This window comes from Oryzifoliimicrobium ureilyticum (assembly GCF_037199735.1).
Lineage (GTDB): Bacteria > Pseudomonadota > Alphaproteobacteria > Rhizobiales > Rhizobiaceae > Rhizobium > Rhizobium ureilyticus.
Window position 1 is genome coordinate 1 of the sequence record NZ_JBBBVQ010000016.1, and the last position, 114545, is coordinate 114545.

Here is a 114545-nt window from a genome sequence, read left to right on the forward strand (position 1 = left end):
ACGAGGTCGAGGCGCACTTTGCCACACGTCGAGCGGCGGCCCGCCTTAAAGCTGGTGTGCCAGAAACGTGAAACTGACTTGGGCTGCGTTTGCGTTGTCCGATCGCGATGCTATTTTCACACACATTGAGGCAGATAATCCTGCGGCAGCGATACTGATCGATGAACGGATAGTATCCGCCGCCCGGCGCTTGCTCGTTTTCCTGCCAGTGGGCGCGTGGGTAGAATTGCCGGGACACGCGAACTTGTCATCAATGGTACGCCTTACGTCGCCGCCTATGCGATCACTGAGGCAACAGTTCGAATTCTTCGCGTACTCCATGGCGCGCAGGCATGGCCAGACAGCTGCCACTAAGCTGATGATTGCGTTCGCCCAGGGCCACGGGTTCAGATCCCTTCAAGGGCGAGCCATCTTGGACATTGCTGCACAGGCGAGAATATTCTGTATGTAGGTACATTCCTACAACGAGGTTTTCTATGAGCATCACAAGTTTGTCTAGCCGGGAGTTGAACCACGACGTCAGTAGGGCAAAAAAGGCGGCACAAAAAGGACCCGTGGTTATTACAGATCGCGGGAGGCCGTCCCATGTTCTGATGACATACAGCGAATTTGAGCGTCTGACCGGCAGGCGCCGGAATCTCGTCGATGCTCTTTCAATGCCTGGTTTGTCGGGGATCGAACTGGATCCACCACGAACGGAAATTGCACCCCGCGAGGTCGATCTATCTTGAAGTACCTTCTAGACACAAACGTCGTCTCTGAGCTACGCAAAGTTGGAGACGGCAAAGCAGATGCCAATGTGACGAAGTGGGTCGGTGGGCAAAATTCCGATGATTTGTTCATTTCCGCAATTACGATCCTAGAGATAGAGCGCGGGATAGTAAGCATTCAGCGTCGCGACGCTGCCCAAGGTTCTCGCTTGCGGGGTTGGATGGATACTCGTGTTCGCCCTGAGTTCGCCGAGCGAATTCTGTCAATCGATGACGCGGTAGCGACGCGTTGTGCCCACTTACATATTCCAGACTGCCGCAACGAGGCTGATGCATTGATAGCTGCCACCGCGCTGGTTCACGGCCTAACTGTGGTCACTCGTAATATTCAGGATTTCGATCAAACCGGTGCGATCGTCATCGACCCGTGGCAAGAATGAAATCGGGCGATGGCACCGTGATGTCCACTGCCCAAAGATCATCATGTTGCCCAGAACCTTTTTGAGATCGGATAGTGGCGGCTGAAACTAGCCGTTGAACGACGTACTTACAAACTTTGCCATGGTCTTAAATACTGGCCTCACTTGGAGGTCCCTTTGGCAACTTTAAATGTTTCTCTCCCCAATCCTATGCAGGAATGGTTGAAACGCAAACTAAGACCGGGCGCTATTCGAACGCCAGCGACTATATGCGCGATCTTATTCGCAGGGATCAAATCCGCGCCGACGAAATCGCTGGTATGCAGCGCGATGTGAACGAAGGCGTTGCGAGTGGAATTGGCAACCGAACGAGTGACGAGTTATTCAAGGTCGCGGCCGCCCGCGCTGAAGTCAGCGACTAAACCAGATGGCGCTATGTTGTTTCTGCTGAGGCAGAAGAAGACATCATCAGAACCGGTGACTATGGGGTGCGCAACTTCGGTACAACTCATCTGCGGCGTTACCACGATGAACTGTTTGAGACGATCGGACTGATTGCTCGCCAGCCAAAGTTGGCGCGAGAACGCCTCGAAATCCGACCTCCTGTACGAGTCCAACCCTTTAAGGCATATCTCATCGTCTATAGCGTCTGCGAGGGTGGCATTGTGTTCGTTATCCGGGCCACGGTCATGAAGATTGGGGTGGCAGCGACGACTAAATTAGCAGTTCCACGCGTCCACGTTGCGATAACGAGGTGGTTATGGCTCAATTTTGTTGTCAGCGATTCGCTTTGGACTGCTGAAAGCCTGTTAAGCGCTTGTCTTCCTGATATTTTCGCCGGCTAGGCACTTGAACGACTTTGTGGACGGCTAAAATTTCTGCCGCCGACTGAAGAAATCCAGAGGCCCGATACCTTACGAATACAGCTGCGAATTCTGGACTTGGGAGCCAGAACGGTTCAGCCTCGATCCACTCCAGCATTTCCCGGGACTAATATTCAGCAGCCTTAGGCCACGCTTCGTGGAGTCATTTATGAGAAATTGTCTAACTCCGTTTACCAAAGCGTTTCGGTTACGCTTGATCGCACGAATTATTGACCAGCGAAGCTGAGGGTCAGAGCAGAGATCAAGATGAATTCCGAAAGCGTTAGCCACAGGATGGCGCTCGCTTGAAAACTTCTGGTTCCGAGTGAGATCCTCGAAATAGATTGATGACGGCAATCACCGTTGACAACCGCCTACCATCTTGTCGCAGAAAAAGGCCTGCCGGGGCATGGCAGGCCTTCGATTTTCGAGATTAGGCCGACAATTCACTGCTCGTTGTTCAAGCAGCTTTCATGCATCTTAGTCATCGCAAACGAGAATGCCGCTGGTGCCGTCAGACTAAGTGATAGCCTTTCAGGCAGACCCGGATACAGCATTATGCGATTAACATCGGGTTGTGGTTAAAAAGGATCCGGGAGATCCCGAACCCTTTCTGTCACAGATCGGAGGTCAATTCGGATCGTGACAATGATGTGTAAGCCAATTCGCTACAAATCAAAAATGCAGACGCAGCCGTGGGAATCGTGCGTACGTCTACAAAATTTGATTAGAACGAACGCTGCAGACGGAAGTAGCCGGTCGTCTGACCTTCGCTGTTTTCAACCTTCTTGTAGTTGACAGTTGCCTTGGCATAGAAGTTGTCGACGATCTGGTAGTCGAGCGTTACGCCAGCCTTCCAAGCGTTGTCATCAGAGAAGTCGCCCTTGGATACCAGGCCGTAGTGACCATAGTACTGAGCGGCAGGCGTGATCTTCCACTTGTCCGTTACCTTGATGGCGTATTCTGCAGCGACAGCCCATTCGGAGTTGTCGTAGTATGCATTGGCGCCGCTTGCCCAAACGCCGGCGAGGCCGAGCGTGCCGGGGCCGAGATCAGCAGTGATCATGCCGCGAACTGCACCTTCTTCGGTGTCGGTGTCATAGCCGCCAGTGACCTGATAGGTGAAGCCACTAGCCTTACCGCCAACTGCACCGGCAACGCCGAGATTGTTGGTGCGCGTGCCAACGCCACCGCCGTAGGTGGTGCCTTCCAGCTCATCAACCGAGATACCAGCATAGAAGTCGCCAGACTCATACTGATAACGGATCGAGTTGTGGTTCGTCGAGTGGCTTGCCAGGTCGTCCGTTTCGCCGCTGAGGCCGTCGTCCCACCAGCTGTAGAAGTAGCCAGCGCGGAGGCCTGCGATGTCGAGGTAAGCAACGTCGATGAACGTACCACGGTTCGAAGCAGAGTCAGCATTCGTACGCAGGGCGATAAGGCCGGTCAAAACGCCATATTCCGTGTCGCTCTTTGCAGTGAATTGCAGCTGAGCGCGCGTGAAGGCGTCGTAGTCCGAACCGTTACCGAACCCGCCGGCAACACCGCGAGCGAAGTCAGCTTCGAAACGGACGTAACCGTCGATCTTCAAGCAGGTTTCGGTGCCTGGGATGTAGAAGTAGCCGGTGCCGTACGCGTCGCAGACGCGAACATATTCAACAGCTTCCGGTTCAGCAGCGACGATAGCGTCGGCAGCGTGAGCGCCGGATACGACTGCCAGGGCAGCCGCGGAGCCGAGCAGAAGGCTCTTAATGCGCATGGTTTCTCCAATGCAAGTTTCGATTCAAATCTAAATATTATCTCAGGAAAATATGCCGTCAGGAGAAGACGTTGCCCCTCTGCTCCTAACACCCCAAGTACACTTCACAAACTCGTGATGTGCGTAGTGAGGTAAACGATATTCATAGCCGATCTGTCAAAGATTCTATTGATACAGATTTGTGACGTTGCCACTTCGCCACAGTTCCATGTCACGCATCGCGCGATGATAAACTGGGCCATTAGTTCCCTAATTATTTCAGGGAGATAACCGGAAGCGAGTTTCAGCTTGCCACCGCCCATCACGCAAGACTGGCGGACTTTCCTTCAGTCGCAAAAGCTTTTGGCTTTCATCGGGGAGGGCATAACGGCTGGCATGTCAGCACCAGTTGGGCAGCGCTGAGAAACGGTCAGGAAGATCATGTTTCCGCCAATTCCGAGGATTTCCGGTATACATCATCACCTCTTCTTTCGGCAGAGGCTGATTTGCAATCGTCCAGATGCTCAGGTTGGAAACCTTCGAAGTCGTGATGACAACGTCTATTGCCTTCGCTCGCCATTCGTCCATCTCACCGCATACGACAGTATCATCGTCGTGCTGTTCCAACTTCCGGGTTACTTACACTCATCGACACCTCGAACGATCATCAAAGGGGTTCATCAAATGAAACGTATCGCCGTTATCGGGATGGGGGCCATGGGCAGCGCTGTGGCAGAGACACTCTTCAGGTCGGGTGCTGAGGTCGTGACCACGTTGAAGGGGCGCTCCCCTCAAACACGTCAACGAGCTCTAGCGAAAGGCATTAAAGATGTGGATCTGGCTGTGCTGGTAAAGGCGGACTTCATTTTATCGATCGTCCCGCCCGCTGAAGCTCTGAAAGTTGCGCAAGAGGTAGCAGAGGCGATGTCGCAGACGACACCGCCGGCATTCTTTGTAGACTGCAACGCGATCTCGCCTGAAACAATGTCAGAGGTCGCCAACGAGTTTGGCACCAATATTGATCGGGTTTTCGACGGGTGCATTATCGGTGGCCCCCCTCAAGCCGGAGGGTCCGGGCCGCGTTTCTATATCAGTGGCGGTGGCAACAACATCGTGGACGCTCTTGTAACATATGGTATCGACGCGCGGCCGCTGGGCAACGCTATTGGAGCGGCCTCGTCACTGAAAATGTGTTATGCTGGTATCAGCAAAGGCCTGATTGGGCTGGCGACCACTATGTTGCTGGCAGCCTCGGAACACGGTGCCGATACGGCTTTGATGGCGGAACTGCAGGAAAGTCAGGCTGACCTGTTAGCGAAGTTTTCCAAGGGGATCCCGGACATGTATCCGAAGGCCTATCGCTGGATCGCTGAAATGAAGGAGATCGCCGATTTCCTCGGGCCTGATAACCCTGCTTCTAACATCTTCGTTGGGATGGAGGGCCTTTTCAAACGCATGGCGGCCGATCAAGCTGATGATGGCGGACTTTCCAAGACGCTGTCAGCAATGCTTGCAGATGAAACCAGACACCGCGAGATCAATTGATATGAGTTTGACGAAGGCGGTAAAGGGGAGGGACTTTTACCATCGATGTCTCCGACACTTGTGAGCCGAGTAAAGCTGCCGCCGAGGCGTCCTTTCGTTTTAATTTGAGCCGGCCTCTAGAGGTGTGCGAACCAGTCGGCATAGGGCGTGTTCTTCGCCTTACATCTGTTGTAGTCAGGTGCGCCGTCGTCCCACCACGGCTCGCCGCGCTCACCGAGAGCAGTTTTTGCCAAGTCTACCCGATGCCGAGCGGCTTTGATGGCCTCACGGTCTCCCTTCGCGTCGCGAACGGCACGTCTTGCTGACATCAGGTCCTTGACCAGCTTCTCTCGGACGGCTTCGTCTAGTGCTGGATTGCTCTTACGCCACAACCTGCCGCGGACCACAAAATACCGCCCATCTGGCGTATCGGGATACTTATCCGGCATCTTCGAAAACCTGCTATTGGTTGCTTGGATGATCAACCGCTGTTTTGAGATCGGGTTCCAGCGCGAGCATGTGGCAATCCGCAAGACCACCGACTGCTTCGGCAACCTCATCGTCTCGTCAGGCCCACCGTCGCCGCCCGTTCAGCCAGTTGGCAGAATGCGCTGCGCTCTCTTGCTGGCAGTTTAGGACGCGATCAGGATCAAAGCTAAACGCCTTTAGACCGTATTCATGTCATCCTAAGATCGTGGGGTCTGCTCGTGCCGTTTCAAGGTCGGTGGAGGGACCTGAAACTTTCCATAGCTTTAAGAGTTTCCGCATCACAAACATTGGGAGATCAGCATGTCGAAGCGTGAACTCATTGATACCGGAACCGACAAACGCTACGTTCGTCGCGATGCCGAAGGTCGCTTCAAGGAGTCCGTCGATGTCGGCAGATCTCTTTCCGCCGATAAGCGTCACAAAGCGGAACATGACGCTAAGCCCGGTGAGGGCGATAGGGGCGATCACAAGCGCAAGTGAAAATCGCAACCTATAATGTCAATGGCGTCAACGGTCGCCTGGAAGTGCTGCTGCGGTGGCTGGACGAGGCTGAGCCCGATATCGTCGTTCTGCAGGAGTTGAAAGCGCCGGATGCAAAGTTTCCCATCAAAGCGATCGAGAATGCCGGCTATGGCGCGATCTGGCATGGCCAGACATCTTGGAATGGGGTTGCAATCCTCGCGCGCGGGCAGGAGCCGCACCTGACGCGCAAAGGTCTTCCGGGAGAGCCGGATGATGAGCAGAGCCGTTATATTGAAGCGATCGTTGATGGAGTGGTGATATGCGGCCTCTACCTTCCGAACGGCAATCCCTATCCGGGTCCGAAGTTCGACTACAAGCTACGATGGTTTCGGCGCCTGCACGCCTACGCGGCTGAACTACTTGAGCTGGAGGTACCCGTTGTTCTGGTGGGTGACTATAATGTCATGCCGACGGAACTGGACGTTTACAAACCCGAGCGCTGGACGGACGACGCGTTGTTTCGCGTGGAAGTGCGTGAAGCATTTCGCAACCTGGTCGCTCAAGGCTGGACGGACGCGCTGCGCGAACTGCATCCCGGCGAGCGCATCTACACCTTCTGGGATTATTTCCGGAACGCTTACGGGCGCGACGCAGGCCTGAGACTCGATCATTTCCTTCTCAGCCCCGATGTGGCGGAGCGGCTGAAGAAGGCCGCCGTCGACAAGCATGTACGTGGCTGGGAGCACACGAGTGACCACGCGCCGGTTTGGATCGAGCTATCCGACCAAGCGATCAAAACGAGGAGACGGAAAAATGGCTGACTGGCGAGAAGAGTTTAGAGAGGGTTTTAAGAAGCTCGTTGACAGCGCGGTTGTTTCCGGAGCGCGACAGGCTGATGTTTTTCAGGCAGCGGTCGAGGAAATTGAGCGCCTGAGGGTTGAAAATGATCGCGATCCGGATCCTGCCGATGATGAATCTGAAGCTGAAATCGAAGAACCCGCAAACGACTGGCCGGCGGCTCGTCCTTGATGTCTGCACGTGCAGCAGCGGACGAACAAAGACGATATTCTCATCCCGAGCTCGCCTGAGGTTTTGGATTGTTTGAAGCCAAATTTGATGCCCTGGGATGAAGCCTGTCGCGTTGGCCAAAACTCCACCGACAGACAGTGAAAGCTGGTTCACCTCGGTCATACACGAACCGAAGTAGTTGCATGGGGAACTGGCGGCGCTGGTTCGGTCCGATGGGTAAGGTGGGCGTGTTCGCTGCGGCGCAGGCCAATGTTCAGGGCACCTTTAGCATGCATTACCATCGGCAGAGTGGATGACATCCGCGATCGAGCAAACATCTCGTGACAGATTGAAATCCGCAGTGCGGAGGGAGAAAGGGCGCGCTCCAGCGCAGTGTCAGCGACACTCCCGCATTAACATGTGCGTTTGCTTTGTCGGACCGATGAAGACTGACCCGCCTCCCGCGTCTACGTCACTGACGCGATGCGGTCTACTGGATTTGCCCTACCGCCTTTAGGTGCGGGAACTTCTTAAATCGGTCATTGTTTCCTGCAGGGTCAAAGTGCCAGGAGCACCGTAGATGACAATCAGGTTCCGAGGCAGAACGTAAGATCAAGCTAAGGGCGTGGCATTGCGATGGGCGACATCTACCTGCCGACCAACAACGAACAACTTGCACACAATCCGACTGCGTCTGTCGGACAATGATCTGCAACGGGCTTTTTGAAAAAAGAGGAGTGGAAGATGGAATACCGCAAACTCGGTAACAGCGGCACTGTTGTATCGGCTTATTGCTTGGGCACCATGACGTTTGGAGCAGAATCGGATGATGCCACGTCGTGTCGGTTGATGGACCAGTACCTCGCTGCCGGTGGAAATTTCTTCGATACCGCCAATGTCTATAGCGCGGGCCTATCGGAGGAAATCGTTGGGCGGTGGCTCAAGAGCAAGCCGGGCGTGTTGCGCGACATTGTGATCACCACCAAGGGACGTTTCCCAATGGGTGACGGGCCGAACCATCTCGGTCTTTCACGAAAGAATTTGCGTGAGGCTCTCGATGCCTCGCTTCGACGACTTGGCGTCGAGCATATCGATTTGTACCAGATGCATGCGTTTGACGCATTAACGCCGCTGGACGAGACGCTGCGTTTTCTTGACGACTCTGTCCGTAATGGCAAAATTGCATATTACGGCTTTTCGAATTTCCTCGGCTGGCAGATGACCAAGGCGGTATGGCTGGCCAAGAGCCATGGCTACGCACCGCCGGTAACGCTGCAGCCGCAATACAACCTGTTGGTGCGCGATATTGAGCATGAGATCGTACCAGCGGCAATTGACGCTGATATTGGTCTTTTACCCTGGTCGCCACTCGGTGGAGGCTGGCTTTCCGGCAAATACAAGCGCGACCAGATGCCGACCGGATCGACCCGGCTAGGGGAGAACCCAAAGCGCGGCATGGAGGCCTTCGATAAGCGCAACGCCAGCCCGGCAACGTGGGAGATCATTGGCGCGGTTGATGACATCGCAAAGGCCCGTGGAGTTACCATGGCCCAGGTCGCGTTGGCTTGGCTCGCTGCGCAGCCGGCCGTCACCTCGGTCATCCTCGGCGCGCGCACGACGGAGCAGCTTAAGGATAATCTCGGCGCCGCATATCTTGTTTTGACTGACGAGGAATTGGCCAGACTCAGCGACGTCAGCAAACCACAAATGTCGGAATATCCCTATGGTGCCGGCGGTATTGCGCAGCGACACCGCAAAATTGAAGGCGGTCGCTGATCCAAAGAGCAATCGCAAGCGCAGCCACTCCGGCTTTGATTCCCTTACGAGCGGGAATGGCCGAGCTTGATGCGCGAATCAATTCATCGGTAACGACACCATGGTTATGGCTTTTGTAACGATGGTGTCCCTGCACGAGATAGCCTTGGGACATAGGAGTTACTTCGGCCGACGTCATGCAAACAAGAGTGTGAACGCAAGTGACTCATTGGATATCCGTATCAAGGCCGCGGCATGCAATCCTATCGACCGCGCGGTTGCGTTGCTAGGTAAGACGCGCACCGGTTTTATGTTTGAGGCTTGTGAACGCCGAGCTGAGGAAGTGCTGCTGGACCGTACCGTCTTTGCGTTAGGCCCCGAGGTCTATACCGGATACCTTGCTCGCCTCGATGCACCCGCTCAGGCGAATGAACGGTTGAAGCGCACAATATCGACCAAAGCGCCGCGGGACGATGCGTGAGCCTGACTGCGCTACTCCATCAGCCGATTATCATGAACTGGACGCGTTTCATTCCGGCGTTCCGCAACGCGACGATTGGCTGCGTCGACGAGCCCGCGCCAAGCGTTGAACGGGTAGACGCTATCGGCGAGCATCGTCCAGGTGTGAAGAAGCAGGTCGAATGGAGCCAAGAGCCGACATGCGAATGAAAGCAGTTGAAAACCCGTGTGTCGCAACGGCTATTCTCGATCCGAAGTTCACCCCGTCAGTGAAAGTTCATTGAACTGACCGAGTTAGAACCCACCAAAAGCTCCAATAACATCAATAGGGTACGATATCGACAGCTCCATCTTGATGAGGAGGTCAACCACAATAGTTTACGAAAAGATGTGTTCTTCGCTGACCTCGTCAATCGATGTGACGCCAAGTAACGCCATGTTCCGATGAAGCTCGCTCTTCAAAATCTCCGCTGCCTTCACGACGCCGTGCCTACCGCCCACTGAAGCAGCATAAAGGAACGGTCTCCCGACGAAGACGAAATCAGCCCCAAGCGCGAGCGCCTTGATGATATCGGTGCCGCGCCTGAAGCTGCCGTCAATCATGACGGGGATGCGTCCATTGATGCGCCTGGCGATAGGCGGTAAGGCTTTAAGCGGTGCGATTGCGCCATCAAGTTGGCGTCCGCCGTGGTTAGAAACAATGACCGCATCCGCCCCGAGGTCAGCGGCATACACGGCGTCATCTGGATGAAGAATACCCTTGACGACCAGATGCCCTTTCCAGCGTTGACGGATCTGCTCAAGATGCGCCCAGTTCAAGTGATCCTTGCGCCCGAAATCGCGCATGACGTTCGAGGCGATGATCGGTGCGCCGCGCGTCGCGTAGGAATTTTCAAAATGCGGAACGCCGTGTCGCGCGATGGTGCGAAGAAAAGTTCCCACAGTCCAGCGTGGATGCGAAATTCCTTCCCATGCTAAACGCAGGCTTGGGCGCAGCGGGGTCGAGAATCCCGAGCGGATGTTGTTTTCGCGGTTCGCCAGTGCTGCCGTATCGACAGTAAGGACGAGTGTCCCAAAACCGGCATTGGCGACGCGGTCGACAAGCGCGGCTATGCGGTCGGCTTCGCCCGGCAGGTAAGCCTGAAACCAGGTTCGCGGTGCTGCTGCCGCGACGTCCTCCAGCCGGATCAAGGATGATCCGCTCATAATCATCGGGATGCCGGATTCTTCTGCGCCTTTGGCTAGCACGAGGTCACCTCGGTAAGCCATCAACGCACTGATCCCCATCGGAGCGATGCCAAACGGCGCTTCGTACGTTTGACCAAGCAATCTTGTTTTCATGCTCCTGCTGGAGACATCCCGAAGGACTCGTGTTTGGAAAGAATAGGCATCGAAGGCCTTTGCGTTTCGCTTCAAAGAGGCATTCGTTTCGCTAGCTCCAGCGATGTAACCGTAAAGCGGCTTGGGGAGGTGCTTTCGTGCATGCACCTCGAAGTCGTCGAGAGACAGGACGCTCTGCAGCAAGCGTCTTGAACGGCGTGATCTGCTCGCGTTCGATGTCGTCATGATAGGCTTGCGTCCTTGGATGGGTGCTCCGCAAGGCAGTTGCGGAGCGTGGGCTCGTCAGTCTTCGCTGGCCTCAAACGCTTCCTTGCGGCTTTTGCGAATGGCCGGAAGTATGAGCGTCAAGAGCATACCTGCTGTCACGATAAGAAGCACTGCACTGATCGGCCGTTCGAAAAACACGAGCGGATCGCCCTGAGACAAAAGCAGAGCGCGGCGCAGGTTGGTTTCGAGCAGAGGTCCGAGAACGAAGCCGAGAAGCAGCGGACCGGCTTCACATTTTGCCTTGCGCAGGACGTAACCCAACACACCGAACAAGATGACCAAGGCCACGTCAAAGCCGCGGTTGTTGACGCTATACACACCGATACAACAGAACAGCAAGATCGCCGGATAAAGCAGCCGATAAGGCACTTTGAGAAGACGCACCCAGATCCCGATCAGCGGCAGGTTGATTATCAGCAGCATTGCGTTACCGAGCCACATTGAAGCGATCAGACCCCAGAAGAGCCCAGGCTGGTTGTGGATGACCGACGGGCCTGGCGTGATGCCGTGAATGGTCATGGCGCCAAGCATCATCGCCATGATCGAGTTCGAGGGAATGCCAAGCGTCAGAAGGGGAATGAACGAGGCCTGCGCCCCTGCGTTGTTGGCGGACTCCGGCCCGGCGACGCCGGCAATGGCGCCGTGTCCGAACTTCTCTGGCGTGCGAGAGATCTTTTTTTCAACGGAATAGGCGCTGAATGCGCTGAGCGTTGCTCCACCACCGGGTAAAACGCCAAGAATGGTTCCGACTGCCGTACCGCGGAGAACGGCCCCCCAGCTTTCTTTAAACTCTTGCTTCGTCGGCCAGAGACGGCCGATGGTGCTTTGTAGAATGCCGCGAGTCTCCTTGAATTCGAGGTTACTAGCGATTTCCGCAACGCCAAACAGGCCAACGGCGATGACAACGAAGTCTATGCCATCGTAGAGTTCCGTTGAGCCAAAGGTGAGCCGCGTCGCCCCGCTGCTGACGTCGATGCCCACCATGCCGAGCACCAACCCCAGGCAAACCATGCCGATCGCCTTTATGACGGACCCATGCGCGAGGATCGTCGCGGCCAGAAGGCCGAAGATACAAAGCGAAACATATTCGGCCGGCCCGAATGAGAGGGCGAAAGAGGAGAGGGTCGGGCCGGCGACGGCAAGACCAATCGTGGCGACGGTGCCGGCAAAGAATGAACCGAGTGCGGCTATTGCAAGCGCCGCACCTGCACGTCCCTTGCGGGCCATCTGGTAACCATCGATGGCGGTTACCACTGCCGAGGCTTCACCTGGAAGGTTGACGAGGATTGCCGTCGTCGACCCGCCGTATTGGGCGCCGTAGAAGATACCCGAGAGCATGATCAGGGCCGCAAGAGGCGGCAGGAAGAACGTCACCGGTAGCAAAATAGCGACTGTCGCCGTCGGTCCAATGCCGGGCAAAACACCGATCAGAGTGCCAAGCAAAGCCCCGATAAAACAGAACAGAAGATTTGTCGGCGTTAGTGCTTCGGAAAAGCCGAGCACGAGGTAGTGGAGAAAATCCATTTGAGTTCCTTCCTGACGTTATCAGAACGGCAGGATCGGCATCTGGACGCCGAGGCCATAGATGAAGACAAGCGCGCCAAAAGCCGTCAGGACGACACTGGAGATGACGATCTCCTTCCATCGTGATTCCTGATCGGCCAAACTGCCAATCACGAGAAGCCAGATCGTCGCTATCACGAAGCCGAGTGTTTCCGCCATAACGGCAAAACCACCGATCGCGGCAACGAGAATGATAAGGGGCTTGACGTTCGTCTCGCCGATCGGCTCGTACGCCTTGCCGACTGCCTTCATAAGCACGAACGCGCCGATCGCGATGAGCAACCCGCAGATGACATCAGGAAGGTAGCCGGCTCCCATCATCGCTGCCGATCCGAATGTGAGGTCGCGGCCGGCCCAAAGGCCGAGCGCGCCCAATCCGATCATCAACGAGCCTGCGAGAATGTCGGGATAATCCCTGTTCTTGCTGCCGGAGTTCGACATCACTGAACCCACGGTGTTTCGTTCCAGATTTTCTGGAAACGAGCCAGTCGATCAGGCATCTGCTTCTCCCAGTCAGGACCGGAAAGATAGGCAAGCGGAAGGGCAAGCTGCTTGGCCTGGCTTTGGAATTCGGGGCTATCGACAACACGTTTCATCGCCTCGGAGAACTTCTTGGTGATCTCTTCAGGAACGCCTGCCGGCGCGGCGATGCCACGTTCGGAGCTCATTTCGACATCGAAGCCTTGCTCCTTGGCTGTCGGGACGTCAGGAAGCTGCGGCGAACGTTGCGCACCAAACGTGGCGAGCATGCGCAGGCCGGTGCTTTCCGTTCCAGCAAATTCACTGACATTCAATCCGCCGCCCGAAATCTGCGAGCCAAGAATAGCGGTACGGGTTTCGCCCGCCCCGCCAAAAGGAATATGCGTAAATTTAGCACCCGACGCGGCGCCGAGTAGGATGATAGCGAGGTGGTCGTCGGTACCAACGCCAGAAGAACCAAACGAGATGGAACCCGGCTTTGCCTTGGCAGCATCCACGAAATCTTTTAGGGTCTTGAACTCTGAGGCCGACGGGACGACGACCGCCGCCGGATCATCGACGATGCGGACAATCGGCTTGATTGTCTTCGGATCGTAGCCCAGTTTGCGCTGCACCTGCATTGACAGGTAACCCGGTGTGTTGATGTAGGAGAAGGTGTAGCCATCAGGCTTTGCTTTAGACAGAGCCGTATAGGCGATTTCGCCGGAGGCGCCTGGGCGGTTCTCGATCACGATATCGGCGCCAAGCTCCTTTTCTAGCAGCGGCTCGATGGCACGTGCCATCACGTCCGTGCTGCCGCCAGGTGCAAAAGCAACGATCATTTGGATCGGGCGATCCTTTGGCCATTCAGCATGAGCAAGTGAGGCCGAAGCGGCGACTGCCGCGACGGCAAGCGAGACTGTGAATAGGTTGTGTGTCAAATCCAATCCTCCTTTGGATAGCGGTCTCAACAGTTGTAAAAGCGTGTTCTGCCAACGGGCGCCGAGGATCGGTGACCGGCTAAGGGCGGCTTTGCTGTTGTTGAACAAAGAGAGAGTGGCCGTTACGCGTGCAAGCACAAAGACCGATCGCTCCTGGGTTGTCTAAAACGTCATCTCTTCAGTGGCTATAGCGACTGGCAGCAAGTCGTGCGCAGCCTCGTCTTGTCTCAGATATCAGGTCCCCTGACCGGTGGAGACAGGCTCGAAGAATACGTCCTGCCACTTGCTGAGTTTCGACTTCAAGAGACCGGTTTCGCTCATGAAATCGGCAAAACTCATCACGCCCTTCGGCTGAATACCCCATTCGCCCTTGACGCCCTCGAGCATCTTTTCAATTTGGGCGGCGTTCAACGACGATTTCTCCGACGCAAGGAAAATGGCGGCAGCTTCCTTGGGATTGTCGCGAATGAAGGCATCGGCTTCATCGATCGCGGCGACGACGGCAAGCGCTGCATCTTTACGATCGTCTATGAACTTGCCGGTCGTCGCAAGCAGTCCGCTCGTTACCTGTTGTCCAAGATAGTCCGAAAAGTTGAAAAGCTTGTGGATCTTCGGATTGCCGTCCAGCACATCGCTATAAGGATGAGGCGCGACATATGCGCTGATCGTTCCGCCAGCCAAAAGGCCGCTGGTCGCATCTGGATGCGGAAGCTGAACCATCATCGTATCGAAGTGTCGTGCGTCCCCAAACGCTTTCTTCGCGGCCATGCGCACGAGCAGGCCTTGTTGTCCAGTCGTCGATGTGACGGCGATCCGGTCGCTTGATCCCAGGTCTTTAAGATCCTTAACGTCAGCCTTGTTGGTGTAGAAGCCGTTGTCTCCGGCAACAAGGGCTGCAAGTCCACGGATCTTGATCGACGTCTTGGTCTTTTCGGCGGCGATCAGCATGCCGGGAAGTCCATAGGCGCCGATGTCGATGGTTCCGCTGATCAACGCATCATTGATCGCTGGCGCTCCGCTGATTTTCTTAATCTGAACGGCGGTGGTGATGCGTTTCGCGGCCAGCTGCTTTGAAAAGAAGCCCTTTTGATCGGCGACGACAACAGGCAGATAGGCATAACCATACTGGATCGCGATCGAGATAGGCTTCTCTTCCGCGGCGCTCGAAACGGTAGGGGAAACTGTGAAGACCGACAGAGCGGCGATCGCTGCGATCGCGGCCCGCCGGCGAAGTTTCTGTTGCATACTTCCTCCCGAAGTGCTTTTTGAAACGGCGTTGCAAAATAATGAGGTCATCTCAGTCGCGCTGTCAACTGCCTTTTTTAGATGTCGGTAATTTGCAGCAGCGGCTAGGGATCGAGGAGGTTTCATGGCCGGACGTTCGCCCCACATTGCCGTGCGCGAGGACTGGCTCGCACAGGAGCAGGAGGAAATTCTTCTTCCCGAGATGCCCATTGTTGATCCGCATCATCATCTTTGGGACCGCCCTGGTCATCGGTATCTTTTCGATGAACTTCTTGCCGACGCTCGGCTGGGGCACCGAATTCAGGGGACGGTCTTTGTGCAAAGCCGGTCGATGTATACTATCGACCAGCCTGACGATTTGCTTAAACCTGTTGGCGAGGTTGAATTCGCAAACGGGGTGGCAGCACAGTCTGCCTCTGGCCTTTACGGTTCGTTCAGGGCTTGTGCAGGGATCGTCGGATCCTGCGACTTAATGGCGGGTGACCGGATCGAAGCGGTTCTCGACCGCATGATGGCTGCCGGCGGAATGCGCTTTCGTGGCATTCGCAATCAGACCGCCTGGCACGAGGATCCAGCAATTGCGACCAATCCTGTTCCGCCGGTGAAGGGTCTGTTGCTGGAAGAAGCATTCCGGGACGGTGTTCGCAGGCTTGGAAGACGCGGCCTGACGCTTGACGTCTGGGCCTATCATACACAGCTTGCAGAGTTCGAAGATCTGGCGCGCGCCTGTCCGGATACAGCCATCATTCTCGACCACCTCGGCGGCCCGCTAGGGGCAGGACCCTATAAGGGCCGGCGCGCGGAGGTGCTGGCCGACTGGCGTGGGGCCATGGCAAGGATTGCAGAGCTGCCGAATGTCTGCGTTAAGCTGGGCGGTCTTGCGATGGGGGCCGGGGGATTTGATTTCCATCTGTCTGATCGTCCGCCAAGTTCTGAACTGCTTGCCGCAGCGTGGGATCCGTATATCTCCTTTGCCATCGAACGCTTCGGCACGAGACGCTGCATGTTCGAGAGCAATTTCCCAGTTGATAAAGGCATGGTTTCTTACCGATCGCTGTGGAACGCGTTCAAGCGCTTGACTGAAAGTTTCAGTTCTTCGGAAAGACAGGATCTTTTCTTTTCGACTGCGGCGCGTGTCTACGATCTCGGCATTACGCCGGAAGGAGAGTTCTGATGTTCTTCGCACCCCCTCCGACCATACAAACGGAAATCTTCTCGCGCATGCCAGACCGGTTTCGCCAACCACGCAAGACGCGTTGGGCGGATGTGAACCGTTCCGGCTTGGCCATTGATTCCTTCCTCGAAGGTCCCTGCTTCGATGCCAGTGGCAACCTCTACGTGACCGACATACCATTTGGGAGAATATTCAAGATTGCACCCGATGGGAGCTGGGACCTTGTCAGCGAATATGACGGCTGGCCGAATGGCATGAAGTTCCATAGCGCGAACAAAATCTACATCACCGACTACAAGCAAGGCGTCCTTCAGCTTGATATCAACACTGGATCGGTCTCGCCTGTCGTCGAAGAATATTTTTCTGAAGGCTTCAAGGGCGTCAACGACCTCGCCTTCGCCTCAAATGGGGATCTTTATTTCACTGACCAAGGCCAAAGTGGGCTTCATTCACCAACGGGTCGGGTGTTCCGCTTATCCGCAGCCGGACGGCTGGAGTGCGTTATGTCCGGCATTCCCAGCCCGAATGGAATTGTTGTTGCCAGCGACATGAGCTATCTCCTCGTCGCCGTGACGCGTGCGCAACAGATATGGCGCGCGCCCCTGCATGAGGGGACTTCAACCAAGGTTGGGGTTTTCCTGCAATTGCACGGCGGCATGGGCGGACCGGATGGTCTCGCCCTATCGGAAGATGGCGAACTCTTTGTGGCCCACACGGGGTTCGGTTCGATCTGGCATGTGTCTCGCGTCGCCGAGCCGCTGCATCGCATCCAATCCTGTGCCGGGATTTCGACGACGAATATGGCCTTTGATCCGACCGATCGACATGTCATCTACGTAACAGAATCTCAAACAGGCAGTATCTTGCGGGCGAGACTTCCCGTTCGCGGTGAACAATTGTCTATGGCGGTTCCGTAAGTTAACGATGCGGCTTTGGGGTCGATAAAGAAGATGGTGCAGATGGACGATGATAGCGAGCTGGGTTTGCCCCAGGTCAAGGGGGTGGCTTCCGCCGATCGGCTTTTGACGGTGCTATCGGCGTTCCGACGGGGCGACGATGCGCTGGAGCTTGCCGAACTTGCCGAGCGGACAGGCCTAGTCAAAAGCACGATCATGCGCATGTGCGTTTCTCTACAAAGTTTCGGCTTCATCGAACGAATGCGCGACGGTCGCTATCGTCTGGGGACTGAAATTGCGAGATTGGGATCCGTTTACCTTCAATCTTTCGCCCTCGAATCTGAGGTGATGCCGGTTCTAGAACGTCTGGTTGCCATATCTGGGGAGACTGCCTCGTTCTATATTCGGCGCGGCGATCAGCGGCTTTGCCTATTCCGCCACGATTCGCCATCGCCGCTGCGCATGCATGTGCGGCCCGGGGATTTGAGGCCCATGGATGGATCTTCGATTGCGCAGGTTCTGCGCGCTTTCGAAGCCGGACAGTCAGAGAGCAAAACCAATGTTCATTTGCCGATCTATTCCAACGGCGTGACGGATCCTCACGTCGCTTCCATGGCAGCTCCAGTGTTCGGAGCGGGGCAACGGCTTCTCGGCGCGCTTGCGATCACGGGTCCGGCCTCCCGACTGACTGCCGAAAAGTCGGCTCAGGTCGCTCAGCAGTTGCTCAATCTCGCCGACGGCCTCACGAACTCGCTAGGGGGCGAACATTAAAAATTGAAACGCCGTTGCATTTTATATTTGCAACGGCGTTTCAAAATGCTATCAAGGCGTTGCTCATCGGGAGGATGGGTACGCGCCTATTAGTGTCGTGACCCTCCGAGAGCCTGGTACCAGATGGTGCAACTCGTGGAGGAGTTATGTTCAGTCTGACAAGACGCAAATCCCTGGCCTTGGCCGGGATGGGCCTGCTAGCGGCCTCTGGAGCGCCTCTGGCAGCTCGCTCGCAAGAAAAGAAGACCATCAAAGTCGCGACGCAATACGGAACGAGCCATCTGGCAACGACCGTCGCGGAAAAGCTTTCGCTCTTCCAGAAGCACGCGGAAGGTAATGGGATTGGTGGAACCGAATTTCAGGTACAGCGTGTCAGCGGCTCAACGGTCATCAACGACGGTATCTTCAGCGGCAGTCTCGATATCGGTGCCTATGGATCGACTGCCTTGATCGCGGCCTGGGCCAAAACCAAAGGCTCTTACGACCTGAAGGGGATCGTCGCCTGCAATGAAGCGGTTCTCACGCTTTATACGAACGACCCGTCAATCAAATCGATCAAGGACATCAAGCCAACGGACCGTATAGCGGTGACCGGTACGACATCGCCGCAGGCCATCTTGCTGCAAATGGCTGCCGAAAAGGCATTTGGCAAAGGGGAGGCTAAACGCTTCGATAAGCAGATGGTCCAGCTGCCGCACCCCGACGCAACGACCGCGTTGATCTCCGGAAACGGCGTGAGCCTTTATTTTGCGGCCCCACCATTTATCAGCACGCTTGAGGCATCCAAGAAATGCTTCAAGGTTGTCGACAGCCGGGAGATCTTGGGTGGACCTTGTTCCGGTGCGCTCTATGCCGCAACCCAAAAATTTGCAAACGCCAATCCGAAAGCGCTAACCGCATTTGTGGGCGCGCTCAAGGAGGCGATGGATCTGATCCGGAACGACCCCGGCAAGGCCGCCGAGATCTATATGGCGGCGGAGAAAACGAGCCTTTCCGCAGCTCAGGTCGAAGAAGCAATCAAAGGCCAGGTCTTCACCGTAGAACCGCGCGGAATGCAAAGTTTTGCGGACTTCCTGGCGAGCACCGGTGCGATAAAGCAGGCGCCCGCCAGCTGGCGTGACATGTTCTTCGCGCCGATAAGCGAGGGAAGCGGCAGCTGATGGATATGAACACGCAATTTGCAAATGGAACGCCGGGCAGTTCCACAACGTCGCCTTTGCTTTCGGTCAATGGCGTTACCCTGCAATACAAGACGGGCGCGGCGATCTTAACTGCGACCTACAAGGTCAGCTTCAACGTCCAGAAGGATGATCGCTTCATTCTGCTCGGGCCTTCGGGATGCGGAAAGTCGACACTCCTGAAAAGTGTTGCCGGCTTCCTGGCGCCGGTAGAGGGCGACATCAAGCTCGCCGGCAGGCCCGTTCGAGGACCAGGGCCCGATCGCATGATGGTCTTCCAGGAATTCGACCAGCTCATGCCGTGGATGACGGTCATCGACAACGTCATGTTCCCGATGCGCCGGTCGGGACGCTTCCCGAAATCCGAGATCCGCGACAGGGCCCGGCGCGTGATCACCAAGGTTGGTCTTTCGAAATTTGAAAACTCCTATCCCCACATGCTGTCGGGCGGGATGAAGCAGCGGGTGGCCATTGCACGTGCTTTGGCAATGGAACCGCAGATGCTCCTGATGGATGAGCCCTTTGCTGCCCTCGATGCGCTGACGCGTCGGCGCATGCAGGAGGAACTTCTGGAACTCTGGGATGACGTGCGGTTCACCCTGCTGTTCGTGACCCACTCCATTGAAGAGGCGATCATCGTCGGCTCGCGTATTCTCGTCCTCTCCCCCCATCCCGGCCAAGTTCGCGCCGAACTCGATGCAACGGCCTATGGGCATCAGCACCAGGGTGATGCGGACTTCATGGCTTTCAATCGAAAGATCAACCAGATGCTCTTCGGCGATCAGGAGGTTGCCCATGACTGAGGTTCTTGACGGTCGGTCAATCCCCGCGGCCAGACCCGATCTGGAGTACAAGACGGTCGATATCGCACAGATCGGCAGCATCAAGCAGGATGTCGGCTTCCTGGAGGGCTTGTTCAACATCACAGGCTTTCGCCGAGCGCTGGTCCTGATCGGGCTGTGTGTGATCTGGGAAGTCTATGCGCGTTATCTCGGCAATCCGTTGATGTTTCCGTCATTCAGCGATACCGTCACCACGCTCTGGGGCGACATCGTCTCCGGACGTCTGCCTTCGGCAGCGATAACCTCGTTGCAGGTTCTCGTGACCGGTTATGCGACTGCCATCGCGCTTGCGGCAGTGATGACGACGCTCGCTATCTCGACACGTTTCGGTACGGACCTGCTCGCGACATTGACGGCCATGTTCAATCCGCTACCGGCGATCGCTGTTCTGCCGCTCGCGCTTCTGTGGTTCGGCCTCGGCACCAGCAGCATTGTCTTCGTGATCGTCCATTCAGTCCTCTGGGCGGTCTCGCTCAACACCTTCACCGGCTTTCTTTCGGTCAGCCAGACCCAGAAGATGGCGGGCCGGAACTACGGCCTTGGCGGTTTGCGAATGGTTTTCTTCATTCTCATTCCCGCTGCTTTTCCCTCGATCCTGTCCGGCTTGAAGATCGGCTGGGCCTTTGCCTGGCGTACCCTGATCGCCGCCGAACTGGTCTTTGGTGTTTCCGGAAACGCTGCCGGTCTTGGATGGTACATTTTCGAGGCTCGCAATGCTCTCGAAACTTCCGGTGTATTTGCCGGCCTGTTGACGGTGATCGTCATCGGTCTAGTGGTCGAAGGTCTCGTCTTCCGAACAATCGAACTTCTGACAGTGCGCAAATGGGGAACCCAGACCGGCTGACCATTTCCCGTCGAGTTAGCCCGCGCGAGAATAATTCGGCCAAAGACTACAGACACCGGCAATGACAGGAAGCTTGCGGTCAATGCTGGGTGCACTTTCCGAAAAATTGAAGCAATCGATACGAACGAGGCGCACATATGAATGCCACGAACGCGAATGAAGGCCAGTTTAAGGGCCGGGTAATGGTCACAGGAGCGCAACTGGTCTCCGAAGCGATGCAACTGCTGGCGGATCATCGCCTGGACCCGATTTTTGCTCCGGCCTATTCAACACCTTCCGACCTTGCCGCAATGGCGCGAAGCAATCAGGTCGATGCAATTCTTGTGCGCCAGGGGTCCATCGATCGGTCGGTGATCGCTGCGTCGCCAAGGCTGAAGGTGATTGCAAAACACGGCAGTGGCGTTGACAATATTGACCTGACAGCAGCCACCGAGTTCGGCGTCCCGGTTCTACGGGCGCTCGCCGCCAACGCGCAGTCAGTCGCTGAACTGGCAATCAGCCTGAGCGTTAGCCTGATGAAGGATGTCCTGTTCCTCGATAGCCAAGTGAAGGCCGGTGACTGGCCGAAGACAAAATATGTCGGCCGGGATCTCGCTGGCGCCGTCTTTGGAATCGTGGGCTTCGGAGAGATTGGTCAACGCGCTGCTAGCTTGGCGCGCGGGCTTGGGATGACGGTCATTGCCTATGATCCGTTTGCGGCAGACACCCCGGAAATCAAAGTCAGCCGCAATCTCGGCGAGGTCCTGAAAGCTGCTGACGTCGTCAGTCTCCATTGCCCCCTGATACCTCAGACCCATCATCTCATCAACGCCGAGCGCCTGTCCTTGATGAAGCCGGATGCCTTCCTCGTCAATACAGCACGGGGTGCGGTTGTTGACGAGGTCGCTCTTATCGCTGCGCTCCGCGCCAAGACGATCGCAGGTGCTGCCCTCGACAGTTTCGAGGAGGAGCCGCCGGCGAAGGACAGCCAGCTCTGGAGCCTGCCCAACCTGATCGCAACACCGCATGTTGGCGGTGCAAGCCGGTCGGCCTTGCGCAACATGGCCGTTCAGAGCGCCACGCATATCATCGGGGTCTTGGAAGGCCGGGGCTTCGACGCCCGGGCGCTTGCCAATACCAACCTGACGGTAGCAGCCTGATTTAATTCGTTTCCAGGGAGATTAGCATGATTGGATTTCGCGTCTGCAAGCGTGAGCGTAAAGTTGAAGTAAAATGGGTTGATGCCTTTCGCGCGCTACCCGTTGCCAATATCAGCGACGTGATGTCGCGCATGACGGCCGCAGGACCGACGCTTCGTCCCTTTTACACCGGTGCCACGATGACAGGCGCGGCCATCACCGTTAAGGCACGGCCTGGCGACAACCTGATGGTGCATAAGGCGCTCGATATCGCCGAGCCGGGCGATGTCGTCGTGGTCGATGCGGGCGGAGATCTGACAAACGCGATAATCGGTGAACTGATGGTGGCCCATGCTGCGCAGCGCGGGCTCGGCGGCATCGTGATTTTTGGTGCCATCCGCGATAGCGCAGAATTGCTATCGGGTGCGTTCCCCGTTTTCGCTTCGGGCGTGACCCATCGCGGGCCCTATAAGGACGGACCTGGAGAGGTCAATGTTCCGATTTCGATCAACGGCATGGTCATTCATCCCGGTGATCTCATCTGCGGTGACGCCGATGGTGTCGTGTGCGTACCGTTGAATGACACTGAAACTGTTTTTGCGGCGGCAACGAAGAAGCATCAGGCCGAAACCGCGCAGATGGCGAACATTAAGCTCGGTAAAAATGACCGTGCTTGGGTCGACGCAACGCTGACAAAGCTCGGTTGCGAAGTCTTAGGCTGATCTACGGTCGTGGTTCGAACTATCAGAACCTTCAGCATGGTCGCGATCTTCCAAGAAAACCATGAGTGCCGCCTGATCGCTGGAGGCGAATAGAAGCATAGGCATGCCTGGTGGAGAGGCTCTGGCGGATGGTGACGTCCGGCAGAGAATAGAGCCGATATTACGGGAGGTTCAGATGTCTATACCGAGTGATCGTCCGTCAGCGCTGGAAAAGTCTGCGATGCGGCGTGTCGTCCGGCGGATCATGCCGTTGATGATGATCAGTTATCTTTTTGCTATTCTTGACCGTGCCAATGTTGGAATGGCCTCGCTGCAGATGGTGCAGGATCTGCACATATCAAAGCAGGCATTTGGGTTTGGCGCCAGCCTGTTCTTTATCTCCTATTTCCTGATGGAAGTGCCGAGCAATATGGCTCTGCAGCGCTTTGGTGCGCGCATGTGGATCGCTCGGATCATGATCACCTGGGGGTTGATATCGGCCGCTATGGCGTTCGTAGAGGGGGAGACGTCATTTTATATCATGCGCTTCGTGCTTGGCGCTGCCGAAGCGGGATTCTTCCCGGGCGTCTTGCTCTTCCTGACCTATTGGCTACCCTCCGGATACAGAGGGCGGTACATCGCGCTTTTCGGCATTTCCATTCCGGCGGCCACCTTTCTCGGATCTCCCATTGGCGGAATTCTGTTGAGCCTCGACGGACTTATGGGACTAAAAGGCTGGCAATGGTTGTTTATACTGGAAGGGTTGCCGGCCGCTGCCCTCGGTTTCACATGCCTGCTGCGTCTCACCGACAGGCCGGAAGAGGCCAAGTGGTTGCCAGAAGCGGAACGCCAATGGCTTGTCGGAGAACTCCGCAAGAACAGTGACGGCGGAACCGATCGCTCAGGGACGAAACGAGGTTGGGCGGGATTTTTGTCGCTCCTGCGCAATCGGTACCTCTGGGCGATGGCGCTCGCATGTTCGGGCGCGTCCGCGGCTGGATCGGTTCTCAGCGTTTGGCAGCCCCAGTTTCTGAAGTCCTTCGGTTTGACTGATTTCCAAACGGGATTGGTCAATGCCGTCCCCTACGGTCTGGCGTGCGTCCTTATGGTCCTCTGGGGCCGTCATTCGGACCGGAGCGGGGAACGCCGCTGGCATACAGCAACCGCATTGATGCTGATCACGCTTGGCTTTGTGGGTGTCTTCTTTGCTCACTCGCTAACGGCGACAGTCATCCTGCTCAGTTGTGTGCTGGTTGGGGCCTATTCATTTAAAGGGCCATTTTGGGCGCTGTCTTCAAGTACGCTTGGCGCTGCGCAGATTGCCGCCGGATTGGCAATGATCAATGCCACGTCAAATCTCATGGGCGGTGGTTTGATGGTCAACGTCTATGGCAGCGTTCTCGAGCTCAGCGGCAGCCACGGCCTGGCTTTATTGCCTGTAGCCATCGTCTCATTGGTCGGTGCCCTTCTCGTCCTAAGGATGAAGACGACCTGGAAAATCTCTATGGAAACGATGCGCCATGCGTAATTGTGGTGCGTCTCAAATTTCAGATTGAACCCTAGTCACCAGTTTCTCGGGACGTAAGGAAAGTTCTCCTTCCAGGTGGTCATACCTGCCTTAGATCCAAGGTGCCGGAAGTCCGATATAGTTCTTCCTCAATTCACCGATCCGCAGGTCGGCCGATAAACGCCCTTGAATTCTACGTAAAGTAGATGTCATCGGTTCGATCTGCATAAAGTGTGCGAATCTGAATAATTGTATCGCGTTACCGGAGTGCACTGACGCGTCGCGCTGCTATTCGCCGGCACCCAAATGGTCACGCGTGAATGAGATCAGGCTCTCGATATGCGTGGCGACTGCCGCACGGGTGGAGTCGAGATCGCCACGTTCGATGGCCTCGATGATGACAAGGTGCTCGGTCGAATCCGGTTTCAGCCGGTCTTTCAGCCTGTCGATCTCGAAGAGGCGTGTAGTGGCCCGCAGTTCACGCAGCACCTTAGCCATCACGGCATTGCCGCAGTAGTCGATGATCATATTGTGCAAATTGTCGTCGGAGAACCAGTGCGCGTCGGTATGATAGGCTGTCGCATCGAGAAGGTCGTGGATCTCGCGCCTAACCTCGATCAGCCGGCGGCGCGGAATGTTGCGGATCGCCAGAGCGGCGGCTTCCGGCTCGATTAGCAAGCGCAGCCGCAAGCTCTGCAGATATTCTCCGATGTCCACGCGGCGCACGATATAGTTGCGGCCATCGCCCTTGCGGACGAGCCCTTCACCCTCGAGCCGTTGTAGAGCCTCGCGTAGGGGCGTCCTTGATATTCCAAGGGTCTCGGCAAGCTTTGCCTCGACGATTACATGGCCGCCCTTAAGCCGACGGTGGCGTATCATGTCGGAGACTGCTCTATAGGTGAGCGATGCGAGATTGTGCTGACCGCGCGTTGCGATCTTCACGTCTGAAGCAACCGATGTGTCCGTCACTTTGCCTTCTTCCTCTACCGGCAATGTAGTCCCTCGCTTATTCCTTTACGCGCAAAGCTGGCGCATATGATAGTCGATACCAAGGAGAACCCGAAAGAGACGCCGTGGACGATCGACTGAGCGAAACCAATGATGACACTAGCCTTGCCGATGATACGTATCGCCTGATTCTGGCAGATATCCTCTCGGCCCGTCTCGCCGGCGGCTCCATCGTCCAGCAACGCCGTCTCGCCAGTCAACACGCGGTGTCCCGCTCTCCGATGCGCCATGCCTTGAGCCGGCTGGAGGGGGAGGGGCTGCTCGTGCGCAACGAGAAGGGTGTTCTTTGCGTCCGCGTCGTTTCGCTGAAAGACTACCTCGATAGTTTGACGATGCGCATGTTGATCGAGCCGACCGCGGCTGCCCTTGCAACGCCCCACATCGCCGATCCTGAGCTTGAGCGCCTTTCGATGATGCTGGATGCGATCGATGCCGACCTTGAGCCAGACCCCGAAATCGTCTGGCAGTTTGACGATGCCCTGCATAGCTGCATTGCCGACAACAGCCGCAATGCCTTCATGAAAGCAACGATCGGCGACATGCGGCGCTACACCACGATCTTCGAGCGCCAGATGGCCATCGTGCGCGCCAAGCCCGGTGTTACGGAGCACCGAGCGATCCTTGGCGCCTTGAAGGCGCGTGATGCCGAGGATGCACGCAAGGCGATGACGGAGCATCTCGACGCAGTGCGACAGGGCGTTCTCACAAATTACTGATGTCAACTTCATGACTGTTGCGCGTCTCGAATAACTATGTATAAAAGTGGGATCCCAGATGAATGCAAACTGGGTAACATAATTCAAAGACTAACTCCAGAGGCCATCCATGACCCCTTCTCTCATTTTTCGCGGTGTTCTCGCTGCCTTCTCCTTGTCGCTGACGGCATCGGCCGTTTTCGCGCAGAGCTGTGAACCCAAGGTTCCGGCCGGCGAATTGATCAAGCCCGGTTCGCTTGTGATGTCGACCAACCCGACATTGCCGCCGCTGCAGTTCGTCGATTCCAGCGGTGAGCTCAAAGGCATGCGCGTCGAACTCGGCGCCGAGATCGCCAAGCGCCTGTGCCTCCAGCCGGAATATGTCCGCATCGAGTTTTCGGCGATGGTCCCGGGCCTGCAGGCCGGCCGCTGGGATATGATTAACACCGGCATCTTCTTCACCGAGGACCGCGCCAAGATCATGCAGATGATCCCCTATGAGGATCAGGCGATCAGTGTTTCCATCGCGCCGAATTCCGACAAGAAGGTTGCCACAAAGGATGATCTCTCCGGCATGACTGTCGGCGTGGAGATTGGTGGATTCGAGGAGACGAAGACGCGCTTGCTTGACAAAGAACTGCGCGCTTCCGGCAAGGAAGGTCTGACGATCCAGACTTTCGACAACTTCGCGCTGGCATACCAGTCGCTTCGTGCCGGTCAAGTTCAGGCCGTCGTGTCGATCGACGCGGTTGCCAAGGAATATGACAGCCGCGGTGATTTCAAGCGCGCCCTGAGCGGTCTCTATCCGGCTCCGGTTTCACTCGCTTTCAAGAGCACCGTGCTGGCGGATGCTGTTTCGGTGACGATCAAGGAAATGAAGGCTGATGGCTCCCTGAAGGCGCTGTTCGACAAGTACGGCATGGCGATGGTCGCCGGCGACTATTCCGTGAAGGGTCCTCGCCGCTGATCGGTCCGCCGGACAATCGATTGACTTGTGAGGCGCGGGGCTCCCGCGCTCGCTTTGAGCAGGAAATGGATTGATGTCGCTCTGGAACTGGTCGGGCTTTTTCGGATACCTCTTCAACCCCTTCATTCTCGGTGGCGTGATCACGACCATCTGGCTGACCGTCGTCTCGCTGATTGCAGGGTTAATATTGGGCTTCGCGCTCGCGATGATGCGCCGCTCGAGACTGCGCTTAGTCCAGACGCTGGCCAAGGTCTATATCTGGCTGTTCAGAGGCACGCCGCTTCTAGTCCAGTTGATCGCGCTTTACACCGCTTTGCCATTATTCGGCATCCGCCTCTCGGTGGTAGAGGCGGCGCTCGTGGGCCTTGCGCTCAACGAGGCGGCCTATCTCGCCGAAATCATTCGCGCTGGCATCGAGGCAGTTCCGATCGGGCAGACGCGAGCCGCCCGTGCGCTCGGCATGACCGAGCGCCAGATCATGCGCTACGTCGTCATGCCGCAGGCGTTCAAAGTCATCATCCCGCCGCTCGGCAATTCCGTGAACGGTCTTTTGAAGACGACATCGGTCACATCGGTGATCTCGATGGAAGAACTGCTGCGACGTACCCAAGTCTTGATCCAGGAGCGCTTCATGGTGCTCGAACTCTTTGCAGTGGCGGCGATCTATTACCTCCTTTTGACGACACTCTGGGATGTCTTCCAGAGACATATCGAGAAGCGCTTCGGCCAGTCCGATTCCAGGCTGTCCTTCAGCGAAAAGCGCTAGAACCAGGATATTGACATGACCAAGAAGTTTCGCGGCGTTTACACCGTGATGATTACGCCATTGGACCGCGACGGCGCCGTCGACCTCAAGGCGATGGCTTCCTTCACCGAATGGCAGGTGCGCCAGGGTATCCATGGCCTCATTCCGCTGGGATCGACCGGCGAGTTCCTATCGCTCAGTGAAGAAGAGCGCGACGGTGTCGCTCGCACGGTCATCGAAACCGTCAAAGGCCGCGTGCCTGTCCTGATCGGAACCGGCGCCGAGGATACACGCGAATGCATGCGCCTCAGCCTCAAGGCCGAACGGATGGGCGCTGACGGTGTGATGATCATCCCGCCCTTCTACTCGACACCGACCGATGACGAACTCGTCCACCACTACAAGACCGTTGCCGCCGCGATCTCGATTCCGATCATGGTCTACAACAATCCCGCGACTGCTAATGTCGATCTGAAGCCTGAGCTCGTGAAACGCATCGCCGAGATCAAGGGCTGCGATTACATTAAGGAATCGACCCTTGAGGTAACGCGCGTGCGCGACATCATTCAGCTGGCGGGCGAGGACATGACTGTGTTCGGCGGCATCCTCGGCTTCGAGTCCTTCGTGATGGGCGCGCAAGGCTGGGTCGCGGTGGCCTCGAACGTCGCACCGGGTCCGATGGCGCGTATCTTTGAACTTGTCGCCGACGAGAAGAAGTTCGATGAGGCTAGGGCTCTTTATCTCAAGTGGCTTCCAGTCATACAGGCTGTCGGGGGGCAGGCCTATGTCGCCGGATCAAAATGCCTGCTGACGCACATGGGGTTTGCAGCCGGCACGCCGCGTCCCCCACGTCTGCCGCTTCCCGAGCAGCAGGATGCGGCCATGAAAAAACTGGTTTCGGACTTCGGTCTGACCTTCAGCCTCTAGGATTTATCGATGCCGGCCGTCTCCAGCCCGGACCACTCTCAGTCCGATCAGCGTGTCGACATCGTCGTAGACGGCGTCGCCATCACGGCGGAACGTGGCATGACGATCGCAGCTGCGATCGAAGCGAGCGGTCGGCATGCTTTCTCGCGTGGTCTGAAGGGCGAGCCGCGCGGCATCTTCTGCGGCATGGGCGCATGCCAGGATTGCCTTGTCACCGTCAATAGCCGCCTCAGCCAGCGGGCCTGCATGACGACGATCCGGTCCGGGATGACGATCGAGCGACCGGGCCCGCGCCCTACTATTGTCGACAACGCCGTTGCGGATCTCGCCTCCGTTCCGCAAGCCATCGAAACCATTCAGACCGACCTGTTGGTTATCGGAGCCGGCCCGGCTGGCTTATCCGCCGCCGAGGCTGCCGCGTGCGCCGGCGCGCGGGTTACAGTCGTCGATGAACGTACCGCCGCCGGTGGTCAATATTTTAAGCAACCGCTGACTGCCCTGGCGGTACAGCGCCTAAGGGCCGACGAACAGGTCCGCTCCGGAGCCGATCTCGTTGAACAGGTTCGCGGCGCGGGTGTCTCGATTGTCGCTGGTACAACGGTTTGGGGCGCCGAAAGTCGTGCTGACGGCACGACTATCGTCTCCTGCTACGGCCCAGCAGGTGCATCCTACTACAAGCCGAAGATTATTGTGATCGCGACCGGAGCCCATGAACGCCCGCCAGCGGTTGCCGGCTGGACAAAGCCAGGTGTCATGACCGCCGGCGCGGCGCAGACTTTGCTCCGAAGCTATGGTACGGTAACCGGCAAACGCGTCGTGATTGCCGGCAACGGCCCCTTGAACTTTCAGGTGGCATTGGAAACGATCAAGGCTGGCGGCACCGTCGTGGCGCTGGTGGAAAGGGCGAGAGCGCCCTGGAAGCAGCCGACCGCGGCCCTTCAGCTCCTCGCTGCCGACAGGATGCTTGCGCTGAACGGCATGCGACAGATCATTGCCCTGCGCACCGCCGGTGTGCCGATCTACTGGGAATGCGCGATCGCCTCCATCGAGGGCCAATCCGGCGTCGAGACCGTAGCGATCAAGGGGCCGAGCGACACGCTCACGCTGCAGGCCGACACAATCCTCATCGGCGGCGACTTTGCGCCCTCCAACGAACTCTCGCGCCTGCTTGGTTGTGGCCACGAGATTGTCGACGGAAAGTTGGCGGCGATCCGCAAGGTGGATGGCGAGACCACTTTGCCGCATGTCCATGTAGTGGGTGAAGCAGCCCGTTTCGGCGGTGCGCACATCGCTATGGCAGAAGGCCGGCTAGCCGGCTCGGCCGTGGCGCGCAAGCTTGGGCTCTCCGTGCCACGCGACGACAAGGTCGAACGCCGGCTCGAACGGCACTGGGCGTTTCAGAAGGCTCTTTGGGCGGTCTTCGCCGACCGGACTTCTGTGAGCGCTATCGCGGGCCCGGATCACGACACCATTATCTGCCGCTGCGAAGGCGTGACGGCCAAAACCTTGAAGGCGCTCGCGACCGACAGCGCTGGCGACATCGCAACACTAAAGCGCCTTTCCCGCGCGGGTATGGGTCGTTGCCAGGGTCGCTATTGTGGCGACGCGGTTGCCGCGATTGCCGGCGCGCGACGCAACAAGAGCGAGACGAATGGCTTCCTTGCGCCACAAATGCCGCTGCGACCTATTCCCCTTGCGGCGCTTGCGGTCGAAAAACCGGAATGGGGCGGCCACAAGCGGGCGCTTCTTCCCCAAACGCCACCGCTGAAAAACGGCGAGCCGCTTCCTCTGAAACGGGTTTCGACTCTCGTCATCGGCGCTGGTATCGCAGGGCTCTCCACGGCGTTGTTTCTCGCCCGGGCCGGCGAAGACGTGGTCGTGCTGGAACGCAGTTTCCCAAATTCACTCGCATCGGGGGGTAATGCCGGAAGCCTACACGCGCAGCTTCTCTCCTTCGACCACGGCGCGCGGGCCGAAGGCGGAGGAGGTGCTGCCGCGCAGACCTTGCCACTGCAGCGGGATTCGATCACGCTCTGGGGCGAGCTGCAGCGTGAACTCGGCCGCGATTTCGAGATGAAGGTGAACGGCGGTCTGATGGTCGCGGAGACCGACGCGCATATGCGCTTCCTTGAGGAAAAGGTGAGCGTCGAGCGGAAGGCCGGCATCGACTGTCGTCTGATCGACCGTGACGAGTTGCGGCAGATGGAACCTGCGCTCTCGCCGCAATTCGTGGGCGCTGCCTTCTGTTCGCAGGAAGGCAAGATCAATCCGCTTGTGGCGACACAGGGCATCCTTGACGCCGCGAAAGCCGCCGGCGCCAGGATTTTCGATCAATGCCAGGTCATGGCCATCACACCCATCGCCGATGGATTCGAAGTCGTCACATCTCGCGGCAGCGTCCATGCCCGGCGTGTGGTCAATGCTGCGGGCGCCTTTGCGTCACGGATCGGCAGTCTGCTGGGGCTTGACCTGCCCGTCTTCGGCGCTCCGCTGCAGATGGTCGTCACGGAAGCGGCGGCGCCGACGATCTCCTGTCTCGTTGCCCATGCCGACCGTCATCTGACGCTTAAGCAGGCGGGCAATGGCAATTTCATCATCGGCGGCGGCTGGACCGCCGGGCTCGACCCGGTCCACCAGCATCCGCGCCCTCTGCTTTCGAGCATCGAGGGCAATCTCTGGGTGGCGCAGCATGTCGTGCCGGCGCTGCGCAAACTGCACGTCATCAGAAGCTGGGCCGCGATGAATATCAATATCGACGGCGCCCCGATCCTTGGCGAGGATCCTCGGCAACGGGGCTTCTTCAATGCCGTGACATCCAACGGTTATACCCTTGGTCCGCTCGTCGGTCACCTTACCGCGCAACTTGTCCTCGGCCGTGAAACGGGCAGGGCGCTCGATCGATTTTCCGTATCCCGTTTTGAGAAAGGCTGCGCATGATCGAAATCACCGGCGTCAGCAAATTCTATGGCGACTTCGAGGTCTTGAAGAACTGCAACGTGAACGTTGGTCGCGGTGAGGTTGTGGTCGTCTGCGGTCCTTCGGGTTCGGGAAAATCCACGCTGATAAAATGCGTAAACGGTCTCGAGCCCTTCCAGCAAGGGTCGATCCGCGTACACGGCATCGAGGTCGGCGACCCGAAAACCGATCTACCCAATCTGCGTACGCGCGTCGGCATGGTGTTCCAGAACTTCGAGCTGTTCCCGCATCTGACGATCATCGACAACATCATGCTCTCGCAGCGGATCGTGCTCGGTCGCAGCGATAGTGCAGCGCGCGGCAAGGCAATGCAGCTGCTCGACCGCGTCGGCCTCGCCGATCACTCGGTAAAATTCCCGAGCCAGCTTTCCGGCGGCCAGCAGCAGCGCGTAGCGATTGCCCGGGCTCTCGCAATGGACCCGCTGGCCATGCTTTTCGACGAGCCCACCTCGGCGCTTGATCCGGAAATGATCTCTGAGGTCCTTGATGTGATGACAGGTCTTGCCAAGGACGGCATGACGATGATGGTCGTCACCCATGAAATGGGCTTTGCGCGTCGTGTGGCCACCCGCGTGATCTTCATCGATCAGGGGGAGATTGTCGAAGACCGGCCGAGCGACGACTTCTTCGCCGGAAAGCACAATCCGCGCACCGAGGCCTTCCTCGGCAAGATCCTGCAGCACTGAGGCCTCGTCATGAACGAATACGACATCATCATCGAAAACGGCACGATCGTGACGGCGTCTGACGTCTTCAAGGGGTCGATCGCGATCAAGGACGGCAAGATCGTCCAAATTGGCGAACAACTGAGCGGGGCAGAACGCGTCATCGATGCTGTCGGCAAATATGTCCTGCCCGGCGGCATCGACAGCCACGTCCACATCGCCCAACCATCTGGCGAGGGGATCGTTATGGCGGACGATTTCGCTAGCGGAACCCTGTCAGCCGTGTTCGGTGGCAACACGACGATCATGCCGTTCTGCCTTCAGCAAAAGGGCGTGCCGCTGCGTTCGTCGCTGAACGACTATCACGCGCTTGCCAAGGACGAGTGCTACACCGATATCAGCTTTCATCTGATTATCTCCGATCCAACCGACGCTGTTGTCAGGCAGGAGCTTCCTGCCCTTGTGGCTGACGGCTACACCTCGCTGAAGGTCTTCATGACCTATGAGGATTTGCGCTTGAGCGATGGCGAGATACTGAAGACGTTCGACGTGGCACGCAGCACCGGCGCGACTGTCATGGTCCATTGCGAAAACGAGGATGCGATCCGCTTCCTGATCGACAAGCACGAGCGACACGGCGATGTCACGCCGCGCGCGCATGCCTCGACACGGCCCGTTGCAGTCGAGCGCGAGGCCACACATCGCGCGCTTTCGCTGGCCGAGATCGCCGATGTGCCCATCGTCATTGTCCACGTCTCGAACGGTGAGGCGATCAAGGAAATCATGAGGGCGAGAGCGCGGGGCATCAAGGTCGTCGGCGAAACCTGCCCGCAATATCTCGTGCTCACTGCCAGGGATCTGGATGGCATGGACTGGGAAGGGGCCAAGTTCGTCTGCTCTCCGCCGCCGCGCGACGAGGCGGCGCAGACCGAATGCTGGCACGGTATCGAGACCGGCGTGTTCGAGCTCTTCTCCTCCGATCATTGTCCGTTCCGCTATGAGGACGAGCACGGCAAGCTCAACCCGAAGGGCAAGAGAAACTTCCGGCACATCCCCAACGGCATTCCCGGCGTCGAGACCCGGCTGCCGATCCTCTTTTCGCAGGGCGTCATGGCCGGGCGCATCGACTTGTCGCGTTTCGTCGCCATTACTGCGACCAACCACGCCAAGACCTACGGTCTCTATCCGCGAAAGGGTACGATGGCCATTGGCTCCGATGCTGATATCGCGATCTGGGACCCGGCGTTGAAGCGCACCATTCGCCACGCCGATCTCCACGACGGCGCTGACTATTCGCCCTACGAGGGAATGGAAATCACCGGCTGGCCCATCACCACCATCGTGGCCGGAACGGTCATGGTCGAGGACGGTGTGCTGGTCGGCAAAAAAGGTCATGGAAAATATCGACCTGCCGCCGCCCGACCGACCTTTAATATACGTCTAGGAGATATATGATGAAGCTCAAGATTACCGCAGGTCCCTTTGAGTTCGATGCTGTCCTCGAAACTGAAAAAGCGCCGAAAACGACCGAGGCGTTTTTGAAGCAAATGCCTTACAAGGGGCAGATCGTTCATGTGCGCTGGTCGGGAGAGGGCGTCTGGATCCCGCTCGGCGATCAGGAGTTCGGCGTCAGCTACGAAAACCACACCAGCCATCCGGCGCCTGGCCACATCATCCTCTATCCCGGTGGGATCAGCGAAACCGAGATCCTTATTGCCTATGGCGGGGTCGATTTCTCCTCGAAAATGGGTCAACTCGCGGGAAATCACTTCATCACTGTGACCTCCAATCTCGACAAGCTGCCCGAACTCGGCCGCCTGACGCTTTGGCAGGGCGCGCAGGACATCCGCTTCGAACTCGTCGACTGACGTTCAAATTATCCGTCGTGTCGGGATGTGACGCATCCTGGCATGACGGTTGCTTGGCAACGGGGAAATTCCAATACCCCAGGTCGAGGCAACCCTATGATCTTTGATTTTGAACTTGCTAAGCGTGCAGCTCAAGAGCACCCGCATCAGTCACCCCGACAGCCTATATTGGTGAGCTTATTAGCGCGGCTGCAAGTCAAACCCGAAAAGACCATTGACGGGACACCGCCCGTCCAAGGGTCGAGGGACTACCGCGCATCCATGTGCGAATGACACATTGCTTCAAGCGCATGTGCGGCTTTGCTGGCACGACGCTCCCTATGTTTGAGCAAACGAAACTGCCGAACCGGGAGGTCAAAGGCGACTTTAGCAAGCGATCCCTGTCGCAGGTAAAGATCGGCGGCAGCGCTCGAAATGGCTGCGGCGCAATCGCCGGCAGTTATTGCCGACAAGACTGCTTCGTTGGAAGGAAGTGCCAGCGCAATCTGCAAGTCGCGGCGCGAGCAACCCATCTTTTCCATCGCATTTTCAAACTCGGACCGAGTCCCCGATCCTTCCTCACGCATAACCCATTTGCTGCCGGAGATGAGTTCTTTAGGAGACAAGCGTCGCCCACTGGCCCATGGATGGTCAATCGCCACGACGATCACGAGCGCGTCCTCTGCGACCACTTTCGACGATAATGCCGAAGAGGCGAGTTCACCCTCAACGAAGCCTAGCTCTGCATGACCTTCGATGACGGCATCAGAGACCGTTCGCGTATTGCCAATGGTGAGGTCGAGATCAATGCCTGGATATTGACGGCGGAATCGCATTAGCACCTGGGGAAGCCAATAGCTTGCGATCGTCTGGCTGGCGAACAGCGTCAGGCGCCCACGTTGAAGCCCACCAAGTTCGGATAGCATCAATTCGGCCGAATGCACGCGAGCGAGTGTGGCTCTGGCCTCGACAAGAAAGGTCTTCCCGATCTGCGTGAGTTCGATGCGCCGACCGACACGATTAAACAGTTCCACGCGATAATAGGCTTCAAGGTTCTTAATCGCGCTGCTGACCGCCGACGGAGTGAGGTGAATCGCCTCAGCAGCTTGCGTAAGGTGTTCGCGCTCCGCAACAGCGACGAAGATGGTAAGCTGCTCAAATGTCATTGGGATATCGTTTTAGCTCATCATGATCGATGTAGATTTATAGTCTGCGACGACATCCTTTTGCAAACAGCCTTTGTCTGTTGTCGCGAGCAAAACTCCATTGAAATGATTACGATAAGGCCTCAGGACCCAAGCAAGCGGTCTAATCGTTCAAGCTTAGCACTTCACGCAGGCCATCGATAGCAAATGGCTTTAATAGCTGACGCGCATCGGTGATACCGGATGCGGATTTTGCGCTGTCGTCGCCGCTCGCGAACACGATACGCACATCCGGCCAACGCTCCCGAACCCGTCGTGCTAGATCGATGCCCGACATCCCCGGCAAGCCGACGTCCGTCAGCAAAACATCCACTCTCTGGGTTTCCAAAACGCCAAGTGCGTCTTCGGCCGAGCTCGCCTCGTGAACGGTGTGACCCAGCTCCTCAACCATATCCACCGTTGACATGAGGATCAGGGGCTCATCCTCTACGATCAAAATACGCGTCTTCCCTGTTTCTTGCCGCTCGGGCTCGACTGCGGCTGGTACCTCGTGGCGCTCCAGGCGTTGCACAGCTATTTTGTGTTGCTGCGCATTGCTGAGAACGTGACGCACTTTTCGCGCCAATGCCTCGCGGGTATACGGCTTTGACAGGAGTTCTACGCCGGCATCCAATCGACCGCCATGGACGATCGAATTCTCTGTGTAGCCCGAGGTGAATAAGATCCCGATGTCAGGAAGGACCGCCTTGGCCTTTCGCGCGAGTTCTGTGCTGCGCATGGGACCGGGCATGACGACGTCTGTAAACAGCAGATCGATATGCACCCCACTGTTCACGATCGCAAAAGCCGACTGGGCATCGTTGGCCTTGAGAACGCGGTAACCGAGATCCGTTAGGAGCGCGACCGACGTTTCGCGAACGCCATCATCATCCTCCACAACGAGCACAGTTTCTGTCCCACCTTTCACCAAGATCGCGCTAACGTCGGTTAGGGTGTCTTCTGTCTGCATGGTGCGCGGCATGTAGAGTTTAATCGTCGTGCCGTGACCGACTTCGCTATAGATCTTGAGGTGTCCACCGGACTGCTTCAGGAAGCCGTAAACCATCGAGAGACCCAGGCCGCTGCCTTTTCCGTCCGTCTTCGTGCTGAAGAACGGTTCTAGGACGTGCTCTAGGATCTCTGGCGGTATACCGGACCCGGTATCGGTCACCGCAACAAGAACATATTGACCAGGGCGCACGTCTTCGTGTGAACGCGCATAATCGTCATCGAGTACCGCGTTCGCCGTCTCGATCGTTAGCCTTCCGCGGCCCTCCATGGCGTCTCGAGCATTGATTGCCAAATTCAAGATGGCATTCTCCAACTGGCTAGGGTCAATCAACGTGTTCCACAGGCCGCCGGAAACCACCGTTTCGAGCTCGATCTCTTCGCCCAATGCCCGTCTCAGCATATCGTCCATGCTCTGGGTCAGCCGGCGGACATTGACGACCTTCGGCTCAAGCGGCTGCCGGCGACCGAACGCTAAAAGCTGCGATGCCAATTTCGCGCCGCGCGCGACGCCGGCAAGAGCGTTATTAAGGCGTTGTTCTGCCCGACTATTGCCGTCGATGTCCCTTGATAGAAGCTGCAGGTTCCCGCTCACGACCTGAAGCAAATTATTGAAATCGTGCGCGACGCCGCCTGTCAGATTGCCGAGAGCCTCCATTTTTTGTGCCTGCCTTAGGGCGATCTGAGCATTCTCTCGCTCGATGGTCTCTTTTTCGAGCTCAAGAAGGGCGGCCCTAAGCTCCTGCGTGCGTTGCTCAACCTTCTGTTCAAGCGTGTGGTTAAGGCTCTGAAGCTGATCCTCGGCACGCTTCTGGTGCGTAACATCGAAGCCATCAACGAAAATGCCTGTGACCTTGCCGCCCGGATCGAAAATGGGCTGATAGATCAGGTTGACGAACCGCTTATCGGGGTCGGTGCTACCTGCACGCTGGAGGAACACCGGCACGTAACGACCGATATAGGGTTTTCCTGATTGAAACACGTCATCAAGCAGTTCGAAGAAGCCTTGCTCGGCCACTTCGGGAAGTGCATCCCGCACGCTCAAACCGATGAGTTGTCGATGCCCCACCAGTTGCAGGTAGGCATCGTTGACAAGTTCGAACATGTGTTCGGGACCACTGAGAATGCACATAAAACTCGGGGCCTGCTGGAACAATGCCCGCATGCGATCCCGCTCTGTGGTTCGTAGCTCGACTTCAGATGCAAGCTGGCGATTGAGTTGCTCCAAAGCAGCGGCTGCCTTTTCCCGCATCTCTGCGGCGTCGGCGAGCGCCTCTGCCCTTCGCTGTTCGGTTTCGAACGCTTCCGCACTCGCGAGCCGCGAGGTGATTTGACCTGCGATCAGCTTGAGGAAGTCAAGGTATTCCTCGCCGACTGGACGGTAAGGATTGAGCCCGGTGATCAAGATACCTTTGGGTTGGTCGCTGCCCTGCCCAATCAAAGGCACGACCGCTGCCTGAAACGGCGGTTTCGGCCAGGGCCCGGGGGGAATGTTCCTCACGGTCGTTAGGTCCACCAGTTCAACCGCCTGCTCTGCCCAGGCACGCTCGAGGTTCCAGACGCCGACACCGCGGCGTATCTCTGGCGGGAGCAGCGCGACGTCCTCAGACGCTCCACATATCCACTGGCGCCTCGCGTTGCCTTTCTCGTCAAAGACGTACAGCGCGCTGAAAGGGAGGTCCTGGGGGTTTTGATTCAATGCGTCCAGTGAGGCGCCAAACACGCCTCTTCGTGTGTCGACCGCGGCAAGTCCAGAGGCCAGGTAGCGCATTGTCGCGAGCCGGCGCTCACTGATGACCCGCTCGGTTTCCTCAGTGACGGCGCAAAAAACACCTTCGACCTCGCCGCCATCTCCCATCAGGGGGCTGTAAGAGAAGGTATGGTAGGTCTCCTCAGGATAGCCATGACGCTCGAGGATGAGAAGAAGCGCTTTGTCCCACGTCGCTTCGCCGGTCTCGTAGACTGTGGCAAGGCGGCCTTTCACATCATCCCAGATCTCGGCCCACAGGATCTTCGTCGGCACCGCAAGCGCGTGTGGATGTTTGTTTCCGAGTGTCGGACGATAGGCGTCATTGTAGAAAAACGCGATGTCTGGACCCCAGCCCAGCCACATCTCGAATTTGGAGGTCAGCAAAAGCCTGATCGCCACCTTCAGTGCCTCCGGCCAACGATCCGGTCGACCGAGCGGGTCGTTGTCCCAGTCGTGACGGCGCATCAGTTGCGCCATTTCGCCGTCACCGACGAATATATCCTGATACTGATCCGATATTGCCGTCATCACACTTTCACCGGGAAATTGCAGTGCCCACTTAGGCCATTGATAACGCTTGTCTAGACCGCTAGTTCTTGATTACTGACAGTTTTCGCATCGGATTGAAGAGAGACGGCAATGAGCCAGGCTAAGCCACAGCCGGAATGGACGACCGAGGAGCTTTGGCGAGCGATCAAGTCGGCAGGGGTCGCCTTGTGGACCTGGGTGATCGATGACGACACGTTCGTGATGGATACAAGGGCTTATGAGCTGTGCGACATTTCCGTGGAAGCGAACCTAACGTTTGAGCACCTGTCCGCGAAGGTGCATCCGGCGGACCGAGATCGGGTGCGGGCGGCATTCAATGCGACCAGGGGTATCGATGGCCCATTCGAAATTGACTTCCGGATTTTGACAAACGCGTCCGACGTTCGATGGATCTCCGCCAGAGGCCAAGGCAATGAAGGCGATGCCGCCACCAAAAAGATGACCGGTATCTTTTTGGATGTCACCGGTCGCAAGCAGGCTGAGGAAGGCCATGAATTGCTCGCAGGCGAAATGAGCCACCGCGTCAAGAACCTGCTCGCCCTGGCAGCCGGCTTGACGACCATCACATCGCGGTCAACCGATACGAAAGAGGAAATGGCCAAGCAGTTGACACAGCGGCTAGCTGCCCTTGGTCGTGCGCACGAGCTGGTGCGGCCACTTCCCGATGGGCAGGGGAAAGCTGCCTTGCTGGGTGACCTTTTCACCGTTCTTCTGGCACCATATGATGATGTCGGAGCGTTTGCTGGCCGTATCCGCGTTGCGGTTCCGCGCATGGGTCTAGGGGAAAAGGCAGCAACCGGCCTTGCTTTGGTCATCCATGAGCTGGCTACAAATTCCTTGAAATATGGCGCACTCTCCAATGATAAGGGTTTGCTCGACATCTCCGGTACGCTGGTCGAAGACAAAGTCGAGATCGTCTGGAACGAGCATAACGGCGACGGGGAGCAGCAGCCAAGAGCGCCTGAAGGATACGGAAGTAAACTGCTGCAGAGAACCGTTTCCGGGCAGCTAGGTGGATCGATCGGCTATGACTGGATGGATGGCGGTGTGGTAGTCACCATCAGGATGGACGAAAGCAGCCTCTCGGGATGAGGCCGGGCTGCAGCTCTGGTAGGATCAAGCTCTGCATTCGTGAGTTTCTTGGTCCGCCCCAGCAATCTCATGCTCGAACGCAACCCTCAGGAGTAGCCACAACCAAAAGATGATAATTCGATGTTTTCAGGATTAGAGGTTGACTTTTCTCCGGCCTCCTCCTAAATCTCAATCATCGATCTTTTGCTTGCCGAGCTTTGTCTACCGCGCGATTGGCACCGCGCTTTAAGCGAACTTCCCTCTCAAAATAGTCGGTTCTCGTCCGCGTGGCCCCTGCTTCGCGGTTCTTTACTCTATGCTTTGAAAGGGTTCATCATGACCACTGGCACAGTAAAATGGTTTAATTCAACCAAGGGTTTCGGCTTCATCCAGCCTGACAATGGCGGCGCTGATGCCTTCGTTCATATCTCGGCTGTCGAGCGCGCCGGAATGCGCGAACTCGTCGAAGGCCAAAAGATTGGCTTTGAACTCGAGCGCGACGTAAAGTCGGGTAAGATGTCTGCCTGCAATCTGCAGGCCGCCTAACGATCTCTGCTTCCCTTGACCACGGATGTACTGGCACTGTCGGAAGCAATGATCAGTTTGAGGCCAGGCAGTTCGCCTGGCCTTTTTTATTTTGGCCTGAAGCCATACGAGGAGGTTCATTGACAGAGACGTACAGCAAAGCTCGCCAGCAGGCCGAGGCGGCCTTCGGAAATCTCCAGACCGAATTTTTCGCCAAGAACAATGCGGTGGAGGAACTCGAATCCGTTGTCCAGTCACGTAATGCCAAGACGCTGAGGCTGCGCGAAGCGCGACTGGCGAAGGAGCAAGCCGACCGGCTCTCTGCAGCATCGGCGGTTCTTGCCAAACGATCTAAGGCCAGCTGATCATCCCACGCGCAAAAATCAGGAGATTAAAATGAAACACGCTAGAAACAACGAACTCGCTGATCGACGTTCTGCTGCTGCAGACGCCAAAGCGGCCCTTCTCACAGCATACCGCGCGGCAAAGACGGCGGCAGAGCCATTACAAGCTGCCAAACAGGCTGAGCGCGCCTCGCTTGTTGAAGCGCGCGAAGCGCGTCGTGCGGAACGGGACAGACTGAAAGGCGAGGAGCGCACCCGCCGCGAAGCGCTGGCGACTCAAGAGCAGGCAGCCATTGAGGCAGCCGCTGCGGCCGAGATTGAGGCGCGACAAGCCGCCGAAAAAGCACGGATATCACGTGTCGTTGAAGACGAGGCGGCCCGCAAGGCGGAACGCGACAGACGATATGCTGCCCGCAAGGCTCGGCAGGCTTAAGGCCCAGGCGCCCACCTTTGAGTGGATGGGGATGTTGAACATATCAGGCGTGATATACAATCGCGCTCGACCTTGCTTATTCCCGAGGAGCCTCGCATGGTGCTAAAACGAACGACCTGCAGGCGGGCAACGCAACCTGCAGATAGCAATTCCGCGAATTCCGGCGTGATGCGAGCTGCAGAGTCCCTGGCACCCGATTGTGGAGATCTTTGGTAAGTGGCGGTTCGCGAGGGGGCGAAGAGGTCACACCTGCGGTGAGAATAGCCGACAGAGCGCTCGCAAGTTGCGCCTGGAATACGATCACCGTCCTTATCTCCATGACAGGAAAACGACAGAATGGCTGCGATCGTCATCGCGGTGGGAACCCTTCTCGTACCTTCTTCATTTCCATCTTACCGGCTTCGCCTGAAGCCGCATCCCGCCTCAGGATCCCTGCATGAAGATTTCCGTACCTCCCGCCGATCGAATGAAGCATCTTATTGCCGATCGGAACCGCAAGATGGCAGCGTCTGCGCATGCCTATGTCCGTGGAAGCACCGTCCGATTCTACGATTGGCTGGAAAATTCAGAACGTACCCGCCTCCCGGAGGGCCCCGCAGTTTGGATCTGTGGAGATTGTCATGTCGGCAATCTTGGCCCAGTGGCGAGCAAGTCTGGCGATCTTGCCGTGCAGATCCGCGATCTGGACCAGACGGTCGTGGGCAATCCGGCGCATGATCTTGTCCGTCTCGCACTCTCGCTTGCCATGGCCGTCCGCAGTTCGGACCTGCCAGGCGTGACGACGGCGCTTATGCTGGAGCGAATGATGGACGGCTACGAGGCCGCTTTCGCACCCGAAGCCGATCGCGAAATGACGAACGAGACGGTGCCGGTACCGAAAACGGTCCGGCTCGTCATGAGGGAGGCCTCACGTCGTTCCTGGAAACATCTGGCCGATGAACGGATCGAAGGAATTAAGCCGGTGATACCCCTGGGCTCTCGCTTTTGGCCGCTTACGGGTGAAGAACGCGAGGCCGTGGAGGCGCTCTTTGAGACGCAGGCTGTCCGCAGGCTCGTGACTATGCTGCGCAATCCGCATCTGGATGATCAGGTCAAGGTCGTGGACGCTGCCTACTGGCGCAAGGGCTGCAGTTCGCTTGGGCGGCTGCGGATCGCCGTTCTGGTCCAAGTTGGCCATGGAAAGTCCGCCCGATACTGCTTGATGGACATCAAGGAAGCCATCGAGGCAGCGGCACCCCACGCCACCGCCGCCGCCATGCCGGCTGATCACGGTCAGCGGGTGGTCATGGGCGCCCGACACATCTCACCTTTTCTCGGCGGACGGATGATCAGTACGCAGTTTCTCGGCAAATCCGTATTTCTTCGCGAGCTCATGCCACAGGACCTCAAGCTCGAGATTGAGACCCTGACACGGGACGAAGCGCTGAGCGTTGCCGAATTCCTGGCGCATGTCGTTGGCATCGCACATGCCCGTCAGCTCGGGCTTGACGATCGCGCCGCCTGGCTTACCGAGATAAAGCGCAACCGTTCGCCTGCCTTGGACGCGCCGTCCTGGCTGTGGAGCAGCGTGGTCGATCTAGTCGCACTTCACGAAGCGGCATATCTGCAGCACTGCCGAAGATATGCCTTTGAAGAGCACGCCGCCTAAACGCCAATCTGAAATCTGGCCGGCGAGGCAGCAGCAGGATGGCCGACGATTGCGGATCAGGCTTTCGCGCGCAGATCGGCCGTAATCTTTTTAGGGTTTGTCGCCAACCCTTTTCACCGCTCGGTTGCTGGTATCTTGTAGGCGTCTTCTTTTGGGGCCCCCTGTATTGGAGCTCGTAGTCGCGCCCGAGGACGCAGGCTCATTTTTGGTTGTGGACGCGGGCGGTGCTTGCCATCGTGCTTGTCCGCGGTGATACGCAGGCATCACATCATTAGATTGCTGAAGGTCCCAGTCACGGTCTTCCTTAGAGCGCAAACAGCCGCTCGAAGAATCGCAGTTGCTCCGCACCCGTAACATTTGCCTGCTCAAAGACGATTCGGCCTTCTCGCCGAACCCCTCCGGCCTTTTTCATAAAAGACGAAATAAGCTTAGAAGGCGTTTTTGCCGTCGGTGTGATTGCTAGTGCCTTCGGGCCGGCCTCAAGCCTCGTAATGCCGAGCTGTCCGGCGACGAGCCGTAGGCGGGTCGTGCGCAACAGGATCGAAACATCCTCAGGCAACTCCCCGAACCGATCCTCAAATTCGTCTTGCAGGTCGGCAACTTCGGCTGGTTCTGATGTCCTCAGCAACTTGGCATAAAGGTTCAGTCTCACTGCCGCATCAGATATGTAATCCTCCGGTATCGTACCTGTCGAAACGAGGTTGACGGTGGCGCGCTCCCGTGTCGCCGAAGCTTGTTTGCGGAGCTTCGAGACTGCTCCTGCCAGCAGCTTCTGGTAAAGGCTGATACCGATCGCTTTCATGTGCCCGGTCTGATCCTCGCCGGCGATGTCGCCTGCGCCGCGCAGATCAAGATCGCGCAGGCTGATTGCAAGGCCGGATCCCAGGCGATCGTTTTCCACGAGGCTTGAGAGTCGTAAACGCGTTTCCTCGGTGAAGTCCGTGCCCTCTTCTGTCAGAAGGGTTACGAAGCCCTGCGCTCCAGCGCGTCCGACGCGTCCGCGCAACTGGTGCAGCTGTGCTAGCCCAAATTGTTCGGCCCGCCAAACGAACATGGTATTGGCGCGCGGGACATCGAGACCGTTCTCGATGATGTTGGTGGCGAGCAGGACATCGCCATCGCCCTCCGCAAAAGCGACGATTGCTTCGTCTATGGCTGCCGCCGGCATCTTGCCATGAGCAACCTTCACGGAAAGTTCCGGCACGATCTTGCGCAGTACGGCCTCGACATCTTCGATATCCTCGATGCGCGGTACCACAACAAAGCTTTGTCCGCCGCGGCGGTATTCGCGCATCAGGCCTGTTCGCATGGACGCGCGGTCGAACGAGGTTACGGACGTGCGGACCGGTCGTCTTCTGGCAGGCGGCGTCGTAAGGATGCTCACCTCCTGCACACCCACCATGGCGGAAAGCAATGTGCGCGGGATTGGCGTTGCCGACATGGTGAGAGTATGCAATGCGGGCGCCAGCGCGCTCATCGCCTGCTTGTCCTTCAATCCGAAGCGATGCTCTTCGTCCACGATCAGAAGCCCAAGATGAGAAAATCGGACGTCTCTCGCAAGGACTGCCTGAGTGGCGACCACGACGCCAATCTCCCCAGTGGCGATGCCAGCCTTCACCTGTTTTGCCTCTCTCGGCTTGATCAAACGTGACAGCATAGCGACCGCCACGCCCGTTCCTGCAAAGCGGCGTTCGAAGTTGGCAAAGTGCTGGCGCGCCAACACAGTCGTTGGCGCGATGATGACGACTTGTCCACCGGCAAGTGCTACCGCAGCGGCGGCACGAAGCGCGATTTCGGTCTTGCCGAAGCCGACATCGCCGCACACCAGGCGGTTCATGGTCTGGCCGGATGCAAGGTCGGAGAGCACGGCGTTGATCGTTGCAGCCTGATCTACCGTTTCAGCAAATGGAAAACGGCGGGTGAAAGCGGCAAATCCGGCGCGCGGCGCAACGAAGCTTTCCGCCCTCAATTCCTGCCTCTGCTTTGCGAGCGCTAAAAGGTGACGAGCGGTGGACCGGAGATCGGATGCGATCTTTTCGCGCCTCTTCTGCCAGGCGTCGGTGTGAAGCCGATCAAGGGTCACGGCCTCCGGCTCAGAACCGTAGCGCCAGAGTTTGCCGAATTCTTCCATGGGAACAAGAACTGAGCCCTTGTCACGGTATTCTAAGCGTGCTGCGTCACGAGAGACGTTGTCGACGGTGACACTCTCCAAGTCTTTCAGGAGGCCGACACCATAATCCTCATGAACCACGACATCGCCGATCCTCAGTTCAGGCTCGGCCAGGACCAAATGGGATTTGGTGGTCCCACTCGTCCCATCGGCGGCCACCACAACGGCTATATGATTGGTCGTATCGATGAAGCCTTGATCTAAGTCACAGGCAAGTTTCAGGATTGAGCCGGGCTCGGCTGCAAGAACCGACTGCCAGCGATCGACGGGAGATGTCTTTGCGCCGGCTGCCTTCGTCAGGCGTCGGTACAGCGCATCGGAGCTTTTGCCCCTGCCAACGACCAAAACTTTCAGTCCCCGTTGTAGACAGTCCTGCGTGAATTTGATGAGCGCGATACGCTGATCGGTTTCCGACGCGTTCGTAGGGAGATGGCCACCACGATCAAGATCTAGCGGGGCCGATGGAGCCGCGTTGGCGTTCCGGTCCCATTCTGCCCGATCGAGATAAAGTGAGCGAGAGGAGTGGGTGTCCGCTTCACCGAATGCATTCCGGGACTGCCGGGCGTCCTCGATGATCTCGAGATGACGGCTGATCCTGTCCGAAGTGTCTGGAGCTAAAACTAGAGCGGCATCGCCCAGGATGTCGAACAGGCTCGGCATCTGGTCATAATAGCGCATCAGCGCCTGTTCCATGGTCGTCGATTTTGGGACGGGGGCTTCCGCAATGGCTTCGTTGGAGATGGCTTCCGACGCAGGTCCGAACACCACCCTGGGGAGAGTACTTTCCGTTCGCTGCGAAAGACGGTCAAATCCGCGCAGTTCCTCCACCCTGTCATTTTCGTCGAGCACGATCCGCATCGGACCAGGTGCGCCGGCGGGGTAGATGTCGATCACGCTCTCATGCATGGCGAGTTCGCCGGGATCGTCGGCAACACCTTCTTCGACATAACCGGTCCGCCGGATGAAGTCCAAGAAGGCGTCCCGATTAAAAGGCTTGCCTACTATGAGTTCGAGCTGGCTATCGGTGATGACCTCTGCTGGCGGAATGCGTTGCAATGTTGCGTCGATGGAGGTCAGCAGCAGTTTCGGCGCTCGGCTCGGCGTCATCCAAATGCGCAAAGCATCCATTCGCCTTCCCATGCAGTGGCGCGAAGGTGCCACCCGATCGAACGGAAGACAGTCCCATGGGGGCAACAAAATGACGTCGAGCTCCGGAAACAGAGCGGCGAAGGTATCCAGGATCCTGGCCGCCGCGCCCTCGCTTCGTGCGACATAGCAGAGCGACTGGCCTGACCGTTGGAGCAAGGCGCCAAGCCTGCTTGCCACGAAGCCAGCGGGCAGCCTTCTGCTCTGCTGCTGTTCTTCCGCCGCAGGAGTCGGGGAGGGACCTTTGTTCTGATACTCGATGACGCGCACGGGAACCCTGCAAGTTGTTTCAAGCCGGCAAGAATGTCGGTCCACAACAACCAGTCTGCCGTCAGCTTGTTCCCTCCTCGAAACGTATGGATTTCAAAGGACGGAACCGACATCATACTCTACAGCCAGTTGCGACACATTTTGGTACGGTTTGGCGCTACGTCATTCGGCACGGTGAAGGACTTGACCCTCAGTAAGACTGGATGTTGCTGATAATTTCAAATGCATATGTAAACAATCTGTGCGCTGATCAGAGCTCAAATTCGGGCTTCACCGAGGTCCCCGGTGGGAATTTGTTGGAGCGCGGTGATGACGCATTCGCGTCGATTGCCCGCGTACCTGCTGTGTCACACGCTCGTGCCACCCGGCCAAAACGACCCGAACAATTGTCGCGCAGTGCCCTTGATGATGCCAATCTCACGACTGTCGCCCTTTGCGAGCGTTTGCGTGATTTTCTGCATCTGCTGGAATGTGATGTGCGGCGGCAACGGCGGCACTTCCGGGTCGGTTTTCACCTCGAGAAGTACCGGACGCTCTGAAGCAAGGGCTTCCTCCCAGGCTGGTCCGACGTTTTCAGGGCGATCAACATAAAGCCCTTTCAAGCCGATCAATTCAGCAAAGCGATGATATGGAACATTGGGGATTTGTTGAGAGGCATCGAATTTGGGATCTCCCTCCATAACCCGTTGTTCCCAAGTGACTTGATTGAGGTCCTCGTTATTGAACACGCAGATCACAAAGCACGGATCCTCCCAGTTCGACCAGTATTTCGAAACTGTAATAAGCTCTGCCATGTTGTTCATCTGCATAGCCCCGTCGCCAACGAGGCCAATGACAGGTCGATCAGGATGCGCGAATTTCGCGGCGATGGCATAGGGAACAGCAGCGCCCATGGAGGCAAGGCCGCCGGAGAGAGATGCTTTCATGCCCCGTCGTATTTTAAGGTCGCGTGCATACCAGTTGGCGCAGGAGCCGGAATCGCTTGTGATGATGGCGCGATCTGGCAGTCGAGACGATAGCTCCCAGGTGATACGTTGCGGATTGACGGGGTTCGCTTCGGCGTGAGCCCGTTCTTCAAGCGTCTTCCACCATTTAGAGACATGCTTTTCGACAGTCTTTCGCCACTTCTCATCTTTCTGTATGAGGAGCGGAAGGAGCGCCTTCAGTGTTTCACCAGCGTCGCCCACGAGGTTGACGTCCATCGGGTAGCGTAGCGACAGCATGCTCGGCGAAATGTCGATCTGTACCGCCTTGACGCTACCCTCTTCCGGAAGAAACTCAGAATAAGGAAAGCCCGAGCCGATCATCAGGAGCGTGTCGCAGTCCCGCATCAAGTCCCATGAGGCCTTCGTCCCAAGAAGTCCAATTGAGCCCGTGACCCATGGAAGGTCATCAGGTAGGACGGCCTTGCCCAGTAGAGCCTTTGCCGCACCTGCGTTGAGCCGATCCGCCACGGCCATGACTTCGTCTGTCGCATTAAGGGCGCCCGCGCCTACAAGTATCGCGACACGTTCACCTTGATTGAGAATGTCGGCGGCAGCTTGCAAGTCCCCAGCATGAGGAATGGTGCGCGCCGGACGGAAGCCAATTCCAGAATGAATTGTCCCATGCTTCTGGGGCGGCTCTTCGTAAGGCAAATCCTGTAGATCGTTTGGAAGAATGATAGCCGTAACTGTTCTATTTGCCTTGGCAATCCTAATCGCCCGATCGATGAGGTGTCGAACCTGAGCAGGCGTCGCAGCTTGATGGACAAAGTCACCGGCGACGTCTTTGAACAAAGAGGAAAGATCCACCTCTTGCTGATAGTGGCCGCCGATAGCGCTACGAGCTTGTTGTCCAACAATAGCAAGCACCGGCTGGTGATCGAGCCTTGCGTCATAAAGACCTGTGATGAGATGGGCTGCGCCCGGTCCGGAAGTGGCAATACACACACCGAGGTCGCCGGTGAATTTGGCACAGGCGGAAGCCATGAACGCCGCCATTTCCTCGTGTCGCGCCTGTATGAACTCTATCTTTTCCTTTGAACGGTTAAGAGCGCCGAACACCCCATTGATACCATCGCCGGGATAACCGAACATTCTGCGGACGCCCCATTGATACAGCCGCTCTACGATAAAGTCGCCAACCGTCGTCGCCATTTTAATCTCCTGGAAGCAGTGCGATATCGCTCGCAACGACAGGCTGGGTGCCGATGTTCCGGTTTAGAAATTTTGTTTCTCAACATTTCTATTTCCGAGATTTTTGTAAACCAGCGTTTCTACGCTTGAAGTTCGGCATCGGCGTCGCAAAACCGACCTTTTCACGCAATCGATAATTTGTATAAGGGTTGAGAAAATGGAATGAGGCGTATGAACACGAACGCTGCACCGGACATCCTGATCGTTGATGATGATCACGAAATAAGGTCGCTCCTCAGTCGATATCTTGAGGAGCTGGGGTTTCGCGTTTCAACAGCAAGCAATCTCCGCGGTTGCAATGATGCGCTAAACCGGCGTCAACCAGATCTGCTGGTGCTGGATGTCATGCTTCCCGATGGGTCGGGCCTCGACCTGTGCCGTGACCTGCGGGGCCGCCGGCCGCGTGTTCCTGTCATTTTGCTGACCGCCTTGAAAGAAGATATCGATCGGATTCTCGGTCTTGAGATTGGGGCCGATGACTATCTTGGCAAACCGTTCAATCCGCGCGAGCTTGCGGCCCGCATCCGCGCCGTATTGCGCCGCGTAAACGAAGCTTCGTTCCCCGAACCAGAGCAGAGGCGCTATCAATTTGCGGACATGACGCTTGATCCGCAACTTCGTCGTGTCACGAGGGAAGATGGCAATGTGATCGCGCTGACGGGTGCGGAATTCGATCTTCTGAAGGCGTTCCTCGAGCGAGCCGGCCGGCTGCTTTCCCGCGATCAATTGCTTGACCTGACCCAGGGGCGTGATCGCGAGCCGGCGGATCGGTCTATCGACGTTTTAATGAGTCGACTGCGCCGCAAGCTGGGGGAAACCGCGGAGGATCCCATCTTCAGAACAGTTCGCAACGGCGGCTATCAGCTCGTCGTCCCGGTCACGGCCATAAGAGGCGATTGATGAGGTCACTTGGTGCCCGTCTTGCGCTACTCTTGCTGACTGCTATCGTTCTGGTCGTCATTTCGTCTTCGTTTGTAGCAAGCCTCGTCATGCGAGGCCCTCTACCGGATCTGATGATCGATCGAACCGCTCAACAACTTGCCATTCTCGCGGCCTTCGCGGAGAAGGATCGAGTGATGGCGGAATCTGCAGGGGTGACTGTCGCCCCAATGTCGGCCGATGGTCCGATTGATGAAGAACTTTCGCAAAGTCTTAAGAAGGCGCTGCGTCGCATTTCGATTATGCGCGAGGCGATCATAACGCACCGGTCGCCGAACGAATTGGCTGCCTCCCTAAAGCTCTCTGACGGAAACTGGCTGATCATGCCGATGCCACCGCATGGTCCACCTCCGGATGGTTGGAAGATCCTGGTGGGCTGGCTTGGCCTTATCATCATTGGCAGCGTCCTCGTTTCAATCTTCGCTGCGTCCAAAATTATGAAGCCATTGCGGCTCCTGGAACAGGCGGTGGCAGCCGTTAATCCGGACGGAACACTCCCGCACATACCGGAAAGCGGCCCGGGCGAAGTGCGTGCCACGGCGCAGGCACTCAACGGTCTTTCAGCCAGAGTGAAGGCTGCTACGGAAAGTCGGATGCGACTGGTCGCGGCTGCCGGGCACGATCTTCGGACGCCGATGACCCGAATGCGGCTGCGTGCGGAGTTTATCAAGGACGATGAAGAGCGATCCAAGTGGCTTGCTGACCTGCAGGAGCTAGACATGATAGCCGACAGTGCCATCGGTCTCGTCCGTGAAGAAATATCCAAGGACGGTCTCCAACCGGTAAGGCTTGATGAGGTAGTCCTATCAATCGTGACGGAACTCAGAGCGATTGATATGAACGTCAAGAGCGGCGATTTGGAGAATGTGACGATTAACGCAGGTACGCTCGCTGTAACGCGTGCATTGCGCAACCTGCTAATCAATGCCGCAACGCATGGGCATTCGGCGACGATCACCGTTTCCAATCTCGGTAACCACGCGGTGGTTAGGATCATCGATACCGGTCCAGGCATCCCGGAGGATCGATTGAGTCAGGTGTTCGAACCCTTTTTCCGGATCGACATTGCACGGCAGAAATCCTTTCCAGGGGCCGGTCTCGGCATGGCCATCGCGCGGGAGATTGTCACCAGATTTGCGGGTGAAATCACTGTGCGAAATCGACAACCGAATGGGTTGGAGCAGATCGTCTCGTTCAAAAGCGCGGATGCAAACGCCACAAGCTGATAGCTCGTTAAAGCGTCGAGAAATGACGTGCCAACAAAGCTGTCGCGCACTTTTGCGGCCAACGGAACAAATAGTCCCCTCCCATTAACGGCCGAAGCCAACCGAAAAGGCGGGAAGCTTAAAGGCTACCTCCACTTATAGAGAACATTCAGTCTCTGGAAAGCGCCGCTACAGGATCTAGCCGTGAAGCGTTGCGTGCCGGCAGATAACCGAAGACAAGACCAATTGTGCAGGAGCAAGTCAAGGCGAGGATGATCGAACTCGTCGAATAGATCAGAGAGAAATTGGACCCGAAATAATTGAACATCGCACCGAAGCACAGCGCTATCGCAATGCCCAGTGTTCCGCCCAGCAGACAGACCAGCACAGCTTCGATCAAGAATTGCTCTAGAATGTCCTGGCGCCTTGCGCCGACTGCCATACGCACGCCGATCTCGGCAATGCGTTCGGAAACAGAAACCAGCATGATATTCATCACACCGATGCCGCCGACCAGCAGCGAAATGACAGCAATAGATGAGATCAGGAGGGTCATCGTTCGAATAGTGCTGGTGATGGTCTGACGGATATCGTCTGTGTTGAGGATGAAGAAATCCCTGGTTCCGTGTCGTCGTTCCAGAAATTGCGTCACTGCGGCCTCGGCGACTGAACTATCAGCATTGTCTGCAACACGGATGGTGACGCTGCGCAACGACATGTCGCCCAGGAAGCGAGCTTGGACGCTGGTGTAGGGAAGGAAGATCGAAGGCGTGTCGCTGGAACCGAAGCCGGCTTGTTGTGCCGCAATGACACCGATAACGCGCACCGGGACCTTACCAACAAAAAGTGTTTGTCCGATCGGATCGATACCTTTATCGGCAAACAGCGCAGTCACTGTGTTTTGGTCGATCACCGCATCCTGCGTCATCCTGCGGGCGCTATCGGAATCAAACAGCCGGCCTGAAGTGACCTTGGACCCCTTCACGGAAAAATAGGATGTGCCGACGCCATTGATCAGGGCATTTGCTTCCGTCGCGCCAAACCGGACAGTGGTGCTTGTGGACACTGTCGGCGTGACCGCGGCAACATAGGTAAGCTTTGCCAGCGCATCGGCGTCGGCCACGACTAAAGTTTTTATTCGTCCGGAACGGGTGTCGCCGAAACTCTTTCCTGGGAAGATCTCCAGCGTGTTCGTGCCGAGGCTATTGATGTTTGTCAGAATCTTTTTTTGCGATCCCTCGCCGAGCGCTACGATGCTGATGACAGACGCAATTCCGATAATGATGCCCAACATAGTCAGGAAGGATCGAAGCCGATGTGCTTGTAGTGCAAGCAGCGCCATTCGAAACGCTTCTAGCAGTCGAGCCGTCATTTCGCCCCAGCCCGATTGGCCTGTTATCGTTTCAGGCAGTGAGATTGAAGGTTCAGCCGTTTTCGTTCGCCGATCGTCAACGATCCGGCCATCGGAGATTTCGATGATGCGGTCGGCGCGCGAAGCGACATTCATGTCGTGAGTGACGATGACGACCGTGTGTCCCTCGCTATGCAGCTCTCCGAGAATGCGCAGTACGTCTTCGCCGCTTTGCCGGTCGAGCGCGCCTGTTGGTTCGTCGGCAAGAACGACATTGCCATTGTTCATCAAAGCACGCGCGATCGACACGCGCTGTTGCTGGCCGCCGGAAAGTTGGCCCGGGCGATGACTGCCACGCTCACCCATCCCGAGGCGGTCAAGCAGTGCAATGGCACGTTGACGTCTTACCTCACGTGGCTGCCCGGCATAGATGGCCGGTACCTCGATGTTAGCGATCGCCGTCAGCTCCGAAAGCAGATTGTAACGCTGGAAGATGAAACCGAAACGCTCTCGTCGCAACTGCGACAGGGCATCGCTGTCAAGCTGGTCAGTATGGGCCCCAGCAATCGCATAACTGCCGGCGGTCGGCCGATCCAGCAGGCCGATGATGTTCATCAAGGTCGACTTGCCCGAGCCGGAAGGCCCAACGATGGCGACCATCTCACCGCTTGCAATTGTGAGGTTGATATCTTGCAGAACGGCGATCGTGCGGTCACCCGACCGATATTCGCGGCGCAGATCCCGCAGTTCTATGATAGGCTCGTTCACCGGTCAAAATCCCATTGGCGGAGGCGGCCCGCCGTTGCTGCTGTTCTTCATCGCGGTGGCGCTTGCTTCACCGATGATGACTTTTTCCCCCTCAGCCAAACCGGACCGGATCTCAGCGGAAACATTATTATTAAGGCCGACAGTCACATTGCGCGAGCTCGGCTTTCCATCATCGCCCAGTACCTGAACAAGGTAGGAACCATCTGCCGATCTGGCACCTAACGCAGAGGAGGGGACTATGAGGACGTCCTTGGCCTCGCCCAGTACGATGTGAACTTCGGCCGACATGTAAGTGCGGAAGTAGTTGTTCGGATTGGGCACGGCAAAAATGCCGTTATAGTAGATTGCTGAGGATGAGGACGACGAAGTCGTGCTGCTGGAAGACGATGTCGTCACGGAAGACGAGACGCTGCTGTCACTGGTAATAGATGTGGGGGCGGGTTCGATCGATTGCAGGATCGCCTCATAGCGAGTGCCGGGATTTCCTAAAATGGTGAAGTAAATCGGCTGTCCCACCTTGACCTTCACGATATCGGCCTCCGATATCTCGGTGCGAACAAGCATCGTATCGAGCTGCCCCATGATGACGATGGTTGGCGCCGATTGCGCCGCATTGACCGTCTGACCCTCTTGATTGACGATAGCAAGGACGGTGCCGTCGATCGGCGCCCTGATGCGCGTATAAGAGATGTTGGCGCGTGCCGTCTCCACCGCGACTTCAGCCGACATCTTCTGAGCGTCGAGAGCGGCGATCTGGGCAGTAATCTTCTTGACGCTCGCTTCTGCATTGTCGAGGTCCGCCTTGGAGCCCGCCTGGTTGCGAAAGATCGTCTGCTGGCGGATGAGCGTAAGCTGTGCGTTCTCAAGATCAGCCTCGCTTTCCTCTCGCTGCGCTTTGACATTGGCAATTGATGCCTGCGCGGTCCTCAGGTCATTGACTTGCGTGGTCGAGTCGATCTCGGCGACAAGACTGTCTTTCTTAATAGTGTCACCGAGCTTGACATGAAGTGCGGTGATCCGCCCGGAAACTTGCGCGCCGACGGCAACGAGATGAATGGGTTTGAATGTGCCGGAAGCCAGCACGTTCTCCTCGATATTGCCACGTGTTACTGGCGCAGTGATGGCCTGCGATGGCTGATGATCGAAATAGCCAGAGCGGAGACAAATGAAGACGGCGGCGATGAGCGCAAGAAACGCTGGAAAGAGAAATTTCCGCCGGCTGACGGTTCTGCGGGCACGAGGACCGGCTGGTTTTGCGTTCCTGGCTCGTTTCGAACGTAAGCTCGCTTGTGCATTTTGACCTAAGATATCCAGCATGGAATTATTTCGCCAACGTTAGGTGCGGGCCCGTGTTGACGTCGATCACCACTGGTGTTGAAACGTCGATCTTCCCATCCCAGCCGCCGCCGAGCGCCTTGTTGAGCGCGATGTAATCAGTGGCAATTGACGCTCTGCTTTGAATGACCGACTCCTCAGCGCTATAAAGAGACCGCTCGGCATCAAGCACATCCAAAAAATCTGACGCGCCGGCCTTATTCAGTTCGCGCGATAGATCCGACGCGTTCCGATAGGAGTCCATGGAAGAAACGAGTTTAGCGTATTTCTGCCGCTCTTGGGTCAGCGACACAACGGCATTTTCGACATCTTCCATGGCCGAGAGCACGGCTGACTGGTAGGCGATGAAATATTGGTCCCGCTCTGCCTTGGCGGCGTCAACAGCGGCTTTGAGCTGCCCGCCTTGAAAGATCGGGACAGTCAGTGACGGACCGAATGACCAACCAATGGAGGATTTCTTCGCTAGATCACCGAGGTTTGCGGCTGACGAAGAAATGTCGCCTGTCAGCGAGATGGACGGATAGCGATTAGCTTCGGCCTGACCGATCTTTGCCGTATACTGCGCAAGTTGCCTTTCCGCGAGACGGACGTCCGGCCGCGATGTCAGAATATCGGCAGGAATGCCGGTTGACGCATTCATTTTTGGACTCGGAATTGGCTTGCTGGACTTCAGCATTTCCTCGAACGCAGTAGGGGGCTTGCCTAAGAGCACGCCCAGACGGTGCACAGATTGCGCGTAGGAGATTTCGTAGGTCGGAATATCCGACTCCGTGCTGCTGGCAAGCGCGTCGGCCTTGGCTGTATCGACACCAGTAGCGCTGCCGGCAATGTATTCCGAGTGAGTAAGGGCTGCGCTTTTGCGCTGTGAGATGGCCGTGCGCTTGGCAAGATCGCGTAGCGCCTGATACTCGCGGGCCTGCACGTAGTAGGAAGCGACGTCGCCGACCAAGGTCAGCATGGTGTCGCGCAGTTCCTCGTCCGCCGCATCGACACCGTATTTGGCCGCCTCAACGGCGCGCTTGTTGCCACCGAACAGGTCAAGCTCCCAACTGGCGTCGAAGCCACCATTATAGAGTGTGGAAAAAGCGGCCTCGGATGTGGCGCTCGTCGTAGCTGATGTGCGTGTTCGCGTCCCCGACCCGGTTGCCTCGACACTTGGCAGCAGTGCGCCTTTCTGTTCGCGGTATGTAGCGCGGGCCTGGCGGATTTTAGCTTTCGCCGTTGCGACATCCAGATTGTTGGCGATGGCCTCCTCTATCAGCGCATCGAGTGTCGGATCGTTGAGCTGCTTCCACCATTGCGACAACTGCGGCGCTTTCGATGGCTTTCCCGACGCTTTGCTGCCCCAGTGAGACGGCATGGAAAATGCTGGCGTTTCATAATCGGGGCCGACGACGCAACTTGTTAGCGTGCCGGCAACTGCGGCGGCCACGATTACGGCGGGTATTGTCTTATTTGAACACGAACATATCCACACAGTTGTTCATCCCTGATCAGTTGCTCTTTGCGCTGGCGTCTATGATCCTTCTGCCGGCGACGGATCGTTTTGGAAGGCAGGCGGCGTTGCCAGCTGAAAGGATGGCGCTAGCAAGATAAAGTCCGGGAACGCGGGCAAGGCGTTCCCGGACCAGTCCGCCCCGCAGGGGGCGGCTCTCTCCAATCGAAACGACATCCTTGGGGGTGTGGGATCTCGATCGATGGGAGGCGGAGGGAGTAGCTAAATCGACTACATAACGAGCTCTTGTCTAGGCAGCCTATAGTGGCATCAGCGAAATTCTGGAGGGCTGGGCACCAGGAATTGTTCGGCACTCTCAAGTCGGGCCAGCTGATCCGAACTTAGAACTTTGCGGAGGGAGGCAGCCTTGTCTTTGAGAGCGGCCGCTTTGACGCCACGATCGAGAAAGCCGGCTGCGATCCGCTCGCCAAAAAGCCCCGTCGGCTTATCGCTATTGCGATCTGGTGTCTGTTCAAAAGAGCCATTTACGGAAGGAGGGCTAAGCGGCTGACGCGCTGGGAAAGCCAGGAAATTGAAAAGCGCGTCGGTGTAGTCCCTCCAGGCATCAAGCTGAGCGGTGCGCACGCCAATCAAGGTTTCCATGGCCGAAAGCTTGCTGGCCAGCTCCCATGCCCGATCCGTCGGATGAGGCACGCCATGAGGCGGGATGAACATGTCGTCACCGAAGGCCATCGTCTGGTCTCGCCGATGTGAATCTTGAGGCTCCAAAGGCCTTGGCGGCATATAGGTCGGAGACGGCGGCCCTACTTCAGTAATGGGCGTGGTCTGATCGTCCAATTCATCCGCTTGCACGGAAGCAGCGATGCTGCTGATCGCGATTATCAGGAGAGTTGCGACGATGTATCCTTGCCTCATGATGGATGCCTTCATTACCACTGACTGCTGTCAAGGCTAATAGGGCGATATGAACACAATACGTCCTGATGTTTCTGAACATTTCTTGGAGAGGGAATGTTGTGACCGAAGTTTGCCAGGCAGGCCGACAGCAACAATTCGTTCCAAATCGGAGGCTTTTGAGTGCGCCGGTTACCAGACCTGATGCGCGCCGACCCAATGACTGGGCGCTTGGAAAGTCCGCGACGAAAGCCTGTGCCTCATCTGCGGTCAGCCGGTGCGCCGCGTCCAAAGCCGTTGCGTGGCCGATCTCATCCTAAGGTTTGCCAAAATACAGCTTGCATTGTGTACTGAATGGTTCCATATTGCAGGCATGGTGAAACGCAATCAAACGCATGTGTCCGTCGGTCGTCCACGTGAATTCGAACTCGATGAAGCCGTTCGGAAGGCGATGGATGTGTTTTGGCGCCGTGGATATCACGACGCATCACTTCCAGACCTGCTGGACGGTATGGAGCTTTCCAGAGGAAGCTTTTACAAGGCTTTTGTCGATAAGCGGGGCATCTATCTGCGTGCCCTCGACACCTATATCGACGACGCGGTCCGATCGGTCGGTGAAACGCTGCATTCCAATCCGTCGCCCAAGGCAGCAATTCGCGAAGCATTTTCGCAGCAGGTGGACCAAACATCCGACGTGGAAGGCCTGCGTGGTTGCTTTGCTGTTTTCGCAGCTGTCGAGATGCTTCCGCAGGATAGGGAAGTTGCGCCTCGCATCTCCCGCCTTTTTCGGCGCCTGCAGGATCTTTATGCCGCCGCGATCATCAGGGCTCAGGCCTTGGGCGAAATCGATCCCGGTCTGGACGAACGGACCCTTGCAAGGTTCCTCGTGTGTCAGATCCAGGGCATGCGTGTGCTGGCCAAGGCGGGAGCCGATCGCGAGCAGACGCGGGCCATGGTCGATCTGGCGCTAAAAGCGCTTGGCTGAGTGTAATTTGGAACCAAATGGTTCCAATATGCAACTGTAGAGGCTGCCTTGGCGGCATCCGTGTGAACAGGGAGAAAGATTGTGAACGATTCCCGTGCCTTTGAGGCTGACCTCGATCCGCGCAGATGGACCGCGTTGGTCATTTTACTGGCAGGTGCTTTCCTGCCGCCGCTGGATTTCTTTATTGTCAACGTGGCGCTGCCATCAATCCGCGAGGATCTTAAGGCCTCAGCATCGACGATGCAGCTCATTATTTCTGGTTATGCCACGAGCTATGCCGTTATGCTGATAACAGGCGGTAGACTTGGCGATCTTTATGGGCGTCGGAATGTTTTTCTGTCCGGCATGGTGGGGTTCGCCCTCGCCTCCGCCTTATGCGGGTTCGCGTGGTCGCCATCGGCACTGATCATCGGCCGGATCCTGCAGGGATTTTCCGCAGCCGTCATGGCGCCTCAGGCATTGGCGTCGATCAATGCCATCTTTCCCAATCACGAGAAATCGAAAGCACTAAGCTTTTATGCCCTGACCTTCGGCTTGGCATCGATGGCTGGCCTTTTTCTCGGAGGAGCGTTGATTGCGCTCAACATCCTCGGCCTTGGATGGCGAGCGATCTTCCTCATCAACCTTCCTGTCATCGCGATCGCCGCGCCCGCCGCTGTCATCTTTTTGCGCGAGACGCGATCGGAACACCCAAGCAGACTGGATCTTAAAGGAGCGTTCGTCATTGCACTTGCGCTTTTCGCACTGATCGCGCCGCTAATCGAAGGGCGAGAGCAGGGCTGGCCGATCTGGTCAATCCTTCTTTTTGCCGTCTCTTTCCCACTTCTTTGGCTGTTTTGGCGCTATGAGGCGAGCCTGGAGGCAAAAGGTGGCGATCCGATCCTTTCTCCGAGCTTGCTCCAGGTTGCCGGATTGGTGCGCGGGCTTGTCGCCGCCCTCTTTTTCTACGCACTTGCGGCGTTTTGGCTTATCTTTTCGGTCTATGAGCAGAGCGGTCTAGGCCGTACGGCTTTCGAGGCGGGGCTTGCGATCCTTCCTGCAGCACTCGGCTTTGTTCTTGGGCCTTTCGCCAGTGAGCGCGCCCTTGCTATCTTCGGACGATATTCGGCGGCTGTTGGCATGGGTTTGCAAGCCGTTGGGCTGTTCATGACAGCAGCCTTAATCTTAAGTCAGCACGCTCAATTCCTGTTTGCGGCGCTCTTTTTCATTGGGATGGGGCAAGGGATTGCGCTTCCAAATCTTTTGAAAAGCGTCGTGCAAAGGGTTGGCAGAACTCAGTCCGGGTTGGCCTCCGGACTTGTCAATTCAATGCTTCAGATCGGCGGCGCTTTCGCAGCTGCCGTGATCGGCGGATTGTTCTTTGCGATTTTGGGGCCTGCAACTGACCTGCAATCCATTGGCAGAGCATACAGCGTGGCAGCCAGCGTCATCGCAATCTGTCTGCTGATTGCAGGATGGCTCTCGGCCGGCCTCGCATCCGAGAGCAAGCTTCAGCGTTGAGTTGATTTGAATGGATATAGCGAAGGGTCGGCGTGATGGCCGCGTGAAACCTGCGACCGTACCAGTCTATCGGCTTCAGACAGCTCTAAAGTCATGAAGCGAAACAGGACGATTTTTCAAAGGAGAACCTCTATGAACGACATTTCCGACCTGCCTCTCGCAGGCAAACACGCGCTCGTGACTGGTGGAGCACGTGGTATCGGTGCGGCCATTGCACTTAAGCTCGCCGAGGATGGGGCCGACGTCGCAATTACCTATGAGAAATCGGCCGGGAAAGCTGAAGCGCTCGTTTCGAAGATCAGCGCCATGGGCCGCAGAGCGATTGGCCTTCAGGCTGATGCAGCGAGCCAAGGCGCGGCCATAGCTACCGTGGCGCGAACGGTTGCTGAACTCGGCGGACTTGATATCCTGATCAACAACGCTGGCGTCCTTTTCAAGGGACAGTTTGCTGATCAGCCCCTCGAGGAAATAGATTTGCAGCTGAACGTCAACCTGCGCGGTGTCTTCCTGATCACGCAGGCGGCACTAAAATACATCCCTGACGGTGGTCGCATCATCAGTACCGGAAGCAATGCAGGCCTTGCGGTCCCATTTCCTGGCATTGCAGTCTATGCCGCGACAAAGTCTGCGCTGGAGAGCTTCACGCGTGGTCTCGCGCGCGAACTTGGGCCCAGAAAGATCACGGTTAATTTGGTCAGGCCGGGCCCGATCGATACCGACATGAACCCTGCGGATGGGGCTCTTGCCCCTGCTATCCTGCCGAGCCTGTCGATTGCTCGATATGGCACAGCCGAGGAAGTCGCAGCCGCCGTCGCGTTCCTCGCTGGGCCGAGCGCAGCTTACATTACCGGCTCAGGGATTCTGGTCGACGGCGGCATTGCTGCCTGATCGTCAGTGACCGCCATGACCTGTCACCTCGAGCTTAAAATTACACTCAATCGGAGGCTATCAGAGCAAGCGATCGTGAAGCGGCATGACGGCGAACTCCCGGCCCCGGGGCTGTAGCTCGCCGCCAAGAAATCTAGGCTCTTCAAAAACGCAACGTCGTGCGCTGTGTTGTCGAGTTTCGCCAATGACCGGCTACGGTTCGATCTTGACGGCATGAATGGACATTGTTTCAGTTCGAGCGCCACTCCGGCTGTCATGGACTGCGACTGGAACAGGGAAAAACAACGTGAAGACGATCGGTATACTTGGCGGCATGTCCGCGGCCTCGACCCAGATCTACTATCGTGAACTATGCAGGCTGACCCGCGAAAATCTGGGAGGACTTCATTCTCCCGAGCTTCTGATCCGATCTGTCGATTTCGATGAGATCGAAAAATTGCAGGCATCGGCCGAATGGGACAGGGCAGCGAAAATTCTGAAAGAAAAAGCCGTAGCTCTCGAGCGTGGCGGTGCAGACCTTCTTATCATGGCGACGAATACAATGCACAAGGTGGCCGACGAACTTAGAGGGGCGCTGTCGATACCGTTCATACACATCGCCGATGCAACGGCGGCAGCTATCCTTGAAGCCGGTTTTCAGAAACCTGGGTTGATGGCCACCGCTTTTACCATGGAACAGGCATTTTATATCGAGCGCCTAGCAGCACGTGGATTGTCGCCAGCCATTCCTGGGGTCGATGATCGAGCGGAAACCCACCGCATCATCTATGATGAACTTTGTCGCGATATTGTCCGCGACGATAGCCGCTTGACCTTTGAGTTGATTGCGCAGCGATTGATCGATCAAGGCTGCGACTGCCTCATCCTTGGCTGCACAGAGGTCGGTATGCTTCTCAACCAGGATAATGTTGGCGTAGAGGTCTTCGATACAACTCTAATCCACTGCAAAGCCGCGCTTGAGGCCGCCTTGCAGTGACTTTCGTTGCTATCCGCCGTCGGCCTTAGCCAATCCTGCAGAGCACATGAAGGCAGTTCTTGCTGGTTCAATCGCATCAATTTGGGGCGAGCTTCTCGTTTCGAAGTGAGGCGGTTAAAGGGGACGAGAATTTTCGCCCTGTGGTCTCAGAAGAGTTACGGGCCTTGTATACGCCCCCATTTCGAGTAGCCGATCCAAAACATTCTGGAATTTCTTCTTGACGAACATCCTACTAGAAGGTAGGTAATGCATATGAGCAATTTTTCGAATACCTCAGACGATATCCTGGCTTCCGCACGGACCCTGATTATGAACGTTGGCTATAACGGTTTTAGCTATGCGGACATTTCGGAGGTGGTGGGAATCCGAAAGGCAAGCATTCATCATCACTTCCCCAGCAAGGTCGATTTGGTGCGTGAGCTCGTCAAGCGCTATCGCGAAGATGGTCAGGCAAGCGTTACGATCCTCGAACAAAATGTCCCGAACGCCCTCGACATCCTCAAGGTCTATGCCAACCACTGGTCCAAGTGTATTGAGGATGCCAGCAGGCCTTATTGTGTATGCGCCCTTCTTGCCAGCGAGCTGCCGTCTCTGCCGCCTGAAGTCGCAGCCGAGGTTAGGGGCTTCTTCCGTTTTATCTCATCATGGCTGACTTCAGTCATGGAGCGTGGCGCCGGACAAGGTGTTTTGCGGCTCGATAGTGAGCCCGAGGTCGAGGCTGAAGCATTTCTAGCCACTGTTTACGGCGCCATGCTTTCGGCCAGGGCCTATGGCAAACCTGATATATTTGGGACCATCCTTGCGCCAACCCTTCAGCGGTTGACCCCAGTCGTCTCCCACTAATCCCGCAGTAGGAAGCCTACGCGGGCAATATCGCACTTCGCGAAGCTACCAACTAGTAGGAAGAATCATGAAAACTTTTCTGCTCATTAAAGTCCTGGGACTGACCAGCATCGTCTCGGCGGCCATTTTATCCGCGCCGGCTTACGCCGAAGATAAGAAAGCCGTGCCCATCCATATCCGCGGCAGCATCGTCAGCTCTGCAGCTTCGAAACTGACAGTAAAAACACGTGAAGGCGAAACCGTCGATGTCGCGCTGGCAGCCGATTGGAAAGTAGCGGCCGTTGCCGATGCCAAGATCACCGACATCAAGCCGGGCGACTTCGTTGGTATTGCATCCTTGCCCAAAGCGGGCGGGGGCGATGGCGCCCTCGAGGTTCTGATTTTCCCGCCTGCGATGAAGGGCACAGGTGAGGGAAGCTATGGCTGGGATCTTAAGCCGGAGAGCAGCATGACCAATGCGACGGTCGCGGATGCTGTCAAAGATGTCGATGGTCGCACCGTCACCGTCACCTATCATGGAAAGGAAAAGAAGATTGCGATTCCAGATGGAACGCCCGTGGTGACGATTGCTGCGGCGAGCAAGGATGACCTCGTTTCAGGTGCCGTTGTCTTTATAACTGCCGAAAAGTCCGCAACAGGCTCCATCGCCCATCAGGTGGTCGTTGGCAAGAATGGCGTGGTTCCCCCCATGTAAGCCACGCCGTCCCCGGCCGGTGCCGCCCCCATTGCCCCGGCCGGGGACCTCCGACCGATGCTGGATCCCTGTATCCATGAGATGTCGAAGACGAAAGATGCTGAGATGAGCAAAACCATTTCCTATGCCAATGCCCGAAACTCTCGAAAAATCTTTATCCGTCGCCATTCAGTGGTGACGCGGTTCACGCATTGGTTGAACGTGCTTTACTTGAGTTTTCTCCTTTTAAGCGGACTGCAGATATTTAATGCCCATCCCGAGCTTTACTGGGGCCAATATGGCGCCAACGGCGATGCTGCCGTGCTGACAATTGGCTCGAAGGAAGAAGGCGGCAAGCTTAGGGGATTCGTCGATGTCGCGGGACTAGAATTACCAACCACCGGCGTCCTTGGTATTTCCGATGTCGATGGAGAGCCGAGTGTACGCGCTTTCCCCTCCTGGGCAACAATCCCATCCTTTCAGGATCTAGCCGCCGGACGGCGCTGGCATTTCTTTTTTGCCTGGCTCTTTGTCATCAACGGCATTGTCTACTTGGGATTCAGTTTGCTGAGTGGCCATTTCAGGCGAGACCTTGCTCCAAAGGCGCACGAGCTTTCGCCGCGTCATCTCGGCCAGGAGGTCCTCAACCACGCTCGTCTGAGATTTCCCGAAGGCGAAGAAGCCAGGCATTACAACGCGCTTCAAAAGCTAACCTATCTCTTGGTCATTGTCGTTCTTTTGCCCTTGATGGTCCTGACAGGACTGACGATGTCGCCAGGCGTTGACGCGGCTCTGCCGAGCCTCGTCGAAATTTTCGGCGGACGCCAGTCCGCGCGCACCATTCATTTCATGACAGCTTCAGCGCTCGTGATCTTCGTCGTCGTGCATGTCGTGATGGTGGTGCTGTCAGGGACCTGGAACAATATCCGATCAATGATAACCGGGCTTTATGCCATCCGTGACGAAGGACCGAATGCATGAGCACGTCCCTTACCCGACGTCGCTTTCTAATCGGCGGCACACTTGGCGCCAGCGCCTTGACCCTTTCTGGATGCGACCTGTTGGACCAAAATGCTGATGTAAGCACTATCCTTCGTTCGGCCGAGCATCTGACGATGAAAACCCAAAGACTACTTCAGGGGCGCGACGCTCTGGCACGCGAGTTTGAGGAAAAAGACATATCTCCCTCCTTTCGGGTCAACGGCACGAGTGCCCCTGATAGCGAAGAATATGCGCAGTTATTGGAAGGCAAGTTCGAGCGCTGGAGATTGAAGATCGACGGATTGGTCGATCGACCCCAAGAATTTTCACTTGCCGATCTCAAGGCGCTTCCATCCCGAACGCAGATCACCCGCCATGACTGTGTGGAGGGCTGGAGTGCCATCGGGAAGTGGACCGGCGTTCCGCTCGCCCGCCTCCTGCGTTCGACCGGGATCAAGCCGACGGCGCGTTATGTTGTGCTGCACTGCGCCGACGAGCTCGAAAAGACACTCGATGGAAGCGGCCGCTACTACGAGAGCATCGATCTCATCGATGCGTTTCATCCCCAAACGATCCTCGCTTACCAGATGAACGGCAAGGACCTCAGCGTCGGTCATGGCGCTCCCTTGCGGCTGAGGGTCGAGCGGCAGCTTGGTTACAAGCAGGCGAAATACATCATGCGCATCGAACTCGTTGACAGCTTCGCCGGTCTTTGGGGCGGAAACGGAGGATATTGGGAGGACCGAGGCTACGAGTGGTATGCCGGCATTTGATACGTTCAACCAGTAGACCGAAAGATGACAGCTCATGACGAGAGGCAAAGTTCACGAGATAAGCCCGGTCTCCGCTACAGCCTCGGCACGACGGGTCGACGTCGGCCAGACGAACTCCATCCTGTCGGATCCTGACGGGCGATGGATCGCCAAGCGGCAAGGCGCAATCAACGAGGCGTTCGAGAAACGCGGATGCTCACAAAACAGCAAGCCCGTCGGCGCAAAAGATCGTGTCCCGCGCAATCCCGCAGGATGATGCATGCGCAAAAGTCTCAGGCGAAAGCGATGGAATCGGCCGCTTCGCCTGGGACGATACGACCCCTTTTGGAAGGCACATTTGCTTCTTGTGAGCAGCCTTCGATGAAATTCACCAACCTGAAAAGTGAAAGACGACAATGATTCATCAACAGAAGGCCAATGCCACACGAGGCGGTGAACAATGGCTCAAGCAATATTACTATACCCGTGCAGCATTCTCCGTGCTTTGGGTGACGGCAGCATTTACCGTCGGACAGCGTTCGTTTGCAGTCGCTGCCACACTGCTGATCCTCTATCCCGCTTGGGATGCACTCGCAAACCTTGTCGATGCAGCTAGGAGCGGTGGCTTGGCAGCGAACCGCAGCCAAGCGATCAATGTAACGGCAAGCTCGTTCATGACGATTGTCGTCATCTTGGCGCTGATGATGAGCATGAATTGGGTACTCGCTGCTTTCGGCTTATGGGCGATATTTTCAGGGCTTCTGCAGCTTGGAACGGCTGTGCGGCGCTGGAAAACGAGTGGGGGTCAGTGGGCGATGATCTTAAGCGGTGGCCAATCTGCATTAGCGGGCGCTCTTTTCATCTTTCAAGCGCGTATGCCGCAGGAGCCGTCGATCGCAACCGTCGCGGGCTACGCAGGCGTCGGCGCTTTTTACTTCGCGCTCTCGGCAGTTTGGCTGAGTGTTTCACTTTCGCGTCGCAAGATGCAGAGCGCAGAACGGTGGGGTGGCGACGCCCGGCCATGAATGCGCATCGCGCTTCCCATGCGAAAGCCGGCATGATGGAAAGTGCATTTCTATTTCCGACATTCCATTCCTGCAGGCCCAGATGAGCCTCATAGCACCTGGAAGATAATCAAATGACGACCCACAATGCGGCAGGACAACTTGCGTCCTATCGGAAGACCATCGACAACCTCGACGCGGCTCTTCTTCACATCCTGGCCGAACGCTTTCGCTGTACCGAGCAAATTGGCCGCTTGAAAGCCGAACAGGCAATGCCGGCGACAGACAGCGAGCGCGAGCAACGTCAAATGGATCGACTAAGGACTGTCGCCGATGAGCTTGGTCTCAGTCAGCACTTCGTCGAAAATCTGATGACGCTCATCGTGACGACTGTGGTGGAACGACACAAGGAGATTGCCAGAAGGGGATAGAAGGCTCGCGGATGTTCAGCCAGCTTCATCACCTCCGGCTTTCTCATCTTGAGGTTACCTGCGCGAGATGGTCCGATACGGTAGAAATGAAGGCCCGAAGCCTCTGAAGACGCCGGAGGTCTCGGTGATATCCCATCCAAATGTCTCGCGCGGGCGGTGCCTTGGGCAGGTCCACTTTGCGAATACCCTGGATCTGATCACCGACTACGCGCGGCAGGACCGCAATCCCGACGCCATGCCGACACATTCGCCCTTGAACGTGACGGTTGTTTGATCGAAGCACTGGTCTTGCATTGGGGAAACTCTCGATAAGCCAAGCAATGTCCGGGAACTGGCCAGTTGAGGTGTCGTGGGTGATCAAGCGAAAACCAGTTCCGTCGCCATATTGGGGATCCGATGATTCCTCGCCAATGTAGACACCGTATTCCAGTCTGAAGAGACGGCGCTGAACGACGTCGGCTGTGTTGAAGGGGACGATGCGAAAGGCGACGTCCGCCTCCCTCTGGGCCAGATTGAACAGACGTGTGCCGGTCAAGATCTCCACATCAACATTGGGGTAGGCCTTAGAAAAATTGGCAAGGATGGGAGGCAGTACATAGGCGCCGAACCAGTCCGCTGACGAGATGCGCAGACTGCCTTTGAGGTTTTGTTCCTGCCCCGCAAGCCGGCGTTCCATTGCCAGCGCGCCTTCCTCCATCTGCTCCGCCAGCGCAATGATCCCGTGGCCCTCCTCGGTTAAGACGAGGCCATCTGATGTTCGCTGGAAGAGAACGTGACCAATAGATTGCTCAAGCGCGCGCAGGCGCCTTCCAACCGTTGGATGGCTGGTCTGAAGAGAACGCGCAGCACCGCCGAGCGTGCCGGATCGGGCGACAGCGAGAAAGATTTTGACGTCACTCCACTCCATGGGAGATCCCTTACACAAATGAACGCCGAGAGTACATTAATGTCAGTTAACGAACAAATCTAATCAACCTAAATTCCTTCCTAGATGAGATTTATCCTTCTTCCAAAAGCGCGGCTTAGCGGGCTGCCGCTCGGGGCGAAGGGAGCCTCACTATGGCATTCACTGAAAGCAACTCGGAGACAAAGTCATGAAAACCTGGCTCATCACAGGCTGCTCAAGCGGCTTCGGACGGCGGCTCGCGCGCGCTGCAGCTGAGCGCGGCGATCAGGTCATCGCCACAGCGCGCAATGTCAAAACAATCGAAGAGATGGCTGAGCCTTTTGGTGGTCGTATGATCACATTGCCGCTCGATGTGACGGATGTTGTCGCAGTCAAAGCGGTGGTCGCAAAGGCGACCGAAGCATTTGGCGGGTTTGACGTGCTTGTCAACAACGCCGGCTACGGCCTATTCGGCGCGATAGAGGAAGGCACAGCAGACGAATATCGACCGATGTTCGAGGTGAACGTCTTTGGTCTGATCGAAACCACGAAAGCTGCCCTGCCGGTCTTGCGGCGAACGGGCGGAACGATCGTCAACATGTCGTCCGGTGCAGGCATCGCAGGCAGCGGCGGTGGTGGTTATTACAACGCCGCCAAGTTCGCCGTGGAAGGCATCTCGGAAGCACTCGCCGGCGAGTTGAAGCCGTTTGGCATCCGCGTTCTGATCGTCGAACCAGGACCATTTCGCACCGATTTCCTTGGGCGATCGATAACCATGGTGGCCAACGAGATGCCGGAATATGCCGCGAGCTCTCGTCGGCACTACCGCGAAACCAACAATGGCCATCAGGCCGGTGATCCCGACAAGGCAATCGCGGTGATCCTGCAAGCGGTCGATGCCGATGACGCCCCGCTTCATCTTCCGCTCGGGGCTGCGGCTCATGCGATCGCTGAGCGAAAACTGGCTTCCTTCCGCAGCGATATCGACGCTTGGCGCGACATCACGATCGCTACTGATTTCGATCAGCCCTGAGCCGATAGCTAGCTTTGCTTAAAATCAAAATTGGCAGGAAAGAGATCATGATCCCAAGCTTGGAAGGGTTCACCCAACACTTGTTGCCGGTGAACGGCATCAAGATCAACGCCGTCGCTGGAGGATCAGGCCCACCGATCCTCCTCCTCCACGGTTGGCCCGAAACATGGTGGGAATGGCACCACGTGATGCCCTTGCTGGCCGGGCATTTTAGCGTGGTAGCGATTGATCTTCGCGGCGCCGGATTTTCCGACTGCCCGCTTGATGGCTATGAAAAGGCGACGATGGCCCGCGACGCGCATGAGGTCATGATTGCCCTTGGGCACCAACGCTACGCCGTTTGCGGTCATGACATCGGCGGCATGGTGGCGCTGCCGCAGGCTGCCCTTTATCGGGAGGCTGTCACGCATCTCGCCGTCCTCGACGTTCCTCTCCCTGGCTGGACGCAGTGGGAGGCAACAACCGCTAAGATCTGGCACTTTGCCTTCCACGCGAACCGCGATCTACCGGAGCGGCTGATTTATGGCCGGGAGTATGACTATGTCTCAGCCTTCATGGCGGAGCGGTTTTACGATCACAGTAGCTTTGACCCGGCAGATATCGAAATTTACGCCAAGGCGATGGCACTTCCCGGCCGCACGCGCGGCGGCATGGAATGGTACCGCACCTTGACAACCGACCATGCGGCCGCACTCGAATATAAAAAACAACCGCTGGGCATACCGGTTCTGGGTCTTGGCGGCGAGCAGCGCTTCGGCGCCCACATGGTCCCGATGCTTCAAGAGTTCGCCAGCAATGTAAGGGGCGGCTCAATTGCGCGGTGCAGCCACTATGTGGCGGACGAAAAGCCGCGTGAAGTCGCGGCAGCCCTGATCGATTTCCTCAAAGCCAGTTGAAACACTGCGATCCCGGCGCGCGTCGCTCGCATCTCTACCGTTCAATCAATCCAAAAAAGAAAGGGACTATCATGACCGCACCCGTCATTCGCGGTGTCAATCACATCGGCATTACGGTGCCCGACATCGAAGCTGCAAAATCATTTTTCGTGGACGCATTTGGTGGCGAGGTCATCTACCAGTCGTTCGGAACACAGGATCCGCCGCGGCAGGGCGCTGAATTCGAGCGTGCCACTGGCGCCTTCCCTGGAACGGTCGTGCGGGCGCAGGCCATGGTCAAGATCGGAACAGGCCCCGACATTGAGCTCTTTGAAATGCATGGGCCCGAACAAGCTCAGGCAGTTCGGGCGAGCGACTTCGGCATCGCGCACTTTGGCGTCTACACCGACGATATCGACGCCTCGGTTGCACGTTTTGAGAAAGCCGGTGGTACCGCTCTTTCGGCGCCGCGCGCTATTCCCTACGCAACCGAAAAAGGTCCTGGAAATAAGGTCTGCTACTGCCGCATGCCATGGGGCACGACCATCGAATTCATCACCACGCCGGACCGGATGGCCTACCACGACCAAACGGATCTGCGCAGGTGGCAGGACGAGGAATAAAAACGTGAGCTCTGAAAAGCATAAAGTCTCGCTGCAGCTTTTATCGCACCCGGTAAACGACCGCGGATAAGGGTTGGCTGGTCGCGTCCTCACCTCTTGCCCTAGCCTGCTGGCGGGGAAGCAATCGGCGCCTCTCCCAGATCCGTCATTTCCCGTACAGATTGCGCGGGCGCCGACAGATGGCGAACTGGCCATTGTTTAAGGCTTAGAGTCTCGCTGGCGAGATGAGATCTGGAACATCAAAAACAGAAACTCAGGGAATATTCAATTATGTCTATCGTAGATAAGCCAGCTTTTGGCCTTACGGCCGCGCTTTTGTCTTTCGTTGCTCTGACAGCTCCGGCGCTAGCGGCTACCCGCAACATCGTGCTTGTTCATGGCGCGCTTGTCGATGGTTCGGGCTGGCGCGGCGTTTACGACATACTGACCCGCGACGGGTATAAGGTCAGCATTGTTCAACAACCGCTGACAAGCCTAGATTGGGACGTCGCCGCCACGAAAAGTGTGCTCGATCGACAGGACGGTGATGTCGTTCTCGTCGGTCACAGCTATGGGGGCACTATTGTCACGCAGGCGGGTGACGATCCCAAGGTGAAAGCACTTGTCTATGTTGCGGCGCTGCAGCCAGAAAAGGGCGAGAGCACCGCACAATTGCTCCAATCCATGGCGTCACCGACCAATGATATCAAGCCGACAAAGGATGGCTTCCTACGGATCGACCCAGCGAAGTTCGCCGCTGATTTTGGCGCCGAGCTACCAAAGGATCAGGCTGAGTTCATGGCCTGGTCTCAAATGCCGGTCGCGGTCGCTGCCACGGAGGCAAAGGTAAAAGTTGCCGCCTGGCACGATAAGCCGAGCTACGCGATTGTCGCGACGGACGACATGACGATCAACCCCGAGCTTGAGCGCTGGATGTACAAGCGTGCTGGTTCAAAGGTGACGGAGGTAGCGGGCAGCCACGCAATCTACATCTCCCAGGCTGCCGCAGTTGCAAAGGTCATCGAGGACGCAGCCGAGGCAGCCAAGTAGCGCCGGCATGCATCCCGAATGCGGGGCTCGCCTGAATGAAGCCGTGAGCCGCTTCACGTTTAGGAGTGTGCCGCGGCAATTTGAGACATGTACCCGAGCTTGGGAAGAGACTGTCAAAATGTCGTTCTGAGGCCTTACGATGAAGAGCGGCATGCTCAGCGGTCGAGCAGGGGCTGAAACTTCTCGACTGCAACTGCGAACGCGCAGAAAGACGCCCTGCCAGGAGCAGAAAGATGCCCTGGCAGGAGAAGTGGTGGAGCATCGGAGATTGCGGCTCTTGATACTCTTTTGGTCATCGGTCGTGGAAACTGAGCGATGCCTGCTCCAGGGGCCCTTACAACCAGCAAACAGTGCGAGAATACATATGGATCGAGAGATCATCATACCCGACGACATGCAGGAAATCGTCAGCCGAGCAGGTTATGCGCCCGCGGTTAGAGTTGGTGACACAGTTTATGTGGTTGGCCAAGTTGGACGGACGAAGGAGCTCACGATCATCGATGATCCTTCAGAGCAATTCAGAGCGATGTGGGAGAACTTACGGATCGTCCTCGAAGCCGCGCACTGCACATTTGACGATATTGTCGAAATGACAAGCTATCACGTGGAAATGTCGAAGCATATGGATGTGTTCCGGACCGTTAAGAACGAGCTGTTTCCAAGGGGAACCTGTGCTTGGACTTGCATCGGTGTTTCAGAGCTCGCACACCAGGGACTTCTCGCGGAAGTTAAATGTATTGCCGTCAAGCGGTAGTGCCGACAATCGAAGCGGGCGATGTCACGTTTACTTCGCGGCTTGCCAATGTGCCCTTCCATGATGATGCGATCCTGGGGGTGGATGTATCGATCGACACGGCTACCGGCTTAGGCAACCGCGTTGCCGTCTTTCGCTTCCGGTCTGATCGTCGGGGGATTGAACGTCTTTGCTGGCTACGTCTTGTTGGGCACAAATACGACGAACGAGGTCCCTTCACTGCAATAACTGAAAGTGCAGATTGAGATCATTGGGCGCTTGTTCGGACAGGCGGTTCTTATGCCCCTCCAGAACAAAGCACGATGATACTTCGTGTTTGTCACCCCGCTCTGTGGAAAGGTCGGTGCAAAGTTTAGCGCCCGGCGACCTCAAGCATCAGCCGGCCTTCGGTACCCTCGTTCCCCGAGCCAACACCCGGCCGCCTTATCCTACAGGCGCTCGGTCGACACGCCGTCGGAAGAATTTTTAGCCAGCGCGGCGCATGCGCTGCGCGACATCATTCAGGTCATGTGCGCCGCTATTGGCGCGGAACCCGCGGATAAGATCGAGCAGGTCGCCGGTATCGTTCGCCAACACTTCCGCCGAGGCTGTCGTTTCTTCCGCCATGGCGGCATTCTGCTGCGTTGCGGTGTCAAGCTGGTTCATCGCTGAGGAGATCGTCCGAAGCGTCGTATCCTGCTCTTCTGCACTATGGGCAATCCGCGTCACGACGTTGTTGGCTGCGTCGATCTGTGTAGAGATGCGCTTTAGTGCCTCGCCAGCCTGCGCCACCAACTGAACGCCTTGCTCAACCTGGCCGCCGGAGCGGGAAATCTGGTCCTTAATCTGCTTGGCGGCGGCAGCGGACCGCTGCGCGAGTTCGCGCACTTCCTGCGCAACGACTGCAAAGCCTTTGCCGCTTTCCCCAGCGCGCGCAGCTTCAACGCCCGCATTAAGGGCCAGCAGGTTGGTCTGGAAGGCGATCTCGTCGATAACGCCAGTGACCTTGGCAATTTCTGCGGAGGATTGTTCGATGCCGCTCATTGCCGCAATGGCATTCTCAACGACGGTATCGCTCTGGCGCGCTTCGCTGCTGATGGCCTTGACCCTCTGGGCAGCTTCCTTTGCGCCCTCCGCAGTTTGGCGAACCGCCACCGTCAATTCGTCGATTGCTGCGGAGGTTTCTTCGAGGTTTGCCGCCTGACGCTCGGTACGCTGGGCAAGTTCGTTGGATGCACGGCGTATCTCTTCCTTTGAGACACCAATATCGGAGCCTTTCAGGTTGACGCGGCTCATGGCCTGCTCAAGGCGCGCGAGGGCATCGTTGAAGTTGAAGCGCAGACCATCGTATTTGGGGCCCAGATCATTGCAACGGACCGTAAGATCTCCGACGGAAAGCTTCTCGAGCAAGGCGCCCAGGGTAGTGACCACATGCGCCTGCTCTTCGGCTTCTTGGCGCTGTGTCTCCAGATTGCGCTGTCGCTCGGCGTCGAGTTCACGGCTCTGTTCGCCCTGTCGCGCAAGCATCGTCTGACGCTCGCGGACCTTCTCCTGCAGCGCCTTGGTTGCACGCGCCATCTTGCCGACTTCATTACCCATGTCAGTGTGGGGGATGCTCAAGGTGACATCTTCGTCTGCCACAGCATTGAGTGCATCATGGATGGCATTGAGCGGACGTGAAATGCCACGGATGATGACATAGGCTGCAGCGATCGCCAGCAGGAACGCGAGGGCAGAGCCGCCGACGATCTTGATAATTGAATTGCGGATATCTTCTTTCAGATCATCCGTATAAAGCGCCGTAATGATGACGATCTGCCAGGGTTCGAAAACCTTGGCGTAGCTCGCCTTGGGGTAGCTGCGGTCATTCGGATCCTTGCCGGGTTTCGGGCCGAGGAACTCGACATAGCCGCCGCCGGCGCGGCCCAACCGAACGAGTTCGTCGCGGTAGGCATAACCATTGGCGTCCTTCACGCCTTTGTTGCTTTTTCCAACACTCGGCGAGGTGGGGTGAAAGACCAGCACGACATCGTAGTCGTATCCGTAGAAATAGCCGTCCGGATTGAAGCTCATCTTGTTCAGTTGGCCATAAGCCTGCTTTTTGGCTTCCTCTAGAGATAACCGGCCTTCTTCGACCCGTCCCTGGTAGTCCTTCAAAACGGAGATGGCTGTTTCTACGTGCGTGCGCAGCATTTCGTAGCGCTCGTGATAGATAGCTGCCGTCGAAGACCGTATCTGGAAAAATGTCAGACCTGCGAAGGTCGCGATCATGGCTCCAACCAGCAAAAACAGCTGGAGCGAAATTTTCATGTTCTTCATTGATGCGCACCGCTCGCTGAGTTGGCGTCGTCCACGTTTTAAACGAAGAACGCGGCCAACAAGTTCTGCGTCTCATACGCACCACCGAATGCTGCATGCATCCGGATGCTCAGTTTAGAGTTAAAATTTAAACAAAACCTCTATGGTAAAGATCGGCCGTGAGATAATGCGCGGCAAGTGGCATCGTTCGTCACTGACACGGCGCTCTCTTCCGTCGATGATGCTGAAGGTTGGTTTTCGATGAGCATCGGCCACGCGGCTTTCCACTGGAGTTGTCTTGAAACCTAGCTGGAGACCGCCCACCTGTAGCTTGCGCCTGCGGTTGGGCGCTCTACGGAGAAAATCATGCCGAACAACGAAACCATCGCCCTTGAGGGCGTCATACAGCACGTTTTTGCCCATCGTTTCACGATTTCGACAGATGACGGCAGCTTAATCCTAGCGGATCTCGGCCCTAAAGGGGCGGAGGTTTTTCCGCTTCAACAGGGGCTTTCGATATCAGTCGAGGGAGAGCGTCGACCTTCCGAGATTAAGGTTACGCGTATTTCTGCCGAGGGTCTGGAACCGGTGATGATTGAGCATAAGAAGCCGCACCACAAGTCGCGCGGCGTGCATCAATCGGACCTGGTAGATTTAGAGGTCGTAAAAGAAGCCTTGGAAGCCAAAGGCTGGTCAATCGTCGGTGAGGTGCGACGCAAACCAAAGCATTTTGAAATTCTTGCCCGGCGGAGCGGTGACGAACTTTCAGAGCTTCATGTCGATTTCTCAGGTGAGATATACAAGCAAAAGCCAGCAAAAGAACTCCAACTTGATGCAGGGCAGCGTCAGTGAGCGATAGGTCTATCAATTAAGACGTTTCATACCGAAAAATGAACTGCGCTTCGTAGACCCGTAACCAGATCTTTGAAGCGCAGTGCGTATATCATGACGTCTCTTGGGGCGGAGACTGCTCTAGCGTTGCTACGATCCTCGCGCCGCCAGCCTTTATTGGTGAACGCCGATCACAGCACTCTCTGTTCAGACACCCACCGTACCGTTGTCTTCCCCATCCCAATACGCGATGCGGTCCGCATGGACTTTCATGAGCACGATACCAGGCGTGTCGATGCCTTGAGGGAACCAGCGGTCCAAGTCCTTCGTCCAGTGCTGTTCGAACAATGACTTGTCCCTGATGAGCGTAGCCTTTCCTTCTATCGAAATGAAAATGCCTGGCTTGCCAAGCAGGCTCGGCGCCTCGGTGAACGATAATGTCACTCCCGGATCGCGTTCAATATCGGCCACCTTTCGCGTATCCTCATAAGAGAAGAACCAGCTATCGCCATCGTATTCGACGTCGCCGTTATTGCTCATGGGCCGGTTTGATATCTCGCCCTGCGATCCTTTGGTCGACATCATGCAGAAGTCGATCTTCTTAATCTTGGAAGCGATGTCGGACAGCGACATTTCGGACATGGTTTTCTCCGCGTTGGTGTCAGTGGTGAACTTCCGCCAACCCAGCAGGTTCCACGCGCAATATCGTGGAACACATGCAGGACGCATGCTGCTGTTGTTGACCTGCTCGGCCCCCCTCGGTGCAGTTGAGCGGGCAAGAACAGGCGACTTCTTATTGTCAGCCGTCGCAAGTGGAACAGGCCGAGGATGACGATCATATCCCAATTCGTCAATTCGATCCTTCCCGCGTACTGACCGCTCCCGCGCGCCGGTGCATCAATCGCCAAAGACTTGGCCCTCATGCCCATCTAAGCTATGCCTCAGCGGTCCTGGAAATCATCGTCCGAGGCGCCGTCGACGGGTAAATTTTTCGGACTTATCGCCGACGAGTTCAGGAAACAGGACGTCGCATCAGAGGTTGGAGGGACGTTTACCCCGTTAAGTCCCAGACGTCCTTTTGGTGTCCGTCGGCATACACAGTACTGCGCTCCTTGTCCTTGCAATTTCCTGTCTTAAATCCAACGAGCCGGCATGCGTGCGGGGTAGTATGATCGACACTGTGCTTCGTTTCGTCAGGATGCGCTCGCGAGCTGTTTTAGGGTCCTGGCTGGCGCCATCACCGACGATGTTATGCCGAGGGTGACGAGGGTTGAAGGGCCGAGCATCAGAGGGACGACGCAGCAACGATGAGGTATATGAGCCGTGACATATTGCTCGTGATTGCTGTCAGCATCCTGGCTACGTCGTGTTCGGATGGGTCACAGAAGCAGCAAAAAGCGCTGAACACGATCCTGTCGTGGACGGCGAGCGCGGAAATGATTGCCGAGGCGAGGGCGGGACGGATCGTCCCCGAGACTTACAGCGCTCTTGCTCTTGAGCGGTGCCAGGAGGAGGTAAGCGCTCTCTTGGCTGAGCTCGACGACAACGCCCGAAATGATGTGAAGGATATTCCCGTCCTTATTCATCAGGCGTCAGAGGCCGCAACCAAAGAGGATCGGGTGGGTGTGTCACAAAGACTGGAAGCACTGCGTCAACGCCGTGCGGAGATCAAAAACAGGATGCCGCGCGCATGAAGAAGCTCCTGCAGATCTCCCTTGGCATCGTCACCAGCGTGGGCGGCTTCCTCGAGACGGGCTTGATTGCAACCTCGGCGCAAGCGGGTGCCGCTTTCGGTTACAAGCTGATCTGGGCTGTTGTACTCGGAACGATCTGCTTGATCTTCCTTGTAGAGATGTCGGGCCGCTTTGCTATTGCCAGTCATCACACTATCGCCGACGGAATACGCGATCGTTTCGGCTCCAACATGTTCCTCGTCATGTTGGCTGTCACCTTTATTGTCAACCTGATGGTTTTGGCGGCTGAAATCGGCGGCGTTTCTCTGGCGCTCCAATTTATGACCGGCTGGAGTTTCCAATGGTGGGCATTGCCTGTTGCGGTCGCGGTCTGGCTACTTCTCTGGAATGGCACTTTCGGCATCATCGAAGACGGCGTGTCCTTTCTCGGCCTTCTCGCGCTGAGTTTCGTTGTGGCAACCTTCCTCATGGACCCGCTGTGGGGCGAGGTCGCGAAAGCCACTGTGCCGAGCCTGCCGGACAAAGATATTCTCCACTACGCGTTCATCGCAGTCGGTATCCTTGGCGCGGTTATCTCGCCCTATCTCTTCTTTTTCTATTCATCGGGCGCCATTGAGGACAAATGGGACAAGTCCTATTTCGGGATCAACAAAGCGATCGCAACGCTGGGCATGAGCTTTGGCGCAATCATTTCGGTTGCCATTATCGTGCTTTCCGCGATGATCTATCCAACGCATGGAATAGAAAGCATCGATGGCTACGAACAGATCGCTATGATATTGACGCCAGCCTTTGGAGGGTGGGGGCTCTACCTATTTTGTGGTTCGCTGATGATCACCTGTTTCGGCGCCGCACTGGAAGTGTCTCTGGCACAGTCGTACCTCGTGGCTCAGGGCTTTGGCTGGAACTGGTCCGAAAACGCCAAGCCGAAAAGTGATCCGGCCTTCAGCCTTGTCTACACCGCCTCGATCATCATCGCCGTGGTCCCGATCGCGCTTGGTCTTGATCCGCTGCAGGTCACGATCTTTTCGATGGCTGTGACGGCGGTTAGTCTGCCGTTCGGTGTGGTTCCGTTCATTTTTCTGATGAACGACCGGAAATATGTAGGCGAGCACGTCAATGGTTGGATCGGCAATACGGTCGTGTTGTTCGTTATCGGGCTGGCGTTCCTATTCGCTATCATAACGATACCATTACAGATCTGGGGAGGGTGATTTGCACCTGGTAAGAGACCTTCTCGACAAGCAACTGGTCGATAGCGAGGAGAGACCGATCGGCCGCGTGGATGGCATCGTCATCAATCTCAGCGAAAGGGGGCCGCCGCGTGTGACTGCGCTGGAAACTGGTTCAGGCGTTGTCCAGGATAGGTTCGGCCTGAGCACGTCGAAGCGACGCTTTAGAATTTCCTATGACAGAGTCCGTGATGTTGGCATCGATGTCGACGTCGACGTCGAGGTCGATCGAGACGCACTGCCAGTCGTCAGATGGCAGGAGTGGCTGCGCAAGAATGTCCTGCGTTGGATCCCTGGAGGCTCGTCATGAACGAAATCTTCGCTCAAAACATCATTGGCAAACGCGTCTTCGACAAGCAGGGGAAAGCCATCGGCCGCATCGAGGAGATCGTTGCGGAGCCCTCAGGCGGCGATCTTGTCATACGAGAATATCATATTGGTGCGTTCGCTCTGCTTGAGCGTTTTTCGGCCGCTGAGATCGGGCGTTCGATCCTCCGTGCGGTCGGTGCCGGATCCCATCCCACGCGTTCCATCCCATGGGAGATGCTCGACCTTAGCGAACCTGATCGCCCGACACTTCTTTGCGAGGTCAATGCGCTGAAAACGGCTGAATGACACTGTTTTAACCGCTCGCTCCGCCCAAGATCAGCCGGCTGATCCATCTTCAATCTCGCACGAGCATTTTTTTGGCTTGGCAAGCGTCATCAAACCACCCAATGCGAAAAAGAAGCATTTCGTAAAATAAAATCATGAGGCATCCGGGCTGTTCGATCCGTGCCAAGTCGCCGTCTTATGAAGGCCATGCAGTTTAAACCTCATGACAGCTATCGTAACAGCCTATTGCGGACTGAAGCTCTGATCCTTGAAAGCTCTTATGAGCAAGAGAATGCTTATGATCGTTGGTCCGGTTCTTGATGGATCGGGTCGACCCAATAGACCTCTTCCGGCTTCTCTACCGGGTCAACATCCGTAATATTGACAACAACAGCCTCGTTGTCGGATCGCACAAGGACGCATTCCAGAACGTTGTTCGGGTCTGCATTTATCTCTTGGTGTGGCACGAACGGAGGAACGAAAATGAAGTCACCCGGGCCAGCCTCGGCAACATATTCGAGATGGTCTCCCCAGCGCATGCGTGCTTTGCCCTTGATGACGAAGATCACGCTCTCCAGTTCGCCATGATGATGGACACCTGTTTTGGCATTCGGTTCGATGGCAACAGTTCCAGCCCAGATTTTCTGTGCGCCGACGCGAGCCTGATTGATGGCGGCTTGACGAAACATACCGGGTGTTTGCGCGGTATTGGCGTCGAGTTGATCTCCCTTTATCACACGCACACCATTGTGCCTCCAGCGGTCCTCACTCGAATGATCATGATCGTGACCCGACAAGCGATCCTCCCATATTGTCGATTTTATTAGAAACGAACGCTGCTTTCCGACTGCGGTGACAGAACAATGTCAGCTTGAAAGCCATAAAACTCCGTTGACCTCGCTGACGAGATCCACCACGCGCACGTTGGATCTTAGCGTACATGACCAGGATACTGATATGTGGCTCGGTTATGCAATGGGATTTACGCTTGCCGTGACGGGAAGGCGCGGAGATCATCAACCTCGAGCGCTATCTGTGGGTTATTGGACCCCATCTCTCGATTGATCTGCATTTTTTGCATAACTGCGCTGCACCAATGTCTATTTAATGAGCGAGCAGATTTGATATTGTCTGCGCATTGGATTGATGCACCTCCTCCCGCGTCGGTCCAGTATGCGGACGGCCTACTCCTCCTCCCAAGGTCGTTTGCGGGAACAGCAACACTCCTCCTCCCAGTTGCTGTTCGGTTCTTTTCGAAAAGCCTGCCGCACCTCCTCCCGCGGCAGGCTTTTTCGTTTTCGTCACACCGCTGCGCAGCGCTTTGTGAGGAAAGAACGGACTCGCGCTTTTGCGCCCCAGCCTAACACCAGCTCCGATACTCGGCTGCCTTCCCAGAACTGCGCCGATAAACACGTGCACGAGATTGGTCTAATCCCGATATCCACACTGCACTTATCTCTCAATACTGATCGGTGTGATGAAGGCGCCGGGAGACTGATTTGCTCCCTCCATCGCCGGTCAGATGGCCGCTCCCTGAGGTTTTTCTCGCGCTGGCCTTTCGCTCAAATCTGGCGAACGTGACGGCGCACAGTTCGTCTCTGACGGTCTACCTTTTGCATCCTTATTTCAGAATCCTGACTTTCATTTCCTGTGATCCGCTGCTTACGTATCCAAAATTCGAAGACGGCCTCTGTCTTGATAACGGTGGTATCACGAAAAATTAGGCCAGCGACTGTATCACGGTCACTGCGCTCACTCCTGGAGCGATTGCCACAATGACAGGCAATCACACTGCTGCAGTAGACATCTGAAGTTCGAGCTGCGGATGCCATTCGGCGTCCAGTTGCGGCGTCGGCGTAGCCGTCTCCAGCGCACTTTCAGTTTGTTGATCGCTGCCTCGAGCCTTTGCTATTGCCGGATCAAACCTGTTGCGGTACCGAACTTAGCAGTACACTCCCGGTGCACATTCACAAATCGCTTCCTGGGCGAAGCTAGATAGTCGCTGCCGCCCTAGGGCGCCATTCCGCCCTGGCACTTTCCATTCACAATTCTGGCTGATCCATGTCCTATCCGCATGCCTCTGTTTCGTCTCGTCTGATTTCCTGGCTGATCTGGCCTTGCATCTTCAGCGCCGGCCTGGCAGGCGCTGACTTCGCCTTCAAGTCATCGGCGCCACTCCTCTGGTTCAATCTTGTCTATCTCTGTGTAGTCGCCGTCATTGCTGTCTTCGAACGCCTCATGCCTTATGAGAAAACCTGGCTGGTCCAAGACGGTGAAGCCCTCAACGATATCGCACACACGCTGCTCAACAAGGGTGCCGTCCAGATAGCTGCGGCAATAGGCGCGCTCTTTCCCATGGTTGTTGCCACGGTTGCCCAGCCAGTATTCACCTCTCCGGTGCATTTGTGGCCAGATCATTGGCCGCTGATGGCCCAGGTGGTGCTCGGTCTCGTGATTGCAGAATTTGGCCTCTACATGGCGCATAGATTAGCACACGAGCATCTTTCCTTGTGGCGCTTCCATGCTTTGCATCATAGCGTCGAGCGGCTTTGGGTCATAAATACCGGTCGCTTCCATTTCGTCGACTCGCTCGTCAAGATTGCTCTGAGCCAAATCCCTCTGTACTTCATAGGGGCGCCGCTTGATGTGTTCCTTTGGATCGGCGCCGTGACGGCCTTCATTGGCCTGCTGACCCACTGTAATATCGCGGTGCGCACCGGCCCCCTTGACTGGATCTTCAGTACACCGCGCCTTCACCGCTGGCATCATTCGCGCGTGCTTGCCGAAGGCAATACCAATTATGGAGAAAACCTCGTCCTCTGGGACCAGCTGCTAGGGACCTACTACAACCCGCCCCGCCAATCCTCTACCGATATTGGAATCACCGGGCGCGTCGCTAGCGGCTTCTGGGGACAACTCGTGCAGCCTTTTTCAGTCAAGGGTTACAGGCAGATCATTGGACGCAAGCCGAATGAAATCAAAGCAAGCGTTCCTACCCCAGCATCGAAGGAGACTGCCTCGATTTCAATCCCAGCCGAAACCTACAGCGAGTGACGTCTTCGCCATAGGCCCGGCGCAGATTCCAGGAATGTGTCAGTGAGATGACGTTCCGGCGATCTTGAATGGGAGGCTCTTGCTGACGCGGTCCGAGATGTCATGAGCGCAGGACCGCCTTAAGGACGATCGGCGCACTATCACTGCTTCCGTCGCTGTACACAAAACTCAAGGAGACGATAATGATAGCGTTCAAGGACGAGATCTGAGAATATAAGATCCGTGACCGGCGGAATGCCACACGCTTCCGCAGCGGCAACAGTGACGTGACAGCCGTTGCCAGTATTTGCGAGGGCGCGGCGCTCGCTCCCTCGCAAACAAATATCGTGCGGCGGCAACCAAAACGTTGACCCTGCGCCGCACGTTAGAAATCAGCTAAATCTGCTCGCCAATGCGCTGAGGCCTTGGTGCCTCAACGATAGCAAGTTTCTGCGCTGCCCGATGGTCGGAGATTTTCGCAAAGATCGCCGCCGGGACGACAATTAAAGAACGGTGACGTTCTCTGCCTTGGACTTGCCGGTCTTACGATCCTGGCCAACGTCGTAGCTGACCTTCTGTCCGTCCTTCAATGCACCGCCGAAGCCAACGGCTGAGATATGAACGAATACATCGGGACCACCGTTGTCCGGGGTGATGAAGCCAAAGCCTTTGTCTTGGGCGAAGAATTTCACAGTGCCAGTTGCCATTATGTCCTCATTTTTCAGTACACGACGTCTTCGACTATCGCTCGCAGTCGTGAGCAGCACCTATGGCTGGCGATAGGCCCGCAGTCAACAGATACGATGTGCTATCACTCTTTATACCCGCCTGACAACCAATATCGATGAGACTGAATTCAACAGGAAATAGCCCGATTAATGGTTCAGGAGGACCCATTTGCACGACTTCCTGGAAAAATGTGCGCCGGAAATCTCAGAAAGACCCAATGAGGCCTGGATATAGAAAGCGTGCCTTGACGGGTTCTCCAACAGGTGACGACAACCTCGGACTCCCGCCTGACTCCTCCAACAATACATGTGTTGAGGCGAGTCAACGTCCATTATGAGAACGCTGTGTTTATAAACCTTGCCCCGCCGAACTGATGCAGTTTGAGGTAATCTCTTGTCCATCGAAAGGACCCGAGAATGAAGCGCGCACGTTCTATGGACAAGCAGGGTATTGGCCTTGTGAAGGAGCAAGAAGTTGGTGAGCCGGGCTCCGGCCGTTGCCCCCGACACGCCGCCAAGGATGCTAGCAGCAACAGATGTAAGTCCAGGCTTCGGGGAATGGACATTCCCGAGACCGACCGGCTGAAGATGCTGGAAGACGAAAACACGAAGCTAAGGCGGCTGTTTTCGGATGCGATGCTCGACAATGCCGCTTTGAAAGACCTCTTGAGCACAAATTGGTAATGCCTCAAGCAAACACTAGTCGCAGCGCGCTCCGTCGCTTTGGGCTAAGACTGCCTAGCATCGCCAACATAACTTGTTTGCCTGCATTTCCCTAAATGTCCTCTCTTCAGACGGTCACGTCCATGGCCGCTTGAATCTTATCGCTGTCGCTGACAGACAGATGGTCAAACAAGGTCGTGGCTTTGAAATCACACTTGGCCCGTTGTGAGTAATTGAGGCTTTTACCAGCTCATTTCTCGGACGTTAAGTTGAAGCAGTAAAGAAAAACTAAGTTCAAAGTCCAACCAGATCTTCATGAATTGCTGGCATTAGTCGAAACCGACACTAATCAGGCTTCCTCTATGGACCATTGGCACGAACTACTCCTGAACCTAGCCGTCGTCGCTATCGCGACCTCGGTTTGGACGCTGGGGCGTCAGCATACGCTTCGCTTTGGCGAGGACAGAAGTACGTTGGTATTCGGGTTAGTCATGTCCGTCGGCGTCCTTGGAACGATGGCCGTTCCCTTCCAATTCATTCCAGGCGTTTTTCTCGATGCGAGATACACGGTTCTGGCTATTGCTGGATACTTCGGCGGGCCTCTTGGTGTCGTGCTGCCCCTCCTAACGGCGCTTGCCCGTCGGCTTGCCATTGGCGGCACAGGCGTAACCGTAGCCATACCGCAGATCTTGATGGCGTCCTTAGGTGGCCTCGCTCTACATCGTTTGTCCAAACATCAAGGCCCGTCCCTCAAAGGGATCGCAATCCTCTCGCTTTGGGCGGCGCTCAGCGGTGTCATCGGTTTCTACTGCCGCTTTCATATATCTCGGTGGCTGCAGTTGACTGCAGACGTCACGGGGCCATTTGCGCTGATACTGTGCCTTGCCACCTTAGTTTCCGGTCTCGCAATCCTTCACGAATTCAGGCGTCAGAAGGTCACCCAGGAAAACCAGATGTATCGCGCAGTTATCGAGGCGCTCCCTGACTGCTTGAACGCCAAAGACCTAGATGGCCGTTTTGTCATCGCCAATCCCGCGACTGCCGAACTGATGGGCACTGAGCTCCGATTGCTGATAGGAAGAACCGATGTTGACTTCTACAGCGCTGATACGGCTCAAGTCTTTCGTGTTCCTGAGTTGGATGTTCTGTCCTCAGGGACACCGCTCACAATTGAGCAGAAGTTCGCTAGGAGAGATGGTGCGGAGACATGGCTCTCGACGTTGAAGGCACCTCTCTTCGACGACAGCGGGGAAACTATCGGCATCATCACCCACAACCGAGAGATCACCGCTCAAAAACAGTTGGAGCAAGAGCTGCAGAAGACGCAACGGCTGCTGACTGACGCGATCGAAAGCATGGTCGACGGACTGGCAATGTTTAATTCGCAGGGCGTTCTCGTTTTCCATAACCGGCGCTTCCATGAACTCTTTCCGCTGACGGCGGACGTCCGTGTTCCTGGCTCCAGTATCAGGGAGATCGTACGAGCAGCGTTGGATCGAAGCGAAGAAATAGCGCCCACCGCGGACAGGCAAGAGGTTGTCGAGCGGACCGCCACTATGCTGATGACGGCGGGCGACCGGCTGATCAGGCTCGCCGATGGACGAGCAATCGAAGCGCGCACGCGCCCTTCCGATAATGGCGGATCGATGATCATCTTCAGCGACGTCACGGTGCAGCGCAATCGCGAGACACAACTTGCCGAACTGAATGACCAACTGTCTAATCTTGCGGCGACGGACGCGCTGACCGGGCTTTTAAATCGCAGGGCGTTTGATGCCGCGCTTCAACGCGCTGCTGTCTCCAGGCCGCAGAAGCCGCTTTCGCTCGTGATGATTGACATCGACAGCTTCAAGGCCTTCAACGACGGCTACGGGCATTTAGAGGGCGACGCATGCCTGCAGAAGGTCGCGGCCATCATCAAGGAAGTTTTCAAGGCGGTAGGTGGTGCCATCGTCGCCCGCTATGGTGGCGAGGAATTTGCAGTCATTTTGCCGGCCACCAACCCTGACCGGGCTGTTTCCATAGCGACAACGGCCTGTGAAGCGGTTCGTGCCTGCGCAATCCGACATGATTTCTCCGAAAAGAAGGTGGTGACGGTCAGCATGGGCGTCGCATGCACGCAGACGGGGTCCGTCAACGAATTGCTGAAGTCTGCTGATGCCGCGCTCTATGCAGCCAAGGCAGCAGGACGGGACTGCGTCAGGAGTGGCTCTTGCGCGCTCTCAGAGCGTAGCGCCTGAGAACAAGGCATCCGCGAGGATACGGACTGTCACCAGGTCCTGTCGGGAACGTCAGTCTAGTCCGGTATCGGGAGCGCCAAGCTCTGCTCGGCATATGCAAGAGGCTTTCCTCATGCTGCGGTAATTGCGCGTGAGTAGGCGCCTGGCGGCATTCCCACATGCCGATGAAAGGCAACGCTAAAGGCGCTTGTTGATCCATAGCCGACGCGTTGAGCAATGTCCGCCATGGGTGTGCCCTCGCGGAGGAACTCTTTCGCTAGCGACATGCGCCAAGCCGTCGCATACTCCATCGGTGCAACACCGATTTCTTTGCGGAAGCGATCGAAGAACGTCGAACGAGACATGGCGGCGTCGCGCGCAAGCGTTTCCACCGTCATACTGCGAGCCGGATCTGCGTGGATCCGGCGCAAAGTCGGCGCCAGAAGCGGATCAGCCATTCCACGCAAAAGACCCGGGGGTGCCTTGGCACTTGCGGCCGATCGCAATGCGTCGATGAGCAGAACCTCAAGCAGCCGTTGAAGTACTATCTCGCGCGCAGCACGGTCAGCCCTTGTCTCCTCATTTATCATGCGAACCAAAGCCAAAAGTCGTTCTTCACCGTGGACATGGACGACTTCCGGCAGCAATGACACAAGAAGAGCCTTGTCATCCGAGCCAAACGTGCAATGGCCGACAAGTGCCTTGACTTCTGCCGGTGCTTCCGGCTCGCCCAAATGGAAGACACCAGGGCTGGTTTCAAGACGTTGAGCGAGCGCGCCGCGTGGTGGCGGCTCCATGCTGCTCATTGTGAAAGAGAAGATCTTCGGGACAAGGACGAAGTCGCCGGCAGCCAATGTCATAGGCTCACGACCTGCAATCGTCATCAGGCAGCGCCCTTCGACGATGGCACAATAGAATGGGCTTCCAAGCTCCGTCCGCTCAACCAGCCAGCGGCTTGCTCCCGTGACCAACTTGGAGATTGACAAGCTTGGTTTCAGCATGGAGACGGCTTCGGCGATCGGATCTGTCATATCTCGGACTTTTGCTAATCATATCTGGACATGCACTCATAGCAAGTCCGACGAGATTGATCCACCCTGGGTATGTTCAACATCAGGAGTTGGAAAATGCCAAAGGTCCTCATCACAGGTTGCTCGTCGGGTTTCGGTCTCGCTATTGCGCAAAAATTCCTCAACGGCGGCTGGGACGTTGTCGCGACCATGCGTGTACCGCGCAGTGATCTTTTTGCTGCGAACGCCAGGCTCGAAATCCTGCCGCTCGATGTCACAAGCGCTGACAGTATCGCCAAGGCGGTCCAAGCCGCAGGGCAAATCGATGCTTTGGTCAACAATGCCGGCGTCGGTATGCTCAACGTGCTCGAAGGCACGGAATTGTCGAAAATCCGCGAGCTTTTCGAGACAAATGTCTTCGGCGCGATGGCGACGACGAAAGCTGTGCTCCCGCAAATGCGGTCCCGTCGCTCGGGTGTCATCATCAACGTGAGCTCCGCTGTTACGCTGAGACCGCTTCCCGCGCTATCGCTCTACAGCGCCAGCAAGGCAGCGCTGAATGCATTCACAGAGAGCCTTGCCATCGAAGCGGCTCTGTTCGGCATCCGCGCCAAACTTGTTTTGCCGGGTTCGGCGCCGACCACAGAGTTCGGAAAGAATGCCGTTGCCCGCATGGGGAGGGAAATTCCAGAGCCGTACGAAGCCTTCGTCGGAGACTACTTAGCAAGATTGCGTTCCGGCACCGAAGTTACGACGGCAAGTGACGTCGCTGAGGCTGTTTGGCGTTCTGCGACAGAGATCAACACCCCGATGAAGATCCCAGCTGGCGCGGATGCGCAGAGCTGGTTCCGGGAGGCGGGCCATTCGCCTGCCTGAGCCCCAGCATCAACAAACCACTTTCAAAGGTCCAGACCATGAACAATCTGATCAATCTCGCAAAGCATATCCCCACACCTGACGCCTCTCTCACCGTGGCCTACACGCCAATCCGCCTTCCGATGCCCGGCCGCCAGCCCCTGGAGCTGCGTCTGACCGCGCCCGCCTCTGGTGGTGACCTGCCGATCATTTTGCTGTCGCATGGGTTCGGCCCATCCAATTACATCCCATCAAAGGATGGTTATGCACCACTCGCCCAGTTCTGGGCTGAGAGAGGGTTTGTCGTCATCCAGCCGACGCATGCGAGTTCGCGGGTCGGCGGCCTGCCGCCCGGTTCAGCCGGTGGACCATTCTTCTGGCGCCAGCGAGTCGAGGAGATGAAGGTGATCCTCGACCATTTGGCAGAAATCGAGCGGCAGGCGCCGGCCGTGGCTGGCCGGATGGATCATGCGCGCATCGCCGCAGTGGGCCATTCCTTGGGAGGCCACACCGTCGGGCTCCTGCTTGGGGCGCAACTGGACGGCGAGAGTTTCTCCGAACCTCGCATTTCGGCGGGCATTCTCCTAACAACGCCAGGACGGGGCGGCAAAGACATGAACCCGGAAAGTGCTGAACGTTTTCCGTTTTTCGACGTCGATTTCTCGACCCTAACGACGCAGAGCTTGGTCGTGTGCGGGGATATGGACAACCCGCGTTTTTCATCCCGCGGCCCTGAGTGGCATGCAGATGCATTTCATGATGCCCCAGGTGCCGCTGCGATGCTGACGATGCACGGCGTCGGGCACGGCCTTGGTGGAATTGCAGCTCTGGATGCCAAGGAAACAGAGACCGAAGCGCCCGATGTTCTGGAAGCGACGAGGCGTCTCACGCTTGCCTGGCTTCAGACGGCGCTTGGGCAAGACAAGGGCGCCTGGCCGAGAGTATGCTCCGTTCTTCAGAGCGAGGCCGGCTCGCTAGCGAGCGCGACAGAAAAGGCGCCCTGATCGCCGGGGCGACGGCCAGGAATGAAAGTCGAACTGCGCTGGCCGCTGTAAGTAGGTTTGTGTGAAGGCAAAATCGGCGGCCGAGCTCAGACGACGCAGGAGGTGCAAAGGCTTGCCGAAACGTCGCTTCCTGCTTCCTGCCTGAGCGTGCAAGGCTCGGCACTTAACCGAACGAGAGGGCGCCGCCGATAAGGACAGTCGAAGATGGCAAAAGCGGCATCGCCTCCATGACCGGCGTGAAAGGCTGTGGAGCATTTATTCCTATGATCGATGAGCAAATTGCACCATCAAGAGCATGTATGACCTACGCAAGGTGTTAGGCGCGTATTGCCGAGGCAGTTTCGCCTTACAAGGAGACGCTGTTCAGCCGTCCCGTTGAGCCCGTTCAAGGCTGATCAGCAGAAGCAAATGACCTTTCCGGTGCGAGAATCCCACTGGCCATCGCGCAGAAAGCCTCGATAGCCTTTGGAAGGACCGTTTCAGCATCATCGCTCGCTGCAACCCAAAGGGCCGCATTCAATGACGCGCCGCTTAACAAGCGGGCGGCAGCTTCGGCATCCAAAGGCTTTGTGATTCCCTTTTCGATCAGCTTCTCTACAGCTTGTTTCGTTACCTGGAGACAGTTGTCCTGGCTTGGCCATGTGGAAGGGTCACCGAGCACAGCGGGGCCATCTAGCAGAACAATACGCTGAACTTCGGGATCAAGCGCCATTTCAATATAAGCAATTCCTTCCCGGAGCAGACTTCTCCATTCATCAGGCTCGCAAGCGGCCCGTTCCTTTGCGCGGGCTGCCATTTCGGAATCGATTTGATTGACAACAGCGGCAAATAGCCCGCGTTTATCACCAAAGTTGTGGTACAGCGCGCCACGCGTAAGACCGGCCTGCGCCGTCAGATCATCCATGGCTGCATCCGCATATCCTTTGTCGGCGAATGCCTTGCGCGCCGCCGCAATGAGCTTCGCTCTATTTTCCTGCATTGTTTCCGAACGTTTTTTCGCCATGACAGCCTCGTTTTACATACGGAATGTATTTCAATTTGACATACGCAGCGTATGTGGATATTTAAGATACGCAACGTATCTGAAAATCGGAACTGGTGGAAGCTGCTACAGCGTCGACAGTGCGATGAAAGAGGAAGACAATGACCAAGCGCGAAGCAATTTTTCCTGCCAACAGGCACGCTCTTTATGAGCAGCACGGTTACTCAGCGGCAATTCAATCTGGTGACCTCCTATTTGTCTCCGGGCAGGTGGGAAGCAGGGAGGATGGTACGGCGGAGCCTGACTTTGCCGAGCAGGTGAAACGAGCGTTCGAGAACTTGAGCGCAACGCTGAAAGCTGCAGGCTGCACCTTCGAAGACATCGTGGATGTGACGACATTCCACACGGACCCGCAGAACCAGTTCGACACCTTGATGCCGATGAAGGAGGAGTTTTTCTCGGCGCGCCCATATCCGAACTGGACTGCCGTCGGGGTGACCTGGTTGGCTGGTTTCGATTTCGAGATCAAGGTCATCGCCCGCATACCGCAGACGGCTTAGCGCATTTACTGACGAGCCAGTCATGTTTTAAAGGAAACGTCATTATGCATTCACTCATCGTGATCGCGCATCCTGAGGCGAGTTCCTATACCCGTGCAGTTGCCGAGCAGGTGATCGCCGGCTTGAAGGAAGACCCGCAAAACACGTTCGAAATCGCCGACCTGACGGCCGAGAAATTCGACCCTCGCTATCAAGGCGCCGACTACCGGGCGTTCCGCGACTTGAACGCTCCGCCATCTGATGTCCTTGCCGAGCAGTCACGAATTGATCGCGCCGATCTTCTCCTCCTGATCTTCCCAGTCCACTGGTGGTCCATGCCAGCCATGCTCAAAGGATGGATCGACCGTGTGTTCACCAATGGATGGGCCTATAAGACCACTGATGGTGAAGAGACGATCGGTCTTCTCGGTCGCTTGGCCGTCCAAACGATTGCCATTGGCGGTGCAACGAAGCGAACCTACGATAAACGTGGATACGCCGAGGCGATCCGAACTCAGATTGACCAGGGCATCTTTGACTATGTCGGTGCCCGTATCGTCGGATCGGAGCTCTTGCTGCCGTTGGACGCCACATCATCGAAGTCAGGGCTTGAACGCGCTCGCGAGATTGGGGCAACTCTCAACTCAGCAGTCCCGGACGGAGCTGTTTGCTCGCCGCCTATAAGACAGGCCTATCGTCCATCGGCTGAATGATCTAAGGCACGATCGACATGCCCACAGTGTGCATTTCAAATGCTGAAAGGCTCATCCTCCGAAGTGGTAGATGTTTGTAAAACAGGTGTTATTGTTTTCCCTATCTTTTCTTAGTTCAGCGCCGCTTCTTCCTCTCCGGGCGCTGCTTCATGAAGGCGGCCTATCAGGTCCGCGAGGAAGGCTGAGGCGCTGATCGCGTGTTTTTTCACCGCAACCGATTGGGGAATCCTTGAGAAGGCGCCATCAAGGACTTTAAAGCCTTTCATCCGGTCTGCTGCGTTGTGTAAGAACTGACCAAGTCCAGCTGCCGCATCGCATTCTTGGCGGGCAAGGACGTCAAGGGCGGCCGATGGACTATCGACATGCAACACGCTCGCCTTTTTAAGATTTCGTTCCAGCTGCCTCGTATAAGCAGCGCTCCTTGCAGAAGCGATGCGGATCCCCTCGGTGTCGACTTCATCTGCTCTCTGAATGGCCAGTGCCTGTGGAACAAGGTAAGTGGCATCGACGGACGCGTAGGGAGGCGAAAAACTGAAGCGATCGGTTCTTGATGCGTCAGACGCGATGAAGCCGATATCCCATTCACCGGCATCGGCAGCGGAAAGGATATTCGCAGCAGACTCGTAACGTATGAAGGAGAGTTCCCGATCAAGTTCCTGCCCGATCCTCTTCGCGATCTCGACGCTCGGTCCCACCAAGGCGCCAGTGTTTTCGTCCCACCGGATCAACGCGGCGTTTGACATGTTGACGGCTGCCCTGATTGTTCCTGTCGCCGCTATTTCGAATCGGACCGCGTCCACAATCGTCATGCTATCTCTCCTGAGTGCGAAACCTCACCGCAAGTGCCTCCGATCCTCTGGCAAGTAGGGCAACATCGACACCAACCGCCGTAAAAAGCGTTCCCTTTTCTATGCAGCGAGCCGCAAAAGTCTCATCGGGTGTCAAAATTCCGGATGGCGTCCCAACAGCTTTCAATCGTTCGATGGCATGTTCGATGGCTGAAACGACATTGGGATGTCCGGGTTGGCCGGGATAACCGAGACTGGCGGCCAGGTCCGCAGGGCCAATGAAAATTCCATCCACGCCGTGAACGCCTGCAATGGCCTCGAGTTGATCGAGCGCCTCTCCTGTTTCGATCTGCAACAGCACGCAAATCTCCCGCTCGGCAGTCTGCGCGTAGTTCGGAACACGGCCGAAACGCGTGGCGCGAGTGAGGGCTGATACGCCTCGCATTCCAGCGGGTGGATAGCGCGTCGCAGCCACGGCTGCCTTCGCCTCCTGCTCACTTTGTATGTAGGGTATGAGAAGCGTCTGCACGCCGATATCGAGGAAGCGCTTGATCAATACCGGATCGTTGAAGGCCGGGCGAACAACAGGGGCGACGTCGTAGGGAGCGACGGCCTGCAACTGTGGCAGTACGCTCAGCACGTCACTCGGAGAGTGCTCAGTGTCGAAAAGCAGCCAATCGAAACCAGACGGCGCAACGATTTCGGCGGTATAGCTGCTTGGAAGGCCGCACCACAATCCGATTTGGCTTTGACCGGTCTTAAGCTTTTGCTTGAAGCGGTTGACTGGGAGTTTCATTGGTTCCTCACACAAATGACACGCCGATTGAACCGACGGGACCGTAATCGACCTGGATCACGTCGCCCTGGACAATATCCACCGGCCGCGTAAAAGAGCCGGCAAGCACGATCTGGCCCTTTTTCAGGCCACCTCCCACGGCATGGAGTTTATTGACCAGCCAGGCGATCCCTGCCGCTGGATGGCCCATGATCGCAGCAGAAACACCAGACTCTTCGATAATACCGTTCTTGGAAAGCGTTGCGCCGACCCAGCGAATGTCTATGTCCATGGGGCGAATAACGCGTCCACCTACGACGATCGCGCCGAAGGCTGCGTTATCGGCGATCGTGTCAGTGATCGCTCTCGGAACTTCGGTACGATAGTCTATGATCTCAAGAGCGGGGACCACGAATTCGGTTGCCCTCATGACGTCGTAGATCCGTGTGCCAGGCCCAACGAGGTCTTCACCCATTACGAAGGCGAGCTCCACTTCAAGGCGGGGCTTGATAAAGAGGTCCACCTTGATCTGAGCACCGTCGTTATAGAGCGCGTCATCAAGGATGACGCCATAATCAGGCTCGGTCATCTTGGATGCCATCTGCATAGCACGTGACGTCAGTCCGATTTTGTGCCCAACAATGCGCGCTCCCTTAGCCACCCGTGCGTCGGCCCATAGCGCTTGAATCTTGTAGGCATCTTCAAGCTCCAAGCCAGCATAGGCCTTGCTTGGTTGAACGATTGGCTTGCGATCGGTCTCCGCCTTTAAAAGGGCATTAGCCGCCTCTTGGCGTTGCTGTTCTGTGATCATGAGCTTGCTCTGTAAATTGGTTATTTGATTGGCGGGCGCGGTAGCACGGCTTCGCCGGGCTCCATGACGTAGGTATAGTCGAGTGAGAACCAGGGCCCATCGACATCAGGCGCGGAGGGATGCTGTTCATCGTGGCGGACAAACTTGCCTGTTAACGCAGCGGTCACGCCAAACTGGACATCGGAATCGATGTTTGGATCGCTCGGATCGAAGACTTGGGAAATCAGAGTCTTATAACCCTGCTTGAAGATCAGGGCGTGAAGATGTGCTGGTCGATACGGGTGACGCCCCTGCGCCTTCAGCAATCGACCAACGACGCCATCGGTTGGGATTGGGTATCCGACCATCTTCACTGTGCGGAACCAGAAGCGACCGTCAGCGTTCGTCGTGAACTTTCCGCGAAGGTTCATTTCAGCCTGATCGGGATCTTGATTTTCATAAAGTCCGACGGGAGAGGCATGCCAGACATCGACCTCGGCACCAGTGATGGGCCTTCCTGCGCGGTCAATAACCCTCGCATGAACAAAAAGTGGTGTGCCTGGGGTCTCTGAACGAATGATCGTGCCGCCGTTTTCGACCCGGGGGGAATTGAGGCGCCAGAAGGGCCCTAACAGGGACTGCGTTGTCTCGGTCTGGCCGCCGTCGCCGTTGTTCAGGAGGCAAACGAGCGAAGAAACGCCAAGAGATCCGGCTATCAAAACGAACTCGTTATGGCTGTCCGTTTGCAGTTGTCCGATCTCATTCAGGATCGCAGTAGCGTCGCGGAACTCGACTTCGGATAATTTTACTTCGCGCACAAAGGAATGAAGATGCTTCACCAGCGCGACAAGGATCTCGCGCAGCCGCGGATCAGTCGCTTGGTTCATGACAGAAAGAACGGCAGGCGTCAGCTCGCTTTCAGTTCTGATTACCATAAACCTGCCTCCCAGCAGCAACGACTTTCAACAATAATCGATTATGTGTCAAGCGGTGATCGTGCCGCTTCATGGTCCAATATCCGAAACTACCAGCGATCGACAGCCTAATGTGTTGAAAATATGAACTCCTAAGGCGAATGAAAAGACGTACGGCCTGTGAAGTGGGCTCTCATGCCCGCTAACATTGACAAAAATAATCGTTTATTTTATCCATCATCGAAAAATAGATGGCAACTTCCAAGGAGGAGGAATGAGCTCGAAGGCCACTGGCTCGCCGCAAACGGCAAACGAGGAGACGCCATCTGCGGCCTTTTCTGATGACGGTAAGAACACCATCGGGAGCCAATTGGCGTGGCGGCTTCGTGAGGCGATTATTTCTGGCGAGCTTGAAGCCGGCAGCAAGATCAACCTCGACAAGGCGCGCCGGACATTCAATGTCAGCCTGAGCCCACTAAGGGAGGGGCTTGCGCGGCTTATATCCGATGGCCTCGTCGAGTTTCAGGATAACCGAGGTTACCGCGTAGCTCCGATCTCACTCGCAAATTTGGAGGAAATCACGATGCTCCGCGAGGAGCTGGAAGTCTTCGCGTTGCGGGAATCTATGCGCATCGGCGACGTGGAGTGGGAGAGCAACATCATGCGCTCGCTGCATCGCCTCAACCGGACGGATCGAGATGCCTCACGACCTGAGACACTCGAGCAATGGGAGGCTCTGCATCGGGAATTCCATCTGACGCTCATTTCCGGTTGCGGCAAGCCGCTCCTCTTGCATTTCTGCGGCCTTTTGCTGAACCTCAACGATCGGTATCGCCGGGTCTTCCTTGTCAGGACGTCCGGAGACAGGAATGTTGGGCAAGAGCACAGCGAAATCGCGCAAGGCACGGTGGCACGAGACGTAGAATACGCCAGTGAAAAACTGAGGCAGCATATACATCGCACGGGGACAAATCTTCGAAATCATCTCGCGACGAAGGGGATCGTGTGATGGTCGGGTCTCCATCAAAGGCAGGCCGGCCAATCGGGGTCGCTCATTTTTCTGCTATTTCTCTCCCGCCATCCGATTTTGCCCGCGCCGCAGCGGCCGCCGGCTTTTCGAGAATAGGACTGAGACTACATCCTGCATTTCCCGGCGCCCCTTACTACGCGCTGCCGGTTGGTAGTTCTGCGGCGAAAGAATTGAAAGCCCTACTCAACGGTGAAGCCCTCGAGGTCTTCGATATCGAGTTTTTTGTCATCGACCCTTCTTTCGATGCCTCCTTGCTGGAACCCATACTGGCTGCGGCTGCCAACCTGGGCGCAAAGCGTCTCAGCGTGTGCGGAGATGATCCGGAACAAGATAGATTGCAGTCGAACTTCGCCGAATTCTGTCGTCTTGCAAGCCAATACGGCTTGGCAGTCGACATCGAGAATATGGGGTGGCGGACGGTCAAAACGTTTGATGACTGCGTGAAGCTCATAAACATGATCAGCGCGCCCAATGCAGGCGCGCTGGTCGATGCAGTGCACTTTTTCAGGAACGGTGGAACACTGAAGTCATTAAGCGCCGAGCCGGAGAAAGTCAGCCACGTCCAGTTGTGCGATGTCGCGGGACCTGCTCCGGCCACGGCTGAAGCCATGATCGCCGAGGCCCGCAGTCAACGACTTGCTCCCGGAGAAGGCCAGTTACCTTTGGGAGAACTGATGACAGTGGTAGGCGAGAGAGCATTGGTCTCGGTCGAAGTCCCTCTCGCAGGCTCGACGGATGTGGGGGAGCATCTGAAACGCTTGTTCCAAGGTGCATCACGAATTTTGACGCAGGACCATTGAACCGGCGACGGGACGAGAGAGCGTAAAGACGGTCAAACGCTCGCAGGTGGAGGAATGACCGTGTTTGATGCGGCACGTCAAGTCGCAGCAACGGCTTTGAAACCGTTCGGATCGGTTTTCGCGGATCTTTATGACTCTGACCCAAACTTCGCGTTCCAAGAGACGGCCTTTGCCTGATCCTGGAAGATCTCAAAAGGACAAATGCAAATGAGCATCATTTACGTTCTCAATGGACCGAACCTCAATCTTCTGGGCAAGCGCCAGCCACACATCTACGGGCACGAGACATTGGCTGATGTCGAGGCGGGCTGCCGCATGTTGGCACTGGAGCTTGGTCACGAGATTCGCTTTCATCAGAGCAACCGCGAGTATGAAATCATCGACTGGATCCATGAGGCGCGCGAGGATGGCGCAGGCATTGTCATCAATCCGGCAGCGTTTACGCACACGTCGCTGGCCATTCTGGATGCATTGAATACCTTTGAGGGGCCCGTCATCGAGATCCATATCTCCAACGTCCACAAGCGTGAGAGTTTTCGGCACCACTCGTTCGTATCGCACCGCGCCGATGGCGTTATCGCGGGACTTGGCACCGAAGGGTATCAGCTCGGTATCCGCAGGGTGGCGACGATGCTCAAGATTGAGAAAAAGGATAAGCAGGGATGACACAGCGGGTCAGACTGGCAGTTCTTGGAGCCGGGCTCATCGGCAAACGTCATATCCAGCATGTCTTGGCAGAGCCGTCGGCCGAGCTTGCAGCCGTCGTAGACCCAACGCCGGTTGGCGAAGCGATTGCAATTGAGGCTGGCGTTAGATGGTTTGCGAGTTTCGCCGATATGATGAGGTCGGAGCGCCCGGACGGTGTCATTATCGCAACGCCTAACCAGGTGCATGTCCAAAACGGGTTGGAAGCCGTAGAGGCCGGTGTTCCGGCGCTGATTGAAAAGCCGATCGCCGACGATATCGCGGCTGGCGAGACGCTCGTCAACTTGGCAGACGTTAAAGGCGTGCCACTCCTCACGGGCCATCATCGGCGACACAACCCGATGATACAAAAGGCAAAGGAGATTATCGACAGCGGCACGCTAGGTCGCCTCCTGGTCGTCAACGCCATGTTCTGGCTATTCAAGCCGGATGAGTATTTTGACGTGCCTTGGCGGCGCGAGAAAGGTGCGGGGCCCGTCTTTCTCAATCTTATCCATGACATCGACAATCTGCGCTTTCTTTGCGGCGATATAAGCGCGGTGCAGGCTTGCGAGTCCAGAGCGGTACGAGGTCACGCCGTTGAGGAGACCGCTGTCATTCTCCTAGAGTTCAAGAGCGGGGTTCTTGGCACGGCTTCCGTGTCGGATTCCGTTGTCGCTCCATGGAGTTGGGAAATGACCACGGGAGAGAACACCGCTTTTCCGAGAACCGAAGAGACGTGCTACATGCTTGGCGGAACACAGGGATCATTGGCTGTGCCCTCGCTTGAGGTCTGGAGAAATGCGCAGAAGCGAAGCTGGACAGAACCCTTCAAACGCGACACGGCGGTATTTCAAAACGAAGATCCGCTGGTCATGCAGATCCGCCAGTTTTGCCGCGTCATTCGCGGCGAAGACACTCCACTCGTCAGCGGTCGTGAAGGTTTGGAGACTTTAAGGGTTATTGAGGCCGTTAAGCAGTCCGCCGCCACGGGCAGACGCGTCAACCTCTCCCAGAATTGAAGAGCCGCATGGAGCCAGCCAGGGCTGAAATCTGAGTTGAGCCTTAGTCCGGTGCTGCGACGTCGAGTGCTCGATATTGTTACTCGGACGGGCTTATGTATGGCCGGAGCGTCCGGCGACTTTCACCGTCAGCTGGCCGTCGAAGGCGGTCTCGGCGCCAATCCCGCTTGTACGGGGTAAGGTAATCGGCTTTTGTTTTTGGGATTTGGAGCTTCTTGGAAAGCCTGAGTTTTTCTCGCTCAGACGATCTATTTTCCGTGCAAGCGCGATGATCGTTTCCATCTGGCGGCTTCAGGCATCCGCATCCAGGGATACAGATGTCAATCCAAACTGGGGTTTACCTGGCGGTATTCACGCGAGGTTACCCACATGCATGCTTCGCTAACCAGACGCATGCATTTGACAAAGCGTCCGAGAAAGTATCACTATGTCCATAATAAGAAGGTATATTCCATAATAGTGGCTTACAAAGCAAGGGGAACGTCATGCTCCGAAACGCCTTTCTTGCGGCACCTTTCCTGCTCTTTTCGTTCGTTCCAGCGCAGTCCATGGCGGCCGGCATTATCAATGTCGCCATAATCGGGGAGCCGCCGACGCTTGACCCAATGGCATCGACCGCCGACGTCGTGGGTATGACGACGCAGCATATTTTCGAGACGCTTTTTACCTTTGACGCAAAGTGGAACGTCGTGCCGCTGCTCGCTGAAACGATGCCGACGGTATCGGCCGACGGCAAGACCTACGACATTGACCTGCGCAAAGGCATCAAGTTTCATGACGGCTCGACTATGACCTCAGCCGACGTCGTTGCCTCGCTCGAGCGGTGGACGAAGCTTGCCTCGCGCGGCAAGCAAGTGGCTCCTTATATTGCCTCGATCAATGCCCAGGGTGACAATGGCGTGCGGATCGTGCTCAACAAGCCCTACGCGCCGCTCCTGTCGCTGCTTGCATTTAACAATTCTGCCGCCGTCATCATTCCGAAGGCCGATCTCAGCGATCCCTTGCAAAAAATCATCGGCACGGGCCCCTATATGCTGAAGGAGCGCAAGGCCGATCAGTATATCCAACTCGTTCGTTTCGACGGCTATCAGCCGCGCCCGGAAAGCCCAAACGGATTTGGAGGCGCTCGCAAGGCAATCCTCGACGAGATCCGCTTCGTGCCGGTCCCTGATGCCAATACCCGTCTCGAAGGCGCAATTTCCGGCCAGTTCGATTATGCCGACTCGTTGGCGCCAGAGGCTTTGGACCGCCTCAAGGGCTCGGCGGCGTCTGAACCCGTCGTGCTAAAGCCCTTCGGTGCCCCGGTCCTGGTTATGAACACCAAGGAGGGCGTCCTGGCCAACAAGACGTTGCGCCAAGCGATCCAGGTTGCACTCAATCCGGAGGATATGCTGCTTGCGGCTTTCGGCAATCCGGAATTTTTTACCGTCGACGGTGCGCTCTACCCGGAGGGATACATCTGGCACACCGATGAAGGCATCGAACGTTACGGCAGCGGCGATCCGGAAGCCGCCGCGGCCCTGATGAAAAAGGCCGGCTATGACGGACAAACGCCAATCCGCATCCTGACCAGTCGCCAGTACGAATTCCACTACAAGATGGCGCAGGTTGCCGCCGAATATCTCAAAGCCGCCGGCTTCAAGGTCGATTTGCAGGTGTTCGACTGGGCAACCCTGACCAGCCGCCGCGCTGATCCGAAGCTCTGGGATATTTTTATCACCCATGGTCCTTTTCCGCCTGAGCCCGTCTTGAACGGCTGGATGTCGGATAGTTACCCTGGCTGGTGGGCGACACCACTCAAGGCCCAGACAGTGGAACCCTTTATCGCCGAGCCGGATCCGGAGAAGCGCAAGGCGCTCTGGGCCAATATTCAGAAGGCCTTCTATGAAGAGGCTCCGGTCTTCAAAGTGGGGGATTTCAACGCCCTTGGGTCAAAGAAGAAGACACTCAAGGATTTTACCCCCTCGCCTTGGCCGTATTTCTGGAACGTCAGCACCAGCAACTGATCTCCTAGTCTTACGGGTGAGAAATCCGCCTGCCTCGTGCTCGCTTCAAGCTTCGGGACAGGCCATGCCGCAATCAATCCATAATGAGCGCCCGCCATGACCAGGTCCTTTCCCAAAAATTTCCTCTGGGGCGTCGCCGCCTCCGCCTTCCAGACTGAAGGCGCCATCAACAAGGATGGTCGTGGCCAAAGTGTCTGGGACGTTTACGCCCATACGCCGGGCCGCACCACCAATGGCGATACCGCCGACATCGCCTGCGATCACTATCATCGCTACCCGGAAGATATCGGCCTGATGAGCGGTTTAGGCGTCGGCGCCTATCGCCTGTCTACGGCATGGCCGCGGATCTTCCCGGAAGGATCCGGCCAAGTGAACCAGCGCGGGCTAGATTTTTATGACCGCGTCATCGACCTTCTGCTGCACGAAGGTATTGAGCCTTGGATCTGCCTACACCATTGGGACATGCCTGTCGCGATCGAGGACAAAGGTGGCTGGCGCTCTCGCGAGACGCCCAAAGTATTTGCCGACTATGCTGCAACCATCGCTCGCCATTTTGGCGATCGCGTCAAGCGTTTCGCGCCGATCAACGAGCCAAATGTCATCCCGTGGGTGGCCTACAACGTCGGCCGCCACGCTCCGGGTAGGCAGTCCTATGAGGACAGTCTGAGGGCTATTCACAACCTCAATCTCGCCCATGGCTATTCGGTCAAGGCCGTCCGCGCCGAAGCCGCCAGTGCCGAGGTCGGCAATATCGTCTCGCTCGGTCCCGTGCGTCGACATTACGACGACGAGGCACATGAAAAGGCGCGCTTGCTCGGTGATTGCCTTTGGCGCCGTGTCACCGTCGATCCGCTTTGGCTCGGCACATATCCGGAGCCCATCGCTAGGGAAATGGAGCCGCTGATCCTCGGCGACGACATGGCCGATATCAACCAAAAAATGGATTTTTTCGGCCTGAACCACTACAATCCGGTCTTTGTCGGCCCAAACCCGAACACTACCTTCGGCATCGCAGAAACCGCTCCGCCAACCGGAATGGGTCCGCTCACCGATGTAAACTGGGTGGTCGATCCCGCCGCTTTCCTGGAGCAGATCCGCGACACGAGCGAACGCTACAACAAGCCTGTGATCTACATCACAGAGAACGGCGCTTCATATCCGGATGCACTTGGACCCGACCGCAAGGTTATCGATAAAGAGCGCATTGCCTACTTCCAGGGCTATCTCAGCGCCCTTCTCGATGCCATTGAAGAGGGCCATGATGTGCGCGGCTACTTTGCCTGGTCGCTCATGGACAATTTCGAATGGGGCAGGGGCTATTCCAAGCGTTTTGGCCTGGTTTACGTCGATTACCCCACGCTTCAGCGTATCCCGAAGGCCTCGTACCACTGGCTAAGCGATGTTATCCGCAAAAATGCGCTGTGACCGCGACAAGGCCGAAGATGTCAGCTGATCGTCGGAAATAGATAGACCGACGTCATTTAAGACGATCAAATTATCTGCTGACTATCTTAAAGCCACGCATCTGTCCGCGACAAGCGTTGGTACAGCGCTGCTTCGTAACCGCAGCGACATCGATCGAACACCCCTTGGGTTGCCAAACGCCGTGGTCCGCTTGGTCCTTTGGCTGCGGCGTCGAGACATGACGTGAGCCAAAGTAAAATTTTCAACAACTGGCGAATTTTTGTGCACAACAATCCTGTGCACATTTTTTCATTGACATTCCATTTGGATCATTAAAGACTGAACCAATCATCAATTGGTTCAACAAATGGTGCAGACAATCGTCCCCCTCGATAATGCGAATTACGCGCTGGAAAAGCTGCGCGAGCTGCTGCGTTCAGGAGCAGTTTCTTCTGATGGAAAGCTGCCGACGGAGCGTGCCCTGTCCGAACAGCTGGGCGTTGGTCGCAGAGCCATCCGCCGTGCGCTCGAAGTGCTTGAAGCCGAAGGGGAAATCTGGCGAAGGCAAGGTGCCGGCACCTTTCTCGGTCCGCGACCGGGCGAATGGTCCGGTAGTATGGACGCAATTGTTGCCGGTACTGATTTCATGGAGATCATGGAGGTCAGGCTGCGCATCGAGCCGCAGCTCGCCCAGCTTGCGGCCATGCGCGCAAAGCCCGCCGAACTTGCTCGCATGCGCGACCTCGCCAGCAAGATCAAGGAAAGCGATGACGCCGACGCACGGGAACTTTGGGATGGCGCTTTGCACCGCCAGATTGCGCAGAGCGCTCGCAACCAATTGTTCCTCGCCATCTTCGACATGATCAACCACGTCCGCCAGGACGAAGCGTGGCAAAACATCCGCGAGCGCGCGCGCAGTGGCGGCACGGTGGGCATCGCCTATGCTCAGCATGAGGGGATCATCGACGCCATTGCCAGGCGCGATCCGGCCAAAGCGGGCGAGGCCATGCGCCAGCATCTTTTGATGCTTCAGGAGCGGTTGGTGCGGGCAACCTCAATGGACCACAATATGAGTGATGCAGAGGATCTGCCGGAGACTGGCTGACAAATTTTCGGCCTCAGGGCCGAGTGATGCAAAAGCTGGCGTGAACAAGCCGGCAGATGGAAAAAATTGACCTGTCCAATCAGAGGAGAACGATCATGAACCGTATTTTGAGCTGGACGACGGCTCTGGCACTTGGCTTGTTCGCAGCATTTCAGGCTGGCGCGGTCGATCTGCGGATCGGCCTGCAGGACGATGCCGACGTCCTCGATCCTGCCCAGTCGCGTACCTTCGTCGGGCGCATCGTTTACACTGCCATGTGCGATAAACTGGTCGATGTCTCGCCGGATTTGAAGATCGTTCCGCAGCTGGCAACCGAATGGGCCTGGTCCGAAGGCGGCAAAGTGCTCACCATGAAGCTGCGGCCGAACGTCAAGTTCCACGACGGGACAACGATGGATGCCGAGGCCGTAGTCGCGACCATCCAACGCAATCTGACGCTGCCGGAATCGCGCCGCAAGAGCGAGCTCGCGTCCGTCGATAAGGTGGAAGCGACGAGCCCTCTGGAGGTCAAGTTCACGCTGAAGAAGCCCGACGTGACACTGCTCGCCCAGCTGTCCGATCGGGCGGGCATGATTGTTTCGCCCAAGGCTGCCAAGGAATTGGGCGCCAACTTTGGCTCGAAGCCGGTTTGTGCCGGACCGTTCAAGTTCGTTGAGCGCGTACAGCAGGACCGCATCGTGCTTGAGAAGTTCCAGGATTATTGGAACAAGGATCAAATCTTCATCGACAAAGTCACCTATCTGCCGATTCCAGATTCCACGGTTCGGTTGGCGAACCTGCAGTCCGGCGATCTGGATCTGATCGAGCGTCTGGCGCCCACCGATGCGCCCGCGGTCAAATCCGACCCGAAGCTCAGCTATGCCGATGTCGTCAATATTGGCAACATGTCCATCTACGTGAATATTGCCAATGGGGCGCGGGCCGACAATCCCGTCGGCAAGGACAAGCGCCTGCGCCAGGCTTTTTCGCTGGCCATCGACCGTGATGCGCTGATGCAGATTGTCTTTGAAGGCACGGCCGTCGGCGGCAATCAACCGTTCCCGCCAAGCAGCCCCTGGTACGACAAGTCGATCCCAGTGCCGACCCGCGACGTCGAAAAGGCAAAAGCGCTGATCAAGGCTGCCGGTTTCGACCGTGTTCCGGTCGAGCTGCAGATCCCCAACAACCCTGTCGTTGCGCAGACCATGCAGATCATCCAGTCGATGGTGGCCGAAGCCGGTTTCGACGTGACGCTCAAGTCCACCGAGTTTGCAACGCTGCTCGATGAGCAAACCCGTGGCAATTATCAGATGAGCCGTTCCGATTGGTCCGGCCGCGTCGATCCGGATGGCAACATTCACCAGTTTCTGACCTGCAAAGGCGGCCTCAACGACACGAAATATTGCAATCCGGAAGTCGACAAGCTGCTGGACGAGGCGCGTGCTTCGACGGACGATGCCGTACGCAAGCAGAAATACGATGCTGCGGCAGTTATCCTGAACGAGGATCTGCCGATGATTTTCATCGGCCACCAGTCCTGGATCTGGGCAATGAAAAAGAGCGTCACCGGCTTCGTTGCCAACCCGGACGGCATGATCCGCCTGCAAGGCGTCAAGAAGAGCTGATGCTCGCCTCGCCGCGGGCACCAAGATGCCCGCGGTTCTCCCTGTCTGCGTGAGGATGGCGGAATGCCTGTCTATATCGGAAAACGTCTGCTGGTCGCGATCCCGACCCTGTTGATCATCTCCATCTTTGTCTTTTCGCTCCAGAAGCTTCTGCCGGGCGATCCCATTCTGGCCATGGCGGGAGAGGAGCGCGATCCAGCCGTGCTCGAATTGCTTCGGGAAAAATATCACCTGAACGATCCTATCCCGGTGCAATATGTGCGCTGGGTGGGCGGTGTTTTGTCCGGTGACCTCGGCGTTTCCTTGAGGACCAACCAGCCTGTGACGGAATTGATTGCTGAAAAACTACCGGTGACCATCCAGCTTGCAGTGATGGCAATGATCTTCGCTTTTGCGATCGGCATTCCAGCTGGCATTATCGCCGCCGTCTATAAAAACAGCCTGATCGATTATATTGCCAGCATCGTGGCGCTGTCCGGCCTGTCGGTTCCGAACTTCTGGCTGGGCATCATGCTGATCCTGCTGGTCTCGGTGAATCTTGGCTGGCTTCCAGCCTCTGGCTTCGAATCGATCTTCGTTGATCCCGTGCGCTCGCTGCAAACCATGGTGATGCCCGCTTTCGTGCTCGGCAATGCGCTGGCTGCCACACTGATGCGTCACACGCGCTCATCGATGCTCGGTGTGCTCTCCGCTGATTACATTAGGACTGCCCGGGCCAAAGGGCTGACCCCGAAACAAATCATTCTATCCCACAGCTTCCGCAATGCGCTTCTGCCGGTCGTCACGCTGAGTGCCCTTTTGTTTGGTGAGCTGCTGGCGGGAGCCGTGCTGACCGAACAGATCTTCACCATTCCCGGCTTCGGCAAGCTGATCGTCGATGCCGTTTTTAACCGCGATTATGCGGTGGTGCAGGGGGTTGTCATGTGCACAGCTGTTGGCTTCATCCTGATGAACCTGATTGCCGATATTCTTTATGTGCTGCTCAATCCGCGTCTGAGGGCAAGCCTATGACCGCGATTGATCAAAGCATAGTCGTTCCTGAAAAGCGCCAGGGGAGTAGAGCTTGGCGCAAACTCAAAGCCAGCCGCAGCGCGACTGCAGGCCTTGTCATCATCGGCTTTTTCGTGCTCCTTGCCCTCTGTGCACCTATTCTGCCAATCCCAGATCCGATCGCAACCAGCTGGTCCGCCATTCGAAAGGCGCCATCCGCTGCGCATTGGCTTGGCACAGACGATCTCGGCCGTGATATCCTGTCTCGCATGATCTGGGGTGCGCGCGCCTCGCTGATGGCCGGTATCTTCTCCGTGACGCTTGCTGTCGTCATCGGCGTGCCCTTTGGAGTTCTGGCCGGTTATTTCGGCGGCTGGGTGGATCTGGTGATTTCCCGCATCACCGAAGCGCTGCTCGCCATGCCCTTCCTGATTATGGCGATCGCGCTCGCCGCCTTCCTCGGTCCAAGCCTCACCAATGCGATGATTTCGATTGGCCTGACAGCCATGCCGATCTTCGTGCGGTTGACGCGCGGGCAGGTACTCGCGGTGAAGCAGGAGGACTTTGTGGAGGGCGCAAGATCTGTTGGCCTTGGGCATATCGATATCATGACCCGATACATTCTGCCGAATGTCATGGCACCGATCATCGTGCAGGCGACGCTGACCGTTGCGACAGCGATCATCGCCGAAGCCAGCCTTTCTTTCCTTGGTCTTGGTCAGCAGCCACCGGCAGCGAGCTGGGGTTCTATGCTGAATGTCGCAAAGAATTTCTTGAGCCAAGCGCCATGGATGGCGATGTGGCCGGGCGCCGCGATCTTCCTCGTCGTTATTGGCTTCAATTTGTTGGGTGATGGCCTGCGCGATGCGCTGGACCCCCGTGAGCACTGATTTTTTCAAAGGCAAGAACTATGACTGATTTCACCACACGTCCTGAAATTCTCGGCACTTTCGGTGTCGTCACGTCCACGCACTGGATTGCCTCTGCGGTCGGCATGAGTATCCTCGAAAAGGGCGGCAATGCCTTCGACGCGGCCGTGGCCGCCGGCTTCGTGCTGCAGATCGTCGAGCCACACCTGTGCGGTCCAGGCGGTGACATGCCGGCCATCATCTACTCCACCAAGAAAGACAAGGTGGAAGTCATCTGTGCGCAGGGGCCGGCACCGGCCGGCGCCTCTATCGAACACTATACGTCGGAAGGCCTGAAGCTCATTCCAGGCGATGGCCTTCTCGCGACCGTCATTCCGGGCGCCTTCGATGGCTGGATGTTGATGCTCAGGGAATACGGCACCATGTCCGTGCGCGAAGTTCTCGAGCCTGCGATTTACTATGCGGAGCGCGGCCATCCTGTCCTGCCGCGCGTTTGCGCAACCATCAACGGCTTAAAGGACTTCTTTGAGAGCGAATGGCCAACCTCGTTTGAGACCTGGGTCCCAGGCGGCTCGGTGCCGGAGGCCCATTCCAATTTCCGCAATCCCGTTCTGGCCGAAACATGGAAGCGGATCGTTTCCGAAGCGGAAGCCACGTCTGGCCATGAGCAGCAAATTCAGGCGGCGCGCGATGCCTTCTATCGCGGCTTCGTGGCCGAAACGATCCAGCGCTATCTCGATACGGCAGAAGTAATGGATGCAAGCGGAGCAAAGCACAAAGCAGTCTTGACGGCCGATGACATGGCGAATTGGCAGGCGACGATCGAAGCACCCCAGACCTACGACTACCACGACTGGACGGTCGCCAAGACACCGGGTTGGGGGCAGGGACCGGTCCTGCTCCAGTCGTTGGCACTCCTGAAGGGCTTCGATCTTGCATCGATGGACCCGGCCGGGCCTGATTTCGTCCACCATGTCGTGGAAGCCATGAAGCTCGCCTTCGCCGATCGCGAAGTTTACTACGGCGATCCGGAGTTCGGTCAGATCCCGACCGGCCAGCTTCTCACCGATGCTTATAACGATGAGCGTCGCAAGCTCGTAACCGGCGAGGCTTCCTTCGAGCTTCGCCCCGGCATCTTGCCAGGTTACGAACACCAGCGCGAGCTGACTTTGGCCATGCTAGCCGAATTTTCGGGCAAGGGCGCGGTCTATGAGCCAACCATGGCGCATCTATCCGAGAAAAAGGGTGATACTGTCCATATCGATGTGATCGACCGCTGGGGCAACATGGTCTCGACCACGCCATCCGGTGGCTGGTTGCAGTCCTCACCCGTTATACCGGGTCTTGGCTTTCCGCTGAATTCGCGCGCGCAGATGTTCTGGCTGAAGCCCGGCTTGCCCACCTCCTTGGAGCCCGGCAAGCGCCCGCGCACGACGCTCACCCCATCGCTGGCGCTTCATCATGGTCGGCCGACACTTGCTTTCGGAACGCCGGGCGGTGACCAGCAGGACCAGTGGCAGTTGCCCTTCTTTCTGCGTTATGCCCATCACGGCAAGAACCTGCAGGCAGCAATCGACATGCCGTTGTTTCATACAACGCATTTCCCCGGCTCCTTCTACCCACGAACATCCGAGCCCGGTCATATCATGGTGGAAGCCAGCGCCGGCGAGAGCACCATCGCCGAGCTGCGTCGCCGAGGCCACAACGTCACGGTGGCAGAGAACTGGAGCGTCGGTCGCCTGACCGCCGCCCGTCGTGATGCCGATGGTCTGCTGCGCGCCGCCGCCACGCCGCGTCTCATGCAGGCCTATGCCGTGGGACGCTGAGCCATGACCTGGTCTATCGTGGCCCGTGACCCCTCGACTGGCTATCTCGCCGTCGCCGTTGCCAGCCGGTTTTTTGCAGTTGGCTGTGCCGTTCCGCATATTCGCGGGCGCGTGGGCGCCGTTGCCACTCAGGCCTTCGTTAATCCTCTTTATGGAACGGACGGGCTCGTCATGCTGGGCGAGGGAAAAGCACCCGATAAGATCATTGCCCATCTGACCTCAGGCGATCATGGCAGCCCACAAAGGCAGATGCATCTGATCGATGGGAGCGGGCGCAACGCGGCTTATACCGGCCTAAAATGCATCGATTGGGCGGGGCATCTGGTCGATGACAATGTGTCGGTTGCCGGTAACATGCTGGCCGGCCCACAGGTGATTGAGAAGACACTGAAGGCTTATCACGATCTTGCCAAGGCACCCTTTGCCGAACGATTGCTCGGCGCAATGGAAGCTGGTGAGGCGTCCGGCGGCGATAAGCGTGGCAAGCAGTCGGCGGCGCTGGTGATCTACCGCGGTGAAGATTATCCTTGGCTGCGCATTCATGCGGATGATCATGCCGATCCGCTGAGCGAACTATGGCGGCTCTATCAGGTGGCGCAGGAACGTTACCTACACGTTGCCGAAACCATGCCGACGCGGGATAACCCGCATGGTATGATCGACAGAAGCGAAATCGACCGAAAGATTGCCGAGCTGGAGGCGGAAAGAACAGCCGCCGGACGTTCTTCCGCGTCTTACGCGACAACTGCGGTGCCACGATGACCGATATTCCCGTTCTCTCCGTCAAACATCTCACCACATCCTTTCGGGTCGATGACCAATGGAAATCGGTCGTGCGGAATATATCCTTTGATGTCGGGGCCGGCGAAACGGTCGCGATCGTCGGCGAATCCGGCTCGGGCAAGAGCGTTACTTCATTGTCGATCATGCGCCTGCTGGCCACCAACTCCAGCCGTATCGAGGGGCAGGTTGTTCTGAACGGACGCGATCTGGTTGCGCTCTCCGAAAACGAGATGCGCTCGGTGCGCGGCAATGAGATGGCAATGATCTTTCAGGAGCCGATGACTTCGCTCAATCCGATCTTCACCATCGGTCGCCAGATTTCCGAGGTGCTGACGCGCCATAAGGGCATGACGACAGCACAGGCGCGCGACGAGACGATCCGGCTGCTCGAGAAGGTGCGCATTCCGAACGCGAAAGGGCGCTTTGACGAGTATCCACATCAATTCTCCGGTGGTATGCGCCAGCGCGTGATGATCGCCATGGCCTTGGCGTCGAAACCGAAGCTTCTGATCGCAGACGAGCCAACGACCGCACTTGACGTCACGATCCAGGGGCAAATCCTGGATCTTATCAAGGTGCTACAGGAAGAAGAGGGAATGTCCGTCCTCTTCATCACGCATGACATGGGCGTCGTCGCCGAGATTTCTGACCGCACCATCGTCATGTTCCGCGGCGAGGCGGTCGAGACAGGCAAGACGGATGATATCTTCCATCGCGGGCAACATCCCTACACGCGCGCGCTTCTAGCGGCGGTACCGAAGCTGGGATCGATGCAAGGGTGCAAGCTGCCGCTTCGCTTCCCGATCGTGGACGTTAAGATGGGAATTTCCAGCGAACCTTCGCAAGAGAAGGACACGGTCGCAAAGAAGCCTCCGATCCTCGAAGTGAAGAACCTCATAACGCGGTTTGCGGTCCGATCCGGTCTCTTCAGCCGTCAGACCGGCGCGATCCACGCGGTCGAAAATGTTTCCTTCGACCTTCGCGAAGGCGAGACACTGTCCCTGGTCGGTGAATCCGGGTGCGGTAAGTCCACAACCGGCCGTTCCATCATGCGACTGATCGAACCGACGGCGGGGCAGATCACGCTGGACGGCTACAATGTGCTGGATTTGCGCGGGAGCGATCTGAGGCGAATGCGCAAAAGTATCCAGATGATCTTCCAGGATCCCTTCTCCAGCCTTAATCCCCGCATGACGATCGGTGCCGCTGTGGCCGAGCCCTTCATCAAACACAAGATGGGATCCAAGCGTCAGGCACAGGAGAAAGCCGCTGACCTTCTCGATCGCGTCGGCTTATCGACCGCAATGATGAACCGCTATCCGCACGAATTTTCCGGCGGTCAGCGTCAGCGCATCGCAATCGCCCGCGCACTGGCTCTCGATCCAAAGGTAATCGTGGCGGATGAAAGCGTGTCGGCACTCGACGTCTCGATCAAGGCACAGGTCTGCAATCTGCTGCTCGACTTGCAGGAAAGCCTGAACCTTGCCTTCCTGTTCATCAGTCACGACATGGCTGTGGTCGAGCGCGTCAGTCATCGCGTTGCGGTCATGTATCTCGGTGAGATCGTGGAAATTGGCCCACGCGTGGCTGTCTTCGAAAACCCGCAGCATCCGTACACGAAGAAGCTGATGGCAGCGGTGCCGGTTCCCGATCCAGTACGGCGCGGCATTCGTCGGGGCATTTCCAACGACGAGTTGAAAAGTCCCGTGCGCGCGAATGACTACCAGCCCCCACAGCGGCAATATTCCGAGGTTTCGTCAGGGCATTTTGTTCAGGTGGCCTGACTGAAGGACCGGTAGTCGGGGCGGCTGGCCGCGATTGGGCGAGCCGCCGCCTCGTCACCGCCATCCGAGCGCTGGTGCGACGTGTTTTAAAATAGCTTCGATGACATGGGCGTTGTAATCCACGCCAAGCTGGTTTGGCACGGTCAAAAGCAACGTGTCGGCTTCCTGGATGCCTTCGTCGGCAGCCAGCTGCGGGATCAGCTTGTCCGGCTCGTCGGCATAGGAGCGCCCGAAGATCGCACGCGTCTTCTCGTCGATGAACCCGACAGAATCCTCTTGCCGACCACCGCGACCGAAATAGGCACGGTCGCGGTCATCGACCAGAGCGAAAATGCTGCGGCTGACCGAAACGCGTGGTGCGCGTGTGTGACCGGCTTCCTTCCAAGCTTCGCGATAGGCCCGGATTTGCGCGGCCTGCTGGACATCGAAAGGTTCGCCAGTCTCGTCATCCTTGAGCGTAGAGCTCTGCAGGTTCATACCGAGCTTGGCGGCCCAGACGGCAGTGGCGTTTGAACCCGCGCCCCACCAGATGCGCTCGTGCAGCCCTTCCGAATGCGGCTCGAGTCGCAGGAGACCCGGTGGGTTAGGGAACATTGGGCGAGGGTTCGGCTTTGCGAAGCCTTCCCCCTTTAAGACTTCCAGGAATACTTCAGCATGCTGGCGGCCCATGTCCGCATCACTCATGCCCTCCGCGGGCGCGTACCCAAAGTGGCGCCAGCCATCGATGACTTGCTCGGGGGAACCGCGGCTGATACCGAGCTGCAGGCGCCCTTGCGAAATCAGGTCAGCCGCTCCGGCGTCTTCTGCCATATAAAGCGGGTTTTCATAGCGCATGTCGATGACACCAGTGCCGATTTCAATGCTCTTCGTCCGAGCGCCAACGGCTGCCAGCAGTGGAAACGGCGCAGCGAGCTGCCGCGCGAAGTGATGTACCCGGAAGTAAGCACCGTCCGCACCAAGTTCCTCCGCTGCAACGGCGAGATCGATCGACTGCAGCAGTGTATCGCCGGCAGATCGCGTCTGCGATTGAGGGGATGGGGTCCAGTGACCAAAAGACAGAAAACCGATTTTTTTCACGTAAGTCTACCTTGACGCTGCGCGTCCGTTTCTTTCAAGTTGATACTCAACATGGGTGATCCTGGCCCGCTCAAAAAGCCCGTCGACGAGAACGGTGCGTTTACTTATTGTGACCCTTAGCCCATTCGATGCGCATCGGCCGGAAAACACGATATCTGACTTGGCTGACGATCTTGAAAAAATCCTCGGTAAACTAGGACGCAACTATCGGCGTGAAGATGCCGCCCTCAGGCGGGCGGGTGTCTCGCCATAGAATTTGCGAAACAATCGTCCGAAGTGAGAAGCGTTGTCGAAACCGGTTTCCATGGCGATCTCGATTAGAGGGGCACGGGTTTGCACCAGCAGTTGCCTGGCGCGATCAAGGCGAAGACGCATGTAGACTTGGGCAGGCGTACTCCCCAACTCTTTTGCAAAGAGACGTTCAAGTTGCCTTCTCGATAAGCCCACCGATGCTGCCAGTTGATCAATGGGAACCAGGTTTTCGGTATCGCCTTCCATTTTCAGCAGAACGGCCCGAACCCTTGCATCTTCGCATTCGATGGACAGCGGCCTGCGAGGCTGTATGTCAAGCGCGGATCTTGCTTTCTCGATCTGCAGGACGTCGAGGGCATTGCGCTCTGCATCTTTGCTGATGTGCCGTCGGACGAGGGTTGCGGCAAGATCAGCCGCGCTACTTCCGCCGGCGCAGGAACCTCTGTCCCGATCAAGATTGAAAATCCGGTCCGCCCTGACCTGATGGTCGGGAAATAACTCGCGGAAAGCCGGATAGTGAAGCCAACTGACGCATGTCTCATGGTTCTTCATCAAGCCGGCTTCAGCGAGAATGAATGTTCCGGTGCACACTCCGATCAATGGCACCTTCTTTGTCGCTGCTTGCTTCAGATATTTGATCGTCTGGTCGTCAACCTGCTGACCCACGCTGAGAAGACCGCCCACGACAGCGATGTAATCAAATTCGCTCTGATCGATAAATTCGGACGTCGGCGCCAATTGTACGCCACAGCTGGACCTGATCAAATGACCTGTGCTTCCCAAAACCTGCCAATCGGCAAATACGCGGCCCGACTTGTCCGTTTCGTCGCTTGCAAGCCTCAAGGTGTCAACGAAGAGTGCAAAAGCCGACAATGTAAAGGATCGCGATAGAACAAAGCCTATCTTTAGTCTCTTGTTGTTCGGGATTTCGCCGCCTGCTTTGCTTTTTGTTGCCATCGAAGCTCACCTTAAGCGGGTCGCGCATGTCCTGTCCAAACTTGCCTTGATCTCGTCATAGAGCCCGCACGCTCGCCCGGCAAGAGCGCAACGGCTCGCGTGGGGAAGCGTGTTGGAGGTGGTTTCTTTGGTAACCGGATCAGAGTCTGGAACGTAGTTGAGGCCGCCGTCATTGCCGGCAGCCTCTGCTGAGTGCGCAAGGCAATAAGTGCATCTAAAAATCGATTGCGCGCAGTCCTGAATGGAGCGCGAAGATCAGCTTCGGGGCTGTAGCAGCGCCAAGACGACGGTTGACGCCGCGAGAGCTGCCGTAAGCGTCAACGGCCCGTAGGCACCGTAGTGGTCAACGATGAGGCCGCCCAAAACCGCGCCGATACTAATGGCAACCTGGAACGAAACAACCATAAGGCTGCCCGCTGCTTCAAGCGCATCAGGGGCACCGCGGGACAGGTTCGTTGGCAGGACGACCGGAGCCATGCCGAACGCCAATCCCCAGAGCGTAACAAGAGCAAATGCGATGCCAGCGTTTGAGCCACCGATCACGAGAACCAGCGCAGCAACCGCCATCAGCCCCGCGGTGACGGCAAGCGCCATAGCGACGCTCGCGTCGGCCAATCGGCCGCCGACAACATTGCCGACCACTGAGGCGACACCAAAACCGAGGAGCACCAAGGCGATCGGTCCCGTGTCAAGAAGCGTGACCTTCTCGAGGAACGGACGCACGTAGACCGAACCTGCAAAATGCCCCGTCATCAGCAAGAGAATAGCAAGCATTCCCAGCTGAACGCTGCGTCGGCGCGTCAGGCGGAAGACGTCGGACAGACTATTGCTTGAGCTGGCGGGCAGCGGTGGCAAGCTGAGGATTTGTAACATCATGGCGATGACGGCAAGTCCGGCCGTCATGGCCATAGCGCTGCGCCATCCGAGCCAGTCACTGATCAAAGCGCCGATTGATGGCGCTGCTATCGTAGCGAGGGAGACGCCAAGCGTAACGATTGCCATCCCGCGACCTGTGGCATTGGTGCCGACGAGCCTTGCCACGACAGCCACCGACAATGCCCAAAAGCCGCTGAGTGCGATGCCAAGTCCCGCCCGTCCCACCAACAAAAGCCAAAAGTCTGTTGCTAAGGACGCAAGGATGTTCGAGCCGATCGCGAGTGCGCTCAGGCCAATCAACACCGTCTTTCGATTCAGTTTGCCAATAAGCACATTGCTCAGCAAGGCCGCAACGGCGCCTACAGATGCGGTTGCTGTCACAACCTGGCCGGCTGTTCCCTCAGTGATCCCAAGATCTCGCGCCATTGGCGTCAAGAGGCCAGCCGGCAGGAATTCTGCCGAGACCAGGGCAAAGCTGGTCGCCGCCATGGAGAGGACCGCAAACCAAGTTGCTGCGTTCCATGCGGGCTCTTCAGTGGCACCCAGATCTATCATGGGCGCTTGTTCATGAGATGTAATGTCCGTCATTGAAGACCTCCTGTGTTAACGGAGGTCATAGGCCACCTTGCCCGGACTTTATGTAGCTTAAGATCCGAATTCCATAGCCGTTCGTCCGGAACTTGTGCGGCGCACCACGCCGGGCGACACCTGAGTAATACGTTTGAAGGCGCGGGCGAAAGACGCCTCCGATTCATAACCAAGCCGCGAGGCCACTTCTGCGACCGACAAGCCGTTATTGACCAACAGGTCTCTCCCGAGCTGCATCCGCAGACGCGTAAGATAATGGGCGGCGCCTTCTCCCAAGACAGCACTGAAGCGCTCAGCGAAGACCGAACGCGATTGGCCCGCGACTTTCGCAAGGCTTTCAAGGGTCCAGTTATGACTGGGGTCGCGATGCATGGCCGCCAAAGCGCGTCCTATGTTGGGGTCGCGGATCGCGGCAAGCCAGCCTGTCGTCGAGGCTCCGCTGCAATTGACCCAGCAGCGTATCAGCCGCGCCGCCAGCAGGTCCGCCATTCGTGACAGGACCGTCGCGCTCCCCATTTGAGGCTGCGCAGCTTCTTCTGCCATAGCGATGAGCAACGGCGATATCACGGGGTCATTGCCCGCGACATCGCAGCCTTTGATGATTGGCGGCATCAGACTGATCAACGGGTTGAGCGCATGTGCGCCAAGCGACATAGAGCCGCAAAAAAGCGTGCTGCTAGCTCCTGCGCCGTCCCGCACTACCTCGCAAACATTGCTTCCCAGCTTCGTGATCTGACAGCTCTGCAGTGAATCCCCCACGACATCCGGCGCGCTGGCCAGTCGATGCGCGTTTCCCTGCGGCAAGAGCACCAGATCGCCATCATTTAGCTCCTGCCATCCTTGAGTTTCGGTATAGATCCAGCAGGGCCCATGACTGACGAAATGGAAACGAAGCAGCTGTTGCTCCGGAAAGGCAATACTCCAGGGATGTTTGAGTTCACAGCGTCCGTAATTGACCCCGCTCAAGCGAAAGTCTTGTAAAACTTCGCTGAGTGCGTCGATCGCAATCTCTGATGACGGCAAGGGCCGGGACGAATGATCAAGCATTGTGCCAATCTACGTCTTGATCGTCTGCTCTACAAGTGGGAATCTGTGCCAGCGCTATTGGCTGTGCCAGCTGGCTTTCTCGAAAGAGCGGCGTTATCTGCCTATAAACAACACTCGGTGCAACTTAGCTCCTTTTTGCAACTGACTGTCCGAGAGGGCGGGCCAGAATGTCAATGAAGACAGCCGAGATATTTGTTCCTGTCGGTGCTCTTGGTTCCGGGGAAGATCGTTTATTCAGAAAGTCCAGCATGATCGGCCACTTGCTTTCGAACGGCATGTCCGGCTATCCGTCTTCGACGGACTTGAGGTATTGGGCCTTACTTGAGGAGCGAACGATGATTGCAAGACGGGCATTGGCACTGATCGGGCTGTTAATTGCGATCGTCGGCCTTATCTGGATTGGCCAAGGTACGGGCGTATTTCCCTATCCTGCCTCCAGCTTTATGATCAACCAGACCCCATGGATCTGGCGCGGAGCGATTGTTCTGGTCATCGGCTTAATTATTGCTTGGGCGTCTAGGCGTTTCCTGCGCTGACCTCTGTTCGACAGATCCACTTGATCTCGGCCATGGCACATTGTGCATTTAGAATGCTGCTTCCTGAGCAACGCCACACGTATCAAGCCGGATATTTGCCATCTCCCAAAAAGCCTCGACTGGCCATTGTAGATCTTACTGAGAGTAACGAAAGGGATCGGGTTATCAGGGGCGTGGCCAACGGCACGGCTAGCCACTCCCGTATGATTGTCACAATCCGGATGCAACGTTAATAAGACCGACAAGCGGTGACGGCTCCCGGGATGCGATGTCGTAAATACATGGCGCTGCAAAAAATGATGCAGCGACGACAAGGACGATGATGGAGCTCGCGCTGAGCCTGGCCTTAGACGACGTTAAGCTCGACATCGATATTGCCTCTCGTTGCTTTCGAATAGGGGCAGATTTTGTGAGCGTCTGCGACAATTGCCTGCGCAAGAGAGTGTTCGATTCCCGGCAAGGCGATAGAAAGGCGCGCGCGAAGGAAGAACTCTCCCCCATTTGTACAAAGGTCGACTTCCGCGTCCACAGCAGCATCAGTCGGCAACTTGACCTGATGCTGTCCGGCTGCACGGGCCAATGCGCCAAGGAAACAGGCCGACCAGCCCGCCGCAAAAAGTTGCTCGGGATTGGTGCCTGGCTTTCCACTTCCTGGGCGAGAGAGCTTGATCTCAAGCTCGCCGTCGTTGCTGCGGGCGAACCCGTCGCGCCCGCCTGTTGTGTGTGTCTTGCCGGTGTAGAGAACCTCGTCTTTGCTCGTCATTTCAAACTCCTTATTTTGACCGGCAGATGCCGCTCTTTTTTCGCATCCTCATCATGGGGAACCAGCGTGTCGCGAATGTGTCTGGAAACTATGGGAACTGTATCGAAGTGTCTCGTAAGCACTACGCTCGTCCCACTCTCAGCAAAAGCTGACTTCAGCTGCAAGGCCGCCATCCTGCCTGTTGTATAGCCGAACGGATCCGCTGATCGTTCCCGCAAGTTGATGCGCGATGGCAAGCCCGAGACCCGTTCCACCTGTGTCGCGGTTTCGCGAGGTCTCAACTCTGAAGAAAGGTTGCATTGCCATACTCAACATATCGTCGGGAATCCCTGGGCCGCGATCCA

The 114545-nt window shown here is 56.8% G+C and carries 111 protein-coding genes and 2 pseudogenes (1 of these 113 running past the window's edge); 79 read left to right on the forward strand and 34 right to left on the reverse strand.

Annotated elements, in window-relative coordinates:
* Positions 1-67 precede the first annotated feature (67 nt).
* The 5 genes and pseudogenes from VQ830_RS19815 (at position 68) to VQ830_RS19835 (ending at position 1974) form a co-directional block, all read left to right on the forward strand.
* Positions 68-354: pseudogene (locus VQ830_RS19815) on the forward strand (type II toxin-antitoxin system RelE/ParE family toxin).
* Between the two features lie 122 nt (positions 355-476).
* Positions 477-731 carry a type II toxin-antitoxin system Phd/YefM family antitoxin gene (locus VQ830_RS19820; protein ID WP_337269878.1) on the forward strand — a complete coding sequence of 85 codons (255 nt, stop codon included), beginning with the start codon at positions 477-479 and terminating at the stop codon, positions 729-731.
* Positions 728-1150, forward strand: coding sequence for a type II toxin-antitoxin system VapC family toxin (locus VQ830_RS19825; protein ID WP_337269879.1), 423 nt, complete (start codon positions 728-730; stop codon positions 1148-1150). Before VQ830_RS19820 ends, VQ830_RS19825 begins: the two co-directional genes overlap by 4 nt.
* A 156-nt stretch (positions 1151-1306) precedes the next feature.
* Positions 1307-1551, forward strand: a pseudogene (locus tag VQ830_RS19830) (type II toxin-antitoxin system ParD family antitoxin).
* 66 nt (positions 1552-1617) lie between these two features.
* Positions 1618-1974, forward strand: coding sequence for a type II toxin-antitoxin system RelE/ParE family toxin (locus VQ830_RS19835; RefSeq protein ID WP_337269880.1), 357 nt, complete (start codon positions 1618-1620; stop codon positions 1972-1974).
* Between the two features lie 745 nt (positions 1975-2719).
* On the opposite strand, the gene VQ830_RS19845 is transcribed toward VQ830_RS19835, so the two are convergent.
* On the reverse strand, positions 2720-3748 hold the full coding sequence (locus VQ830_RS19845) for a porin (protein ID WP_337269881.1): 1029 nt from the start codon (positions 3746-3748) through the stop codon (positions 2720-2722).
* A 663-nt stretch (positions 3749-4411) separates the two neighbouring features.
* Between VQ830_RS19845 and VQ830_RS19850 the strand changes: the two genes are divergently transcribed.
* On the forward strand, positions 4412-5272 hold the full coding sequence (locus VQ830_RS19850; protein ID WP_337269882.1) for an NAD(P)-dependent oxidoreductase: 861 nt from the start codon (positions 4412-4414) through the stop codon (positions 5270-5272).
* A 116-nt stretch (positions 5273-5388) separates the two neighbouring features.
* On the opposite strand, the gene VQ830_RS19855 is transcribed toward VQ830_RS19850, so the two are convergent.
* Positions 5389-5700 (reverse strand): hypothetical protein, encoded by a 312-nt coding sequence (locus VQ830_RS19855; protein WP_337269883.1) that lies wholly within the window; start codon positions 5698-5700, stop codon positions 5389-5391.
* 340 nt (positions 5701-6040) lie between these two features.
* Here VQ830_RS19855 and VQ830_RS19860 point away from each other — a divergent pair, with 340 nt between their 5' ends.
* The 6 genes from VQ830_RS19860 (at position 6041) to VQ830_RS19885 (ending at position 9634) form a co-directional block, all read left to right on the forward strand.
* Complete coding sequence (locus tag VQ830_RS19860) at positions 6041-6220, forward strand: hypothetical protein (RefSeq protein WP_337269884.1); 180 nt, start codon at positions 6041-6043, stop codon at positions 6218-6220.
* A complete protein-coding gene (xth, locus tag VQ830_RS19865; RefSeq protein WP_337269885.1) occupies positions 6217-7023 on the forward strand; it encodes an exodeoxyribonuclease III in 807 nt (268 codons plus the stop codon). The genes VQ830_RS19860 and xth overlap by 4 nt, the downstream gene beginning before the upstream one ends.
* Entirely contained in the window at positions 7016-7231 is a 216-nt protein-coding gene (locus VQ830_RS19870; protein WP_337269886.1) for a hypothetical protein, read from the forward strand. Before xth ends, VQ830_RS19870 begins: the two co-directional genes overlap by 8 nt.
* Positions 7232-7954: 723 nt before the next feature.
* The gene (locus tag VQ830_RS19875) at positions 7955-8986 is read left to right on the forward strand and encodes an aldo/keto reductase (protein ID WP_337269887.1); all 1032 of its coding nucleotides are present in this window, start codon (positions 7955-7957) and stop codon (positions 8984-8986) included.
* Positions 8987-9107: 121 nt separating this feature from the next.
* Complete coding sequence (locus VQ830_RS19880; RefSeq protein WP_438618353.1) at positions 9108-9446, forward strand: type II toxin-antitoxin system TacA family antitoxin; 339 nt, start codon at positions 9108-9110, stop codon at positions 9444-9446.
* A gap of 32 nt (positions 9447-9478) precedes the next feature.
* Complete coding sequence (locus tag VQ830_RS19885; protein WP_337269888.1) at positions 9479-9634, forward strand: hypothetical protein; 156 nt, start codon at positions 9479-9481, stop codon at positions 9632-9634.
* Between the two features lie 168 nt (positions 9635-9802).
* Here the strand turns inward: VQ830_RS19885 and VQ830_RS19890 are convergent, their stop codons facing one another.
* The 5 genes from VQ830_RS19890 to VQ830_RS19910 all read right to left on the reverse strand — a co-directional run bounded on the left by VQ830_RS19890 (position 9803) and on the right by VQ830_RS19910 (position 15240).
* A complete protein-coding gene (locus VQ830_RS19890) occupies positions 9803-10990 on the reverse strand; it encodes an alpha-hydroxy acid oxidase (protein WP_337269889.1) in 1188 nt (395 codons plus the stop codon).
* A gap of 57 nt (positions 10991-11047) precedes the next feature.
* Positions 11048-12556 carry a tripartite tricarboxylate transporter permease gene (locus VQ830_RS19895; protein ID WP_337269890.1) on the reverse strand — a complete coding sequence of 503 codons (1509 nt, stop codon included), beginning with the start codon at positions 12554-12556 and terminating at the stop codon, positions 11048-11050.
* Positions 12557-12577: 21 nt separating this feature from the next.
* Positions 12578-13036 (reverse strand): tripartite tricarboxylate transporter TctB family protein, encoded by a 459-nt coding sequence (locus VQ830_RS19900; RefSeq protein ID WP_337269891.1) that lies wholly within the window; start codon positions 13034-13036, stop codon positions 12578-12580.
* Positions 13036-13995, reverse strand: coding sequence for a tripartite tricarboxylate transporter substrate binding protein (locus VQ830_RS19905; RefSeq protein ID WP_337269892.1), 960 nt, complete (start codon positions 13993-13995; stop codon positions 13036-13038). The genes VQ830_RS19900 and VQ830_RS19905 overlap by 1 nt, the downstream gene beginning before the upstream one ends.
* 234 nt (positions 13996-14229) lie before the next feature.
* Positions 14230-15240, reverse strand: coding sequence for an ABC transporter substrate-binding protein (locus VQ830_RS19910; RefSeq protein ID WP_337269893.1), 1011 nt, complete (start codon positions 15238-15240; stop codon positions 14230-14232).
* A gap of 124 nt (positions 15241-15364) precedes the next feature.
* Between VQ830_RS19910 and VQ830_RS19915 the strand changes: the two genes are divergently transcribed.
* The 9 genes from VQ830_RS19915 (at position 15365) to VQ830_RS19955 (ending at position 24292) form a co-directional block, all read left to right on the forward strand.
* Positions 15365-16414: an amidohydrolase family protein gene (locus VQ830_RS19915; protein ID WP_337269894.1), complete on the forward strand. Its 1050-nt coding sequence runs from the start codon at positions 15365-15367 to the stop codon at positions 16412-16414.
* On the forward strand, positions 16411-17331 hold the full coding sequence (locus tag VQ830_RS19920; protein WP_337270012.1) for an SMP-30/gluconolactonase/LRE family protein: 921 nt from the start codon (positions 16411-16413) through the stop codon (positions 17329-17331). The genes VQ830_RS19915 and VQ830_RS19920 overlap by 4 nt, the downstream gene beginning before the upstream one ends.
* 42 nt (positions 17332-17373) lie before the next feature.
* Positions 17374-18081 (forward strand): IclR family transcriptional regulator, encoded by a 708-nt coding sequence (locus VQ830_RS19925; protein WP_337269895.1) that lies wholly within the window; start codon positions 17374-17376, stop codon positions 18079-18081.
* A 146-nt stretch (positions 18082-18227) separates the two neighbouring features.
* Positions 18228-19241, forward strand: coding sequence for an ABC transporter substrate-binding protein (locus VQ830_RS19930; RefSeq protein ID WP_337269896.1), 1014 nt, complete (start codon positions 18228-18230; stop codon positions 19239-19241).
* Complete coding sequence (locus VQ830_RS19935; RefSeq protein ID WP_337269897.1) at positions 19241-20062, forward strand: ABC transporter ATP-binding protein; 822 nt, start codon at positions 19241-19243, stop codon at positions 20060-20062. Before VQ830_RS19930 ends, VQ830_RS19935 begins: the two co-directional genes overlap by 1 nt.
* Positions 20055-20945 (forward strand): ABC transporter permease, encoded by an 891-nt coding sequence (locus VQ830_RS19940; RefSeq protein ID WP_337269898.1) that lies wholly within the window; start codon positions 20055-20057, stop codon positions 20943-20945. The genes VQ830_RS19935 and VQ830_RS19940 overlap by 8 nt, the downstream gene beginning before the upstream one ends.
* Positions 20946-21082: 137 nt before the next feature.
* Positions 21083-22084, forward strand: a complete 1002-nt coding sequence (locus tag VQ830_RS19945) for a hydroxyacid dehydrogenase (protein WP_337269899.1) — start codon at positions 21083-21085, stop codon at positions 22082-22084.
* A 26-nt stretch (positions 22085-22110) separates the two neighbouring features.
* Positions 22111-22785: an RraA family protein gene (locus VQ830_RS19950; protein WP_337269900.1), complete on the forward strand. Its 675-nt coding sequence runs from the start codon at positions 22111-22113 to the stop codon at positions 22783-22785.
* 175 nt (positions 22786-22960) lie between these two features.
* The gene (locus tag VQ830_RS19955) at positions 22961-24292 is read left to right on the forward strand and encodes an MFS transporter (protein ID WP_337269901.1); all 1332 of its coding nucleotides are present in this window, start codon (positions 22961-22963) and stop codon (positions 24290-24292) included.
* Positions 24293-24559: 267 nt separating this feature from the next.
* On the opposite strand, the gene VQ830_RS19960 is transcribed toward VQ830_RS19955, so the two are convergent.
* Complete coding sequence (locus tag VQ830_RS19960) at positions 24560-25240, reverse strand: GntR family transcriptional regulator (protein WP_337269902.1); 681 nt, start codon at positions 25238-25240, stop codon at positions 24560-24562.
* Positions 25241-25344: 104 nt separating this feature from the next.
* Between VQ830_RS19960 and VQ830_RS19965 the strand changes: the two genes are divergently transcribed.
* From VQ830_RS19965 to VQ830_RS20000, 8 genes are all read left to right on the forward strand, one after another.
* A complete protein-coding gene (locus tag VQ830_RS19965) occupies positions 25345-25995 on the forward strand; it encodes a GntR family transcriptional regulator (RefSeq protein ID WP_337269903.1) in 651 nt (216 codons plus the stop codon).
* 109 nt (positions 25996-26104) lie between these two features.
* Positions 26105-26941, forward strand: coding sequence for an ABC transporter substrate-binding protein (locus VQ830_RS19970; RefSeq protein WP_337269904.1), 837 nt, complete (start codon positions 26105-26107; stop codon positions 26939-26941).
* Between the two features lie 73 nt (positions 26942-27014).
* Positions 27015-27707 carry an amino acid ABC transporter permease gene (locus tag VQ830_RS19975; protein WP_337269905.1) on the forward strand — a complete coding sequence of 231 codons (693 nt, stop codon included), beginning with the start codon at positions 27015-27017 and terminating at the stop codon, positions 27705-27707.
* A 15-nt stretch (positions 27708-27722) separates the two neighbouring features.
* Positions 27723-28613, forward strand: coding sequence for a 4-hydroxy-tetrahydrodipicolinate synthase (gene dapA, locus VQ830_RS19980; RefSeq protein ID WP_337269906.1), 891 nt, complete (start codon positions 27723-27725; stop codon positions 28611-28613).
* Positions 28614-28622: 9 nt separating this feature from the next.
* The gene (locus VQ830_RS19985) at positions 28623-31550 is read left to right on the forward strand and encodes an FAD-dependent oxidoreductase (protein ID WP_337269907.1); all 2928 of its coding nucleotides are present in this window, start codon (positions 28623-28625) and stop codon (positions 31548-31550) included.
* Complete coding sequence (locus tag VQ830_RS19990; RefSeq protein WP_337269908.1) at positions 31547-32275, forward strand: amino acid ABC transporter ATP-binding protein; 729 nt, start codon at positions 31547-31549, stop codon at positions 32273-32275. The genes VQ830_RS19985 and VQ830_RS19990 overlap by 4 nt, the downstream gene beginning before the upstream one ends.
* Before the next feature lie 9 nt (positions 32276-32284).
* A complete protein-coding gene (hydA, locus tag VQ830_RS19995; protein ID WP_337269909.1) occupies positions 32285-33709 on the forward strand; it encodes a dihydropyrimidinase in 1425 nt (474 codons plus the stop codon).
* The gene (locus VQ830_RS20000; protein WP_337269910.1) at positions 33709-34122 is read left to right on the forward strand and encodes a DUF3830 family protein; all 414 of its coding nucleotides are present in this window, start codon (positions 33709-33711) and stop codon (positions 34120-34122) included. Before hydA ends, VQ830_RS20000 begins: the two co-directional genes overlap by 1 nt.
* Before the next feature lie 248 nt (positions 34123-34370).
* Here the strand turns inward: VQ830_RS20000 and VQ830_RS20005 are convergent, their stop codons facing one another.
* Positions 34371-35267: a LysR substrate-binding domain-containing protein gene (locus VQ830_RS20005; RefSeq protein ID WP_337269911.1), complete on the reverse strand. Its 897-nt coding sequence runs from the start codon at positions 35265-35267 to the stop codon at positions 34371-34373.
* A gap of 142 nt (positions 35268-35409) precedes the next feature.
* Positions 35410-38520 carry a response regulator gene (locus tag VQ830_RS20010; protein WP_337270013.1) on the reverse strand — a complete coding sequence of 1037 codons (3111 nt, stop codon included), beginning with the start codon at positions 38518-38520 and terminating at the stop codon, positions 35410-35412.
* 162 nt (positions 38521-38682) lie between these two features.
* Here VQ830_RS20010 and VQ830_RS20015 point away from each other — a divergent pair, with 162 nt between their 5' ends.
* From VQ830_RS20015 to VQ830_RS20035, 5 genes are all read left to right on the forward strand, one after another.
* Positions 38683-39684: a sensor histidine kinase gene (locus VQ830_RS20015; RefSeq protein WP_337269912.1), complete on the forward strand. Its 1002-nt coding sequence runs from the start codon at positions 38683-38685 to the stop codon at positions 39682-39684.
* 315 nt (positions 39685-39999) lie between these two features.
* Positions 40000-40209, forward strand: coding sequence for a cold-shock protein (locus VQ830_RS20020; protein ID WP_204851974.1), 210 nt, complete (start codon positions 40000-40002; stop codon positions 40207-40209).
* A 119-nt stretch (positions 40210-40328) separates the two neighbouring features.
* Complete coding sequence (locus VQ830_RS20025; protein WP_337269913.1) at positions 40329-40553, forward strand: hypothetical protein; 225 nt, start codon at positions 40329-40331, stop codon at positions 40551-40553.
* 31 nt (positions 40554-40584) lie between these two features.
* On the forward strand, positions 40585-40965 hold the full coding sequence (locus VQ830_RS20030) for a DUF6481 family protein (RefSeq protein ID WP_337269914.1): 381 nt from the start codon (positions 40585-40587) through the stop codon (positions 40963-40965).
* 436 nt (positions 40966-41401) lie between these two features.
* Complete coding sequence (locus VQ830_RS20035) at positions 41402-42613, forward strand: DUF2252 family protein (protein ID WP_337269915.1); 1212 nt, start codon at positions 41402-41404, stop codon at positions 42611-42613.
* 304 nt (positions 42614-42917) lie between these two features.
* Here VQ830_RS20035 and VQ830_RS20040 read toward each other — a convergent pair whose 3' ends face one another.
* Together VQ830_RS20040 and VQ830_RS20045 are read right to left on the reverse strand one after the other, a co-directional pair.
* Positions 42918-46199 (reverse strand): DEAD/DEAH box helicase, encoded by a 3282-nt coding sequence (locus tag VQ830_RS20040; protein WP_337269916.1) that lies wholly within the window; start codon positions 46197-46199, stop codon positions 42918-42920.
* A gap of 347 nt (positions 46200-46546) precedes the next feature.
* Positions 46547-48337, reverse strand: a complete 1791-nt coding sequence (locus VQ830_RS20045; RefSeq protein ID WP_337269917.1) for a thiamine pyrophosphate-requiring protein — start codon at positions 48335-48337, stop codon at positions 46547-46549.
* A gap of 210 nt (positions 48338-48547) precedes the next feature.
* Between VQ830_RS20045 and VQ830_RS20050 the strand changes: the two genes are divergently transcribed.
* Together VQ830_RS20050 and VQ830_RS20055 are read left to right on the forward strand one after the other, a co-directional pair.
* Positions 48548-49276 carry a response regulator gene (locus tag VQ830_RS20050; RefSeq protein WP_337269918.1) on the forward strand — a complete coding sequence of 243 codons (729 nt, stop codon included), beginning with the start codon at positions 48548-48550 and terminating at the stop codon, positions 49274-49276.
* Positions 49276-50541 carry an ATP-binding protein gene (locus tag VQ830_RS20055; protein ID WP_337269919.1) on the forward strand — a complete coding sequence of 422 codons (1266 nt, stop codon included), beginning with the start codon at positions 49276-49278 and terminating at the stop codon, positions 50539-50541. The genes VQ830_RS20050 and VQ830_RS20055 overlap by 1 nt, the downstream gene beginning before the upstream one ends.
* A gap of 148 nt (positions 50542-50689) precedes the next feature.
* Here VQ830_RS20055 and VQ830_RS20060 read toward each other — a convergent pair whose 3' ends face one another.
* The 4 genes from VQ830_RS20060 to VQ830_RS20075 all read right to left on the reverse strand — a co-directional run bounded on the left by VQ830_RS20060 (position 50690) and on the right by VQ830_RS20075 (position 56345).
* A complete protein-coding gene (locus tag VQ830_RS20060) occupies positions 50690-52639 on the reverse strand; it encodes a MacB family efflux pump subunit (protein ID WP_337269920.1) in 1950 nt (649 codons plus the stop codon).
* A gap of 3 nt (positions 52640-52642) precedes the next feature.
* Positions 52643-53956, reverse strand: coding sequence for an efflux RND transporter periplasmic adaptor subunit (locus VQ830_RS20065; RefSeq protein ID WP_337269921.1), 1314 nt, complete (start codon positions 53954-53956; stop codon positions 52643-52645).
* A 4-nt stretch (positions 53957-53960) separates the two neighbouring features.
* Positions 53961-55406 carry an efflux transporter outer membrane subunit gene (locus tag VQ830_RS20070; protein ID WP_337269922.1) on the reverse strand — a complete coding sequence of 482 codons (1446 nt, stop codon included), beginning with the start codon at positions 55404-55406 and terminating at the stop codon, positions 53961-53963.
* Positions 55407-55739: 333 nt separating this feature from the next.
* On the reverse strand, positions 55740-56345 hold the full coding sequence (locus VQ830_RS20075) for a hypothetical protein (RefSeq protein WP_337269923.1): 606 nt from the start codon (positions 56343-56345) through the stop codon (positions 55740-55742).
* Between the two features lie 280 nt (positions 56346-56625).
* On the opposite strand from VQ830_RS20075, the gene VQ830_RS20080 reads away from it, so the two are divergent.
* The 11 genes from VQ830_RS20080 to VQ830_RS20130 all read left to right on the forward strand — a co-directional run bounded on the left by VQ830_RS20080 (position 56626) and on the right by VQ830_RS20130 (position 65357).
* Positions 56626-57309, forward strand: a complete 684-nt coding sequence (locus tag VQ830_RS20080) for a TetR/AcrR family transcriptional regulator (RefSeq protein WP_438618319.1) — start codon at positions 56626-56628, stop codon at positions 57307-57309.
* An 81-nt stretch (positions 57310-57390) separates the two neighbouring features.
* The gene (locus tag VQ830_RS20085) at positions 57391-58809 is read left to right on the forward strand and encodes an MFS transporter (RefSeq protein WP_337269924.1); all 1419 of its coding nucleotides are present in this window, start codon (positions 57391-57393) and stop codon (positions 58807-58809) included.
* A gap of 132 nt (positions 58810-58941) precedes the next feature.
* Entirely contained in the window at positions 58942-59697 is a 756-nt protein-coding gene (locus VQ830_RS20090; protein ID WP_337269925.1) for an SDR family NAD(P)-dependent oxidoreductase, read from the forward strand.
* A 286-nt stretch (positions 59698-59983) separates the two neighbouring features.
* Positions 59984-60673, forward strand: coding sequence for an aspartate/glutamate racemase family protein (locus VQ830_RS20095; RefSeq protein WP_337269926.1), 690 nt, complete (start codon positions 59984-59986; stop codon positions 60671-60673).
* A 252-nt stretch (positions 60674-60925) separates the two neighbouring features.
* Complete coding sequence (locus tag VQ830_RS20100; protein ID WP_337269927.1) at positions 60926-61516, forward strand: TetR/AcrR family transcriptional regulator; 591 nt, start codon at positions 60926-60928, stop codon at positions 61514-61516.
* Positions 61517-61583: 67 nt separating this feature from the next.
* A complete protein-coding gene (locus VQ830_RS20105) occupies positions 61584-62210 on the forward strand; it encodes a hypothetical protein (RefSeq protein WP_337269928.1) in 627 nt (208 codons plus the stop codon).
* Positions 62211-62315: 105 nt separating this feature from the next.
* Positions 62316-63170 carry a cytochrome b/b6 domain-containing protein gene (locus VQ830_RS20110; protein ID WP_337269929.1) on the forward strand — a complete coding sequence of 285 codons (855 nt, stop codon included), beginning with the start codon at positions 62316-62318 and terminating at the stop codon, positions 63168-63170.
* On the forward strand, positions 63167-63943 hold the full coding sequence (locus VQ830_RS20115) for a molybdopterin-binding protein (RefSeq protein WP_337269930.1): 777 nt from the start codon (positions 63167-63169) through the stop codon (positions 63941-63943). Before VQ830_RS20110 ends, VQ830_RS20115 begins: the two co-directional genes overlap by 4 nt.
* A gap of 34 nt (positions 63944-63977) precedes the next feature.
* A complete protein-coding gene (locus VQ830_RS20120) occupies positions 63978-64199 on the forward strand; it encodes a hypothetical protein (RefSeq protein ID WP_337269931.1) in 222 nt (73 codons plus the stop codon).
* A gap of 139 nt (positions 64200-64338) precedes the next feature.
* Entirely contained in the window at positions 64339-64947 is a 609-nt protein-coding gene (locus VQ830_RS20125) for a DUF308 domain-containing protein (protein ID WP_337269932.1), read from the forward strand.
* A 113-nt stretch (positions 64948-65060) separates the two neighbouring features.
* Positions 65061-65357 carry a chorismate mutase gene (locus VQ830_RS20130; protein WP_337269933.1) on the forward strand — a complete coding sequence of 99 codons (297 nt, stop codon included), beginning with the start codon at positions 65061-65063 and terminating at the stop codon, positions 65355-65357.
* A 43-nt stretch (positions 65358-65400) separates the two neighbouring features.
* Here VQ830_RS20130 and VQ830_RS20135 read toward each other — a convergent pair whose 3' ends face one another.
* Positions 65401-66264 (reverse strand): LysR family transcriptional regulator, encoded by an 864-nt coding sequence (locus tag VQ830_RS20135; protein ID WP_337269934.1) that lies wholly within the window; start codon positions 66262-66264, stop codon positions 65401-65403.
* Between the two features lie 187 nt (positions 66265-66451).
* Between VQ830_RS20135 and VQ830_RS20140 the strand changes: the two genes are divergently transcribed.
* The 6 genes from VQ830_RS20140 to VQ830_RS20165 all read left to right on the forward strand — a co-directional run bounded on the left by VQ830_RS20140 (position 66452) and on the right by VQ830_RS20165 (position 70802).
* Entirely contained in the window at positions 66452-67276 is an 825-nt protein-coding gene (locus tag VQ830_RS20140; RefSeq protein ID WP_337269935.1) for an oxidoreductase, read from the forward strand.
* A 47-nt stretch (positions 67277-67323) separates the two neighbouring features.
* Positions 67324-68172 (forward strand): alpha/beta fold hydrolase, encoded by an 849-nt coding sequence (locus VQ830_RS20145; RefSeq protein WP_337269936.1) that lies wholly within the window; start codon positions 67324-67326, stop codon positions 68170-68172.
* Positions 68173-68243: 71 nt separating this feature from the next.
* Positions 68244-68774: a VOC family protein gene (locus tag VQ830_RS20150; protein ID WP_337269937.1), complete on the forward strand. Its 531-nt coding sequence runs from the start codon at positions 68244-68246 to the stop codon at positions 68772-68774.
* Between the two features lie 270 nt (positions 68775-69044).
* Positions 69045-69803 (forward strand): alpha/beta fold hydrolase, encoded by a 759-nt coding sequence (locus tag VQ830_RS20155; RefSeq protein ID WP_337269938.1) that lies wholly within the window; start codon positions 69045-69047, stop codon positions 69801-69803.
* Positions 69804-70167: 364 nt separating this feature from the next.
* Positions 70168-70557 (forward strand): RidA family protein, encoded by a 390-nt coding sequence (locus VQ830_RS20160; protein WP_337269939.1) that lies wholly within the window; start codon positions 70168-70170, stop codon positions 70555-70557.
* Positions 70536-70802 (forward strand): hypothetical protein, encoded by a 267-nt coding sequence (locus VQ830_RS20165; protein WP_337269940.1) that lies wholly within the window; start codon positions 70536-70538, stop codon positions 70800-70802. Before VQ830_RS20160 ends, VQ830_RS20165 begins: the two co-directional genes overlap by 22 nt.
* 220 nt (positions 70803-71022) lie before the next feature.
* On the opposite strand, the gene VQ830_RS20170 is transcribed toward VQ830_RS20165, so the two are convergent.
* Positions 71023-72855 (reverse strand): methyl-accepting chemotaxis protein, encoded by a 1833-nt coding sequence (locus VQ830_RS20170; RefSeq protein ID WP_337269941.1) that lies wholly within the window; start codon positions 72853-72855, stop codon positions 71023-71025.
* A gap of 345 nt (positions 72856-73200) precedes the next feature.
* Here VQ830_RS20170 and VQ830_RS20175 point away from each other — a divergent pair, with 345 nt between their 5' ends.
* The gene (locus VQ830_RS20175; protein ID WP_337269942.1) at positions 73201-73686 is read left to right on the forward strand and encodes a hypothetical protein; all 486 of its coding nucleotides are present in this window, start codon (positions 73201-73203) and stop codon (positions 73684-73686) included.
* Between the two features lie 186 nt (positions 73687-73872).
* Here the strand turns inward: VQ830_RS20175 and VQ830_RS20180 are convergent, their stop codons facing one another.
* Positions 73873-74307, reverse strand: coding sequence for a pyridoxamine 5'-phosphate oxidase family protein (locus VQ830_RS20180; protein WP_337269943.1), 435 nt, complete (start codon positions 74305-74307; stop codon positions 73873-73875).
* A gap of 674 nt (positions 74308-74981) precedes the next feature.
* On the opposite strand from VQ830_RS20180, the gene VQ830_RS20185 reads away from it, so the two are divergent.
* The 4 genes from VQ830_RS20185 to VQ830_RS20200 are packed head-to-tail and all read left to right on the forward strand — an operon-like array spanning position 74982 to position 77206.
* Complete coding sequence (locus VQ830_RS20185; RefSeq protein WP_337269944.1) at positions 74982-75359, forward strand: hypothetical protein; 378 nt, start codon at positions 74982-74984, stop codon at positions 75357-75359.
* Positions 75356-76573, forward strand: coding sequence for an Nramp family divalent metal transporter (locus VQ830_RS20190; RefSeq protein ID WP_337269945.1), 1218 nt, complete (start codon positions 75356-75358; stop codon positions 76571-76573). Before VQ830_RS20185 ends, VQ830_RS20190 begins: the two co-directional genes overlap by 4 nt.
* 1 nt (position 76574) lies before the next feature.
* Complete coding sequence (locus VQ830_RS20195) at positions 76575-76901, forward strand: hypothetical protein (RefSeq protein ID WP_337269946.1); 327 nt, start codon at positions 76575-76577, stop codon at positions 76899-76901.
* On the forward strand, positions 76898-77206 hold the full coding sequence (locus VQ830_RS20200; RefSeq protein ID WP_337269947.1) for a PRC-barrel domain-containing protein: 309 nt from the start codon (positions 76898-76900) through the stop codon (positions 77204-77206). The genes VQ830_RS20195 and VQ830_RS20200 overlap by 4 nt, the downstream gene beginning before the upstream one ends.
* A gap of 275 nt (positions 77207-77481) precedes the next feature.
* Here the strand turns inward: VQ830_RS20200 and VQ830_RS20205 are convergent, their stop codons facing one another.
* Positions 77482-77982 (reverse strand): cupin domain-containing protein, encoded by a 501-nt coding sequence (locus tag VQ830_RS20205; RefSeq protein WP_337269948.1) that lies wholly within the window; start codon positions 77980-77982, stop codon positions 77482-77484.
* 1264 nt (positions 77983-79246) lie between these two features.
* On the opposite strand from VQ830_RS20205, the gene olsE reads away from it, so the two are divergent.
* Complete coding sequence (gene olsE / locus VQ830_RS20210; protein WP_337269949.1) at positions 79247-80239, forward strand: ornithine lipid hydroxylase OlsE; 993 nt, start codon at positions 79247-79249, stop codon at positions 80237-80239.
* 482 nt (positions 80240-80721) lie between these two features.
* On the opposite strand, the gene VQ830_RS20215 is transcribed toward olsE, so the two are convergent.
* Positions 80722-80925 (reverse strand): cold-shock protein, encoded by a 204-nt coding sequence (locus VQ830_RS20215; protein ID WP_337269950.1) that lies wholly within the window; start codon positions 80923-80925, stop codon positions 80722-80724.
* 438 nt (positions 80926-81363) lie between these two features.
* On the opposite strand from VQ830_RS20215, the gene VQ830_RS20220 reads away from it, so the two are divergent.
* Entirely contained in the window at positions 81364-81630 is a 267-nt protein-coding gene (locus VQ830_RS20220; RefSeq protein ID WP_337269951.1) for a hypothetical protein, read from the forward strand.
* 341 nt (positions 81631-81971) lie between these two features.
* A complete protein-coding gene (locus tag VQ830_RS20225) occupies positions 81972-83849 on the forward strand; it encodes a diguanylate cyclase domain-containing protein (protein WP_337269952.1) in 1878 nt (625 codons plus the stop codon).
* A gap of 110 nt (positions 83850-83959) precedes the next feature.
* Here the strand turns inward: VQ830_RS20225 and VQ830_RS20230 are convergent, their stop codons facing one another.
* Positions 83960-84859 (reverse strand): AraC family transcriptional regulator, encoded by a 900-nt coding sequence (locus tag VQ830_RS20230; protein WP_337269953.1) that lies wholly within the window; start codon positions 84857-84859, stop codon positions 83960-83962.
* A gap of 96 nt (positions 84860-84955) precedes the next feature.
* On the opposite strand from VQ830_RS20230, the gene VQ830_RS20235 reads away from it, so the two are divergent.
* Together VQ830_RS20235 and VQ830_RS20240 are read left to right on the forward strand one after the other, a co-directional pair.
* Entirely contained in the window at positions 84956-85714 is a 759-nt protein-coding gene (locus VQ830_RS20235) for an SDR family oxidoreductase (protein ID WP_337269954.1), read from the forward strand.
* Positions 85715-85752: 38 nt separating this feature from the next.
* The gene (locus VQ830_RS20240) at positions 85753-86697 is read left to right on the forward strand and encodes an alpha/beta hydrolase family protein (protein WP_337269955.1); all 945 of its coding nucleotides are present in this window, start codon (positions 85753-85755) and stop codon (positions 86695-86697) included.
* 385 nt (positions 86698-87082) lie between these two features.
* Here VQ830_RS20240 and VQ830_RS20245 read toward each other — a convergent pair whose 3' ends face one another.
* On the reverse strand, positions 87083-87700 hold the full coding sequence (locus tag VQ830_RS20245) for a TetR/AcrR family transcriptional regulator (protein WP_337269956.1): 618 nt from the start codon (positions 87698-87700) through the stop codon (positions 87083-87085).
* A gap of 140 nt (positions 87701-87840) precedes the next feature.
* Here VQ830_RS20245 and VQ830_RS20250 point away from each other — a divergent pair, with 140 nt between their 5' ends.
* Positions 87841-88239, forward strand: a complete 399-nt coding sequence (locus tag VQ830_RS20250; RefSeq protein WP_337269957.1) for a RidA family protein — start codon at positions 87841-87843, stop codon at positions 88237-88239.
* Positions 88240-88283: 44 nt separating this feature from the next.
* On the forward strand, positions 88284-88931 hold the full coding sequence (locus VQ830_RS20255; protein ID WP_337269958.1) for an NAD(P)H-dependent oxidoreductase: 648 nt from the start codon (positions 88284-88286) through the stop codon (positions 88929-88931).
* Between the two features lie 110 nt (positions 88932-89041).
* Here the strand turns inward: VQ830_RS20255 and VQ830_RS20260 are convergent, their stop codons facing one another.
* From VQ830_RS20260 to VQ830_RS20275, 4 genes are read right to left on the reverse strand one after another with little or no spacing between them, the layout of a single operon-like run.
* Positions 89042-89740 carry a transporter substrate-binding domain-containing protein gene (locus VQ830_RS20260; RefSeq protein WP_337269959.1) on the reverse strand — a complete coding sequence of 233 codons (699 nt, stop codon included), beginning with the start codon at positions 89738-89740 and terminating at the stop codon, positions 89042-89044.
* A 1-nt stretch (position 89741) separates the two neighbouring features.
* The gene (gene hpaI / locus VQ830_RS20265) at positions 89742-90515 is read right to left on the reverse strand and encodes a 4-hydroxy-2-oxoheptanedioate aldolase (RefSeq protein WP_337269960.1); all 774 of its coding nucleotides are present in this window, start codon (positions 90513-90515) and stop codon (positions 89742-89744) included.
* 7 nt (positions 90516-90522) lie between these two features.
* Complete coding sequence (locus VQ830_RS20270; RefSeq protein ID WP_337269961.1) at positions 90523-91305, reverse strand: fumarylacetoacetate hydrolase family protein; 783 nt, start codon at positions 91303-91305, stop codon at positions 90523-90525.
* Between the two features lie 20 nt (positions 91306-91325).
* Complete coding sequence (locus VQ830_RS20275) at positions 91326-92219, reverse strand: dioxygenase family protein (RefSeq protein ID WP_337269962.1); 894 nt, start codon at positions 92217-92219, stop codon at positions 91326-91328.
* A 253-nt stretch (positions 92220-92472) separates the two neighbouring features.
* Here VQ830_RS20275 and VQ830_RS20280 point away from each other — a divergent pair, with 253 nt between their 5' ends.
* The 4 genes from VQ830_RS20280 to VQ830_RS20295 all read left to right on the forward strand — a co-directional run bounded on the left by VQ830_RS20280 (position 92473) and on the right by VQ830_RS20295 (position 95734).
* Entirely contained in the window at positions 92473-93207 is a 735-nt protein-coding gene (locus tag VQ830_RS20280; protein ID WP_337269963.1) for a GntR family transcriptional regulator, read from the forward strand.
* Positions 93207-94028: a sugar phosphate isomerase/epimerase family protein gene (locus tag VQ830_RS20285; RefSeq protein WP_337269964.1), complete on the forward strand. Its 822-nt coding sequence runs from the start codon at positions 93207-93209 to the stop codon at positions 94026-94028. The genes VQ830_RS20280 and VQ830_RS20285 overlap by 1 nt, the downstream gene beginning before the upstream one ends.
* Before the next feature lie 207 nt (positions 94029-94235).
* The gene (aroQ, locus tag VQ830_RS20290; protein WP_337269965.1) at positions 94236-94694 is read left to right on the forward strand and encodes a type II 3-dehydroquinate dehydratase; all 459 of its coding nucleotides are present in this window, start codon (positions 94236-94238) and stop codon (positions 94692-94694) included.
* Positions 94691-95734, forward strand: a complete 1044-nt coding sequence (locus VQ830_RS20295; RefSeq protein ID WP_337269966.1) for a Gfo/Idh/MocA family protein — start codon at positions 94691-94693, stop codon at positions 95732-95734. Before aroQ ends, VQ830_RS20295 begins: the two co-directional genes overlap by 4 nt.
* A 93-nt stretch (positions 95735-95827) precedes the next feature.
* Here VQ830_RS20295 and VQ830_RS20300 read toward each other — a convergent pair whose 3' ends face one another.
* Complete coding sequence (locus VQ830_RS20300; protein ID WP_337269967.1) at positions 95828-96016, reverse strand: hypothetical protein; 189 nt, start codon at positions 96014-96016, stop codon at positions 95828-95830.
* Positions 96017-96219: 203 nt separating this feature from the next.
* Between VQ830_RS20300 and VQ830_RS20305 the strand changes: the two genes are divergently transcribed.
* The 9 genes from VQ830_RS20305 (at position 96220) to VQ830_RS20345 (ending at position 108105) form a co-directional block, all read left to right on the forward strand.
* Positions 96220-97740, forward strand: a complete 1521-nt coding sequence (locus tag VQ830_RS20305; protein WP_438618334.1) for an ABC transporter substrate-binding protein — start codon at positions 96220-96222, stop codon at positions 97738-97740.
* A gap of 96 nt (positions 97741-97836) precedes the next feature.
* On the forward strand, positions 97837-99165 hold the full coding sequence (locus tag VQ830_RS20310) for a GH1 family beta-glucosidase (protein WP_337269968.1): 1329 nt from the start codon (positions 97837-97839) through the stop codon (positions 99163-99165).
* A gap of 346 nt (positions 99166-99511) precedes the next feature.
* Positions 99512-100249: a FadR/GntR family transcriptional regulator gene (locus VQ830_RS20315; RefSeq protein WP_337269969.1), complete on the forward strand. Its 738-nt coding sequence runs from the start codon at positions 99512-99514 to the stop codon at positions 100247-100249.
* A 95-nt stretch (positions 100250-100344) separates the two neighbouring features.
* Positions 100345-101853: an ABC transporter substrate-binding protein gene (locus VQ830_RS20320; RefSeq protein WP_337269970.1), complete on the forward strand. Its 1509-nt coding sequence runs from the start codon at positions 100345-100347 to the stop codon at positions 101851-101853.
* A gap of 63 nt (positions 101854-101916) precedes the next feature.
* Complete coding sequence (locus tag VQ830_RS20325) at positions 101917-102864, forward strand: ABC transporter permease (protein WP_337269971.1); 948 nt, start codon at positions 101917-101919, stop codon at positions 102862-102864.
* Positions 102861-103733, forward strand: a complete 873-nt coding sequence (locus tag VQ830_RS20330; protein ID WP_337269972.1) for an ABC transporter permease — start codon at positions 102861-102863, stop codon at positions 103731-103733. Before VQ830_RS20325 ends, VQ830_RS20330 begins: the two co-directional genes overlap by 4 nt.
* Positions 103734-103753: 20 nt before the next feature.
* On the forward strand, positions 103754-105538 hold the full coding sequence (locus tag VQ830_RS20335; protein ID WP_337269973.1) for a gamma-glutamyltransferase family protein: 1785 nt from the start codon (positions 103754-103756) through the stop codon (positions 105536-105538).
* Between the two features lie 3 nt (positions 105539-105541).
* Positions 105542-106300 carry a DUF1028 domain-containing protein gene (locus VQ830_RS20340; protein WP_337269974.1) on the forward strand — a complete coding sequence of 253 codons (759 nt, stop codon included), beginning with the start codon at positions 105542-105544 and terminating at the stop codon, positions 106298-106300.
* Positions 106297-108105 (forward strand): ABC transporter ATP-binding protein, encoded by a 1809-nt coding sequence (locus tag VQ830_RS20345; protein ID WP_337269975.1) that lies wholly within the window; start codon positions 106297-106299, stop codon positions 108103-108105. Before VQ830_RS20340 ends, VQ830_RS20345 begins: the two co-directional genes overlap by 4 nt.
* 54 nt (positions 108106-108159) lie before the next feature.
* On the opposite strand, the gene VQ830_RS20350 is transcribed toward VQ830_RS20345, so the two are convergent.
* From VQ830_RS20350 to VQ830_RS20365, 4 genes are all read right to left on the reverse strand, one after another.
* A complete protein-coding gene (locus VQ830_RS20350; protein WP_337269976.1) occupies positions 108160-109182 on the reverse strand; it encodes an LLM class flavin-dependent oxidoreductase in 1023 nt (340 codons plus the stop codon).
* 204 nt (positions 109183-109386) lie between these two features.
* Positions 109387-110391, reverse strand: coding sequence for a GlxA family transcriptional regulator (locus VQ830_RS20355; RefSeq protein WP_337269977.1), 1005 nt, complete (start codon positions 110389-110391; stop codon positions 109387-109389).
* A 255-nt stretch (positions 110392-110646) separates the two neighbouring features.
* Positions 110647-111855 (reverse strand): MFS transporter, encoded by a 1209-nt coding sequence (locus tag VQ830_RS20360; protein WP_438618339.1) that lies wholly within the window; start codon positions 111853-111855, stop codon positions 110647-110649.
* Positions 111856-111912: 57 nt separating this feature from the next.
* On the reverse strand, positions 111913-112902 hold the full coding sequence (locus VQ830_RS20365) for an AraC family transcriptional regulator (RefSeq protein ID WP_337269978.1): 990 nt from the start codon (positions 112900-112902) through the stop codon (positions 111913-111915).
* Between the two features lie 167 nt (positions 112903-113069).
* On the opposite strand from VQ830_RS20365, the gene VQ830_RS28835 reads away from it, so the two are divergent.
* The gene (locus VQ830_RS28835; protein ID WP_438618341.1) at positions 113070-113438 is read left to right on the forward strand and encodes a hypothetical protein; all 369 of its coding nucleotides are present in this window, start codon (positions 113070-113072) and stop codon (positions 113436-113438) included.
* A gap of 346 nt (positions 113439-113784) precedes the next feature.
* On the opposite strand, the gene VQ830_RS20375 is transcribed toward VQ830_RS28835, so the two are convergent.
* Both VQ830_RS20375 and VQ830_RS20380 read right to left on the reverse strand, forming a co-directional pair.
* Positions 113785-114201, reverse strand: coding sequence for an organic hydroperoxide resistance protein (locus tag VQ830_RS20375; protein WP_337269979.1), 417 nt, complete (start codon positions 114199-114201; stop codon positions 113785-113787).
* A gap of 138 nt (positions 114202-114339) precedes the next feature.
* Positions 114340-114545, reverse strand: partial view of an ATP-binding protein gene (locus VQ830_RS20380; protein WP_337269980.1) — the final stretch only. The gene runs 1111 nt beyond the window's last position; the window shows 206 of its 1317 coding nt (coding positions 1112-1317); its start codon lies beyond the right edge, outside the window — the gene reads right to left on this strand; it ends in the stop codon at positions 114340-114342.

Bases quoted from the DNA above. Each gene is read 5' to 3' on its own strand.
- VQ830_RS19820 (WP_337269878.1), top strand. From the start codon at position 477: ATGAGCATCACAAGTTTGTCTAGCCGGGAGTTGAACCACGACGTCAGT.
- VQ830_RS19845 (WP_337269881.1), bottom strand. From the start codon at position 3,748: ATGCGCATTAAGAGCCTTCTGCTCGGCTCCGCGGCTGCCCTGGCAGTC.
- VQ830_RS19850 (WP_337269882.1), top strand. From the start codon at position 4,412: ATGAAACGTATCGCCGTTATCGGGATGGGGGCCATGGGCAGCGCTGTG.
- VQ830_RS19855 (WP_337269883.1), bottom strand. From the start codon at position 5,700: ATGCCGGATAAGTATCCCGATACGCCAGATGGGCGGTATTTTGTGGTC.
- VQ830_RS19860 (WP_337269884.1), top strand. From the start codon at position 6,041: ATGTCGAAGCGTGAACTCATTGATACCGGAACCGACAAACGCTACGTT.
- VQ830_RS19870 (WP_337269886.1), top strand. From the start codon at position 7,016: ATGGCTGACTGGCGAGAAGAGTTTAGAGAGGGTTTTAAGAAGCTCGTT.
- VQ830_RS19875 (WP_337269887.1), top strand. From the start codon at position 7,955: ATGGAATACCGCAAACTCGGTAACAGCGGCACTGTTGTATCGGCTTAT.
- VQ830_RS19880 (WP_438618353.1), top strand. From the start codon at position 9,108: ATGGTGTCCCTGCACGAGATAGCCTTGGGACATAGGAGTTACTTCGGC.
- VQ830_RS19885 (WP_337269888.1), top strand. From the start codon at position 9,479: ATGAACTGGACGCGTTTCATTCCGGCGTTCCGCAACGCGACGATTGGC.
- VQ830_RS19890 (WP_337269889.1), bottom strand. From the start codon at position 10,990: ATGACGACATCGAACGCGAGCAGATCACGCCGTTCAAGACGCTTGCTG.
- VQ830_RS19895 (WP_337269890.1), bottom strand. From the start codon at position 12,556: ATGGATTTTCTCCACTACCTCGTGCTCGGCTTTTCCGAAGCACTAACG.
- VQ830_RS19900 (WP_337269891.1), bottom strand. From the start codon at position 13,036: ATGTCGAACTCCGGCAGCAAGAACAGGGATTATCCCGACATTCTCGCA.
- VQ830_RS19910 (WP_337269893.1), bottom strand. From the start codon at position 15,240: ATGCAACAGAAACTTCGCCGGCGGGCCGCGATCGCAGCGATCGCCGCT.
- VQ830_RS19915 (WP_337269894.1), top strand. From the start codon at position 15,365: ATGGCCGGACGTTCGCCCCACATTGCCGTGCGCGAGGACTGGCTCGCA.
- VQ830_RS19925 (WP_337269895.1), top strand. From the start codon at position 17,374: ATGGACGATGATAGCGAGCTGGGTTTGCCCCAGGTCAAGGGGGTGGCT.
- VQ830_RS19930 (WP_337269896.1), top strand. From the start codon at position 18,228: ATGTTCAGTCTGACAAGACGCAAATCCCTGGCCTTGGCCGGGATGGGC.
- VQ830_RS19935 (WP_337269897.1), top strand. From the start codon at position 19,241: ATGGATATGAACACGCAATTTGCAAATGGAACGCCGGGCAGTTCCACA.
- VQ830_RS19940 (WP_337269898.1), top strand. From the start codon at position 20,055: ATGACTGAGGTTCTTGACGGTCGGTCAATCCCCGCGGCCAGACCCGAT.
- VQ830_RS19945 (WP_337269899.1), top strand. From the start codon at position 21,083: ATGAATGCCACGAACGCGAATGAAGGCCAGTTTAAGGGCCGGGTAATG.
- VQ830_RS19950 (WP_337269900.1), top strand. From the start codon at position 22,111: ATGATTGGATTTCGCGTCTGCAAGCGTGAGCGTAAAGTTGAAGTAAAA.
- VQ830_RS19955 (WP_337269901.1), top strand. From the start codon at position 22,961: ATGTCTATACCGAGTGATCGTCCGTCAGCGCTGGAAAAGTCTGCGATG.
- VQ830_RS19970 (WP_337269904.1), top strand. From the start codon at position 26,105: ATGACCCCTTCTCTCATTTTTCGCGGTGTTCTCGCTGCCTTCTCCTTG.
- VQ830_RS19975 (WP_337269905.1), top strand. From the start codon at position 27,015: ATGTCGCTCTGGAACTGGTCGGGCTTTTTCGGATACCTCTTCAACCCC.
- dapA (WP_337269906.1), top strand. From the start codon at position 27,723: ATGACCAAGAAGTTTCGCGGCGTTTACACCGTGATGATTACGCCATTG.
- VQ830_RS19985 (WP_337269907.1), top strand. From the start codon at position 28,623: ATGCCGGCCGTCTCCAGCCCGGACCACTCTCAGTCCGATCAGCGTGTC.
- VQ830_RS19990 (WP_337269908.1), top strand. From the start codon at position 31,547: ATGATCGAAATCACCGGCGTCAGCAAATTCTATGGCGACTTCGAGGTC.
- hydA (WP_337269909.1), top strand. From the start codon at position 32,285: ATGAACGAATACGACATCATCATCGAAAACGGCACGATCGTGACGGCG.
- VQ830_RS20000 (WP_337269910.1), top strand. From the start codon at position 33,709: ATGAAGCTCAAGATTACCGCAGGTCCCTTTGAGTTCGATGCTGTCCTC.
- VQ830_RS20005 (WP_337269911.1), bottom strand. From the start codon at position 35,267: ATGACATTTGAGCAGCTTACCATCTTCGTCGCTGTTGCGGAGCGCGAA.
- VQ830_RS20010 (WP_337270013.1), bottom strand. From the start codon at position 38,520: ATGGCGCAACTGATGCGCCGTCACGACTGGGACAACGACCCGCTCGGT.
- VQ830_RS20015 (WP_337269912.1), top strand. From the start codon at position 38,683: ATGAGCCAGGCTAAGCCACAGCCGGAATGGACGACCGAGGAGCTTTGG.
- VQ830_RS20020 (WP_204851974.1), top strand. From the start codon at position 40,000: ATGACCACTGGCACAGTAAAATGGTTTAATTCAACCAAGGGTTTCGGC.
- VQ830_RS20030 (WP_337269914.1), top strand. From the start codon at position 40,585: ATGAAACACGCTAGAAACAACGAACTCGCTGATCGACGTTCTGCTGCT.
- VQ830_RS20035 (WP_337269915.1), top strand. From the start codon at position 41,402: ATGAAGATTTCCGTACCTCCCGCCGATCGAATGAAGCATCTTATTGCC.
- VQ830_RS20045 (WP_337269917.1), bottom strand. From the start codon at position 48,337: ATGGCGACGACGGTTGGCGACTTTATCGTAGAGCGGCTGTATCAATGG.
- VQ830_RS20050 (WP_337269918.1), top strand. From the start codon at position 48,548: ATGAACACGAACGCTGCACCGGACATCCTGATCGTTGATGATGATCAC.
- VQ830_RS20055 (WP_337269919.1), top strand. From the start codon at position 49,276: ATGAGGTCACTTGGTGCCCGTCTTGCGCTACTCTTGCTGACTGCTATC.
- VQ830_RS20065 (WP_337269921.1), bottom strand. From the start codon at position 53,956: ATGCTGGATATCTTAGGTCAAAATGCACAAGCGAGCTTACGTTCGAAA.
- VQ830_RS20075 (WP_337269923.1), bottom strand. From the start codon at position 56,345: ATGAGGCAAGGATACATCGTCGCAACTCTCCTGATAATCGCGATCAGC.
- VQ830_RS20090 (WP_337269925.1), top strand. From the start codon at position 58,942: ATGAACGACATTTCCGACCTGCCTCTCGCAGGCAAACACGCGCTCGTG.
- VQ830_RS20100 (WP_337269927.1), top strand. From the start codon at position 60,926: ATGAGCAATTTTTCGAATACCTCAGACGATATCCTGGCTTCCGCACGG.
- VQ830_RS20105 (WP_337269928.1), top strand. From the start codon at position 61,584: ATGAAAACTTTTCTGCTCATTAAAGTCCTGGGACTGACCAGCATCGTC.
- VQ830_RS20110 (WP_337269929.1), top strand. From the start codon at position 62,316: ATGAGCAAAACCATTTCCTATGCCAATGCCCGAAACTCTCGAAAAATC.
- VQ830_RS20115 (WP_337269930.1), top strand. From the start codon at position 63,167: ATGAGCACGTCCCTTACCCGACGTCGCTTTCTAATCGGCGGCACACTT.
- VQ830_RS20120 (WP_337269931.1), top strand. From the start codon at position 63,978: ATGACGAGAGGCAAAGTTCACGAGATAAGCCCGGTCTCCGCTACAGCC.
- VQ830_RS20125 (WP_337269932.1), top strand. From the start codon at position 64,339: ATGATTCATCAACAGAAGGCCAATGCCACACGAGGCGGTGAACAATGG.
- VQ830_RS20130 (WP_337269933.1), top strand. From the start codon at position 65,061: ATGACGACCCACAATGCGGCAGGACAACTTGCGTCCTATCGGAAGACC.
- VQ830_RS20135 (WP_337269934.1), bottom strand. From the start codon at position 66,264: ATGGAGTGGAGTGACGTCAAAATCTTTCTCGCTGTCGCCCGATCCGGC.
- VQ830_RS20140 (WP_337269935.1), top strand. From the start codon at position 66,452: ATGAAAACCTGGCTCATCACAGGCTGCTCAAGCGGCTTCGGACGGCGG.
- VQ830_RS20145 (WP_337269936.1), top strand. From the start codon at position 67,324: ATGATCCCAAGCTTGGAAGGGTTCACCCAACACTTGTTGCCGGTGAAC.
- VQ830_RS20150 (WP_337269937.1), top strand. From the start codon at position 68,244: ATGACCGCACCCGTCATTCGCGGTGTCAATCACATCGGCATTACGGTG.
- VQ830_RS20155 (WP_337269938.1), top strand. From the start codon at position 69,045: ATGTCTATCGTAGATAAGCCAGCTTTTGGCCTTACGGCCGCGCTTTTG.
- VQ830_RS20160 (WP_337269939.1), top strand. From the start codon at position 70,168: ATGGATCGAGAGATCATCATACCCGACGACATGCAGGAAATCGTCAGC.
- VQ830_RS20165 (WP_337269940.1), top strand. From the start codon at position 70,536: ATGTATTGCCGTCAAGCGGTAGTGCCGACAATCGAAGCGGGCGATGTC.
- VQ830_RS20170 (WP_337269941.1), bottom strand. From the start codon at position 72,855: ATGAAGAACATGAAAATTTCGCTCCAGCTGTTTTTGCTGGTTGGAGCC.
- VQ830_RS20175 (WP_337269942.1), top strand. From the start codon at position 73,201: ATGCCGAACAACGAAACCATCGCCCTTGAGGGCGTCATACAGCACGTT.
- VQ830_RS20180 (WP_337269943.1), bottom strand. From the start codon at position 74,307: ATGTCCGAAATGTCGCTGTCCGACATCGCTTCCAAGATTAAGAAGATC.
- VQ830_RS20185 (WP_337269944.1), top strand. From the start codon at position 74,982: ATGAGCCGTGACATATTGCTCGTGATTGCTGTCAGCATCCTGGCTACG.
- VQ830_RS20190 (WP_337269945.1), top strand. From the start codon at position 75,356: ATGAAGAAGCTCCTGCAGATCTCCCTTGGCATCGTCACCAGCGTGGGC.
- VQ830_RS20200 (WP_337269947.1), top strand. From the start codon at position 76,898: ATGAACGAAATCTTCGCTCAAAACATCATTGGCAAACGCGTCTTCGAC.
- olsE (WP_337269949.1), top strand. From the start codon at position 79,247: ATGTCCTATCCGCATGCCTCTGTTTCGTCTCGTCTGATTTCCTGGCTG.
- VQ830_RS20215 (WP_337269950.1), bottom strand. From the start codon at position 80,925: ATGGCAACTGGCACTGTGAAATTCTTCGCCCAAGACAAAGGCTTTGGC.
- VQ830_RS20220 (WP_337269951.1), top strand. From the start codon at position 81,364: ATGAAGCGCGCACGTTCTATGGACAAGCAGGGTATTGGCCTTGTGAAG.
- VQ830_RS20225 (WP_337269952.1), top strand. From the start codon at position 81,972: ATGGACCATTGGCACGAACTACTCCTGAACCTAGCCGTCGTCGCTATC.
- VQ830_RS20230 (WP_337269953.1), bottom strand. From the start codon at position 84,859: ATGACAGATCCGATCGCCGAAGCCGTCTCCATGCTGAAACCAAGCTTG.
- VQ830_RS20235 (WP_337269954.1), top strand. From the start codon at position 84,956: ATGCCAAAGGTCCTCATCACAGGTTGCTCGTCGGGTTTCGGTCTCGCT.
- VQ830_RS20240 (WP_337269955.1), top strand. From the start codon at position 85,753: ATGAACAATCTGATCAATCTCGCAAAGCATATCCCCACACCTGACGCC.
- VQ830_RS20245 (WP_337269956.1), bottom strand. From the start codon at position 87,700: ATGGCGAAAAAACGTTCGGAAACAATGCAGGAAAATAGAGCGAAGCTC.
- VQ830_RS20250 (WP_337269957.1), top strand. From the start codon at position 87,841: ATGACCAAGCGCGAAGCAATTTTTCCTGCCAACAGGCACGCTCTTTAT.
- VQ830_RS20255 (WP_337269958.1), top strand. From the start codon at position 88,284: ATGCATTCACTCATCGTGATCGCGCATCCTGAGGCGAGTTCCTATACC.
- VQ830_RS20260 (WP_337269959.1), bottom strand. From the start codon at position 89,740: ATGACGATTGTGGACGCGGTCCGATTCGAAATAGCGGCGACAGGAACA.
- hpaI (WP_337269960.1), bottom strand. From the start codon at position 90,515: ATGAAACTCCCAGTCAACCGCTTCAAGCAAAAGCTTAAGACCGGTCAA.
- VQ830_RS20270 (WP_337269961.1), bottom strand. From the start codon at position 91,305: ATGATCACAGAACAGCAACGCCAAGAGGCGGCTAATGCCCTTTTAAAG.
- VQ830_RS20275 (WP_337269962.1), bottom strand. From the start codon at position 92,219: ATGGTAATCAGAACTGAAAGCGAGCTGACGCCTGCCGTTCTTTCTGTC.
- VQ830_RS20280 (WP_337269963.1), top strand. From the start codon at position 92,473: ATGAGCTCGAAGGCCACTGGCTCGCCGCAAACGGCAAACGAGGAGACG.
- VQ830_RS20285 (WP_337269964.1), top strand. From the start codon at position 93,207: ATGGTCGGGTCTCCATCAAAGGCAGGCCGGCCAATCGGGGTCGCTCAT.
- aroQ (WP_337269965.1), top strand. From the start codon at position 94,236: ATGAGCATCATTTACGTTCTCAATGGACCGAACCTCAATCTTCTGGGC.
- VQ830_RS20295 (WP_337269966.1), top strand. From the start codon at position 94,691: ATGACACAGCGGGTCAGACTGGCAGTTCTTGGAGCCGGGCTCATCGGC.
- VQ830_RS20300 (WP_337269967.1), bottom strand. From the start codon at position 96,016: ATGGAAACGATCATCGCGCTTGCACGGAAAATAGATCGTCTGAGCGAG.
- VQ830_RS20305 (WP_438618334.1), top strand. From the start codon at position 96,220: ATGCTCCGAAACGCCTTTCTTGCGGCACCTTTCCTGCTCTTTTCGTTC.
- VQ830_RS20310 (WP_337269968.1), top strand. From the start codon at position 97,837: ATGACCAGGTCCTTTCCCAAAAATTTCCTCTGGGGCGTCGCCGCCTCC.
- VQ830_RS20315 (WP_337269969.1), top strand. From the start codon at position 99,512: ATGGTGCAGACAATCGTCCCCCTCGATAATGCGAATTACGCGCTGGAA.
- VQ830_RS20320 (WP_337269970.1), top strand. From the start codon at position 100,345: ATGAACCGTATTTTGAGCTGGACGACGGCTCTGGCACTTGGCTTGTTC.
- VQ830_RS20325 (WP_337269971.1), top strand. From the start codon at position 101,917: ATGCCTGTCTATATCGGAAAACGTCTGCTGGTCGCGATCCCGACCCTG.
- VQ830_RS20330 (WP_337269972.1), top strand. From the start codon at position 102,861: ATGACCGCGATTGATCAAAGCATAGTCGTTCCTGAAAAGCGCCAGGGG.
- VQ830_RS20335 (WP_337269973.1), top strand. From the start codon at position 103,754: ATGACTGATTTCACCACACGTCCTGAAATTCTCGGCACTTTCGGTGTC.
- VQ830_RS20340 (WP_337269974.1), top strand. From the start codon at position 105,542: ATGACCTGGTCTATCGTGGCCCGTGACCCCTCGACTGGCTATCTCGCC.
- VQ830_RS20345 (WP_337269975.1), top strand. From the start codon at position 106,297: ATGACCGATATTCCCGTTCTCTCCGTCAAACATCTCACCACATCCTTT.
- VQ830_RS20355 (WP_337269977.1), bottom strand. From the start codon at position 110,391: ATGGCAACAAAAAGCAAAGCAGGCGGCGAAATCCCGAACAACAAGAGA.
- VQ830_RS20360 (WP_438618339.1), bottom strand. From the start codon at position 111,855: ATGACGGACATTACATCTCATGAACAAGCGCCCATGATAGATCTGGGT.
- VQ830_RS20365 (WP_337269978.1), bottom strand. From the start codon at position 112,902: ATGCTTGATCATTCGTCCCGGCCCTTGCCGTCATCAGAGATTGCGATC.
- VQ830_RS28835 (WP_438618341.1), top strand. From the start codon at position 113,070: ATGTCAATGAAGACAGCCGAGATATTTGTTCCTGTCGGTGCTCTTGGT.
- VQ830_RS20375 (WP_337269979.1), bottom strand. From the start codon at position 114,201: ATGACGAGCAAAGACGAGGTTCTCTACACCGGCAAGACACACACAACA.